Consider the following 109,825-nt stretch of genomic DNA (forward strand, 5'->3'; position numbering starts at 1 on the left):
CCGCCGTGGCGATGAAGGAATCGGCGGCGGCGCGCATGGAATCAGCGCTGCGCACATCGGCGGCGTAGCAATGGCAGCGGCTGCGCATGCTGGCGGGCAGCGTCTGCACAAAGTCGTGGAGCACCTCCACACGCCGGGCTACCAGCCCGAGCGTGGCGCCCTGAGCCGCGTACTGACGTGCCAGCGCCTGGCCGATCCCGCTGGAAGCGCCGGTGATGAAGACGGTCTGGCTCATGTCGATGTCCTGTGGGTGTGAAGAAGGCCGACGCACAAAAAACGCCCGCACTGGGGCGGGCGTCGATGGCGGTGTCACGCCCGGGCGGAGGCCCGGAAACGCGGCAATCCGTCACATCTTGCGGTTGCGCACCTGATCGACGAGGTAGTCGAGCGTCTGGGCGGCGCCCACGTTGCTGCCGGCGTCGGCCGGCGAGGTGGTGTACTTGCCCTGCACCACCACGGTCGGCACACCTTCGATCTTGTACTGGTCAGCCAGTTGCGCGGCGCGTTTGGTATTGGCGTTCACACTGAACGAGTTGTAGGTGTCGCGGAACTGCTTTTCATCGACGCCGTTGGCCGCCATGAACTTGGCAATGTCATCCAGTTCCGACATCGAGCGGTAGTTCTTGTGCAGTTGATCGAACACGCGGTCATGCAGCGTGCGGCCGCTGGCGTCCTTGGCGTCGAGCTTGCCCAGCGCCTCCAGCGTGTAATAGATGCGGGTATGCGGCTCCAGCTTGGCATTGAAGGCGACCGGCACGCGCTTGATCACCACGTCCTTGCCTTGCTTGGCAACCCACGCCGTCCAGGTGTTCTCGAAGTCGTAGCAGTGGGGGCAGCCGTACCAGAAGAACTCCGTCACTTCGATCTTGCCTGCGGGCACCGGTTGCGGCGTCTGCAGCACTTTGTAGTCCTTGCCGGCGGTGGGCGCGGCGTTGGCCGGCGCGGTCATCAGCAGGCCGGCGCCGGTGGCGAGGGCGATCAGGAAAGCAGCGAGTTTTTTCATGGTGAATGGAAGAAATAGCGGGAAAACCACCGAAATCGAGGTCCGAGCAGCCCAGAGCGGGTGTCAGCGTAACCGAATCTCAGGTTTCTGACCGATCACAGCCCGCCGGGTTCAAGCGGGCTGCATGACTTCACGTTACTGACGGGCAAAGCGGATGACCGACGACTCCACGCCCGCCGACTGCAGGCGGCTGCGCACGGCGGTCATTTCGTCCAGCGAGTTGTACGGGCCCATGCGCACGCGGAACATGATCGCGCCGTTCACTTCACGCTGCGTCACCTTGGCTTCAAAGCCTTGCATGGCCAGATTGCCCTTCTGGCGCTCGGCGTCTTCAGCCGATTTGTAAGCGCCCACTTGCAGGAAGTAGCCCGTCTTGGCGGCATCCTGGCGCGCGATTTCGGCAATCGGGTCTGCCACGGGTTTTTCGGCCGGCGTGGCGGGTTTCGGCGGTTTGGCCGCCGGCGTGCTGGCAGGCTGCGGGGCCGGGGTGGGAGTAGCGGGTTGAGCCGGGTGGATGGTGATGCCCGGGGGCGGGTTGTTCGGCTCGGGGGCCTGGTCGACCGGTTTAGCCGGCACGCGGCTCCACAACGGCGCGTTCGGGTCGGTTGCCGGGCTGCTGGCCTGCGGCGCTGCCGGTGCGGGCGTCGGCAGCGGGTTGACCACGGTGCCCGGCTCGCTCGGCTTGGGTTGTGCGCCGTTGCGCGACACGAACGGCACCGGCGCCTTGGTGATGTACACCGCCACCACCACGGCGATCGCCAGACCGACGATCAGGCCAAGCACCAGACCCAGAAACGTGCCGCCCCGTTGCGAGCGGGCACGGGAAGATTGCGTATTACGTGCCATGTCCATCCTTCTAGAAGCGCCCGATTATAAGAGCGCCGTGTGATGCCAAATCGTGCGCATTTACATCTTTTGCGGAGCCGACACCCCGATCACCGCCAGCCCGTTGCGCAGCACCTGGCGCGTGGCAGCCAGCAACGCCAGGCGGGCGCGCTTGACGGCCTCGTCGTCGACCAGCACGCGATCGGCGTTGTAGAAGGCGTGGAAATCGCCCGCCAGGTCACGCAGGTAGAAAGCCACTGCGTGCGGGGCCAGTTCGCGCGCGGCGTCGGCCAGCATGTCGGGGAAGGCCGCGAGGCGCTGCACCAGGGCGGTTGCCTGCGGGCTGACGTCCGGGCCAGTCACCGCCGCCAGATCGGCGCCGGTAAGCGAGGCAGCATCCACGCCGGCGCGCTCGAACACCGAGCAGATACGCGCATGGGCGTACTGCACGTAGTACACCGGGTTCTCGTCGCTCTGCTTGAGCGCCAGATCGACGTCGAAGACGAATTCCGTATCGGCCTTGCGCGACAGCAGGAAGAAGCGCACGGCATCGCGCCCGCGCGTGAAGCGCGCCGGCCAGTTCGGCTCACCGGCGTCTACGCAGGCGCGGATGGTGTCGACGCCCGCTTGCGCATCGGCATCGCCGTTGGACCATTCGATCAGGTCGCGCACCGTCACGTAGGAGCCTGCGCGCTTGGAGATTTTCACCTCGGCGCCGTCCTTCATCACCGTGACCATCTTGTGCAGGACGTAGTCGGGGTAGCCCTTGGGAATGCCGATATTCAGGCCCTGCAGGCCGGCGCGCACGCGGGCGATGGTGCCGTGGTGGTCGCTGCCCTGCACGTTGATCACCTGCGTGAAGCCGCGGCCCCACTTGGTGGTGTGGTACGCCACGTCGGGCACGAAATACGTGTAGGCGCCGTCGGACTTGCGCATCACGCGGTCCTTGTCGTCGCCGTCATCGGTGGTGCGCAGCCACAGCGCGCCTTCCTGCTCGTACGTCTTGCCGGCAGCGATGAGCGCGTCCACCGTCTGCTGCACCTTGCCCTCGGTGTAGAGGGACGATTCCAGGTAGTAGCGGTCGAACTTCACGCCAAAGGCCTGCAGGTCGATGTCCTGCTCGTTGCGCAGATACGTGACGGCGAAGCGGCGGATGGCTTCGAGGTTTTCGACGTCGCGCTCGCCCGTCACGGGTTCGCCATCGGAGGCGCGCACGGTCTTGCCGGCCATGTAATCGGCGGCGATGTCGGCGATGTAGTCGCCGTTGTAGGCGGCTTCTGGCCAGTTGGCGTCGCCGGGCTTGAAGCCGCGCGCACGGGCCTGCACGGACACGGCCAGGTTCTGGATCTGGACGCCAGCGTCGTTGTAGTAGAACTCGCGGTGGACCTTGTGGCCCTGCCAGTCGAGCAGGCTCGCCAGTGCATCGCCCAGCGCCGCCTGGCGGCCGTGGCCGACGTGCAGCGGGCCGGTCGGGTTGGCGGAGACGAATTCCACCAGCACGGGCGCGCCGTCATGGGTGTTGGCGGCGCCGTAGCGGTCGCCTTCGGCAAACACGGCGGCAATCACGTCAGCGCGCGCAGCGGGCGACAGGCGCAGGTTGATGAAGCCGGGGCCGGCGATTTCCACGGCGGCGACCAGGCGCTGGCCGCGCGCATCGGCGCGGATGGCGTCCGCAATGCTGCCGGCGAGTTCACGCGGGTTCTTGCCCAGCGGCTTGGCCAGTTGCAGCGCCACGTTGCAGGCGATGTCGCCGTGCGCGGCTTGCTTGGGGCGCTCCAGGACGATCTCCGGTCGGGCTTGGCCCTCGGGCAGCAGGGTGCCGACGGCGTCGGACAACAATTGGGCGATCGTCTGTTTGTGGGAGGGCAGCATAAGAAACCATGACGCCGGCAGTGCTGAAACCGGTTGAAATCCAGTTCCGGCGCGGCCAGTTGCGTTGTTCGGGGAAAAGTACGAAATTTTATCAGGTGAGCCGCGGTCTCAGAGGTATCCGAGAGGTATCTGCCTCCAGCCATGGCAATCTGCGGGCCCAACCCAACCAAGGGAACCACGAAAATCATGATCACCTTTACTTCGCACGCTTCGCAAAAGTTTTCCATGCAGAAGGATCTCGCCATGGTGTTGCTGGGCGTGATCGGCAAGACGCTGGGCGAGCGCGGCGTCATTACGCCCGAGGAGATGCCCCACGCCATCGACCGTCTCAAGCGCGCCATCAAGGACGATACGCACCAGGCGCATATCAAGGTGGCCGAGCTGGCCGCGCCCGAGCTGGACGAAAACGGTGAAGAAGAGCCGCCGCATCTCGGCCAGCGCGCCTATCCGCTGCTGCACATGCTGGAAGAATCGCAGGTCGAGCAGACGCCCGTGATGTGGGGCGTTTGAGCGTTCAATAAAAAAATGCCCGGCCACCGCAACGGCGGTCCGGGCATCCGGCCACGAGGGCCGGGAGCGGGGGAGGGGGGCTGGCGCGTTGACCGGTGTCTGTTCCGACTGCACCTACCGCATTTGCGTTATTGGTCGTGCAGCATGTCGGACAGTTCGTCCGCGTGTTCTTCTTCCACGGCCAGAATCTCTTCCAGCACGCGCCGCGTGGTGGGGTCCCGGTCGCCGATGTAGCGCACCATCTCCAGGTAGCTGTCGATCGCGATGCGCTCGGCCACCAGGTTCTCCTTGATCATGTCGACCAAGCCGTTGGCTTCCACGTATTCAGAATGGCTGCGCGTGGAGAGGCCCTCGGGGCTGAAGTTGGGCTCGCCGCCCAGCTGCACGATGCGCGTGGCGATGCTGTCGGCGTGCTGCTGCTCTTCATTGGCGTGCACCAGAAACTCCGCGGCGATGGGTTCGGCGTTGATACCCTTGGCCATGAAGTGGTGGCGCCGGTAGCGCAGCACACAGATCAGCTCAGTGGCCAGCGCCTCGTTCAGCAGCCGCAGCACCGTGTCCCGATCGGCTTTGTAGTCTCCAGTCACCGCGCCTTCCTCGATGTGCTTGCGGGCACGATCGCGCAAGGTTTTGATGTCGGTGAGGAAGCCGCTTTCCGAGGGGGCGGCGACGTTGGTCCGGCTCATGTGAATGCTCCTGCGGGGTTGGATTGGCGTGGGGCGGCCCGAGGTCCGGGCTTACTCGCTGGACTCGCGCCGGCTGCCGCCGGCCAGGGCTACGACGAGGCCGATCGCCGCCCCGATCGCCACGGCCACGCCGACAGACTTGAACGGCGCTGACGTGATGGTTTCTTCCGTGCGGTCGAGTGCCCAATCCATGCGTTCGCGAGCCTGGTGGGCGCGGTCGTTGGCGGCGCGGCGCAGCTGGTCGGCGCGCGCATGCAGCGTGCGGCTGGCCCGGCTCGCTTCTGCGCTGCCTTCGTCCGTCAGGGTATGGATGGCGTTTTCCAGCGAGCGCAGCAGGCTTTGTACGTCTTCCACGGCAGGGCGGGCGGCGTAGCGGGCGTGATCCACGGCGTCACTGGCGCTGTTCATGGCGCGGTGTGCCCGGTCACTGACGTCGTCGATTCGGCTGCGAACGCGTTGGGTGGCAAAGAAAGACATGGTGGGAATCCTCCTCTTGGCGCCGCGGGAAGTGCTCACCGGCGGTGCGGATGGACGGTTGCGATTTCGGCGCGCGTGAACGCGGGCCGTGCCTGACGAATTGGACTAGCAAGACACGGGCCGCGCTTTTCCGCGTCGGGGAAGGGGGCTAATCGACAGCCTTGAAGACCGTGACGCCGAGTACCAGGAACAGCACGAACAGCACCACGAAGATGAAGAAGAGGATTTTGGCGATGCCCGCCGCGCCCGCGGCAATGCCGGTAAAGCCCAGCACGCCGGCCACCACGGAAATGATGGCGAAGATCAGTGCCCATTTCAGCATGTTGTCGTCTCCGGTTCGGATGGTTGGAGGACAGGGCATTGGTGCTGCATGGCGCTCGCGCCAAAGCCCTGCAGGCCTACACCTACGCACACGGCGTGCCTGAGACGGGGGTGCGCCCCAAGTGTCACCCGGGACGCCCGCGGGGTATCATGCCAACTGCCAAAAAATACAAACGCAACGCGCGCCGCGTCGGGCGGCCAGGCGCGTTCCCTATGGGTCTGCATGCCATGCGGTCATCCTTGCGCTCCACTCTGCTGCTCGCCGGCGGCATTCTGCTGACGCTCGGGGTGCTGATTGCCTCAGAGACGGGCAACATCCGACTGAGCCAGGGCTACCGGCAGGTGATCCAATCTCAGCAGGCCGAAACCGCCATCAACGAGCTGATGGCGGAGCTGGTCAACGCCGAAGCCGGCCAGCGCGGTTTCCTGCTCACGGGCAAGGACGAATACCTCGATCCGTACAACAAGGCCATCCCGCACATCCACGCGCTGATGGCGGAGATCCGCGACCACTACGCGAACGATCCGGATGCGCTCAAGCTGTTCTCGGAGACGGCGCTGCAGGTCAGCCGCAAGCTCACCGAGATGGAGCTCACGCTCATCTACGGCAAGCGTGATCTGGAGGTGGCGCTCGACTTGGTGCGTACCGATTTCGGCAAGGCGTCGATGGAGGCCGTGCGGCAGGGGCTCGATCGCCTGCGCCAGCGCGAGATCGCCACCGTAGCCCGCAGCCTGGAGCACGCCGAGCGCGATCTGGCGCTGTCGCGCTACGGCATTGCGCTGATTACAGCGGTCAACATCATCCTGCTGGTGGTGCTGGGCATGCAGCACGCCAAGCGGCTCGCCATGACCGAGCGAGAGCGCGACATGGCCGAAGAAGAAAGCCAGAAGCTCGACCGCATGGTGCGTGAGCGCACGCGGCAGCTCTCCGACCTGGCCGCGCACTTGCAGCGTGTGACGGAAGACGAGAAAACACGCCTGGCGCGCGAGCTGCACGATGAACTGGGCGCGATCCTCACCGCCACCAAGATGGATCTGCACTGGCTGCGCTCGCGCATTCACGCGACTGAGCCCGCCGTAAGCGAAAAGATCACGCGTGTGATGGCCCACGTCGATCAGGGCATCCAGATCAAGCGTCGCCTGATTGAAGACCTGCGCCCGACCATCCTGCTCAATCTGGGCCTGGTGGAAGCGCTCTCGCAATTGACCGAAGACGTCGGCACGCGCAACGGCTGGCACACTGAGGTGAGCCTGCCTGACGACATGCCCAAGCTGACCGACGATGCGGCCATCGCGCTGTATCGCATCGTGCAGGAATCGCTCACCAATGCATCGAAGTACGCGCATGCGACGACGGTGTCGGTGGCGCTCGATGTGGGCGACGAGGGCGTGCGCCTGCGCGTGCGCGACAACGGCCGCGGCTTTCCCGCCGATATCGAACGGCGCCGCATGGTCGGCCATCATGGCCTGCTGGGGATGGAGCAACGCGCCATCGCGCTGGGCGGCACGCTCACCATCGATTCGATGCCGGGCGGTGGCGTGACCATCATCGTCGAGCTGCCACCCACCGATGCGGTGATCGATCATACCGCCGCCGACACGCCGTCTGGCATGCAAGCGCTGCCACGCGGCATCACGCCCGGCCCGGGCCACGGTGGCGCGACGGCCTGAGCGGCCATCGCTATCGCGCTGCGCATCCGCCCAAACAAAAAGCCCCGTCGAGGGGCTTTTGTTTGGGATACCGGCGTGACTGAAACCGGCGTTACATCTTCTGCTTGGCGCTGTCGGCCGAGTTTTCCAGCTTCTGACCGCCAGTCTGGAGGTCCTTGCCGGCGCCGGCCATGGTGTTGCAGCCGGCCAGGAAAACGCACGTCAGCGCAAGTGCGGCACACAGGGTCTTCATCGAACGCTCCTTGGGGTGAAAAACGGCGTTGGGCCCGCGGCACGACACGGAGCGCGCGGCAGGCGCGGAATGCTCAGGGGTGGAAATGTTGCGCAGGCTGCGGGCGGGGCCGGGCGACGCCGGCGCGTTCTTCGATCACCTCGAACACCTTGTCGAGTTCGAGCGATTTATCGAAAAAGTAGTTGGCGCCGGCTTCAAAGCACCGCTGCCGGTAGGTCGGCACTTGCGCGTGGTTGGTGTAGACGATGCGCACGCTGGGCGATGCTTGATCGCGCAACGTTTGGAGAACCTTGAAGCCATTGCCCTGCCGCAGTTGCAGGTCGACGATCACGACGTCGTAGTGGCCCTGCGCGAGAAGGCGCAGCGCCAACTCTTCGGTGTCTGCCCACTCGACCGTCGCCACGAAGGCGGAGGCCTTGAGGTATTCCAGCACCATGCCCCGAAGCACGGGGGAATCCTCGATCAGGAGGACGCGCAGGCCACGAGTGGAGAGGGTGACGGCTTGATCCAGCATGGGTTGATGTTAGCCAGCGGGTGGCCTCGGTGGTATCAGGCGTTGTCCTACATGCCAGCAGGGTTTGCGGCCTGCTATGGGGTATTTTTGCGCCCCACCGGGGTCACTCGACCAGGCCGTTCTTGATGGCGTAATAGGTCAGATCGGCATTGGATTTCATGCCCATCTTTTCCAGAATCCGCGTGCGGTAGGTGCTGACCGTCTTGACGCTCAGGAACAGCTCTTCCGCGATGATCGACACCGATTGCCCACGCGCGAGCTTGCAGAAGATCTGGAATTCACGTTTGGAGAGGGTCTGGTGCAGGGGCTGGTCGGTCGGTTTTTCCAGGCCGCCGATCAGCAGTTCGGCCACCGTCGGGCTGACATAGCGGCGACCCTGCGACACGGTGCGGATGGCCTTGACGAGCTCATCCGGCGCGCTTTCCTTGGTCAGATAGCCCGAGGCACCGGCGCGGATCAGGTTGATCGCGTATTGGTCTTCCGGGAAGGTGGACAGGATCAGCACCGGAAGATCCGGGTGACGTTGGCGCGCGAGCTTGAGCGTGTCGATGCCGTTGCGATCGGGCATGGAGATGTCGAGCACCACCACGTCGAAGGCGCCGGTGCGCAACTGCTCCATCACCTCCTCGCCGCTTGCCGCTTCCCCCGCGACTTCGATGTCCCGCTCTTCGGACAGGAACTGCCGAAGGCCGGCACGGACGATCTCGTGGTCGTCCGCAATCAGGACGCGAATCATGCTGCTCCTTACGGGCGCGCTGGGCGGGCCGCCCATACCTGCGCGCTGCGCTTGTTGGTTCGATACGACAGCAATTGTATCGGACTGTGGAGTGAAACCGGCGTCCCTCTTGTCGGCGGCTTCGGGGCGGGTCGTAGGCGTTTCCATGGGAACCTCGCGATGTGCATGAATCGCAACATGCCGATGTCTGCCAAAGTAGCAATCGGTGTGCCTGGGAGCGTGCGGCCAAAAGAAAACGGGGCGGAAGGTATCCGCCCCGTGATGGCCTGGGTGTGCCGGGCGAGCCCGGCGCAGACGCGATTACTTCGTCTGCGTGGTAGCCGTGCCGTTCACGCTGGCATCGGCGCTCGCGCCGGCAGCGGTGTCAGCCTTGGCGGACTTGGCCGACTTCTCTGCCGACTTTTCCGTCTTGCCAACCGACTTGCCGACCTTGTCGGCCGTCTTGTCCAGGGCGGCTTCGCCCTTGGCCTTGTGTTCGTGGACGGCCTTGGCGCCGTGCTGGGCCTTGGTGTTCAGTTCGCTCTTGGCGGACTCGGTGTCCAGCTTGGCGCCGCCATCCGACTTGGCATCAGCCTTCAGACCGGTGCCGACGTTGGCCGTGTTGGCCGGTGCGGGTGCGACGGCTGCCGTGCCGTTGGCTTGCACGCCGGCATTGACCGACGGGGTTTGCGCGTTGGCGTAAGCCGAAGCAGCAGCGATGGCGATGGCGGACAGGGAGATCAGCAGCTTGTTCATGGAAGAGACTCCTTTGATTCTGAACGGCCACGCGAGGGATTCGTCGCGGCATCGCTCTGTGTGTTGAGCGAATGAGTGCAGTCTAGGGAGCCCTTCCGGTTACGACTGTTAGGGGGTGTAAGCCTTTGTAATGAAAGCATCACCCCTCTTGAAATGCCGCCCAAGCCAATGCTGACAAGGGTTTGCCGGCGTAAGACACAGTGTGGCACACACTATGTCTTAAACGTCTTGTCACAGAAATCAAAGATTCGGCGCGAGGGCGCGCTCCACAAAGGCGCGATCTTCCCCGCTGCGGGCGGCCATATCGTCCACTTGGTCCTGGCCGATCTTGCCGAGCGTGAAGTACGTGCTGTCCGGGTGCGACAGATAGAAGCCCGACACGGACGCGGCCGGCGTCATGGCCAGTGCTTCGGTCAGGTCCATGCCGATCTCCTTGGCGTCGAGCACGCGGAACATGTCGCGCTTGACGGTGTGTTCCGGGCAGGCCGGATAGCCGGGCGCGGGGCGGATGCCCTTGTATTCCTCGCGGATGAGTGCGTCGTTGTCGAGTGTTTCGTCCGGCGCGTAGCCCCACAGGTCACGTCGCACGCGGGCGTGCAGGCATTCGGCAAACGCTTCGGCGAAGCGGTCGGCCAGGGCCTTGAGCATGATTGCGCTGTAGTCATCGTTATCGGCTTCAAAAGCGGCTTCACGCTTTTGCACCCCGATGCCGCCGGTGACGGCAAACAGGCCGATGTAGTCGGCAATGCCGGTGTCCTTAGGGGCAATGAAATCCGCCAGGCAGCGGTTCGGGCGCATCACGCCGTCGATGATCGGGCGCTCGCTCTGCTGGCGGATGTTGCGCCAGGTGAGCGCGACTTCCGAGCGCGATTCGTCGGTGTAGATCTCGATGTCGTCATCGTTGACGGTGTTGGCGGGCAGCAGCGCGATCACGCCGTTGGCCGTGAGCCAGCGCCCGGCAATCAGGCGCGCGAGCATGCTCTTGCCGTCGGAGAACACCTTGCGGGCCGATTCGCCGACGATCTCGTCGTTGAGGATGTCGGGGAATTTGCCGGCCAGGTCCCACGTCTGGAAGAACGGGCCCCAGTCGATGTACTGCGAGAGCTCGTTCAGGTCGTAGTTGCGAAACACGCGGCGGCCGATGAACTTGGGCTTGGGCGGCGTGTAGTTGGACCAGTCGATCTTCGTCTTGTTGGCGCGCGCGGCGGCCAGCGACACCATCGGCGTGGCCTTCTTGTTGGCGTGCTGGGTGCGGATGCGGTCGTAATCCGCATGCAGTTCTTCGACGTAGCGCGCGGCGCCTTCGTCCGACAGCAGGCTCGATGCCACGCTCACCGAGCGCGAAGCGTCCGGCACGTAGACCACCGGGCCTTCGTAGTTCGGCGCGATCTTCACGGCGGTGTGCACGCGGCTCGTGGTCGCACCGCCGATCAGCAGCGGGATCTTCTTCACGCGGAAGTAGTCATCGCGCTGCATTTCGGAGGCCACGTAGGCCATCTCTTCGAGCGACGGCGTGATCAGGCCCGACAGGCCGATGATGTCCGCGCCCTCGACCTTCGCCTTCGCCAGGATCTCGTTGCACGGGACCATCACGCCCATGTTCACGACTTCAAAGTTGTTGCACTGGAGCACGACGGTGACGATGTTCTTGCCGATGTCGTGCACGTCGCCCTTGACCGTGGCGATGACGATCTTGCCGCGCGAGCGCACGTCGCCGCCGGCCGCGGCAATCTGGCGCTTCTCTTCTTCGATGAACGGAATCAGATGGGCCACCGCCTGCTTCATCACGCGGGCGCTCTTCACCACCTGCGGCAGGAACATCTTCCCGGCGCCGAACAGGTCGCCGACGATGTTCATGCCGTCCATCAGCGGGCCTTCGATCACCTGGATCGGGCGGCCGCCGGCAGCAAAGATCTTCTGGCGGACTTCTTCCGTGTCTTCGACCACGTAGTCGGTGATGCCGTGCACGAGCGCGTGGGCCAGGCGCTTTTCCACCGGCTCCTGGCGCCACGCGAGGTTTTCTTCGCGCTTGGTGCCACCGCCCTTGTAGCGGTCGGCAATTTCCAGCAGGCGGTCGGTCGCATCGGGGCGGCGGTTGAGCACCACGTCTTCCACGCGATCGCGCAGTTCGGGGTCGAGGTTCTCGTACACGCCCAACTGGCCCGCGTTGACGATGCCCATGTCCATGCCCGCTTGGATCGCGTAATACAGGAACACGGTGTGGATCGCCTCGCGCACCACGTCGTTGCCGCGGAACGAGAACGACACGTTCGACACGCCACCGCTCACCTTCGCGTACGGCAGGTTCTGCTTGATCCAGCGCGTGGCTTCGATGAAGTCGACCGCGTAGTTGTTGTGCTCCTCGATGCCGGTGGCAACCGCAAAGATGTTCGGGTCGAAGATGATGTCTTCCGGCGCAAAGCCGACTTTATCGACCAGGAAGTCGTAGCTGCGCTTGCAGATCTCGGTCTTGCGCTGGAACGTGTCGGCCTGGCCTTGCTCATCGAAGGCCATCACCACGGCAGCCGCGCCATAGCGCTTGATCAGCTTGGCGTGGTGGGCGAACTGTTCCTCGCCTTCCTTGAGCGAGATCGAGTTGACGATCGCCTTGCCCTGCACGCACTTCAGGCCTGCCTCGATCACGTCCCACTTCGACGAGTCGATCATGATCGGCACGCGCGCGATGTCGGGCTCCGAGGCGATCAGATTCAGGAAGCGCACCATCGCCGCCTTCGAATCGAGCATTGCCTCGTCCATGTTGATGTCGATGACCTGCGCGCCGTTCTCGACCTGCTGGCGTGCCACGGCCAGCGCCTCGTCGAACTGGCTGTTCAGGATCATGCGCGCGAACGCCTTGGACCCGGTGACGTTGGTGCGCTCGCCGACGTTGACGAACAGCGAGCCCTCGCCGATGTTGAACGGTTCGAGGCCGGAGAGGCGCATGGGGTGGTCGGTCATGTTCTTCTGATGCAAAGGGGGACGGCAGTGTGCAGGCGTGGTGTCGTGGCTTAGGCGGCGTCTTTGTACTGGCCCGGCCAGCCGCGCGGCTTGCGGTTCGCAACGCGGTCAGCAATCGCCTTGATGTGCTCGGGCGTGGTGCCGCAGCAGCCGCCCACCAGGTTCACCAACCCAGCGGCCGCAAATTCATCGACCAGGCTGGAGGTGACGTCAGGCGTTTCGTCAAAGCCCGTGTCGCTCATCGGGTTGGGCAGGCCGGCGTTCGGGTAGCACGAGACAGCGGTATCGCAAATCTTCGCCAGCTCGGCGATGTACGGGCGCATCAGCGCGGCGCCCAGCGCGCAGTTCAGGCCGAAGGTGATCGGCTTGGCGTGGCGCAGGCTGTTCCAGAAGGCTTCCACCGTTTGGCCCGAGAGAATGCGGCCAGACGCGTCGGTCACGGTGCCGGAGATCATCACGGGCACGCGCTCGCCGGTGTCTTCAAAGAGCTGGTCGATGGCGAACAGCGCCGCCTTGGCGTTGAGCGTGTCGAAGATGGTTTCGACGAGGAACACGTCGGCGCCGCCTTCGAGCAGCGCCTTGCCCTGTTCGTAGTACGCGTCGCGCAGCTGGTCGAAGCTGACGTTGCGTGCGCCGGGGTCGTTCACGTCAGGCGAGATGCTGGCGGTCTTGGGCGTTGGGCCGAACGCGCCGGCCACGAAGCGGGGCTTGTCGGGCGTGCTGTACTTGTCGCAAGCCTCGCGCGCCAAGCGGGCGGCCACGACGTTCATCTCGTAGGCCAGGTTCGCCATCTTGTAGTCTTCCTGCGCGATGGTCGTCGCGCCGAAGGTGTTGGTTTCGATCAGATCGGCACCAGCAGCCAGGTACTGCTCGTGAATCTCGCGGATGACCTCGGGGCGCGTCAGCAACAACAGTTCGTTGTTGCCCTTGACGTCGATCGGGTGATCGGCGAACCGCTCGCCGCGGTACTGCGCCTCGGTCAGCTTGTAGCGCTGGATCATGGTGCCCATTGCGCCGTCCAGGATGAGGATGCGCTCGCGCAGCAGCGCGGGCAGGTTGGCGGCACGGGTGTAGGGCAGGGGCGCGGTCATGAAGGACTCCGAGGTGCAGCGGCCGGTCAGATATTCAAAATTGCGGCAGGATTGACGGCCAAGCGCGAATTTTACCAGTCGCATCAATGACTTGCCGCCAGTATGGGCAACTGCGGGGCAATCGCGCTCCTATAATCCACATCACGCCATTCGCCCCGCCCTGATAGCCGCCATGCAACTGCTCGACCCCACCGACGCCCACGCCTTCCTGCAACGTACGCCTGCTGCGCTTTTTGTCGACTGCCGCAGCGAAATGGAACACCTGTTTGTGGGCCATCCGGCCGGCGCTCACCACGTTTCCTGGAACGACGGCCCGCACTGGGAGGTGAACCCGGAGTTCGTGCCCACCGTGCGCAAACTCACCGGCCACGGCATCGAACGCCCGATCGTGCTGATCTGCCGCAGCGGCAACCGCTCGGCGGCCGCCGCGCATGCGCTGGAAGAAGCGGGCTTTCGCGATGTCTACGTTGTGCGTCACGGCTTCGAGGGCGATCTGGATGGCACACGCCATCGCAACACACTCAATGGCTGGCGCCATGCCGGCCTGCCGTGGGAGCAATGCTAGAGAGAAACAATCGGTGCGATAGTCGATCGATCGGCACATAAAAAAACGCCCGGCAGCGCCAAGCTCCGGGCGTTTTTTACGGATGCGTCGGGCGGGCGGTTCTGCCCGCGCGGTACTTCAGTGCATCGTGACAGGCTGCGTCATCACCGTGTCGAACTTGCCGAGAAAGTCGTCGACTTCTTCGACCGTGGGTTCGCTGGCGATCAGCTTTTTCACGTCCTCGCGGAAATGCTCGGCCAACTCGCCGCCGAGAAAGATTTCACGTTTGAGGTTTTTGTCGACGATCTCGTAGCCGCCTGCGGAAAGCATGGCGTGTTGGCCGTCTACACCGAACTCGACAACACAGTAGTTGTCGCTGTTGTAGATCATTTGCATGGTGCACCTCCGAGGCGTCAATCGTCTTGCTGTTGTGGGGACTGCTCTACTGCTGCACCGGGTAGATGGGGCCCACGGCCAGGACTTCAAGGGCCGATCAACTCCCACCGCTTGACCGTTCTGCCCCATCTGCTCCTTGGGCTTAATCATTGGCCATAAAGTTCGCAAACGCGAGGTGGAATGTGTGACGGGCGTTGCGATCGCGTAACAAGACCTTTCGGTCCCTGCATCAAAAGACGCAGGCAGCCCTCCGCTTTTCGGCGAGTAGACGCTCAGCCGTGTGCGGGGCGCCTGCAACTATCGGCACGGCAAACAGGCCTCATGGCGTGTCACATTGACTCCCGCATCCGGCGTGCCCGAGGAACTCATCCAGATCGGTGAGAAAGGCCTCCTCCTGTTCGATAGGGGCGAGGTGCGCTGCGCGCGGGATCACTTTCAAGCGTGCGCCGGGAATGTGCGAGGCGATTTCGCGCGCGACCTCCACCGGCGCGCCGGCGTCTTCCTCGCCGGTCATGACGAGCGTGGGGCAGGCGATGCGTGCGAGCGCGCTGCGCGTGTCGAGCGCCTTGATGGCCAGGCAAGCGCCGACATAGCCGTGGGGCGGCGTGGCGCGCAGCAGGTTGCGGATGCGTTCGACCGTGTCGGGATGGGCTTCTCGGAACGGCGTGGTCAGCCAGCGCTGCATGGTGGGCTCGACGATCCCGCTCATACCGTGCGCCTCCACCTGGCCGATGCGTTCGTCCCACATGGCGTGCGCGGAGACCGGCGTGTGGCATACGGTGTCGCACAGCGTGAGCGAGAGCAGCCGCTGCGGATGCCGCACGCCCAGCACCTGCCCCACCATGCCGCCCATCGACAGGCCGACGAAATGCGCCTGTTCGATCGACAGTGCATCGAGCAGGCCGGCCACGTCGTCGGCCATCTGGAACAGCGTGTAGGGCCCGTGCGGTGCGCTGGTCTTGCCGTGACCGCGCGCATCGTAGCGCAGCACGCGGTGACGCTCGGCCAGGCGCTGGGCGATGCTGTCCCACAGTTGGTGGTCCACCCCGAGCGCATGCGCGAGCACGACCCACGGGCCGTCCGCGCCATCGATGCGGCAGTGGATGTCGATGCCGTTGGCGTGCACGGTGCCGGCGTTGGAGAGCGTGTGGGCGTTCATGGTCAGCCTCCTTCCTGGGACTGGTAGACCAGGTCGAACTGCATGCCGTTGGGCTCGGTCTGGCGCAGGCGCACCGGCAGCCAGCCGTGATCGGCGGACAGCCAGATTTCAACGCGCCGTTTGTCGTCCGCGCGGCGCGGTAGCCGTATGAAGTGCTGCGCACGAATCGTGCCGTTCGGGGTGTCGATGGTGTCTTCGCCGATGTGCTGCACGCGGGTGAGCTCCACGCTGTCGGTATCGGCGATGGGCAACTCCAGCGTGAGGCCCCGGCTGGCAATGCGCTGGGGGCCGCCCCGCGCCAATCCCGTCAATTGCAGAAAGACGCTGAAGCGATCTTGCGTGCCCTCGGGCAGCGGCAGCACGGCCGTGGTGTGCGTGAAAGTGACGGTGGCAGCGCTCTGCACGCTAGAGGCTGGTGTGGCGTTGGCGGCATAGTGGAACGTCGTCACGTCGGGTTGTCGGCGACCGCGTACTTCTTCGTAGCGCATGGGGGTCAGGCCATAGGCGCCGACCGTGCCCGCGCTGCGGAACGCAAGCGTGCCGAAGAACAGCGGCAGCGGAATTTCGACGGACAGCGTGTAAGTTTTGCCGTCGGTGGTCCAGCGGATCACGCCGTCTTCGTTGCGCACGCCGTTGACGTAGGTGGCGTAACGCAGCGTGGCCGACGGTGGGAGCGAGAAGGCGTCGCCGAGCGCAGGCTGTGTGGCGGAACCGTCGCTGCCGAGGTCGGTCACCATCCCAGTGTTACCCGATGCCGCTGCGCCCGCGCCGATGAAGTCCGACGAGTTCGCGTCGGACATATCGAGCGGCTCGTCAGTCACTGACGGAGGTGGGGGCGTTGTCGCGGTCTGCGCCTGGGGACGTGGCGCCGGTGTTCGCGGTTTGGCGAGCGCGGGCGGGGCAGGCGGTTTTACCGGCTCGGGGTGCAGCAGAAGCGCGGGAATGATCTGCTCTGGCTCTGGCGGCCACGTCACCTGACGGCTGCGCGCAATCCACAGCACAGCGATACCGTGCAGCGCGAGTACGGCCAGTAACACCAGTCCGAATCGGCGCACGCGGCGCCAGCGGGCTTGTGTGGGGTCGGCGCTCAATGCGTCAGGGTTGCGGGGCGGTGGGTGCGACGTATCCAAGATCGGCGGACAGCTGTTGTGCGGCCTGCTGCAAGCGGCGCTCCAGCGGACTGCTCCAGGTGGTGTCGAAGGTGCTCTGGGCGCCCAGCGCGATCAGGACGAGGCACAACTGGCCGTTGGCGTCGAACACCGGCAGCGACATCGCATTGATGCCAGGCAGCACGCCGCCATGGATGCGCGCGGCACCGTGATGGCGCACGTCGGCGCAGAGGGCATCGTAGGCTTCGAGTGTGCGCGGCAGTTCAGGGTTGTCATCGGGGCGCGCGGCCGCACGCTCGAGTTCGCGCTGGATGAACGGCAATGTCTGCGCGCGCGGCAGGTAGGCGCCGAACACGCGGCCGGTGGCCGAGTTGAGCATGGGCATCACATCGCCCAGGCGCAGGCTGACGGTGACAGGGTGGCTGGCTTCTTCCCAATGGACGATGGCCGGGCCCTGGTTGCCCCACACGGCCAGGCCGATGGTGTGGTCGATCTCGTCACGCAGCGCAGCGGCGGTCGGGCGGGCGCGGCGCATCGGGTCTTGCCGGTTCAGGCTCCGCAGCCCCATTTCCAGCGCGAAGGGACCAAGGTCGTAACGCCCTTCCGGCGTCTGCGTGACAAGCCCCAGGCGCGCAAAGCTCACCAGGTAGCGGTGTGCCTTGGCGGGGTTCATGGGCGCCGCGCGCGCGAGGTCGCGCAGCATCATCGGGCCGTTGGTGTGCGTGAGCACCTCCAGCAGCCGGAAGCCGACCTCGATGGACTGGATGCCCGTGCGCGCGGGCGTATCCAGCTCGGCATCGGCGTCGGACTCCAGGTCGAGATCGCTGTCGGTGTCGGTATGGGCGGGCAGCGTGGACATGGTGGGGTCGCAAGATGGGTTCGGGCCAGTTTAGCCGATGCACGGTGTACCATCCGCGCAGCCTTTTCCTGCACAAGATCCGCACACGACGCCCATGAAACTCGCCACCCTGAAGGATGGCTCGCGCGACGGCCAGCTGGCCGTGGTCTCGCGCGACCTGAAGACCGCTCACTACGCCACGCACATCGCCGGCACGCTGCAGCGCGCGCTGGACGACTGGGCCTTCCACGCCCCGCAACTGCAGGAGCTGTACGACCAGCTCAACGCGGGCCGTGCGCGTCACCCGTTCGCGTTCGATGCGGGCAACTGCATGGCGCCGCTGCCGCGCGCGTATCAATGGGCCGACGGCTCGGCCTACGTCAACCACGTGGAACTCGTGCGCAAGGCACGCGGCGCCGAGATGCCCCCCGAGTTCTGGACCGACCCGCTCATGTACCAGGGCGGCTCCGACGACCTGGCCGGCGCGCACGACCCGATCGTCTGCCGCAGCGAGGCGTTTGGTATCGACTTCGAGGCCGAAGTGGCCGTCATTACCGGCGACGTGCCGATGGGCACCGAGCCCGCCGCCGCCGCTGAGGCCATCCGCCTGATCGTGCTGGCCAACGACGTGTCGCTGCGCAACCTGATCCCGGCCGAACTGGCCAAGGGTTTCGGCTTCTTCCAGAGCAAGCCGGCGACGGCGTTTTCGCCCGTGGCCGTCACGCCGGATGAGTTGGGCGGCGCCTGGCGCGAATGCCGCGTGCATCTGCCGATGACGGTGCGCTGGAACAACAAGAAGGTTGGCCAGCCCGAGTGTGGCACCGACATGGTGTTCGATTTCGGCCAGTTGATCGCGCACATCTGCAAGACGCGCAATGTGCGTGCGGGCAGCATCGTCGGGTCGGGCACGATTTCCAACGTGGACCGCAGCAAGGGGTACGCGTGCATCGCCGAGAAACGCATGCTGGAGACCATCGAAACCGGCGCGCCCATCACCGAATTCATGCGTTATGGCGATACGGTGAAGATCGAGATGTTCGATGCGAATGGCGTGTCGATCTTCGGCGCGATCGATCAGGAAGTCATCGCGCCGGGCACGCAGGCGTAACGCCTAGGCGTCGGGGGCCGCTTTCGCGCGGCGCCCGCGCTTCGGTTGCGCGGTGCCCGCTGTCAGCGCCTGCCCGTGATAGCCGAGGCGCAGCGACAGCGTGCGCCCGGCCTCGCGCAGCAGCCGTGCGGCGGGGCCTTCCAGGCTGGAATCGAACACGCTGGACAGCCCCAGCGCCGTGATCGCCCCTGCCAGCTTGCCTTGCGAATCGAGCACCGGCACGGCCACCGAATCGATGCCGTGCACCAGCGTCCCGCCAATGCGCGCCACGCCTTCCTGCCGCACCGTCTGCCAGCGCGCGCGGCAGTTCAGCCAGTCGGTCAGCCCCGCCTTGCCGGCGCCGGGGCCGCGCAGTTCACGGTCGATGAGCGGGACGAGCTGGATCTCGGGCATCCACGCCGCACAAGCCTGGCCCGTGGCCGAGTTCAGCAGCGGCATGACCGAGCCCACGCGCACATTCACCGCCACCGGCCGTCCGCTGTCTTCCCAGCGCACAATGACCGGGCCGCGCTCCGTCCACACCGACAGGAACACGCTTTCGTTCAGCCGCTCGGCCAGCTTGGGCAGCAGGTTGCTGCCCTCGCGCACGAAATCCACGTCGGATAGCGCCGACAGCCCCACCTGCAGCGCCTGCGCGCCCAGCCGGTAACGGGCAGAGGCCGGGTCCTGCTCCACAAAGCCCGTGCGCTCCAGCGACACCAGATAGCGATGCACCTTCGCGCGCGGCATCCCTAGTTGCCGGCCCAGCTCGGAGACGGCGTGCGCGCCGCCCGAACGGGCCATCGCCGCAAGCACCGTCAGCGCGATCTCGGCCGACTGGATGCCGGCGCTGGTGCGCTCGGCGGGTGCATCGTCGGGGGCGGCGTCTTCGGGTGGAAGGGATTCGTCGAGGGGCATCTTGAACTCTTTGTTGTCGCTTTATAAGATACGCGTTACGCAAAAAGATACAACCGGCGCGGCGGCCCTGCGCGCTGGGAAAGACCACAAGCGGACCCCAAACGGACATCAAACACCCGGAGACGCCATGAAGCTGTCGATCTTTTCCGTGCAGGACCACTATCCGGACCGGCCCCGCAGTCTGCCGCAACTCTACGCAGACGTCATCGCCCAGGCCCGCCACGCCGAGACGCTCGGCTACGACACCTTCTGGGTGGCCGAGCACCATTTCCATGAATACGGCGCGGTGCCCAACCCGGCGGTCTTTCTCTCACACCTGGCGGCCCAGACCCAGCGGCTGCGGCTGGGCACCGCCATCTCGATCCTCACCTTCCACCACCCGGCCACCGTGGCCGAGAACTACGCGATGGTCGATGTGCTCTCGGGCGGGCGATTGTCGCTGGGCGTGGGCTCGGGGTACCTCAAGCACGAGTTCGAAGGCTATGACGTGGACCCCGCCATCAAGCGCGAGCGCTTTGACGAGGCGCTGATGCTGGTCGAACGTCTGCTGTCGGGCGAGCGGGTGCATCACGAGGGCCAGTTCCACACCCTGCGCGACGTGCGCCTGAACGTGCAGCCGGTGCAGGCGCGGGTGCCGATCCACGTGGCGATCCTGCGGCGCGAGGCGGCGTACCACATCGGCAGGCAGGGGCGGCGCATGCTGTTCGTGCCGTATGCGTCGGTGGAAAGCTTCGAAGACATCCGCGCGCTGATGGACGACTACCGGCGCGGCCTGTCCGAAGCGGGCGTCACCGATACGCGCGGCATGGCGGCCGTCGCCCTGCACACGCACGTGGGCCCGACCGAAGCCACGGTGCGCGCCACCGCCGCCGATGCATTCGACCTGTACGTCGCCACGCGGCTCTATGCGCGCCGCCAAACGTATGACGACGTGCTGGCCAGCGACCTGTCGTTGTTCGGCACGCCCGACGCGGTGGCAGAAAAACTCGCGCGGCTGTCCGACATGGGCGTCGACCATGTCATGGCGTTGCACAACTTCGGGCTGATGCCCCAGGCGTCCGTGCTGGAATCGATGCGCGCGCTGATGCAGGACGCGCTTCCGCGCGCCGGGCTCCGCGCGCTGGCGGCTTGAGCCGGTGCCTGCCATGGGGCGGCCCCGCATCGCCAAACCGCCGCAAAACCGCTAGGCTTGCTCCCAAACAACGGGAGGAGACACCCATGCGGCGACCCACGCAGCAATTGAATTCGCGACATGCAGGCGTACTGGTTGGTTTGGCCCTGCTTTCCTCCAGCGCGCTGGCGGACATCCGGATCGGCGTGACGGTGTCCGCCACCGGCCCGCAGGCCTCGCTGGGGTTTCCGGAAAAGAACGCCACCAAGCTCTGGCCGCACGAGATTGCCGGCGAGAAGGTCGGCATCATCGTGCTCGACGATGCGTCTGACACCACGCGCGCCGTCACCAATACACGCAAGCTGATCACCGAATCCAATGTCGACCTCATCGTCGGCTCATCCACCACGCCGAACACGCTGGCGATGATCGACGTGGCAGCCGAAGGCAAGACGCCCGTGATCTCTCTGGCCTCTTCAGCCCGGCTGATTGAACCGATGGACGCGCAGCGCCGCTGGATCTTCAAGACGCCGCATTCGGATTCGCACATGGCCTCGCTGATTGCCGAGCACGCCGCCGCGCACGGCGTGAAGACCATCGCCTACATCGGCTTTGCCAACGCGCTGGGCGAGGCGTTCCTGACCGAGGTGCAGCGCTTTGCTGATCTCAAGCACATCCGCATCACCGATACCGAGCGCTTCTCGCCCACCGACAACAGCGTGACGGCGCAAGTCCTGCATCTGCTGGCGAACAAGCCGGATGCCGTGGTCATCGGTGCGTCCGGCACGCCGGCTGCGCTGCCGGCCCGTGCGCTGGCCGAGCGCGGCTACACCGGCAAGATCTACTTCAACCACGGCGTTTCCAACAACGAATTCGTGAAGCTGTGCGGCAAGGATTGCGAGGGCGCCTACGTGCCGACCGGCCCGGTCATGGTCGCCGCGCAACTGCCCGACAGCAATCCGGCCAAGGCGCAGGCGCTCGACTTCACGCGCCGCTACGAGGCGGCCAACGGCAAGCGCACCGTGTCGATCTTCGCCGCCTATACGGGCGACATCGGCCTGCTGCTGCAGCGCGCCGTGCCCGTGGCGCTCAAGCGTGCCAAGCCGGGCACGCCAGCCTTTCGTGAGGCGCTGCGCGACGCACTAGAACATGTGCACGACCTGCCGACCAGCACCGGCGTCGTCAATATGAGCCCGCGGGACCACGTTGGCCTGGACCAGCGTGCCCGCGTGATGGCACAGATCCGCCGCGGCGAATGGCGGCTGGCCGATGAGGCAAAGTGACGATGCCGCACATCCCGCGTTGCACGCGCGGCCTCATCCGCTATGCTTGATCCACACACGCAGACGTCATGACCTCTCTCGCTCCCCGCTTTGCACGCTACCAGGCGCTCACGCTCGTTCAGCACGGTCCCATCCTTGAGATCGTGATGGGCGCGGCGCAGTCGGCCAACCGCAAGCTCTCCACCGCCGACGCGAGCCTGCACCGCGAGCTGGCCGAGATCTGGCGCGACGTGTCCGCCGAGCCTTCGGTGCGCGTGGCGCTCATCCGCGGCGAGGGCAAGGGGTTCTCGGCCGGCGGCGACCTGCACCTCGTCGAGCAGATGGCCGAAGACTTCGACGTGCGCACGCGCGTCTGGCACGAGGCGCGCGACCTGGTCTACAACCTCGTCAACTGTGACAAGCCCATCGTCAGCGCCATGCACGGGCCGGCCGTGGGAGCTGGGCTGGTTGCCGGATTGCTGGCCGATATTTCCATCGCGGCCCGCGACGCGCGCATCGTCGACGGACATACGCGACTGGGCGTGGCCGCGGGCGACCATGCGGCGATTGTCTGGCCGCTGCTGTGCGGCATGGCCAAAGCGAAGTACTACCTGCTGCTGTGCGAATCCATGACCGGCGACGAGGCCGAGCGCATCGGACTGGTCTCGCTGGCGGTGCCCGAAGCGGAGCTCGTCAATCGCGCCTTCGAGATCGCCGAACGCCTGGCCGCCGGTTCGCAGACGGCCATTCGCTGGACCAAGTACGCGCTGAACAACTGGCTGCGCCTGGCGGGCCCGAGTTTCGATACCTCGCTCGCGCTCGAATTCATGGGCTTTGCCGGCCCCGATGTGCGCGAAGGCATCGACAGCCTGCGCCAGAAACGTCCGCCCACGTTCGATGGCGCCTGAACGGCGCCCGATCCCCCGACCGATTTGTAGGAGACACCATGTTCACCCAGATGCCCAACTTTGCCGAAGGCGGTTTCGAATTTCTGCGCAAGCTGTGGAGCGGTGGTCTTGCCGGCATGGCCGGCGGCGGGATGCCCAACATGGCCAATTTTGCCGCGCCGCCAATGGATTTGGAGGAGCTCGACAAGCGCATCCACGACCTGCGCGCCGTGGAGGGCTGGCTGCAGCTGAATGCCAGCCTGCTGCGCACGGCCATCCAGGGGCTGGAAGTGCAGCGCGCCACGCTGGTGGCCTTGCAGACCTTCGGCTCTGCGCTCACGCCGGATGCCATGAAGACGGCGTTCGATGGCCTGACGCCGGGCGCCGCCAAGCCCGACTCGGAATCCAAGCCCGCGTGGCCGCATAGCGCCACCACGGCCAAGCCCCCTGAAGACGAAGCCCCCGAGCCCGAAGACGAAGCCGAGGAGGAAGCGGAAGACACCGACGACGACCAGGCTGAAGCCCGCGCCCAGAACGCCCGGGCGCAGGCCGCAGCGCAGGCGGCGGCACGCGCAGCCGCTGCCGCGCTGGACCCGTCGCCATGGTGGAACATGCTGCAGCAGCAGTTCAACCAGATCGCCAGTTCCGCCGCCGCGGCCATGCCGATGCCGCAGAACCTGATGCCGGGCTTCCCCGGCGGGTTCCCCGGGTTTGGTGGCGCGCCGGGTGCGGAAGGGCTCGACGCCGCGCCGGAAGACATCGAAGAACCGACTGCGCCGGCCAAGCCGAAGCACACCGCAACGAAGTCTGCCGCCAAGCCGAAGCCCGCCGCCAAAAAGGCGCCTGCTGGCAAGACGGCCACCAAGACGGCCGCCAAGAAAGCGCCGGCAAAGTCCCCAGCGCCCAAGCCCGACAACGACACCCCCTGATCGATGCTGCCGGACTGCACTGCGCTCTTGATGATGGGAGGCGGCGCGCGTGCCGCCTATCAGGTCGGCGTGTTGCGCGGCATTGCAGGACTGGCGCGCGACTATGCGCCCGGGGTGACACGTACGCCGTTCGACATCATCTGCGGCACGTCGGCAGGGGCGATCAACAGCCTCGGTCTGGCGCGCGGCGCGCAGGATTTCACGCTCGCCACCGAGGCGCTCACGCAGCTCTGGGGCAGCTTGCATGCCGATCGCGTCTATCGCACGGATGTCGGCCGCGTGGGCTCCAGCGGCGCGCGCTGGCTGACCGCGCTGGCCTTCGGCTGGATGACGGGCCATACGCCGCGCGCCCTGTTCGACAACACGCCGCTGCGCGAGCTGCTCGAGGCCCAGCACGACGGTCAGCAGGTTCAGGCCGCCTTCGATGCCGGTGCGCTGCGCGCGCTCGCCATCACGGCGCTGTCGTACACCACGGGGCGGCACGTCACGTTCTATCAGTCGCCGCACGTGGTGCTGCCGTGGCGGCGCTCGCAGCGGATTGCGGTGGCCGACCAGATCGGCGTGTCGCACATGCTGGCGTCGTCGAGCATCCCGTTCGTCTTTCCGGCCGAGCCGGTGCCGCTCGAAGGCAACGACGAGTGGTTCGGCGACGGCACGATGCGCCAGATGTCGCCGCTGAGCCCGGCCATTCATCTGGGCGCCAATCGCATCCTCGTGGTGGGCGCCGCGTCGCGCTCGCAGCCCGGCTGGTACGACACGGTGCCGGCGTCAGGCTATCCGTCGCTCGCGCAGATCGCGGGGCAGGCGTTGGCGAGCATTTTTCTCGATGGCCTGTCCGCCGATATCGAGCGGCTGCAGCACGTCAATTCGATGGTCAGCCGCAACCCCGAGATTGCCGACGCGCGGGATGGCTGGCGCAAGATCGAAGTGCTGGTGATGGCGCCGTCCGAGCGCATCGAACTCATCGCCCTGCGCCATGTGCAGCGCCTGCCGGGCACGGTACGCGCGCTGCTCAAGCCGCTGGGCGGCACCGAGGCGCGCGGTGCGGCGTTCGCCAGCTACCTGCTGTTCGAGCCCGAATTCACGCAGGAGCTGATTGACCTCGGCGAGCGCGATGTGCAGGCCCGCCGTGACGAGCTGGCCGCGTTCCTGTACGGCGCGATGCCGGACACGATGCGCGCGGCGTGATCAGCGCGACGAATGTGTTGTTGGCTCGGCCAGCAGCGCGTCGATGCGCTTGATGAGCGTCGGGTCGCTCGGTTCAACGCTGCTGGGGAACACCGCCGCCACGCGGCCATTGCGGTCCAGCAGGTATTTGTGGAAGTTCCACTTGGGCGCTTGACCCGTTTGCGTGGCCAGCCAAGTGTACAACGGCGACGCGCCCGCACCCACCACCGCCGTCTTCGAGAACATCGGGAATTTCACGCCGTACGTGTTGTAGCAAAAGTCGGCGATCTGCTTGCTGTTGCCGGGTTCCTGCTGGAAATCGTTGGACGGAAAGCCCAGCACGGTCAGGCCCTTGTCGCGGTACTTCGCATACAGCGCTTCGAGCCCTTCGTATTGATGCGTGTAGCCGCAGTAGCTGGCGGTGTTGACCACGAGCACCACGCGGCCGGTGTACTGGCAGAGGTCTTGCGGCGCGTCGTCCTGCAGGCGCTTGACGCGAAAGTTCAGGCTGGCGGGGCAGGCGCTCGCCGCCGTCGGCACCGGCGCTTGTGCGGCAGGCGCGGTCGTGGCGGCGTGCCCGGTGCGTGGCAGCAGCAACGCGATGACCGCAATGGCAATCGCAATCGCGATCATCAACAGATGGTGCCGGCGCAGCACGCCCGATGCCCGTCGATGCAGGCGCGGGCGGTGCGTGAAAACGATGGCAGAAAACAACATGGCGGTTCTCCAAAAGCGGGCACTCAGCCGGCAACGCCGGTTTTGTCTTCAGTCTAGGGTATAACGCCCCCGGGTCGCGGCGCGCGCCAAGTGCTACATGCGCGGTGCGTGACTCGCCGCAGAGATGGAACGGCTTCCTATACTGAAGGTTTCGCCGGGGCGTCTCGGGTGACTGACGAGACCCATACCACAAGAGACGGTGGCCAGCGCGCCATCGATCACATCGCGGCATACCGCGAGACGGCGCGCCATGGCATCGCGCGCAAAGGGGGTCGCCAAGCCACTTGACGCAGTGGCGCCGGCAGGCCTGTTGTGACGAGGAAACGGGCGGACACAGATCTTTGCTCCGGCAAGCACGAAAAACCGGGGCGGGTCAAGCATGTCTGCTAGAATCCGCCTGCAAATTCAAAGGCTTACCATGCTCTATCCCGAATTGTTCAAGTCGTTGGAAGCGGTCCGCTGGAATATGGAAAAGGATATTCCGTGGGACACGTTCGATGCGTCGCTGCTGAGCGACGCGCAAGCGCAGACCATCAAGATGAATGCCATCACCGAGTGGTCGGCTCTGCCCGCCACCGAGATGTTCCTGCGTGACAATCGTCACGACTCCGATTTTTCGGCGTTCATGAGCGTGTGGTTCTTCGAAGAGCAGAAGCACTCGCTGGTGCTGATGGAGTACCTGCGCCGCTTCCGCCCGGACCTCGTGCCGACCGAAGAAGAGCTGCACAACGTGCGCTTCGAGTTCGACCCCGCCCCGCCGCTGGAAACGCTGATGCTGCACTTCTGCGGCGAGATCCGCCTGAACCACTGGTACCGTCGTGCCTCCGAATGGCATACCGAGCCGGTCATCAAGTCGATCTACAAGCACCTGTCGCAGGATGAAGCCCGCCACGGCGGCGCCTACCTGCGCTACATGAAGAAGTATCTCGGCCAATTCGGCGACAACGCCCGCAGCGCATTCGCCAAGATCGGCGTGCTGATGGCTTCGGCGCGCCGCACCGAAAAGCCGCTGCACCCGACCAACCTGCACGTGAACAAGGCGCTGTTCCCGCAAGACACGGTGCAGTCGCGCCTGCCGAACCCGGACTGGCTCGAGCACTGGCTGGACGAGCAGATCAAGTTCGACGCCGGCTGGGAAAAGAAGGTGATCGAGCGCATCCTGCACAACATGGGTCTGCTGTTCGAGCGTACCTTCGAAACCGTGCAAGACCTCAACCGCTACCGCAAGGAACTCAACGCACGTCTGCTCGGCTCGGCCGAACAAGCTGCCTGATCCTTGCCACTGGCAGCCAGCGGCCCATCGATTCGATGGGCCGTTTTGTTTTCCCCACCGAATATTTCTGCGCCATGACCGCCCGCCAGCCCGCACCCGCCTTTGAACAGAAGATCTGCGACTCCGCCGATGTGGAAGCCCGCGTGCGCACATTGCCGCACCCGATCGTCTTCACCAACGGCGTGTTCGACATCCTGCATCGCGGCCACGCAACGTATCTGGCGCAGGCGCGTGCGCTGGGCGCATCGCTGGTGGTGGGCGTGAACACCGACACCTCGGTGCGCATGCTGGGCAAGGGCGACGATCGCCCGCTCAACACGCAGGACGATCGCCTGGCCGTGCTGGCCGCGCTGGAATCGGTGAGCCTGGTGGTGCTGTTTGCCGAGCGCACGCCGGTCGAACTCATCCAACGCGTGCGCCCCGACATCTACGTCAAGGGCGGCGACTACGATATCGACACGCTGGAAGAAACGCGCGTGGTGCGCAGTTGGGGCGGTACGGCCCTGGCAATTCCATTCGAGCACGATCGCTCGACCACGGCGCTGCTCAAGCGCGTGCGCGCGACTTCCTGAGTGCCTAGCGCGACGCCGTGACTGCCGCGCAAGCGCGCAGGTCTTCGGCGCCGAGACTCTTCTTGAGGCTCGCCAGCTGGGCGGCGATGGCGGATGCCGCCTCGGCGCTGGCCCCAGTGGTCGTCACGCGCAGCGACGTGCGCGTGGGGTTGCGATGTGTTTCCGTCAGCACGGCGGTGCGGACATCCTTGGCGCGCAGATCCTCCAGGCGTTGCTGCGCGCGGTCCTTGTCGCGGAACACGCCCAGCGACACCACGAACCCATTGCCTTCCTGCACGATGGCCGAATCGCTCACGTTGCGCCGCTTGAGTTCACCGACTTTGCGCTCGGCGTCTTCGCGCGTGTCGCGGGCGGGCATGTGGACCCACCAGCGGCTGTCTTCCTGGCGCGAGATGCGCTCGACACGCACGCCGGCCAGTTGCTTGAACTGATCGACGCCGCGCGTGGCCTGGGCATCGGTCAGGCCGCTGAGTTCGGTGCAGCTGCCGACGATGTCGGCGGCGCTCAGGGCGGTGCGCTCGATGCTGGCCTGTGCGCCGGATGCTGCGGGCGTGGATGTCGCCGGAGTCTGCGCCGGCGCCGATTTGGGTACAGCCGCCGCCGATGCCGGTGCCGGTTCGAGAATGCGGATTTCTTCGGTGCGGATCTGGCGGCGCATGCGGTCCGGTTCGCGTTCGCTTTCAAACCAGGCCTTGGACACCTCCGGTCCGAACACGCCGGAATTGGCCGCGAGCAGAACGCCGTTGACGAGCAGCAGAAGCAGCAGGGCGAGGCGAAGCGTCATGGTGCGAACGGACGTGGATTCGGACGGTGGCTCGGAATGCAGGAACACGGCAACAACGGTCAAGCGTAGGACGAAAGCGGCGGGCTGACGATCAGGCTACGCCAGCGTCGCGGCGCCATCCTGGCTCGCGCGCGCCAGCACCTGAAGGCCGAGCAGCACGAGATTATCGTGCATCTGGAACGGCATGCGCAGATGCGGGCCCAGCGCGGCGCGTGCTCCGCCGCTCAGCACGCAGCGTGCCGGGCCGGGGTGTTGCTTCTGCAGCGCCATCCAGGTCTGCGCAATCGCGCCCGCCTGGGCGGTGACGCAGCCAAGGGCGATGGCGTCCTGCGTGTTGTCGGCCCAGGGCGGCGCAACCACGTCGCTCGTGCTCAGGTAGCCGACGTCGACTTCCGGCAGCTGCGCTGTATTGCGCGACAGCGCACGCATCATCAGCGTGAGACCGGGCAGGATCAGGCCACCGGCAAACAGGCCGTCTGGCGTGATGATGTCGAGCGTGGTGGCGGTGCCGGCTGTTACGAGCAGCAGGGCGGTGTCGGGCCACAGGTGGCGTGCGCCGATCGCGCCCACCCATCGGTCGGTGCCGAGCTGGGCGGGCTCCCGATACCCGTTGCGCAAGCCGGCGGCGTGCTCTTCCGACGTGGCAATGCGTACGCGGGCGCCGTCGAACACGCGGGCGATGCGCGCGGTGAGCGCATCGCGCAGCGCGGGGCCGGCCACCGCGCTGATCCACACCTCGGGCGGCGCAACGCCCAATGCATGGCAGTCGCGCCAGTCTTCCACCAATTCAGCCAGTTGATCGTGCGGGCGGGCGCCGGCGTACTGCCACGGCGTGCCGCCAGGTTCTTCGGGCAGGGCGGGTTCGGCGTCGGCACCGTTGGCAATCCACGCCCACTTGATGCGCGTGTTGCCGGCGTCGATCAGCAGCAGCGGGCGGGCCGGCGGGGTCGTGTGCCCGGTGGAGGCTTTCAGGCGACTCATGGCTGCGCGTCCTCGGCACTGCGCAGGGACACCTCGCCGCTGTGGACCCACTGCACGCGCCCGCCAGTCTCGATGGCAAGGCGGCCTTGCGCGTCGATGCCGTGCGCCACGCCTTCGAGCACCACGGCGCCGTCCTGCCACAGACGCACGCGCTCGCCGGCAAAGGCATCGCGCGCGGCAAACGGCGCAACAAACGGCGCCAGCCCTTGCGTGCCAAAGCGCTGCAGGTATTCACCCAGCGACGTGAGCAGCGCCGAGAACACGGCGTTCGGCTCCGGCGCATCCACCAGTTCTTCCACGCCGGACAGCCCACGGCCCAGCGTGGTTTCCAGCACATGCGGCCGTTCCAGGTTCAGGCCGATGCCAATGACGGCCCAGGTCTGGCCGGGCGCGGTCCGCACGGTCTCGACCAGGATGCCGGCCAGCTTGCGCCCGGCGATCTGCACGTCGTTGGGCCACTTGAGCCCGAGAGCTTGCGCGCTGCCACCGCGGGATTCCGCATACAAGGCCACGGCATCGGCCACGGCCACGCCCACGGCCAGGCTCAGGCCGCCAAGCAATACGGGCTCGCCGGCAAAGGCACAGGCAATGGAGAAGGTCAGGCCGTGGTCGCCGCTCCACGGGCGGCCCTGCCGGCCGCGTCCCGCGGTCTGGCGCTGGGCGGCCCGCACACGTGCACCCAGCAGCGGCGCGCCGCCGGTATTGGCATGAGCGGGAATGGCTGCGTTGACAGGCCAGGCGGCATCGCGCACGGCGGCCATCAGGTCGGCGTTGGTGGAGCCGGTGGCCTCGACCACATCGATGGGCCAGCCGGCAGCCGGGCCGCTGGGCTGGATGCGCTCGGGCACGAGGCGCCAGCGCGCGGAGGGTTCGGCAAGAGACATAAAAAGCAGGCGATCAGATTCGCGCGGGGAATGCCTGGATTGTACGAGCGGAGGCCGCAAACAAGGGCCTCGCGCCAACGACAGGCGACCAGACAGGCGACCAAAAGGGGCGCCGGCCTCACAGTGTGGCAGCGAGTGTGACAGCGTTTGGCGGCGTGTTGGCTACAATTCGACCGATATTCGGCATCACTGCTGACGGAGAACCGTTTGATCACCTGCCGTACACCCCGGCTCGAGGTACGCGTCGTCGAGGGCCGGTCTGTTGCCTTTCTCTCCGGCGACTGGACCACGCTCGCTCTGGCGGAACGCGCCGGCGTGCGCAGCGCGCGCCAGCAGATCCGCGCCGGCCTGGACAACGCCAACGCGTGGTGCCTGACCGAAGTCGGCCGTATCGACCACTTCGGCGCGCAACTGCTCTGGCGCGCCTGGGGCAACCAGTGGCCCGAACACCTCGATGCCCGCCCCGACCAGCGCCGCATGATCGACCGCGTAGCCAAGCTCGACCCCGGCGGCTGGAAGCAACGCCTGGCGCCGCGCATCAACCCGGTGGCGATCCTCGGCGAGGGCATGCTCGATTTCTTCGACCACGCCCGCAACGGCATCGCCATGGTCGGCCAGCTCGTGTTCGACTTCGGCATGTTCCTGCGCGCGCCGCACCGCGGCCCATGGCGCGAGATCTCCGCCAACATCTACAGCACCGGCTACAAGGCGCTGGGCATCACCGCGCTGGTGGGCTTTCTGATCGGCATTGTGCTGAGTTACCTGTCGGCCAACCAGTTGCGCGTGTTCGGGGCCAGCATCTTCATCGTGAACATTCTGGGCATGGCCATCATCCGCGAACTGGGGCCGGTGCTGGCCGCCATCCTGGTGGCGGGGCGCTCGGGCTCGGCCATTACCGCGCAGATTGGTGTGATGCGGGTGACGGAAGAGCTCGATGCGATGCGCGTGATGGGTATCTCACACGGCTTCCGGCTGATCCTGCCCAAGGTGATAGCGCTGGCGATTGCCATGCCGTTGCTGGTGGCATGGACGGATTTGCTTGCACTGGGCGGCGGCATCCTGGCGGCCAAGTTCCAGCTCGACATCAGCCCGACGTACTTCATCACCTCGCTGCCCGATGCGGTGCCGGTGGCCAACCTCTGGCTCGGCATCGGCAAGGGCGTGGTGTTTGGCATGCTGATCGCGCTGGTGGCGTGCCACTTCGGCCTGCGCATCCAGCCCAACACGCAGAGCCTGGGTGAGGGCACGACCACGTCGGTGGTGGTGTCGATCACCATCGTGATCCTGGCCGATGCGGTGTTCGCCATTCTCTTCAAGGACGTCGGCATATGACGCGACCGCGCCATCCGCACGTTGAGCACGCGCCAGCTGCACCGGCCATCACGCCAGCCCGCGAGCGGGTGATCGAGGTGCGCAACGTCACCAAGCGCTACGGCAAGGTGACGGTGCTCGACAACATCGACCTGGACGTGTTTCGCGGCGAGGTGCTCTCCATCGTCGGCGGCTCGGGCAGCGGCAAGACGACGCTGCTGCGCCAGGTGGTTGGGCTGGAAAAGCCCACCTCGGGCACGATCCACATCTTTGGCGAAGAGCTGACCTGCCAGGTTGGCAATGACTTGCAGTCGATGCGCAACCGCTGGGGCATGCAGTTCCAGCATGGCGCGCTGTTCTCGGCGTTATCCGTGATCGACAACGTGGCCTTGCCGATGCGCGAGCTGCGCACGCTGCCCGATGCGTTTGTGCAGCGCGTGGCGATGCTCAAGCTGCAGATGGTGGGGCTCAAATCGACCGATGCCGACAAGATGCCGTCGGACCTGTCGGGCGGCATGATCAAGCGCGTGGCACTGGCGCGCGCGTTGTCGCTGGAGCCCGAACTGGTGTTTCTGGACGAGCCGACCGCCGGGCTGGACCCGCGTGCTTCCGACGACTACGTCGCGCTCATCCGCGAGTTGCGTCAGGAGCTGGGTTTGACGGTGGTGATGGTCACGCACGATCTGGACACGCTGGTGGCGCTGTCCGACCGCATCGCCGTGCTGGCGGATCGCAAGGTGCTGGCCGCCGCGCCGATCGAGCAGATCATTCAGGTCGACCACCCGTTCATCAAGGAATACTTCCTGGGCGAGCGGGGGCAGCGGGCACTGATGGCCTTGGGCCCGCAAATGACAGAAGTCGTGGCGGCCGCCACGCTTGCAGTGCAGGAGGATTGATGGAAAACAAAGCCCACGCATTTCTGGCCGGGCTGTTCACGATCGGGTTGGCGATCTTCATTGCGCTGGCCGTGATGTGGTTCAACCGCGACCAGACCGTGCGCGTACCGTACGACGTGGTCACGCGCTCGACCGTCAACGGGCTGAACCCGCAGGCCGCCGTGAAGTATCGCGGCCTGGATGTCGGCAAGGTCGACAGCATCCGCTTTGACGACAAGGTGCCCGGGCAGATCGTGGTGCGCGTGCTGGTCGACAAGGACGCGCCCATCACTACCACCACCTACGGTCGTCTGGCTTACCAGGGCGTGACGGGCCTGGCCTACGTGCAGCTCGACGATCGCGGTTTCGATTCGGGCAACGACGGCGGCAAGCGCACGCCCAACCCCACGCATCTGGAAACCTCGGCCAAGGCGCCTGCGCGTATCCGCATGGAAGCGGGCTTCCTCGACGAGCTCGACAAGCGTGGCGACCAGATGCTCTCCAAGCTTGACCAGACGCTGAGCTCGCTGTCGGTCATGTTTGACGACGAGCACCGCCAGCAGATCACGGCATCGCTGCAGTCGTTCCAGTCGACCATGGACAGCTACAAGGCGCTGGCCCAGCAAGCCGAGCCGACCGTGCGCAAGCTGCCGCAGATTGCCGACAACCTGGATTCCACATTGGTGGCCACGCGCAAGCTGACACAATCGCTGGCGGACCCGAAGGGGCCGTTGATGGGGACGCTGGCCGGCGCCGGCTCCGACCTGACCGCAGCCACGCAGTCGATGCAATCGGCCGCCAACGTGCTGACCTACGAAACACTGCCGCAACTCAACGGCTTTGCGCGTGAAGCCCGCCAGGCCGTGCGCGGTTTCGACCATGCCGTGACTGACTTCAACGCCCGGCCGCAGAGCGTGCTGTTCGGCCCCGCGCCCGGCGTGCCCGGCCCCGGCGAGATCGGCTTCACCGCGCCCGCCGCACGGGTTTCGGCCCAGCCCTGAGGAGAATTCATGCCGATGTTGTCTGCTGTCCTGCGTCACACACTCAGCCGCGCGCGTGCGGTATCCGCGCTGACGGCGCTGTCGCTGGTGGCTGCCTGCTCCAGTGCGCCCGTGGCACCGACCGCCCTGTACGACTTCGGGCTCGCCCCGGCCACCACCGATGGCACCCGTCTGCCGACCGCCTTGCGCGTGGCCGACGTGGCCGGCCCGGGCTGGATGGACGGCAACGCGATCTACTACCGCCTGGCCTATGCGCAAAGCCAGCGCACCGACGCCTACGCCAACAGCCGCTGGGTGGAATCGCCCGTGAACCTGTTCGACGCTCGCTTGCGCAACGCGGCGGCCGCACGCGGCCAAGTGGTGGGCTATCCCACGCCCGACGTGCCGAGCTTGCGCGTGGAGCTGGTCGACTTCTCGCAGGTGTTCGACCGGCGCGACGCCAGCCGCGGCGTGGTGCGGCTGCGGGCGACGGTCACGCTGGCGCGCGGCGTGATCGACCAGCGCGTGGTTCAGGCCGACGCGCCTGCGCCCAGTGCCGATGCGGCGGGCGGCGTGGCGGCGCTCACGCAAGCGTCCGACAAGGCCATCGGCGAGGTGCTCGACTGGGTGGCGGGTTTGCCGCTGGGGGCGCCCGGTCAGGCCACCGCTGGCGCATCCGGGGTGCACCCGCGTTAACCCTCCTCCGGACGGCGGAACCATCCGCGATGTGCCGCATCGGACGCTATCATGGGCGGCTTTTTTTCAAGCACGTCCATCCCTTCTTCTAGACAGAGACAGCAGCTCCCTCCGGTGACGGCCCTCCACTCGCATCCTGCCGCGCCCACCCCGCATCGCCACTCGCCGCTTGCGCGCGCCGGGCTGGGGTGGTTCGTGCTGCTGGTCGTCTATGCCAGCCTGTATCCGTTTGCGGGTTGGACGGATACCGGCGTGTCGCCGTTTGCCTTTATCACGGCGCCGCTGCCGCGCTACAACACCGGCTTCGACATCCTGACCAACGTGTGGGGCTACATGCCGTTGGGCATGCTGACGGTGCTGGCGGTGCATCCGCGCATCACCGGCTGGCGCGCGGTGCTGCTGGCGCTGCTGGGCGGGCTGGTGCTCTCTGGCGCCATGGAGGCCATCCAGACCTACCTGCCGACGCGCGTGTCCTCCAACGTGGACCTGGCCACCAATACGCTCGGTGCGCTGGTGGGCGGCATCGTCATGGTGCCGTTCTCGGCGCGGCTGATCGACCGGGGCGGGCTGCGCCGCCTGCGCCGCCGCTGGTTCGAGCCGCATGCCACGTTTGCGATCCTGTTGCTGCTGGCGTGGCCGTTTGCGCAGATCTTTCCGCAGGAGTTTCTGTTCAGCATGGGCGGGGTGATCCGCAGCATCCTGCTCGATCCGTCGCCGGATGCATTTGTGGTCAACCTGGTCAACAGCTGGTTTCCTGGGCTTTTTGACTGGCAAGACAAGCTGCAGGCGCACCCCGAAGCGCTGCAGCGCCAGGAGCTGCTCGAAGCGCTCATCACCGCGTGCAGTTGGATCGGCACGGGGCTGCTGGCCACCGTCGCCATGCGCCGCGATGCGCCCGTGCTGCGCCTGCTGGCCGCGCTGCTGGCGGGGGCGCTGGTCGTCAAGGGCGGGGCGACGCTGCTGCAGTTTCCGGCGAGCGGGGCGTGGGATTGGCTGGCGTCGGGGGCGCGGTTCGGGCTGATCGTCGGCTCGCTGGTGCTGGTGCTGCTGGTGCGCCTGCCGCGCTGGCTGCGCGGGGCACTGGCCATGACGCTGCTGATCGTGCTGATCATTCTCTCCAACGTGCTGCCGCCGAGCCCGTATTCGTGGGTGTCGGCGCAGGCCTGGCGGCTGGGGCGCTTCGTCCACTTCAACAGCCTGTCGCAGTGGATCGGCTGGCTGTGGCCGTTCCTTGGTCTCGGCTATCTGGCCTGGCGCGCCGAGCAGACGCAACTGCAGCGCCGCGACAGCAAGCGCCCCGACTGAGCGCTGCCGGTGCCTCATCCATTCGTGCAAGTCAGTGGCGATGCGTCGCGTCGCCATGATGTTTCGTCACGCGGCCGACACGAATTCTTTCTACCTTAGCGCCTGATTACCGACGGGCGTCGCATGCGCTGGCCTGTCATCAGGAGGCCATCCATGTGTGGGCGCCGCGCTGCCAGTCGACTGCCGTTTCACGCCGCCTATTTCCTCGCGGCGATGTTCGTGCTTGCGCTGAGTGCGTGCGACGCGGCGGATCCGCATGTGCCGGCCGTGGTGCGTGCGCAGGCTGCCGCGCTTTCACCGTCTTCCGCTCCGTCTTCCCCGTTGTCCCCTGGGGCCGTTGCTTTGCCGAACGGCCTTGCGCCGCCCGTGATTCACACCGTCGATTGAGCCTCGGTGTTCCAGTCAGGTGCCCTCAAGTTGTTCCCCCCCAAACCCCAAGCACACATCAACAGGACGAGAACATGACCTCCAAGAGCCGCCGTGGTTTTCTCCGTTCCGCCGCGCAACTGGCTGCCGCATCCGCGGCCGTGGGCGCGGTGCCCGAAGGCATCCGTCAGGCGCTGGCGATTCCCGCCCATAACGCGCACCGCAACATCGAGGACGTGCAGCACATCGTGATCCTCATGCAGGAGAACCGCTCGTTCGACCACTACTTCGGCACGCTCAAAGGCGTGCGCGGGTATGGCGATACGCGCACCATCACGCTGCCCACGGGCAAGAGCGTGTGGCACCAGCCGGTGGCCGGCGGTGTGGGCGAAGTCCTGCCCTTCCGGCCGAGCGCGCCCGATCTGGGTCTGCAGTTCCTGCAAGACCTGCCGCACGGCTGGAACGACACGCACGCTGCCGTCAACGGCGGCCGCTACGACGGCTGGGTCCCGCACAAGGGCACCACGACGATGGCGTATCTGACGCGTCAGGACATCCCGTTCCACTACGCGCTGGCCGACGCTTTCACCATCTGCGACGCCTATCACTGCTCGACGCCCACTTCGACCGACCCGAACCGCTACTACATGTGGACGGGCTACGTCGGCAACGACAACGTCGGCGGCGGCCCCGTGATCGACAACGCGGAGGCCGGCTACGGCTGGTCGACGTATCCGGAAGTGCTCGAAGCCGCCGGCATCTCGTGGAAGATTTATCAGGACATCGGCACTGGCCTGGACGCCAAGGGCTCGTGGGGCTGGACGAGCGACGCCTACATCGGCAACTACGGCGACAACGCGCTGCTGTACTTCCACCAGTACCAGAACGCGCAGCCCGGCAGCCCGCTGTACGAGAAGGCGCGCACCGGCACCAACGCCGCCGCCGGCGAGGGCTACTTCGACATCCTCAAGCGCGACGTGCAGAACGGCACGCTGCCGCAGGTGTCGTGGATTGCCGCGCCGGAGGCGTTCTCCGAGCACCCGAACTGGCCGGCCAACTACGGCGCCTGGTACATCGACCAGATTCTGCAGATCCTGACCTCCAACCCCGAGGTGTGGAGCAAGACCGCGGTCTTCGTTACCTACGACGAGAACGATGGCTTCTTCGACCACCTCGTACCGCCGTTCGCATCGTCCGGCAGCAATGGTCTGTCAACGGTGGATACGATGGGCGAAACCTTCCCGGGCAACAGCAAGTACGGCGCGGGCAGCTACGGCCTTGGCCAGCGCGTGCCGATGCTGGTGGTGTCGCCGTGGTCCAAGGGTGGCTTCGTGTGCTCGGAGACGTTCGATCACACGTCGATCATCCGCTTCATCGAGCAGCGCTTTCAGCGCACGCACAACGTCAAGTCGCCGAACATCTCGAAGTGGCGCCGCGCGGTGTGCGGTGATCTGACATCCGCGTTCAACTTCGCCACGCCCAACGAGGTGGTGCCCGCGCTGCCGAGCACCACGGCCTACGTGCCGAAGGACAAGCTGCGCCACGCCAGCTACGTTCCGCTGCCGCCGCTGGTGCAGGCCGTACCGAAGCAGGAAGCGGGCATGCGCCCGTCGCGCGCATTGCCGTACGAGCTGTTCGTGCGCGGCCGCCAGGACGAGGCTGCCGGCAAGTTCCAGCTCGAGTTCATCAACACCGGCGATGCGGGCGCTGTGTTCATCGTCTACACCGCCGGCAGCACGGAGGCACCGCGCACCTACACGGTCGAAGCCGGCAAGCGCCTGTCGGACACGCTGACCGTGAACGCCGGCGGCGCATACGACTTTACGGTGCATGGCCCGAACGGCTTTCTGCGCCGCTTTGTCGGCAAGCTCGCGCTGTCGGGCCTGCTGCGTCCGCACGGCCGCGCGCTGGAGGTGAAGGAAGGCTATGACGTCGCCAACGGCAACCTGCAACTGCGCCTCATCAACCACGGCCGCGCACCCACGGTCTTCACGATCCGGAACGCCTACACAGGCGAGAGCGTGCAGCGCGAAGTGCGCGGCGGTGACGATGCCTCGGTGTACCTGGACCTGCGCGGCCAGCACGCCTGGTACGACGTGACCGTCAAGGCCAGCACCGATGCCGGCTTCGAGCGTCGCCTGGCCGGCCACGTGGAGACCGGCCGCACCAGCGCATCCGATCCGGCGCTCGGCGCATAAGCTGCGTCCAAGCAAAACGGCCCGCTGGCGTGGTCTGCCAGCGGGCCGTTTCTTTGATGCGCAGCGTCAGAGCTGCTTCGTGTACGTGCGTGCCTGATACAGCGCCAGCGCGGCCAATCCGACGATCATCACGATCGCCAGCACGTCGGCAAACGGGTAACCCCAGAAGTGCGTCATGGCGTGGTCTCCTTCGGTTCAGTGTCGAGCAGGCCGGTATCGGCCATGCGCTGACGGCCGAACTCGGTAATGACGTAGCGGAAGTGCACCTTGCCGGTGGCTTCGTCCAGTGTGTCCTCAGGTGTCTGCACCAAGCCGCCGGAATACAGGTCGGCCAGGATGGCGCGCACGCTGCCCGTCCAGTAGTCGTCTTCGGGTTTGCCGTATTCCTGCAGCGCGCGGTGCGCGATGTCGTTGTCCCACAGCGCATCGCCCTCGGCCAGCAGTTGCAGGATGTAGCCCTTCATGTGCAGTTTCATGCGTGCGTTTCCGTGGTTGTGGGGGCCGAGCCCCGAATGACTTCGAGGTTCTCCGAGCTTTCCGAGACCATCACGAAGCCGCCGAAGATCACCAGCGCCAGCCCGATCAGGAAGTACCACTCCGGAAACTGCAGCGTGAAGAGGGCCGTGAAGATCGTGGCGAACATCGCGTAGAACGCCCCCAGCGCTTGCCCGCGCCCCACGCCGATCAGCGGGAACGACTTGTACCAGGCCACCGCGCAGAATGCGAAGGTGAGTCCGCCCGCAGCCAGCCACAGCAGCGCTTTGCTGTGCACAACGCCAGAGACGATGTCCATCACCGGGACCGGCACGTGTGCAAACAGCGCGATGGCCGGCAGCACGAAGAGGGCCCAGATGATGGCCTCGGCGGTGTAGCGGATGGAGACCCCGCAGTCCGGGTCGGACACATCCATGGCGCGGCCGACGATGGCGCCTTCCAGCCCCCAGCCGAGGGCCGCCATGGCGCCGCCCAGGTAGCCGAGCCACTGGTTGCCGCCGCTGTGCGACTCGGCCAGCAGCGCCGGTGCATAGATCGCCACGCCGCCGCCGATGATGATGAGAATGCCTACCGCAGCGCGGGCGCTGATGCGCTCGTTGTACCAAAGCTTGGCCACCGTGGCGCCCACCACCGGATACAGCAGGCCCGCCACCGCCGCGAACACCGCGCCCACGTAGCCCATCGCCAGATACGAGCCGAAGTTCGCCATCAGCCCGCCAGCAATCGCCGCAATCACATACCAGCGCGAAATGTGGCGGAATTGCCCCATGGTGCGGAAGTAGTCGCCCAGCTTGCCGAGCACGGCCAGCCAGAGCCACTGGAACACCACCACCAGCACGCTGTTGAACGCCGTGATGACGGCCGCGCAGACCAGAAAGACATGCGGATCGGACAAGTCAAGCGACGCAAATGGGCGCTCATGCCAGACGGCCGTGCCCGGCACGTACCAGGCGCCCCACAGGATGGCGGCCCACAGCGCCCAGCGGTAGCCCCACTGCAGCGTGCGTTTGTGATGCGCCGCGCGGGCGGCGGAGGATGAAGCCAAAACGATCTCCCTGTTCTGCGCGTCAGCGGCAAACCTGCCGGGTGACGCTTGAGTTACTGGGGGTATAGAAATTAACCAATAGTTCTTCGGAGTCTATGCCGGCCCTCCAGGCATGCCGGAAAAAGTCGCAACGATTGACGGGATTGTCAGAAGTTGACGTCTGCGACGTCAGGTGACGCTGGGCTAGGAGGCACCCGACTCGGGCACCGTGTCGACCACCGTAATCAGGTGCAGCGGCGCGCCGGTGGCCGGATCGCGCGCCAGGGACGTGGTGATGCGCACCGGCACGGCAGACCCATCGCCGCGTACCAATTGCAGCGTGATCGCGTACGCGGGCACCGTCCCGGCCAGCAACTCGCCGTATTGGCGCAGGTGGCGGGCGAGGTCGTCGCGGTGCGTGAGATCGAGCAGCGTGCGCTGCTGCAGCGCCGCTTCGGGCTGGCCCAGCAGCTTGCACAGCCACGGGTTGGCGCGCAGGCAGCGGCCCTCCAGGCTGACCTGCGCGATACCGACCGGCGCCTGCTCGAATAGTGTGCGCAGCTTGGCTTCGCTGTCGCGGAAGGCGGCCTGAGCTTCTACCTCGGTAGTGATGTCCTGCGCCGCGCCAATCATGGTGACGGTGGCCGCCGCCGGGTCCTGTGCCTCGCCTTCCTCGCGCAGATGGCGCCGGGTGCCGTCGGGCAGCGTGATGGTGTAATCCACGCGATACGGCTGTCGCGTGGCGACTGCCTGGTCCAGCACCGCCTGCACGCGCGCGCGATCGGCGGGGGCGATGGCCTCCAGGTAGCGCGCCATCGAGACCGGCGAGCCCTGCGGCGTCCAGCCGAAGATGCGGTAGGCCTCGTCCGTCCAGCGGCAGGCATCGCTGCCCGGTTCCCAGACCCAACTCCCAAGCCGGGCGATCTGTTGCGCCTTGGCGAGCAGCGCCTCCGAGTCGCGCAACGCGGCCTCAGCCGTGTGGCGCTCGGTGGTGTCCAGGCTCAGGCCGATCATCTTGACTGGCCGGTCCTGCGCGTCGCGCACGAGCGTGGCGCGCGAGACGATCCAGCGCACCGTATCGGGCGCGTAGGCGATGCGGAATTCATGGGCGTACACACCCCCGGCCGCCAGGTTCTGCGCGATGGCGGCCTGCACGCCGGGCACATCCTCGGGCAGCACGCACTGCCAGAAATCGTCCAGCGTGCGGATCGGTCGGCCGAACAGGCGCGCGGCATTCGGCGAATACGCCACCGCATCCGTCAGCAGGTTCCACTCCCACGTGACCACGCCGGAAATCTCCTGCGCGAAGGTCATGCGCGCCTCGCTCTCCATGATGGCGGCAAGGTGCTTCTGGCGGCCTTCGCGGGCGCGGGCGTCGGTGTTCAGGCTGGCTTCCAGGTCGGCGAGCGCGCGGTCACCGTAGCGCAGCCACAGCCAGTTCACGTTCAGGAAGCGGGCCAGCGCCAACAGGTTGGCGTACTCGATCTCCCCGCCGCGCGTCCATTTGTGCACCGCCGAGGGCGACACCCCCAGCGCCGCCGCCACCTGCTTGAGCTGGATGCGGCCGCGCGTCAGCACGCCTTTGAGGCGGCCGGCAAAGCTGTCGTCATCAAGCGAGCCGTCGGACGGCGGGAGCGAGGCGGCGGTCATGGAGCAGGATTCACTGGAAGTGTTTCGCGACAGTATAACGGTTCAAAAATAGCCAAAAACTATCCAATGGTTTGATTGTTAGGTCTTAACGATTGGCCTGCGGCAACTAATGTTTCCTAGACTAGTCCATAATTCTCTAAAGGTAAATAAAAACACCAACAGTGAATTTATGGGTCGCCGCACCGAAACCCGCCCGCGCGGGCGCTACGGTGTCGGCATTTCCGGCGCCGTCTTCTTTGCGCGCCAGCCATCACCAGGGGTACTGGATATGACGCAAGCTTCTCTTTCCACCGATTTCCGTTCTGCCACGCTGGCTCCTCGTCTCGATCTGTACATCGACGGCCAGTGGGTGCAGCCCGAAGGCGGCGTGTACCGCGACATCGTCGATCCCGCCACCGAAAACGTCCTGACGCAGGCCGCCGATGCCTCCGTGGCCGACGCACAGCGCGCCATTGCCGCTGCCCGCCGCGCCTTTGACGGCCCGTGGCGCCATACCGGCACACGCGAGCGCGCCCGCCTGCTCAACCGCATTGCCGACGCCATCGACGCCGATGCGGAGAACCTTGCCACGCTCGAATCGCTGAATACCGGCAAGACGCTCATCGAAAGCCGCTGGGACATGGATGGCATTGCCGCCACGTTCCGTTATTTCGCCGGGCTGGTCGCCACGGAATCGGGCCTCATCAACGAAGCGCCGGACACCGTCATCAGCCGCACGCTGCGGGAGCCGGTGGGCGTGTGCGGTCTGATCACGCCGTGGAACTACCCGCTGCTGCAGGCTGCGTGGAAGATCGCGCCGGCGCTGGGCGCGGGCAACACGGTCATCATCAAGCCGAGCAACCTGACGCCGCTGACCACGCACCGCTTTACCGAGCTGCTGATTGAAGTGGGCGTGCCGGCCGGTGTGTTCAACCTTGTGATGGGTGCGGGCGAGGCCGGTGCCGAGCTGTCGCGCAATCTGGATGTGGATCTCGTCTCGTTCACCGGTGGTGCCGTGGCTGGCGCGGCGGTCATGAACGCGGCCATCGGCAACTTCAAGAAGATCGCGCTGGAGCTGGGCGGCAAGAACCCGAACATCATCTTTGACGATGCGGACTTCGATACCGCCGTCGACTACGCCGTCAACGCGGCGTTCTTCCATGCCGGCCAGGTGTGCTCGGCCGGTTCGCGGCTGATGCTGCAGGACGGCATCCACGATCGCTTTGTCGAAGCGTTGGTCGAGCGCGTCAAGCAGATCCGCATCGGCAACGGCTTTGCCGAGGGCACGCAGATGGGCCCGGTGCAATCGGCCTTCCAGCGCGACAAGATTCTCAAGATGATCGAAGCCGGTGTGGCCGAAGGCGCGGTGCTGCGCTGTGGCGGCAAGGTGCCGGCCGGCAAGCAGTTCGAGCGCGGCTTCTGGCTGGAGCCCACCGTGCTCGCCAACGTGCGCGACGACATGAAGATCGCCACCGAAGAGATCTTCGGCCCGGCGCTGACCATCGAGCGTTTCTCCACCGAAGAAGAAGCCGTGCGCCGCGCCAACGCCACGCCGTTCGGCCTGGCCGGGGCGGTGTGGACGGCCGACTTGAACCGCGCCAACCGCGTCACGCGCGCACTGCGCTTCGGCACCGTGTGGGCCAACGACTATCACCCGTACTTCCCCGAGGCACCGTGGGGCGGCTACAAGGCCAGCGGCATCGGCCGCGAACTCGGCCGCGGTGGCCTGGACGAGTACACCGAACTCAAGCACAGCTACATCAACCTCGCGCCGCAGCCGATGGGCTGGTTCGGTTCGGACGCTGAGTAAACAGGGAGGGCACGTTTTGACGACCAAGACAACGACGACAGCGGCCGTACAGGAATACGACTACATCATCGTGGGTGCGGGCTCGGCCGGTTGCACGCTGGCCGCGCGCCTGACCGAAGACCCCGGCGTGACCGTGCTGCTGCTCGAAGCCGGCGGCCCCGACCATCGCTGGGATTTCCGCACGCAGATGCCGGCCGCGCTGGCGTATCCGCTGCAGGGCACGACCTACAACTGGGCCTACGAAACCGAGCCCGAGCCGCACATGAACAACCGCCGCATGTCGCAAGGTCGCGGCAAGGGGTTGGGCGGCTCGTCGCTCATCAACGGCATGTGTTTCATTCGCGGCAACGCGATGGACTACGAGCGCTGGGCAAGCGATTTCCAGTTGGATGATTGGACGTACGCCGACTGCCTGCCGTACTTCCGCAAGTCGGAAACCTACGACAAGGGCGCCAACGATTGGCACGGCGATTCCGGCCCGCTGCAAGTCACCACGCCCAAGCGCGACAACAGCCTGCTGTTCCACGCCTTTATCGAGGCGGGCGAGCAAGCGGGTATTCCGGCCACCGATGACTTGAACGGCTATCGCCAGGAAGGCCTGGGGCCGATGGACCGCACCGTAACGTCCAAGGGACGCCGCGCCAGCACGTCGCTGTGCTATCTCGACACTGCGCGCCAACGCCCCACGCTGACGGTGCTGCCGCGTGTGCTGGCCGATCGCATTCTCTTTGAAGGCACACGCGCCGTTGGCATCGAAGCGCTGATGGACGGCCAGCGCCAGACGTGGCGCGCCCGCCGCGAAGTGATCGTCAGCAGCGGCGCCATCGCTTCGCCGCAACTCCTGCTGCGCTCGGGCATCGGCAATGCCGACGAGCTGCGCGCCATGGGCATCCACTCGGTCGCGCACCTGCCGGGCGTGGGCGAGAACCTGCAAGACCACCTGGAGATGTACATCCAGTACGAGTGCATCCGCCCGGTGTCGATCTATGAATCCACGCGCTGGTTCAACAAGCCGAAGGTCGGCCTGGAGTGGTACCTGAACGGCACCGGCCCCGGCGCCAGCAACCACTTCGAGGCTGGCGGCTTCATCCGCAGCGACGACAGCTTCGAGTGGCCGAACATCCAGTACCACTTCCTGCCGTTGGCGGTGAACTACGACGGCAGCAACCCGGTGAAGATGCACGGCTTCCAGTGCCACGTCGGGTCGATGCGCTCGCCGTCTACCGGCTACGTGAAGCTCGCCTCGCGCGATCCGCGTGACAAGCCGCGCATCCTGTTCAACTACATGGCGCACGACGTGGATTGGCGCGAGTTCCGCGCCGGCGTGCGCATCACGCGCGACATCATCGCGCAGCGTGCATTCGATGCGTACCGCGGCCGCGAGATCAGCCCCGGCCCGAGCGTGCAGACCGACGCCGAAATCGACGCCTTCGTGCGCAACCATGCGGAGACCGCGCTCCACCCGTCCTGCACCTGCAAGATGGGTCCGGCGACCGATCCGATGGCCGTGGTCGACAATCAAGGCCGCGTGCATGGCTTGGAAGGCCTGCGCGTGGTCGATGCGTCGATCATGCCGCGCATCGTCACCGGCAACCTGAACGCGCCGACGATCATGATCGCCGAGAAGATCGCCGACCGCATTCGCGGGGTGGCGCCGCTTGAGCGTTCGGATGCGGCGTTCTACGTGGCCGGCAAATCGCCGCTGCAGGCGCCGCAGAAGGACGCGAGCGCGCCGCTGGTCGCCAACGAGCTGGTGGCGTCGTAATGCGCTGGTCGATGCGCTGGCCGAGGGTCGCGACGATGCTGGGTGGGGCGGCGGCGTGCGCTGCCGCGCTGCCTGCGTTTGCCGACGAGGCACCGGCCGACGACGATAAGCGCTGGTCGGCCAACGCATCGGTCGTCTCGCAATACGTGTCGCGCGGCCTGCGCCAGACGTGGGGCAAGCCTGCGCTGCAGGCTGGTCTCGATTACACGGCGCCCAACGGTTTCTACGCCGGCGTGTGGGGCTCGCAGGTGAGCGACCACGTCATTGCAGGCGCCCATGCCGAGATCGATACCTACCTTGGCTACACCGCCAAGACGGCGCACGACATCGAGCTGACCACCGGGCTCTACCACTACTGGTATCCCGGCGCACGCTACGACAAGGCCAGCGGCGGCGGCCCGGCCACCCACTACGACTACACGGAATGGATGGTCGGTGCCGGCTGGCGTGGCGTCTCGGTCAAGCTGTGGACGTCGCTGTCGAATTACTTCGGCTTCGACGGCAACTCGCTGGCCGATGGCATCGACCGTGGCAGCCGCGGCTCGACCTACGCCGAGGCCAACTGGGACGTGCCGCTGCCCAACGATTTCACGCTCGGCCTGCACATTGGCCACGAGCATGTGTGCCACCACAGCGCATTCAGCTTTACCGACTACCGCATCGAACTGTCGCGGCCCATCAACAAGTTCCTGATGCTGTCTGCGGCCTTTACCGGCGCGGATGCCCCCGCGTATGCCAACCAGGTCTCCGTGCGCAACGGTACCGATCGCATGACGCTCGGCCGGCGCACCGTCGCGCTCAAGTTGACGGCGACGTACTGAGCGGCCAACGCAAAACGGCGGCGTCTTTCCTGCAACCCTTTCTCCACCACCCTCGCTCCGAGAGCAACACACCATGGCCTCCCTGGGTTTTACCGACGTTGTCGGTCTGGTCGGCGTCGCCGCTTATGTCTCCGCGCATTTCGGCGTACAGGTCCTGCACAAACCGCCGACCGGCGCGTTTGCCGTTCGCCTCAACCTGCTTGGACCTGCCTGCATCCTGATTTCGTTGATGGGCTCGTTCAACCTCGCGTCGTTTCTCACGCAATTCTTCTGGCTGGCGCTGACGCTCATGGGTTGGTGGCGTAACAAACAGGCAGGACGGGCGGTGATGGAGGCGCCAGGCGCGCCGCGCCCAGGCCAACCTGCGCAGTAAGGGGGCGTACCCCAACGTGAACACCGCGCCATCGTGCGCGGTTTTTTGTGGCTGCGCGTTCGGCACTGGGCAGCTGTGCATCGCCGCGCAAAGGCTTTGCGTGGAGGCGGTAGCACATTTCAGCCCTGCCAGTTCTCACAAATTGTCAATTGTTGATACTTGGAGAACAGTCTTTTCTTTGAATTGTCATTTATCCATGAAAGGCAACGATCTATTCTGATCTCAAGCGCAACGAACTGAGCGCAACCGAATACCCAGACACCTAGGAGCCCATCATGAACGCCCGTCTCGCAACCGCATTCTCCCGTCGCAGCCTGCTGGCCCTGGTGGCCACGGTTTCCGCCTCTGCCGCTCTGCTGTCGGCCCAACCGGCTGCTGCAGCCGTGCAAAGCCAAGCCGATCCGTACACGCAAGGCGCTGTCGCCAAGGCTGATCCGTACACCGATGGCGCCGCCGCCAAGTACGACGTCTACACGCAAGGCGCCGACCGCCAAGCCGATACCTACGGTTACCTGTCGAAGAACGACCGGTTTGATCCGTACACCCAAGGTGCTGCGGCCGGCAAGTTCGATCCTTATACCGAAGGTGCCCTGGCCAAGGCAGATCCGTACACGGACGGTGCTGCCGCCAAGTACGACGTCTACACGCAAGGCGCTGACCGCCAAGCCGACACCTATGGCTACCTGTCGAAGAACGATCGCTTCGACCCGTACACCCAGGGTGCCGACCGCCAAGCTGACACCTACGGCTACCTGTCGTGGAACGGCGATGCCTCGTATCCGAGCGCTGCTTCCCGCGCCTGATTTGCGCGCCTGATTCGGCTGCACCAAAGCAAAAGGGCCTTGGGTTCACCCCAAGGCCCTTTTTGTTTGCGCGGTATTTTGCGCGCGGTGATCAGACCACGCCAGCTTCGTGTGCCTGCTGATCGGCGTGGTACGAGCTGCGCACCATGGCGCCCACGGCGGCGTGGGTGAAGCCCATCTCGTAGGCCTTCTCTTCGAACATCTTGAAGGTGTCCGGGTGCACGTAGCGCAACACCGGCAGGTGGTGGCCCGACGGCGCCAGATACTGGCCGATGGTTAGCATGTCGATGTCGTGCTCGCGCATGTCGCGCATGACTTCGAGGATTTCTTCATCCGTCTCGCCCAGGCCGACCATCAGGCCGGACTTGGTCGGCACGTTCGGATTGCGTGCCTTGAAGTCCTTCAGCAGCTTGAGCGAGTGCGCATAGTCCGCACCCGGGCGGGCCTGCTTGTACAGGCGCGGCACGGTTTCGAGGTTGTGGTTCATCACGTCCGGCGGGCATTCCTGCAGGATGTCCAGCGCCTTTTCCAGGCGGCCGCGGAAGTCCGGCACCAGCACTTCGATGCGCGTGGCCGGCGACAGTGCGCGCGTGCGCGAGATGCAATCGACGTAATGCTGGGCACCGCCGTCACGCAGGTCGTCGCGGTCGACACTGGTGATGACGACGTAATTGAGCTTGAGCTCGGCAATGGTCTTGGCCAGGTTTTCCGGCTCGTTCACGTCGAGCGGGTCCGGGCGGCCGTGGCCGACGTCGCAGAACGGGCAGCGGCGCGTGCACTTGTCGCCCATGATCATGAACGTGGCCGTGCCCTTGCCGAAGCACTCGCCGATGTTCGGGCAGCTTGCCTCTTCGCACACCGTCACGAGGTTGTTGGCGCGCAGGATGTCCTTGATCTCGTAGAAACGCGAGTTGCCGGTGGCGGCGCGCACGCGAATCCAGTCCGGCTTCTTGAGCTTCTCGGCCGGCACGATCTTGATGGGAATGCGCGCGGTCTTGTCGAGCGACTTCTGCTTGCGGGTAGCGTCGTACGGTTCGGTCGACGGGGCGGCGGTGCCGGTGGCGGAATCGGTCATCGTGTTCTCCGCGTGCGCTTGTCACACACGCTAGGGGTCTACTGCTTGCCAACCACTACGCGGTAGCGGCCGTGGCGGGTTGCGCTTGCGCGCGTTGCTGCAATTGGGCGACCAGCGCATTGGCCAGTTCGCGGGAAACGGGGTGCCAGTCGGTTGCATCGACGGCGCGTCCGGACGCATCGCGTGCGCCGGCGGTCACCATGTCGACGGTTTCCAGGCCGGCGTAGCCACACGGGTTGATCTGCGTGAAGGGCGACAGGTCCATCGCCAGGTTCAGGCTCACGCCGTGGTAGCTGCAACCGTTGCGGATCTTCAGCCCCAGCGCGGCGATCTTGGCGCCAGCGTGTGGTCCACTCTGCGGCCCGTTCGACAGGTAGATGCCGGGGGCGCCAGCCTTGCGTTCGGAGGCGACATTATACGTGGCGAGCGTCTCGATGACGGCAGCCTCGATGGCATCGACCAGCGCTTTCACGAACAGCCCACGGCGCCGCAAATCCAGCAGAAGGTAGGCGACGACTTGGCCGGGACCGTGGTAAGTGATCTGTCCGCCACGGTCCACTTTCACCAACGGGATGTTGCCGGGGGCCAACAGATGTGCCGGATCGCCAGCCAGACCGAGCGTGAACACCGGCGGGTGTTCGACCAGCCAGATCGTGTCGGGGGTGTCGGGTCCGCGCTGGGCGGTGAAGGTCTGCATCGCGTCGAAGCAGGCGGCGTAGTCCTGCAAACCGCGTTCGACGATGTCAATCGGAATCATGCCCGCGAGTGTAGCGCAGGGCCGTGAACGTCGCCTGCCGCCTTTGCCTGACTCGGTTGCAGGGTCGAGCCCGAAAAAAACGATGCCGGCGCGATGGGAGGCATCGGCACCGGCATCGGGCTTTCGCACACGCTACCCAAGCGGCGCGGCCAAAGGAGGCTGAAACAGATTTGCGCTTCAGGCCGGCAATTCAGGCCGCCACGACGGGCGTATCGGCGTGTTCGTTCCAGCCCAGCGCGGCGAGCGTATGGCGCCAGCCGTTGGTGACATGCCACGGCTTGCGCGGCATGTGGCCGTCGGTGGCTTCCACGGCCAGGGCAACCGGCCCAATGGCTTTCGGGTCGACCGAGACGACGATCTCTTCGCCGCGCTTCACGGCCACGCTGCCGCCTACGTGCAGCCATTCATCGCCGGGTTTGTTCTCGTGTGTGACCCATACGTCGCGCCCGTGGGCTTCTTCCACGCGTAGATTCTGGTTGGCCGGCATGCGCAATGCCACCACTTCGCCGGGCTGCAGAGTGAATACAATTTTTGTTAGTACAGCTTTCATGATCGGCTCCTTCACGGCATCCAGGTGGGGCCTTGCCGTGGAAGGTAGTCTAGGCGTGTGGTTGCCTAGTACCAAACGATATATATTGCGGTTCTTGATAGTACCGCTCACATAAAGAGAACACGCGGTGCTCACCAAATCCGGAGGAAACGATGACGGAAATCCGCGAACCGATGCGCCTGCCTTCACTCGGCGCGTTGCGGGTCTTTGAGGCGGCGGCCCGCTATGAGAGCTTTTCGCGCGCGGCGACGGAGCTGTTCGTCACGCACGGCGCCGTCAGCCACCAGATGCGCACGCTGGAGGAGGAGTTGGGCGTGCCGCTGTTCGAGCGCCGCGGCAAGCGGGTCGTGCTCACGCACGCAGGCCGCACGTATGCCGAACGCGTGCGTGAGGCGCTGGACCAGATCGCCCAGGCGACGCACCAGCTGCGCGCCGGCAATCGCGACAACCGCCTGGCCATCAGCACCATGCCCTCGTTTGCAGCGCGCTGGCTGACACCGCATATCGGCACCTTTATCGAGCGCCATCCGGAGCTGGAGGTGGAGCTGTTCTCCAGCCCCGCGCTGGTCGATTTCACGCGCGAGGAGGTGGATGTGGCCCTGCGCATGGGTTCGGGCAACTATCCGGGCCTGTATGTGGAAAAGCTGCTCGACGACGTGTTCTTCCCGATCTGCAGCCCGTCGTTCAACGGCGGGCGCCTGCCGCGTACCGTGGCCGAGATGGCCGGCATGACCCTGCTGCGCAGCGAGGGCGAGGACTGGAAGCCGTGGTTCGACGCCGCGGGCATGCCGGGGTTTGTGGAGCAGCGCGGCGGGTTGATGTTCCAGGATTCGTCGTTGCTGTTGCAGGCGGCGGCGGCGGGGCAGGGCATTGCGCTGATCCGCCCGACGCTGGCCTTGAACGACCTGATGGCCGGCCGCGTGGTGCGCCTGTTCGAGACGACGATTCCCTGCCCGTGGAACTACTACTTCGTCTGCCCGCACAGCGCGCTGCAGACGCCCAAGATGCAGGCGTTCCGTGCGTGGCTGCTGCCGGAGATCGCGGCATTCAAGCTCAAGCTGGCGGGGCTGATGAACGACAACACGGTCTGCCTGGGCCACGTGGCCAAGGGCTGACGCCGCGCGCATCGGACCAAGCAAAACGCCCCGGCATGACCGGGGCGTTTTGTTGGCTGCGCGCAAGTGCGTTACAGCACGATCTTGACCATCGGGTGGCTCGTCAGCGCCTGGTACAGCGCATCGAGCTGCTCGCGGCTGGTTGCACGCACGATCACCGTCAGGCCCAGGTAGTTGCCGCTGGAAGACGGGCGTTGCTCCAGGCGTCCCTCGTGGAACTCCGGATCGTGCTGCCGGACCACCTCGACGATGGTCTTGGCAAAGTCGTCGTGTTGCGGGCCCATCACCTTGATGGGGAAATCGCTGGGGTATTCGATCAGCGACTGTTCGGGCGGGATGTGGCCCGGCGGGGGTGTGTGCGAAGAGGTCATGTCGAAGTAAATGGGGTTGGTTACTTCTTTTTAAACCACAGCTTGACCGCGTCGATCGTGCGGCCGATGAAGCCCGCCTCCGGCACACCTTCGAGTGCCACCACAGGGAACTCCGACACCACGGTCGAACCGTCCATCACCTTGACCGTGCCCAGTTGCTGGCCTTGCGCGATCGGGGCGATCAGGGGGTCGCGGCGCTCGAGTACCGGCTTCAGGCGGGCACCTGCGCCCTTGGGCACGGTGATCCACTTGTCTTCCAGCACGCCCAGCTTCACGCTCTTGGCCTGGCCCTTGTACACGTCGGGCGTCTGCAGCGCTGCCTTGGCCTGGTACAGGCGCACCGTGTCGAAGAACTGGTAGCCGTAGTTCAGGACCTTCAGGCTTTCCTGCGTGCGGATAGCGTCGCTCTTGGTGCCGATGATGACCGACAGCAGGCGGCGGTTCGCGCCCGGCACATCGGGCAGCGGACGGTTGGCCGATGTGACGAGGCAGTAGCCGGCCGACTTGGTGTGGCCGGTCTTGCCCCCGTCGACGGTCGGGTCCAGCCACAGCAGGCGGTTGCGGTTGGGCTGCTTGATGTTGTTATAGGTGAAATCCTTCTGCGAGTAGAACTTGTAGTCCTGCGGATAATCCTTGATCAGTGCCGAGGTCAGGATCGACAGATCGCGTGCAGTGGAATAGTGATTCGGATCAGGCAGCCCGGCGGCGTTGGCGAAGTGCGTGTTCTTCATGCCCAGACGCTCGGCTTCGCGGTTCATCAGCATCACGAAGTTCGTCTCCGTGCCGCCCACGGCCTCGGCCAGGACGAGCGCTGCGTCGTTGCCGGATTGCACGATCAGGCCCTGGGACAAGTCGCGTACCGACACGGGCTTGCCCGGCTGCAGGAACATGCGCGATTCGTCGGTCTTGACGGTGCGCACGGTCTCGGTCGGCGTGATCATCTGGTCGTACTTGAGCTTGCCGTCGCGCACGGCTTCGAAGACCAGGTAGGCCGTCATCAGCTTGGTGAGCGAGGCGGGCTCGATGCGCTCGTCCATGTTCGCGCCGGCGAGCACCTGGCCGCTGGTCACGTCGGTCAGCATCCACGAGCGGGCCGCGACTTGCGGCGCGGGCACGGGCTGCGCCGCAGCCGGCAGCGCGGCGACGAGCACGGCGGCCGCCACGACCGTTGCGGCGGCGGAATGGATGGCGAAGGGCATGGAAGGGGCAAAGCGGGTCTGCATGTCGGGTCCTGCGGTCTGCTTGAGGTTCAACGATGCCGCACGCCGGGGGAGGTGCGGCATCCGGAAAATCAACGGGTGAAAGTTACGGCCGTGGCGACCAGGCGCCGGTAATCAGCTGCCGGATCAGGTGCAGCTTGCGGTGAAAGAAGTGATCGGCGCCCGGGATGACGATGACAGGCAGCTCCTGCGGCCGCGCCCAGTCGAGCACGTCGATGAGCGGCACGGTGTCGTCCTGCTCGCCGTGGATGATGATGGTGTCGGCCGGCACCGGCGCGACTTCCCAGCGCGAGGTGGCGGTGCCGACCAGCGCCAGGCGCTCGGCGGGCGTGCCAGCCTCGGCCAGGCGGCGTGCCACCTGTGAGACGACAAAGCTGCCGAACGAGAAGCCGCCGAGTGCCAGCGGCAGCGTGGCCACATCGGCTGACCATTCGGTCTGCGTACGCATCCAGTCGAGCACGGCCAGCATGTCGTCCTGCTCGCCGATGCCGTTGTCGTGCGTGCCTTCGGTCTTGCCCACGCCGCGGAAGTTCAGGCGCACTGTCACATAGCCGAGGCCGACGAAGGTGCGTGCGAGCGTTTGCGCAACCTTGTTGTCCTTGGTGCCGCCAAACAGCGGGTGCGGATGGCCGACCAGTGCCAGGCCGCGCGGAGCACCGTCCGGCTGGTCGATCGATAGGTCGATCTGCCCGACGGGGCCGGGGATCAGGCGTTCTTCGGTATGCACGTTCATGGAAATGCGGATGCAGTAAAGCGCTGGCTCACGCGTTGGCCGGACGATCGACCATCAGCCTTTCGACCGGTTTGCCGTCGATCAGGTGGCTCTGGATGATTTCGTCGATGTCGTCCTTGTCGACAAAGGTGTACCAGACGGCCTCGGGGTAGACCACCATGACCGGACCGAGTTCGCAGCGGTCCAGGCAGCCGGCCTTGTTAATGCGCACGCGGCCTTCGCCGTTGATGCCGAGCTCCTTGCAGCGCTTCTTGGCGTACTCCTGCATGGCCTTGGCGCCAAAGTCGGCGCAGCAACGCGAGCCGTCCTCGCGTTCGTTCAGGCAGAAGAAAACGTGGTGCTTGTAGTGGCTGCTCATGGGCGGACCGAGGTAGCTGGAGGGGCTGCGTGGCGGTGCGCGGGCAGGGCGTGAATGGCCTCCTGGCGTCGCGCACACATGTGGATTTGCGTAACGAGCCGGCATTATACGGGGCCACGGCGTGCCCCGATGTGCCCAAGCCTTGCGACGCAGCGGCGCAGTGTTGCGTCGCAACACGTTTTCCGGATCTCCGGACAGCCGGTGTGCGCGGATTCCGGGATTGACGACGGGGAGGGCGGGTGCCATCGTAGTCACACCGAGCTGGCACAAGGGCTGGCGGGTTTTGGACACGGAATTTAAACATTGGCATAGCCCTTGCAATAAAGGGCGACCTGCTGCGGGAAGCGACGGAAACATCGACGCATCGAGGCAGGAGAGAGACCACATCAGGGCGGGTCGGACCGGGCGAGCAATCGAGCGCACGGCCGGTCTGTGACACTCGAGGAAGACATGAAAAAACCGTTCTACAAAATCCTGTACGTGCAGGTGCTGGCGGCCATCGTCATCGGCGTTCTGCTGGGCCATTACTCGCCTGAGTTGGCTGTGAAGATGAAACCGCTGGGCGATGGCTTCATCCAGCTGATCAAGATGGTGATCGGGCCGATCATTTTCTGTACGGTCGTCTCCGGCATTGCCGGCATGCGCGACATGAAGAAGGTGGGCCGCGTGGGCGGCAAGGCACTGCTCTACTTCGAAGTCGTCTCCACGTTTGCGCTGGTGATCGGCTTGGCAGCGGGCCACATCTTCAACCCGGGCGCGGGCTTCAATGTGGACGTGAACACCATCGATGCCAAGGCCGTGGCGCAGTACGCCGCAAAGGCGCAGTCGGCGAGCACGGTCGACTTCCTGCTCAACATCATCCCGAGCACGGTGGTGGATGCCTTTGCCAAGGGCGACATCCTGCAGATCCTGCTGATCGCGCTGCTGTTCGGCGGTGCGCTGTCCGCCATGGGTGACCGTGCGCAGATGGTGACGGACTTCATCGACCAGATCTCCCACGTGTTCTTCCGCATCGTGCACGTCATCACGCGTGTAGCCCCGATTGGTGCGTTTGGCGCGATGGCCTTCACCATCGGCAAATACGGCGTGATCTCGCTGGTGCCGCTGCTCAAGCTGGTCGGCACGTTCTACCTGACGGCCGTTATCTTTGTGGTGGTGGTGCTGGGCATCATCGCGCGGCTGATCGGCTTCAACATCTTCCGCTTTGTCGCGTACATCAAGGAAGAGCTGCTGATCGTGCTGGGCACGAGCTCGTCGGAATCGGCGCTGCCGCACCTGATGGAAAAGATGGAGAAGCTCGGTTGCTCGAAGTCGGTGGTGGGCCTGGTGGTTCCGACCGGTTATTCGTTCAACCTGGACGGCACCAACATCTACATGACGATGGCGGTGATCTTCATCTCGCAGGCGCTGAACATCGAGCTGACCTGGACGCAGCAGCTGACCATCCTGGCCGTTGCGATGCTGACGTCGAAGGGCGCATCGGGCATCACCGGCGCGGGCTTCATCACGCTGGCGGCCACGCTGGCCGTGGTGCCGACGATTCCGGTGGCGGGCATGGTGCTGATCCTCGGCATCGACCGCTTCATGAGCGAGTGCCGCGCGCTGACCAACATCACCGGCAACGGTGTGGCGTGCGTGGTGATCTCGGCCTGGGAGCGCGAGCTGGATCGCGCCAAGTTGGCCCGCGTGCTGTCGGGCGACCGCAGCGACGAAGGCGTGCCGGCCACCCCGGCAGCTTGATCGGGAAGACTTGGCTGGCGCCTGCGGGCGCCGCCTACTGAAAGCGTATGATTGCGGGGCCTGTCTTCCAGACGGCCCCGCTTCTTGTTTGGAGCGCCTCGTGACACGCACGGCGGCTGGCGCGGCTCTGGAAGGCAAGGCGACGACACCCCCCGCCGCCGACCTCCAGCCGATGTCCGATCCCGATTTCTCCTTCACCAGCGCCTCCGGTTCGCGACGCGGGTTCTGGTGGCTGGTGGCGTTTGGGCTCGTGGTGGTGATGGCCCTGGTGTGCGCGACCACCTTCGTGGTGGCGTGGAACCGTGGGCTTGCGCAGGCACAACAAGCCGCGGGTGGCCGGGTTGATCGCTACGCTGCCAACCTCAAGAGCACGCTCGACCGCTACGAATACCTGCCGGCGCTCGTCGCGCTGCATCCGTTCATCCACGATCTGCTGGACAACCCGACGCCCGCCAACGTCGATCGCGCCAACCGCTACCTGCGCGAAGTCAACGACCGCGCGCATGCCTCCGCTACCTACGTCATCGCCCCGAGCGGCAAGGCGCTGGCGGCCTCCAACTACAACCAGCCCGATAGCTTTGTCGGCGCGGAATATCGGTTCCGGCCGTATTTCCAGCAGGCGGCCGAGGGCCATGTTGGGCGCTTCTACGGCATCGGCATTACGCGTGAGGAGCCGGGCTACTACATCTCGCAGCCCATCATGCAGGATGGGCGCGTGATCGGCGTGACAGTGGTCAAGCTCAACCTCGAATGGTTCGGTCGCGCCAGCCATGATGCGTCGGAACCTGTGATGGTGGCCGACGAGAACGGCGTGATCTTCCTGTCGTCGGTGCCGGCGTGGCAGTACCACACCGTTGAACCGCTCACGCCCAAGCTGCAGGCCCAGCTGGAATCCACGCGCCAGTACTACCGCAAGCAGATCACGCCGTTGCCGCTGCAGCCCGAGGCGCCCGCCTTCGTGAAGCTCGCGGGGCGCTTGCCGGAGGGGGCCGAGCTGGTGCGCATCGGCGAGCGCACGAACGCCACGCGCTATCTGCAGGTCTCGCGCGACCTGGTCGAGCCCGACTGGACGCTGATGTACCTCACGCCCGTCGACCCCGTGATGAGCGCCGCTCGCAGCGCTACCGTGGCGTCGGCGTTTGCCTTCGCGTTTGCGTGCCTGCTGCTGTTCTACTGGCGTCAGCGCCGTCTGCGCATGATGGAAATGCTGCGCAGCCGACGCCTGCTCGAAGCCGCGTATGACCAATTGGAACGCCGCGTCGAAGACCGCACCGCCGATCTGATGGCCACCAACGAGCAGCTTCAGCACGAGATCGTCGACCGCACGCGCGCCGAAGCCGAATTGCGCGCCACGCAGGATGAACTCGTGCAGGCCAGCAAGCTCGCCGCGCTGGGCCAGATGGCCGCCGGCATCACGCACGAGCTGAACCAGCCGCTGGCCGCACTGCGCACGTTCTCCGACAACACGCGCATCCTGCTCGAACGTGGCCAGCACGGCGCCGCCACCGACAACCTGCAGGCCATTGCCGACCTGACCGAGCGCATGGGCAAGATCACCGCGCAGCTCAAACTCTTCGCGGGTCGCTCGCGCCGCAAGCACAGCGATGTGCAGGTGCGCGTGGCGCTCGACCACACGCTGGCGCTGCTGCGTCCGCGTCTGGGCGACGTGCGGCTCGAGCTGCATTGGCGCATCCCCGAAGCCGAAGCCATCGTCCGCGCGGATGAACTGAAGCTGGAGCAGGTGCTGATCAACCTGGTCGGCAATGCGCTCGATGCCATCAACGCGAATGAACCCGCACGCGAGGGGCGCATCGATATCGACATCGGCCCTGCAGAAGGCACGGCAACGCAGTTGAACATTACAGTGCGCGACAACGGCCCCGGCATTCCGCCCGACGCCATGCCGCACTTGTTCGAGCCGTTCTTCACCACCAAGGAGATCGGCCAGGGGCTGGGCCTGGGTCTTGCGATCTCCACCAGCATCGCGCGCGACTTTGGCGGCGCGCTGTCGGCCGCGAACGTGCCGGGCGGCGGGGCGCAATTTACGCTGACACTGGTACGCACTGAGGCCACCTCTGCGGCATCCACCTGATTTTTCTTACGCAAACGACCTATGTCCGAAGGCTTGACCGTTCTCTTCATCGAAGATGACCCGCCTGTGCGCCAGGCCACCGCGCAGAGCCTGGAACTGGCCGGCTTCAACGTGCAGGCATTCGGCAGTGCCGAAGAAGCCGTCGGCAAGATCGACGCGAACTTCCCAGGCGTGGTGGTGAGCGACTTGCGCCTGCCGGGCGCGAGCGGCCTGGATGTGCTCGCGCACTGCCAGTCGTTCGGCACGGGGATTCCGGTGGTGCTCGTCACCGGCCACGGCGACATCACCATGGCCGTGCAGGCGATGCGCGAGGGTGCGTTCGACTTCATCGAGAAGCCGTTCCCGGCCGAGCGCCTGACCGAGACTGTGCGACGCGCCGTCGAGCGTCGCGCGCTGGAGCTGGAAAACCGCGCGTTGCGCCGCGAGCTGGCCGGGCCGGCAGCGGGCACGCGCATCATCGGGCGCTCGCCGGCGATGGGCGCGGTGCGCGCGCTGATCGAAAACGTGGCGACCACCGATGCACCGGTGCTCATCAACGGCGAGACCGGCACGGGCAAGGAGCTGGTCGCACGCAGCCTGCACATGCTGTCGCCGCGCCATGACAAGCCGTTCATTGCGCTGAATTGCGGCGCAGTGCCCGAGGCGATCTTCGAGAGCGAGATGTTCGGCCACGAGGCCGGCGCCTTCACGGGTGCGGGCAAGCGGCGCATCGGCAAGCTGGAGCATGCCTCGGGCGGCACGCTGTTCCTCGACGAGATCGAGAGCATGCCGATCGCGCTGCAGGTGAAGCTGCTGCGTGTACTGCAGGAAGGCGCGCTCGAGCGCCTGGGCTCCAACGAGTCTGTACGCATCGACGTGCGCATCGTCGCGGCCGCCAAGGGCGACATGGAGGCGCTGATCGACGCGGGCGGCTTCCGGCGCGACCTCTACTACCGCCTGAACGTGGTCGCCATCGATCTGCCGCCGTTGCGCGAGCGCCGTGAAGACATCATCCCGCTGTTCGAGCACTTCCTGCTCGAGGCTGCCGTGCGCTACCAGCGCCCGCTGCCGATGTTGGCCGAACGCCAGCGCCATGAGTTGATGCAATCGAACTGGCCCGGCAATGTGCGCGAACTGCGCAACGCGGCGGACCGCCTCGTGCTTGGTGTGGGCCGCACGCCGGTCGTGCCGGATGCCTCGGAAGACGGCATGCCGCTCAAGGAGCGCGTCGAACGCTACGAGCGCACGGTGATTGCCGAGACGCTGGCGCGCACCGGCGGCTCGGTGCACCAGGCGGCGGACATCCTGCAGGTCGGCCGCGCAACGCTGTACGACAAGATCAAGCGCTACGGCCTCTAGCGCAGCGTTCGCCCATCAACAAAAACGCCCGGTATCGACCAGGCGTTTTTTTGGGCAGCGAGATCACTCAGGCTTGCTTGGCCAGCGTCTGCTTGAGCAGGGCATCGAACGACGACCACTCCGGCTCGCCCACGTAGCGCTTGAGGATGCGCCCGTCACGATCGACCAGGAAGGTGGTGGGCGTGAGTTGCACGTCGCCGAAGGCCCTGGCGGCGGAGCCGTCGGCATCCATTGCCACCTTGAAGGGCAACTGGCGCGTCTGGCTGAAGTTCATCACGTACATCGGCGCGTCGTAGCTCATGGCCACGGCCACGTATTCGAGGCCCTCACCCTTGTACTTGTTGTACGTCTGGACCATGTTGGGCATCTCTTTGATGCACGTGGCGCAGCTCGTGGCCCAGAAGTTGACGAGGTAGACCTTGCCCTTGAGGTCTTGCGTGGACAGCTTTTGCCCATCGAGCAGCGTGAAGGTGGCGGCAGGCACCTGCTGCGACGGCGAGAACGCACGCCAGCCGAACCAGCCAGCCACGGCCAGCACCAGCACGATCACGGGCAGCAGCCAGCGGCGGCCACCAGAAGTGGCGGGGGCGGCGGCTGCGGAAGAAGTCAAGGTCGAGGCCATGTCGGCAACGGATCCGGAAGGGGAAACAAACATCTATTGTAGGCCCGCCGCGCCGACCTCGCTGGGTGGTTGCGACATTCTGTCTATTGCGATTTTCGCGTCACTCCGTGTCGGCGAGCACGGTTTCGTACAAGGCCAGGTCCGAGGCGGAGAAGCAGCAGAAGGTGATTGCATCGAGGCTGGCGCCATGTTCGTGCGCAACGCGCACGGCAATCGGCGCTGCCAGTTCCGGTGGGAAGCCATACACCCCGGTGCTGATGCCGGGAAACGCGATCGTGCGGATACCGTGCGCGCGGGCCAGTTCGAGGCTGTTGCGGTAGCACGCCGCCAGCAGCGCCGGCTCGTCCTGCCGACCGCCGTGCCAGACCGGGCCAACGGTGTGGATGACGTAGCGCGCGGGCAAGCGAAAGCCCGGTGTGAGCTTGGCCTCACCCGTGCGGCAGCCGTGGAGTGCGCGGCACGCCTCCAGCAGTTCCGGTCCGGCAGCCCGATGGATGGCGCCGTCCACGCCGCCGCCGCCCAGCAGCGAGCTGTTGGCCGCGTTGACGATGGCATCGCAGTCGAGCGTGGTGATGTCGGCGCGCAGCGCGCGCAGGGTGGCGATGGGGCTTGGCATGGCGTGGTCCTCGAAGGTCGGGCGGACATCTCTGTCCGATAATAGGCGGCTCGCAAAACAGGCAGAACAACACAGGAGGCGATGTGGCAGTCACAGCAACGGCAGGCTGGCGGAGGGGGTTGGGCGCGGCGGTGTGCGCGCTGCTGATGGCCTGTTCGCCCAAGTACGACTGGCGCACGGTGCATTCCAGCGAGGGCGCCTACGCCGTGGACTACCCCGCCAAGCCCACCGCCGAGGCCCGCCCCATCGCCATCAACGGCCAGCGCCTGCCGATGACGATGCAGGCCGCGAGCATCGACGGCACGCTGTTCGCTGTCGGCGTGGTGGAGTTGCCGGCCGATGACCCAGTCTGGCGCCAGCGCGCCGTGGACGCCCTGCGCAATGGCCTGTCGGCCAACCTGAAGGGCCGCGTGACCGAGCGCGATATCGCCGTGCAGACCGCCGCACAGCCGCCGGTGTCGTTGCCGGCGGTGGAGCTGATCGCCCAGGGCGCTGGCGGGGACGACCCCGCGCCGCGCCGGTTGACCGCCCGCGTGGTCGCCACGGGCAAGCACGCTTACCAGGCTGTCGTGCTCGAATCGGGCGCCGCCGCGCGCGATGCGAGCCAGCAAGAACAGGTCGACCAGTTTCTTGCCAGCTTCCACCCGTACTAGGCCCGAGCGCACTGGCGGCAGCCGGGGCACAATTCTCGTTTTCCGCTTTACCTCACTACCTCACAGGGAACCATCATGGCGTTGCAAGTCTGGCTGGCCTTCTTTCTGGCTTCCTGGGTGATTGCGGTTTCACCGGGGTCGGGCGCGATCCTGAGCATGACCCATGGCCTGACGCATGGCGTGCGTCGAACATCGGTCACGATTGCCGGGCTGGAGCTCGGTCTTGTGGTGATCCTGTTCATCGCAGGTGCGGGGTTGGGGGCGCTGCTGGTGGCGTCCGAACATGCCTTTACCGCCATCAAGATCGTCGGCGCGCTGTACCTGATCTATCTGGGCATCGTGCAGTGGCGCACGCCCATCCAGATCAGCAAGCCGGCTGAAGGCGAATCGCCGAATGTGTCATCGCGGGCGTCGGGCAGCAGCGGCATGCGCCGCTTCCTGGCCGGCCTGCTGACGAACCTGACGAACCCCAAGGGCATCCTTTTCATGGTGGCGGTGCTGCCGCAGTTCATCGATCCGGCCAAGCCGCTGCTTTCGCAGCTCGCCATCTTGGCGGTTACGATGGTATTCGTCGACCTGATCGTCATGCATGGTTACGCGCTGCTCGCCTCGCGTGCGCAGCGGCTGTTCCGCGACCCGCGCGCACTGCGCTGGCAGAGCCGTTTCTTCGGCGGCATGCTGATGAGCATTGGCGCAGCGCTATTCTTCGTGAAGCGCCAGACGGCTTGAGCCACCCGCTTGCGCGGGGTGGACCCTAATCCGCCTTCACTCCGCGCCGATATTGGATGGCCTCGCCCACGTGCGCCGCGTCGATCTGCTCGTCGCCCGCCAGATCGGCAATGGTGCGCGCGAGCTTGAGCACCCGCGCGTAGGCGCGCGCAGACCACGAAAAGCGCGTCATCGCATGGCGCAGCAGGCCGTCGGCGGCATCGGTGCGGCTGCAATGCAGATCGATCTCATGACCGGCCAACAGGGCGTTGCGCTTGCCTTGCCGCGCGAGCTGTCTGGCATGCGCGGCCGACACGCGTTCCGCCACGTTGAGCGTGGGCTCGCCGGGCGGCCCGTCGAGCAGTTCTTCCTGCGAGGGCGTCGGCACTTCGATCTGCACATCGATGCGATCGAGCAGCGGGCCGGAAATGCGCGCCTGGTAGCGTTCCACCTGATCCGGCGTACAACGGCACGCACGCAGCGGATGCCCGCGATAGCCGCACGGGCACGGGTTCATCGCGGCGATGAGTTGGAAGCTGGCGGGGAAATCGGTCTGGTGCGCGGCACGCGAGATGGTGATGTGGCCAGTCTCCAGTGGCTCGCGCAGGACTTCGAGCACGCGGCGTTCGAACTCGGGCAACTCGTCGAGGAACAGCACCCCCTGATGCGCCAGCGAGATTTCGCCCGGCCTCGGCGTATTGCCACCGCCCACCATCGCCACGGCGGATGCCGTGTGATGCGGCGCACGGAAGGGCCGCACCTTCCAGCGTCGTGCGTCGAAGCCGCGCGTGGTCAGGCTCATCACGGCGGCAGCGGAGAGCGCCTCGTCATCGCTCATGTCGGGCAGCAGGCCGGGAAAGCGTTGCGCGAGCATCGACTTGCCGGTGCCGGGTGGGCCGATCATCAGCATCGAGTGGCCACCGGCAGCCGCCACCTCCAGCGCGCGGCGCGCCTGCGGCTGGCCGCGCACGTCGGCCAGATCCGGATAGCGGACGTCGGCTTCGACTGGCGCGGGCAGGGCGGGGGCGAGCTTGCGGTCGGGCGCGCTGAGGTGGTCGCACACCTCAATCAGCGTGCGTGCGGGCAAGACCTTGGTGCCGCTCACGAGCGCGGCTTCGGCGGCATTTTCGGCGGGCAGCACGAAGGCGCGGGCAAGCGGCGCTTCGCCATCCGTGGGGGCAGGGTTGCGCGACAGCGCATACGCCATCGCCAGCGCACCGCGAATCGGCCGCAGATCACCTGAGAGCGACAACTCGCCCGCAAACTCGTGCGCGTCCAGATGCGTGTGCGGAATCTGCCGGCTTGCAGCGAGGATGCCCAGCGCGATCGCCAGGTCAAAGCGCCCAGATTCCTTCGGAAGGTCCGCCGGCGCCAGGTTGACGGTGATGCGCCGGGCGGGAAACTCGAAGCGGCTGTTCTGGATGGCCGCGCGCACGCGGTCCTTGCTCTCCTTCACCTCGGTGTCGGGCAGGCCCACGATCGTGAACGACGGTAACCCGTTCGCCAGATGCACCTCCACCGACACGGCTGGCGCATCGATGCCCGACAGCGCGCGCGAACGCAGGACAGCGAGGCTCATCGCGTGGCCCCCCGACAGAGATCACGAACGAGGCGGAGGGCAAGGCTTCTGAGCATGGCGTGACGGTGTGTGACGGTTGGGGAACCCGCCACTGTGCCAGCCGCGTTGTGCCGCCATGTTCGCCGGCATCCAAATTTGACGATCGGCGCCAGCTGGGCACGCGGGCATAAAAAAACCGGAGCACTGGGCTCCGGTTTTGCGGTCGGCAGATCGGATCAGGGGAAGGCCGGCATGGCCGCATCTTCGCCGCTGAAGTGGCCTTCGGGGTGTGTCCTTTCCAGTAGCGCGCGGATTTCTTTGATGCGCGAGCGCGGCACATCCACCATCAGCAGGATCTGCCCATCCTCCACCGCCTGCTTGAACGGTTTGAGGCGGCTGTTCGGCACGGAACTGCCGATCATGCTCGAAGCCCAGGCGCCAAACAGCGCACCGACCACGGTCGTGATACCGACCATGCCCCACTGCGGCCCCTCGCCGATGACCGGGAAGATCGCCGCCACCACTCCCGCAAGCACGCCAGCACCGCCGCCGATCACCAGCCCATTCTGGGTGGCATGGACGATGTCCGATGTCTGAAGGATGTTGGCCTCGTGCAGGCCGGTGAGATCGACTCCGGGTTTGGAGACGAAGTGGATATGGCGCTCGGTAATGCGCGCCAGCAGGAGGTCGTTCATCACGCGCCGGGCGCTGCCAACGTCCGGCATCAGGAAGTAGAGGCGATGCTGCATGATCTTCTCCTCAAGCGTGAGCCTTAGAGGAGTTCTAGATCAGTTCGCCAGCCGCAACAAGGCGGCGCGTTGATCTTTTTTACTGTGCGCCGCAGCAAGGGTGCGGCCCCCGGCACAGCGACGGCGCAGATGCGCACCTGGCGCAACACCGGGCAGCAGGGTTACTGATCGGCGGGCGCCGCGGATTTGAGCTGCGCCTCCAGTGCGGCCACCCGCGTTTCCAACTCTTCCAGCCGGGCACGCGTGCGCGCGAGCACTTGCGACTGGACGTCGAATTCTTCACGTGTGACCAGATCGAGCTTGGAAAAGCCCTGGGTCATCATCGCGCGCACATTCTTTTCGATGTCGGCGGCGGGCGAGTTGCGCAGCGCTTCGCTCACGCGGTTCTGGAAATCGGAAAAGAGATCGGTCGGTTTCATGGTGTTGGCTCCGTGGGTCCTGCTGCCTGCGCCAATCCGGTGCATGCACCGCAACTGTGCGGAAAAATTGCTGTGCCATGGTGCGAGGGCCGGGGTCTGACGCGTGATTTCAGTGCGGCAGGCCCGGATGGTACCGGCTGAGCGCGCTGAACGGCACACTTCGCGTCAAATCTCGCTGCGATGCGGCATTGGCAGTGCCACACAAACAGGGACAGAACAGGCCTCTGCCGTTTGGGATACGGGGATCTGTCGGCCTCGCAGGGGGCTGAATTCACTCTATCACACGGCTTTTATCGCGCCATGACGGCGTGGGGCGGTGTCGTCTGAATCCGCCTGCGGCAACCGTTGGCGGGCTGGGCGCGTTGCTCATGGTGACCCGTCCCCAATTTCCCTGGTTTTCGTCACGCGGGCAGTCCCTTGCCCTGGCCGAAGACATCCTCCAATCCGGCGACATCAACATGGCATGACAGTTGCAGAACTGGAGCGATTTTTTTTCCAATCGCCGTTGCGACTGTCTAAAGGGGGAGAGCCGTTATGAAGAAGTTTGCTTACGCAGCCAGCCTTGTGCTACTGACCGGTGCCGCTGCCGGTGTGTGCCAATCCGCCATTGCCCAGACTGCGCCCGCCGCCGATGCACCGGCTGCCGCGCCCGCTCCGGCGCCTGCGCTCACCGCCAACGTCACGCTGGCCAGCCAGTACCGCTACCGCGGCATCATGCAGACCAACAACAAGCCCGCCATCCAGGGCGGTGTCGACTACGCGATTCCGGGCGGCGTGCTGCCCGAAGGCTTCTACGTCGGCAACTGGAACTCTTCGATCAGCTGGCTGGGGGATTCCAACCCGAACGTGTCGGCGCCGATCGAGATGGACTTCTACGGCGGCTACAAGACCGAGATCGTCAAGGATGTGCCCATCGACGTGGGCGTGCTGCAGTACTACTACCCGGGCAACTACCCGGGCGACTACACCCGCCCGCACACCACCGAAGGTTACGCGCAGATCGGCTACGGCCCGGTCACGTTCAAGTACTCGCACGCGTTCTCGAACCTGTTCGGCACGCCCGATTCGCACCACAGCCAGTACTTTGATCTGTCGGGCAACTTCGACACCGGCTTCTGGGGCCTGACGCTGAACCTGCACGTGGGCTACCAACAAGTGCCGCACCAGGCCGTGCGCGCCTCGTACACCGACTGGAAGGTCGGCGTGACGAAGGACTTCGGCAGCGGCTGGACGGCATCGCTGGCGTACATCGACACCAACGCATCGCGCGACTTCTACACCAACACGCGCGGCAACTACATGGGCAAGGCCACGGCGCTGCTGTCGGTCACCAAGACTTTCTAATCAACTAATGAGGCGAGGCGGCGCCCGTTGAGGAGTTGGGCGCCGTCATTCGAGGAGGAATCCAGCATGAAACTCATCATGGCCGTCATCAAGCCGTTCAAGCTCGACGAGGTCCGCGAGGCGCTGTCCGAAGTGGGCGTGTCGGGTATCACCGTGACCGAGGTCAAGGGCTTCGGTCGCCAGAAGGGCCACACCGAGCTGTATCGCGGCGCCGAGTACATCGTCGACTTCCTGCCTAAAGTGAAGATCGAAGTGGCCGTGCCCGACGACGTGCTCGACCGCGCAGTCGAAGCGATCGAAAAGTCTGCGCGCACCGGCAAGATCGGCGACGGCAAGATCTTCGTGGCCGACGTTGAACAAGTCATCCGCATCCGCACCGGCGAGACCGGCGGCGACGCTCTGTAAGCCCCAATCTGCCAAGGAAGAGGTCAAAACATGAAAACCTGGTTCACACGATTCCTGACCGCAGGGGCCGTTGTTGCGGTGCTCGCGGGCGCCGTGATGTCGGCACCTGCCGTCGCGCAGGACAAGCCGGCAGCGGAGGCCTCGGCGCCCGCTGCTGCCACCGCTGCAGCCGCTCCGGCGTCTGAAGCTGCTGCTGCACCGGCCGCTGCCGCTGCTGCCGCGCCCGCCGCTGCATCGGCACCGGCCGCCGCCACGCCCGTCCCCAACAAGGGCGACACGGCTTGGCTGCTGGTCTCCACCGCCTTCGTCATCCTGATGACGTTGCCGGGCCTGGCGCTGTTCTACGGCGGCCTGGTGCGCAAGAAGAACATGCTGTCGGTGCTGATGCAATGTACCGGCATCTTCTCGCTCATCATCATCCTGTGGGCCGTCTACGGTTACAGCTTCGCGTTCACCGAGGGCAACGCCTTCTTCGGTGGGCTCGATCGCCTGTTCCTGAAGGGCCTGACGCCGGATTCGGTGGCCGCCACCTTCAGCAAGGGTGTGGTGGTGCCGGAGTACGCGTACTTCGCCTTCCAGGGCGCGTTTGCCGCGATCACCTGCGCGCTGATCATCGGTGCCTTCGCCGAGCGTGCAAAGTTCTCGGCCGTGTTGCTGTTCGTGGTGCTATGGTTCACCTTCAGCTACCTGCCGATCGCTCACATGGTCTGGTTCTGGCCGGGTCCGGATGGCTTCACCGATGCCAAGGCGGCTGAGTTGATGACGTCCAAGTCGGGCTGGCTGTTCCAGAAGGGCGCGCTGGACTTTGCCGGCGGTACCGTGGTGCACATCAACGCCGCCGTGGCGGGCCTGGTGGGTGCCTTCCTGTTCGGCAAGCGCATCGGCTTCGGCCGTGAAGCCCTCAAGCCGCATAGCCTGACGCTGACCATGGTTGGTGCCTCGCTGCTGTGGTTCGGCTGGTTCGGCTTCAACGCCGGTTCGGCCCTGGAAGCCAACGGCAGCGCCGCACTGGCCTTCGTCAACACGCTGCTGGCTACCGCCGCTGCCGTGCTGTCGTGGAGCTTTGGCGAGTGGGTCGGCAAGAGCAAGCCGTCGATGCTGGGTGCAGCATCGGGTGCGGTGGCTGGCCTGGTGGCCATCACCCCGGCAGCCGGCTTCGTCGGCCCGATGGGCTCGATCGCGCTGGGCATCATCGCCGGCCTGCTGTGCCTGTGGGGCGTGAACGGCCTCAAGCGCATGCTGGGCATGGACGACACGCTCGACGTGTTCGGCGTGCACGGCGTGGGCGGTATCCTGGGCGCGCTGCTGACCGGCGTATTCGCGGCTCCGAGCCTGGGCGGCACCGGCATCTACGATTACGTTGCCAACAAGGTCGCTGACGACTACTCGATCGCCGGCCAGCTGTGGATTCAGTTCCAGGGCGTGCTGACCACGATCATCTGGTCGGGCGTGGTGGCCTTCATCTCGTACAAGATCGTCGACGCCGTCGTCGGTCTGCGCGTGCCGGAAGAAGAGGAGCGCGAAGGTCTGGACATCACGTCCCACGGCGAGACGGCATACGAAGACTGATCGTCCCGTCCGCCGCAATCAGGAAGAGACCCGGCCTCGCGCCGGGTTTTGCTGATTGCACCGAGTTTTATGGGCGAAATGGCGGCCTGACGCCGTTCGGTGAGCCGAGCGCCCTTAATTCCGATGTAAAAAACCTTCAATTGCCTCTCGTTATGCGGGCGCTTACATTGCAGACGTGGTTTCCTCCACCTGCAGAACGCTCCCCGTATCTGTCAGGCTATTCCCCAAGCGCGGCAGCCCCGCGCTTTTTTTTGTCCGCGTTTTTTGTGTGGCTTTGTGCAGTGCCGCACACTTCCTCTTGCGAAACCGCCTTCCGACCGCATATCGATAGCCCGCTATCGTTGGCGGGCTGTCTGCAAGCTATTGCCTGTTCCTCTACAATCGGAGTGGGCGATAAATAACATCAATAGGAAGGGTATGGTTCCGCACTTGATCACCGCGCTGAACGGGCCGCTGCTCGAGCTCGAGCAGAAGATTCTCGACGCCACGCCCGCCATCGAACGCTGGTTCCGCCTCGAATGGCAGGAACACACGCCGCCGTTCTACTGTTCCGTCGATCTGCGCAACGCCGGCTTCAAGCTCGCGCCGGTCGACACGAACCTGTTCCCGGGTGGCTTCAACAACCTGGCGCCCGAGATGCTGCCGCTGGCCGTGCAGGCCGCCATGGCCGCCATCGAGAAGATCTGCCCCGACGCCAAGAACCTGCTGCTGATCCCCGAGCGCCACACGCGCAACATGTTCTACCTGCAGAACGTCGCACGCCTGTCGCAGATCATGCGCCAGGCTGGCCTGAACGTGCGCCTGGGTTCGCTTTCTGACGACATTACCGAGCCGACCGCGATCGATTTGCCTGATGGCCAGCGCCTCGTGGTCGAGCCGATCAAGCGCATCGGCACCAAGGGCCGCCGCCTCGGCATGGAGGATTTCGATCCGTGTTCGATCCTGCTGAACAACGATCTGTCAGCCGGCGTGCCGCCCATCCTCGAGAACATCAACGAGCAATATCTGCTGCCACCGCTGCACGCGGGCTGGTCGCAGCGCCGCAAGACCAACCACTTTGCCGCCTACGACGAGGTGGCCAAGAAGTTTGCCAAGCTGATCGACATCGACCCGTGGATGGTCAACCCGTACTTCACCAAGTGCAGCGGGCTGGACTTCCATGAGCGCGCCGGCGAGGAAGAACTCGCCCATGCGGTCGAGACGGTGCTCAAGAAGACCGCCAAGAAGTACAAGGAATACGGCGTGACCGAGACCCCGTACGTGGTGGTCAAGGCCGACGCTGGCACCTACGGCATGGGCGTGATGACCGTGCGCGATCCGTCCGAGGTCAAAGGCCTGAACCGGAAAGAACGCAACAAGATGAGCGTGGTGAAGGAGGGCCTGGAGGTCTCCGAAGTGATCGTGCAGGAAGGCGTGCACACCTTCGAGAAGATCAACGAGGCCGTGGCCGAACCCGTCGTCTACATGATCGACCGCTATGTGGTGGGCGGTTTCTACCGGGTTCACACGGGCCGCGGCGTGGACGAAAATCTGAACGCGCCGGGCATGCATTTCGTGCCGCTGCCGTTTGCGTCGAACTCGCTGCCGGACAGCCATGCCAAGCCGGGCGCCGGCGAGCCGAACCGCTTCTATATGTACGGCGTGGTGGCGCGCCTGGCGCTGCTGGCCGCGTCGCTCGAACTCGAGAAGACCGATCCGAACCCGCTGATCTGATCAGCCGTACCACGCTGTAGAAGGAACCGCCATGCGCATCCTGTTCATCGTCGATCCGCTGTCGACGTTCAAGATCTACAAGGATTCCACCTTCGCGATGATGCGCGAGGCGGCCGCGCGCGGTTACGCCATCTTCACGTGCCTGCAGTCGCAACTCACGCTGGCGGGCAACGTGGTGGAAACCGTCGCCACGCCCATTGCCCTGACCGGCAAGGAAGACGATGGGCACGACTGGTACCGCGCGGGTGACGCACGCCTGCTGCCGCTCACCGGCTTTGACGCCGTGCTGATGCGCAAGGACCCGCCCTTCGACATGGAGTATGTCACCAGCACGTGGCTGCTCGAGATCGCCGAGCGGCAGGGTGCGCGCATCTTCAACAAGCCGCAGGCGATTCGGGATCATTCCGAGAAGCTGTCGATTGCGCAGTTTCGCGAGTTCACCGTGCCGACGATCGTGTCGCGCGATGCCAAGCGCCTGCGCGATTTCCACGCGGAGCAAGGCGACGTCATCTTCAAGCCGCTCGACGGCATGGGCGGCGCGGGCATCTTCCGCGTCGGGCCGGACGGCATGAACCTCGGCGCCGTTATCGAAACGCTGACCGACAACGGCGCGCGCACGATCATGGCCCAGCAGTACATCCCGGCCATCCGCGACGGCGACAAGCGCATCCTGCTGATCGGCGGATCGCCGGTGCCGCATTCGCTGGCACGCGTGCCGATGGCCGGTGAAGTGCGCGGCAACCTGGCGGCAGGGGGAACCGGGCGCGCGCAGCCGCTGTCGGAGCGTGATCAGGTGATTGCACATGCACTTGCGCCGGTGCTGTGGCAGCGCGGTTTGCTGCTGGTTGGCCTGGACGTCATCGGGGACTACCTCACCGAAGTCAACGTCACCAGCCCGACGTGCTTTCAGGAAATCACCCAGCAGACGGGCTTCAACGTGGCGGGGATGTTCATCGATGCGCTGGAGCGCGCCGTGGGCAAGGGCAGCGGACTGGGGCGTAAGCCAGCCTGACGGGGCGGCACGGCCCCTTCGCTGAGAGGCCTCCGCAAGGAGGCGATTCGCCACACCGGCGCACGATCGCCGCAAATGGCCCTGATACAATCGGCGTCATACCGATTCGCTTTTCGATCATGGCAGGGATTCTGATCATCGCTCATGCGCCGCTGGCCAGCGCACTGCGCGATTGCGCTGCACACGTGTATTGCGGCCAGCCCGAGCGGCTGGATGCAATCGACGTCCTGCCCGATGCCGAGCCGGCTACCGTGCTGGCCCAGGCGCGCGACAAGCTCGCCGGACTCATTGAAGGCAACGGCGCATTGGTGCTGACCGACATCTTCGGGGCTACGCCCGCCAACATCGCCTCGCGCCTGGCCGATCCGGGCCGGGTGCGCGTGCTGGCCGGCGTGAACCTGCCGATGCTGGTGCGCGCCATCTGCTACCGCACCGAGAAGCTGGATCAGCTCGCTGCCAAGGCTCTTGCCGGCGGCGCGCAAGGCGTACTGCAGGTCGGCTCGACAGCCGTTCAGAACCAGGTTGCCAACCATCCGGATAAATATGCTGCAGAGGGATATCACCATCATCAATAAGCTCGGGTTGCATGCCCGCGCTTCCGCCAAACTCACGCAGCTCGCCAGCAAGTTCGACAGCCAGATCAAGATGTCGCGCAACGGCCGCCAGGTCGACGCCAAAAGCATCATGGGCGTGATGATGCTGGCCGCCGGTATTGGCTCCACCGTCTCGCTGGAGATCGAAGGCCCCGACGAGCAGGCTGCCATGGATGGCCTCGTCGCCCTGATCAACGACCGCTTCGGCGAAGGCGAATAGCCCGCCAGTCCAACTCACCGCCGCCCTCGGCCAGCGCTCTATGCCCTTTACCCTGCACGGCATTCCGGTCTCGCGCGGTATCGCCATCGGCCGCGCCCACATGCTGGCGCGTGCGGCACTCGATGTGTCGCACTACCTTGTCGACGAAGACAAGCTCGATGCCGAAGTCGAGCGCCTGCGCAGTGCGCGTGCCACCGTGCGGGCCGAGCTGATCTCGCTCAAGGGCGACCTGCCCGTCGATGCGCCGGAAGAGATGGGCGCCTTCCTCGATGTGCACGCGATGATCCTGGATGACGCGTTGCTCTCGCAGGTGCCCGAGACGTTGATTCGCCAGCGCCGCTACAACGCAGAGTGGGCGCTCACAACGCAGCTCGAAGAGCTGATCCGCCAGTTCGGTGAAATCGAAGACGAGTACCTGCGTGAACGCAAGGCAGACATCGAGCAGGTGGTCGAGCGCATTTTGAAGGTGCTGGCCGGCGCGCCCGCGCTGGCGCCTGCCCCGGTGGCCGTCGGCTGCGATCCGGATGCCGGCATGATCGTTGTGGCGCATGACATCGCGCCGGCCGACATGCTGCAGTTCCGCGGTCAGACCTTTGCCGGCTTCGTGACCGACCTGGGCGGCCGCACCTCGCATACCGCCATCGTGGCGCGCAGCCTTGATATTCCGGCCGCCGTGGGCGTGCACAACGCCAGCACGCTGATCCGCCAGGATGACGTCATCGTCATCGATGGCGACAACGGCATCGTCATCGTCGATCCGAGCGCCTCCATCCTCGAGGAATACCGCCACCGGCGCAGCGAGAGCGAGTTGCAGAAGAAGCGTCTCGAGCGCTTGCGCCACACACCCACTGTCACGCTCGACGGCACGCAGATCGACCTGCTCGCCAACATCGAGATGCCCGAGGACTCCGCCACCGCCGTGAAGGCGGGCGCCGTGGGCGTGGGCCTGTTCCGCTCAGAATTCCTCTTCATGGGCCGGCGCGGCGCCCTACCCGATGAGGAAGAGCAGTTCCGCGCGTATCGCATGGCAGTTGAATCGATGATGGGCCTGCCTGTCACGATCCGTACCATCGACATCGGCGCCGACAAGCCGCTGGACGTCCGCGACGACGTGTTCGAGACCGCGCCCAATCCGGCGCTGGGCCTGCGTGCGATCCGCTGGTCGCTGTCGGAGCCGGCGATGTTCCTCACGCAACTGCGCGCGCTGCTGCGGGCCTCGGCTTTCGGGCCGGTGAAGATTCTCGTGCCGATGCTCGCACACGCGCGCGAGATCGATCAGACACTGGAACTGCTGGCGCGCGCCAAGGCCTCGCTCGACGCAGATGGCCTGGCCTACGATCCGTCGATCAAAGTCGGCGCCATGATCGAGATTCCGGCGGCCGTACTGATCCTGCCGGTGTTCCTCAAGCGCATGGATTTCTTGTCGATCGGCACGAACGACCTGATCCAATACACGCTCGCCATTGACCGCGCCGACAACGCCGTCGCGCATCTGTATGACCCGCTGCATCCGGCGGTGCTGCAGTTGATCGCGCGCACCATCCGCGAAGGGCATCTGGCCGGCAAGCCGGTGTCGGTGTGCGGCGAGATGGCCGGTGACGCCACCATGACCCGCCTGCTGCTCGGCATGGGTCTCACCGAGTTCTCGATGCACCCGTCGCAGCTGCTCAGCGTCAAGCAGCAGATCTTGCGCGCCGATCGGCCACGCCTGATGCGAGAGGCCGACCGCCTGCTGCACGCGTGCGAACCCACCGAAATCCAAGACGCCCTGGCAGCCCTGGCACGCGTCTGATCTCCGCCTGTCTCACGCGCCGGCCGTTGCGCTGGCGCATCGCCCCTTGCTGGGCATTCTCTCGTTAAGTGATTGAAATTTCACGTCTTTCGATGGAAAGACGGCTGGCGCGCACCTGCATGGCCCTCTTGTCCGGATGGGGTCGAACAAGAATTGTTCTCATTTCCATTCTCTGTTATTCTGGTCTCACAGCGCGTCCTGAGCGCTGCGGAGGAATACCGTGTACGTCTGCATCTGCAACCAAGTGACCGACCGCGAAATCCATGGCGCCGCCCGTCTGGGCGTGTCGACGATGGACGAACTCGCCGAAACGCTCGGCGTGGGTACCTGCTGCGGACAATGCCGGGACTGCGCCAAGCAGGTGCTCGCCGAAGCGGTGAGCTGCATCCCCGTCGACCAAGTGTTGGGCCGCGCAAGCACGCATGCCATAATCGAGCGTCGCGACGAGCCCGTCGCCAACGACCAAGCCGTCTCGGCCAGCGCGTTGGCTGCCTGACTCCCCGTTTTCCCCCTGTCTGTTTTCGCCGCGATCTGCCGCCCGGGCGCTCAGCCTCGGCGGCATGTGCTGTTTCTTGGGTCAGGCTCCGGGCTCGCCTTGAACGGACGCATGCGTGCGTCCATCACTGCAGTTGCACTTTGCTGGAGCCCCAAGAATGAAAGGCGATAAGAAGGTCATCCAATATCTGAACGCCCAGCTCAAGAACGAGCTGACTGCCATCAACCAATATTTCCTCCACGCGCGCATGTACGGCCACTGGGGGCTCAAGCGCATTGGGGATCACGAATACAAGGAGTCGATCGGCGAGATGAAGCACGCCGATCGCCTGATCGAGCGCATCCTGATGCTCGACGGCCTGCCTAACCTGCAGGACCTCGGCAAGATCTTCATCGGCCAGGACACCAAGGAAATCATTGAGTGCGACCTGAAGCTCGAGCGCGCCGCGCACGGCACGGTGGTCGAGGGCATCGCCTACTGTGAATCGGTCAAGGATTACGTGAGCCGCGAAATTCTCGTCGACATCCTGGACGACACCGAAGAGCACATCGACTGGCTGGAAACGCAGCTGGAGTTGATCGACAAGGTGGGTATCCAGAACTATCTGCAGTCGCAGATGGAGCCCGAGGGCGAGTAAGCCTCGTCAGAGGGCAAAAAAGAAGGAGGCCTTGGCCGCCTTTTTTCTTGCCTGCGTTTGGGCGCATCAGTGCGAGTTTTCGTGCGCTGCGCCGCAGACTGGGCACGACGCTTGGCGCGCCACGCGCATCGTCGTCCATTCCATCGACAGGCCGTCGAGCATGAGCAGGCGCCCGGCCAGCGAGCGGCCTATACCGGCGACCAGCTTGAGCGCCTCGGCCGCCTGCACGGTGCCCACCATGCCGACCAGCGGCGAGAACACGCCCATCGTTGCGCAGGCGACTTCCGGGGCGGGCTCGTCGGGTGGGAACAGGCACGCATAGCAAGGGCCGCCAGCGCGGCTGTCAAACACGCTGATCTGCCCGTCGAAACGGATGGCCGCCCCCGACACCAGCGGCACGCCCGCACGCACGCAGGCGAGGTTGGTGGCCTGGCGCGTGGCGAAGTTGTCGGAGCAGTCCAGCACCACGCTCACGCTCGAATTGGCCCCAGCCAGCAGGGCGCTGATGGCCTCGGCATCAAGCCGGCGTTGCACGGCATTCACGCGTACATCGGGGTTCAGCCGGGCGATGGCCTCTTGTGCTGACGCTACCTTCGGCTGCCCGACCGATTCGGTGGTGTGGAGGATCTGGCGCTGCAGGTTGGTCAGGTCGACCGTGTCGTCGTCGACGACGGTCAACGTGCCGATTCCCGCTGCCGCAAGGTAGGGCAGGGCCGCGGCACCCAGTCCACCCGCGCCGATGACCAGCGCATGGCCCTCAAGCAGGCGTGTCTGCCCCTCGATGCCGATTTCGTCGAGCAGGATATGGCGGGAGTAGCGCAGCAGTTGATCGTCGTTCATGGCGGTGCAATGAAAAAGGCCGTGCAGTGCACGGCCTCTAAGTTTGCCAGTGTTGGCCGATGTGTGTCTCAGCGGGCGCCGCTCGGCTCCGGTGCAGGGATTACACCGCTGGCCGGAACGTTGGGCTTCGGTGCTGCCGGTTCGGAAGCCGGCGCGGCCTTGCCCTTGGGCAGCTTCGCAGGGTTGCTCGATTCCTTGGCCGCCGGCGACTTCACCGCCTTGTCTGGCACCGCAGCAGCGGCGCTCTCCAGCACCGACTTCGAGCGCTTGACCGGCTGACCCTTCAGGTCGGCAACGGCCTGCTGCAGCATGAAGTCGTCAGCCGAACCGAACTCGATCGGCTTCTTGTTGCGTTCCTTCTCGCGCTGCTCGGGCGTCTTCTTGGCGTTTTCTTCTTCCAGGCGACGCAGCTCTTCGACGCGACGCTTTTCGCGCTCGGTCATCTCGCTCTCTTCCGACTCCTGCTTGTTGTGCAGGTGGCGCTCGGTGTCGATCTCGCGGGTGATCAGCGCGTCGTCCGGGTCGCCGTCCGGGTTCTGGTCAACCGGAATATCCGGGCGGATGCCCTTGGCCTGGATCGACTTGCCCGACGGCGTGTAGTAGTACGCAATGGTCAGCTTGATGCCGGTGTCATTCGACAGCGGACGCACCGTCTGCACCGAGCCCTTGCCGAAGGTCGTCTTGCCCATCGTCTTGGCTCGGTGGTGATCCTGCAGCGCGCCGGCCACGATCTCCGAGGCGGAGGCCGTGTAGGCGTTGGTCAGCACGATGATCGGCACGGTCTTGAACTCGGGGTCGAGGCCCGCCAGCGGGTCGGAATCGAAGTTGCTCAGGCGGTAGTTGGCGAAGGTCGCCTTGTATGTGCGCTTGGCATCCGGCACCTGGCCGTTGGTCGAGACCACCGTCACGTCCGGCGGCAAGAATGCGGCCGATACGCCAACTGCGGCTTGCAGCACGCCGCCGCCGTTGTTGCGCAGATCCAGGATCAGGCCCTTCAGGTGGCCGTCCTGCTTGGCCAGGTCGTTCAGCTTCTTGGCCAGGTCCGGCACGGTGCGTTCCTGGAAGCTGGTGATGCGCACCCAGGCGATGCCGTTGTCCAGCATCTTGGCCTTGACCGACTGCACTTGAATTTCCGCGCGGGTGATCGTCAGCGGGAAGGTGCGCTCTTCCTTCTTGCGGTAGATCGTGAGCGTGACCTTGGTGCCCGGCGCGCCGCGCATGCGCTTGACAGCCTGCTCCAGCGGCATGCCGCGCACGGGTTTGTCGTCGATACGGGTGATCAGGTCGCCCGGCTGCACGCCGGCGCGGAAGGCGGGGGTGTCTTCGATCGGGTTGATGACCTTGACCAGGCCTTCTTCCTGCGAGATCTCGATGCCCAGACCGGCGAAGCGGCCCTGGGTCCCTTCCTGCAGCTCCTGGAAGTCCTTCTTGTCCAGGTAGGCCGAATGCGGGTCGAGGCTGGCGACCATGCCCTTGATGGCTTCGGTCAGCAGCTTGTCGTCATCCACCGGCTCAACGTATTCGCGCTTGATCTGGCCGAAGATGTCGGCCATGAGCCTGAGCTTCTCCAGCGGAAGCGGCCCGACCGTCGCGTTCTGCGCGGTGGCGGAGAGCTGGAGCGTCGCCAGAACCCCGGTGACGAGGCCAATGGCGATCAGGCTGATGTTCTTGAGCGAAGTTCGCATGTGTCGAGGACGGTGGGAACAATAGATAAACATGACCCGGGAGGGCTTGCGCTCATCCCGGGTTACAGGCTTCGACAGTATAAAGGCGTTGAGGTGCCCAGCGCCTTGTTACGCCTTATTTCGACTTGCCCTGGCTGGCCACCGCCGCGAGCGACGCGGCAATCGCTTCCTGGTCGCCCAGGTAGTAGTGGCGGATCGGCTTGAGGTTGGCGTCGAGCTCGTACACCAGCGGCGTGCCGTTGGGGATGTTCAGGCCGACGATGTCTGCGTCGGAAATGCCGTCCAGGTACTTCACCAGCGCGCGGATGCTGTTGCCGTGCGCGGCAATGACGACGCGCTTGCCGCTCTGGATGGCCGGGGCGATGGACTCCTCCCACAGCGGCATCACACGGGCCACGGTGTCCTTCAGGCATTCGGTCAGGGGTACCTGCTCGCGCGACAGGCCCGCGTAGCGCGGGTTGCCGAAGGCGTCGTTCTCAGCGCCGGGCTCGAGGGCGGGCGGCGGCGTGTCGTAGCTGCGACGCCAGATCAGGACTTGCTCGTCGCCGAACTTGGCGGCGGTCTCGGCCTTGTTCAGGCCCGACAGCGCGCCGTAGTGGCGCTCGTTCAGGCGCCATTCGTTGCGGGTCGGGATCCACATCAGGTCCATTTCATCCTGCACGTGCCACAGCGTGCGGATCGCGCGCTTGAGCACCGAGGTGTAGGCCAGGTCGAAGGTGAAGCCGGCTTCGCGCAGCAGGCGGCCGCCTTGGCGGGCCTGGGCGACGCCCGTGTCGGTCAGGTCGACGTCGACCCAGCCGGTGAAGCGGTTCTCCAGATTCCACGTCGATTCGCCGTGGCGGATGAGGACGAGCTTATGCATGACTGCCATGATGAGAAGTGAGAAAACCTGCACGCGGCCATTCATCGTACGGCCGCCGAAACCGGCTATTTTATAATGCCGCCGGCGTTGGCCCTCCGAACCGTTCGGATGAGGCCCAGCCGACCCATCCAGGAAACCGATACCGTGAAGTTCTTCGCCGATTACAACAACCTCGCACTGCTTGCCGTCGCCATCGTTTCGGGCCTGCTGTTGATCTGGGCGCCCATCCAGCGCCGCATTGCGGGCGGCGGTGGTGCCAAGGTGAGCGCCTCGGCGGCCACCCAGCTCATCAACCGTCGCAATGCCGTGGTGGTGGATGTGCGCGAAAGCGGTGAATACGCCGCCGGCCATCTGCCGCAAGCCAAGCACGCGCCGCTCGGTGAGTTGGAAGGCAAGGCAGCCGGCCTTGCAAAGAACAAAGAGACCCCCATCATCCTCGTATGCCAGACCGGCCAGCGCGCCGGGCGGGCGCAAGCAGTCCTGAAGCAGGCCGGTTACAGTGAGGTGTATTCGCTCGAGGGCGGATTGGCCGCCTGGCAGCAGGCCGGTCTTCCGGTTGTGAAATAAAGAAACGAGGTTTGAAGTATGGCGCACGTGGTCATGTACAGCACCACCGTCTGCCCCTATTGCGTGGCAGCGGAACGACTCCTGAAGCAGCGTGGTGTCGAGCAGATCGAGAAGATCCTGATCGACCGAGAGCCCGGCAGGCGCGAAGAGATGATGACGCGCACGAACCGCCGCACCGTCCCGCAGATCTACATTGACGACCGCCACATCGGCGGCTTTGATGACTTGTCTGCACTGGACCGCGAGGGTGGTCTGGTGCCGCTGCTGGCGGCATAAGCGCCACCGCGCCGCACCAAAGCGCCGCACCAAACGCCCGGGTCGACCGGGCGTTGTACTTTTAGGCCGGCTCCCAATGGCGGGCAGCATGGCGTCATGTACCATACGCGTCTTGCGCGTCGGGCCGCATCCGGCGCGCACTGACCACACATCTATTTGAAGGCGAGTCATGAGCGACCAGCAACAACAGCAACCGGGCCAGGATGGCCAGCCGTTCTTCAACATTCAGCGCGTCTACCTGAAGGACCTGTCGCTGGAACAGCCGAACTCGCCGCACATCTTCCTTGAGCAAGAGCAACCGACGGTGGAAGTGCAGGTGGACGTGTCCGCTTCGCAACTGGCCGAAGGCGTGTTTGAAGTGGTCGTCATCGGTACGGTCACCACCAAGGTCAAGGAAAAGGTCGCCTTCCTGGTGGAAGCCAAGCAAGCCGGCATCTTCGACATCCGCAACGTGCCGGCCGAGCAGATGGACCCGCTGCTGGGCATCGCCTGCCCGACCATCGTGTACCCGTACCTGCGCTCGAACATTGCCGACACCATCGGCCGCGCAGGCTTCCAGCCGATCCACCTGGCCGAGATCAATTTCCAGGCCCTGTACGAGCAGCGCCTGGCGGCCGCCATGGAAGAAGCGCAAGCTGCCGGCGGCAACGCGGGTCTGGTGATGCCGGACGGCTCGAAGGCCACGCACTAAATACGAGGCGCACCGCGCCAGAAGCCCGCGCCAGCCGCACGCTTGCGCGGGTATTTTTTTGTCTGACCGATGTTGAACACGCGCATGCGAATTTCCGTTCTGGGTGCCGGCGCCTGGGGCACTGCCCTGGCCAGCCATGCCGCGCAATCGCACGACGTCGTGCTGTGGGGGCGCGATGCCAACCTCGTCGCGCAGATGGCCGCCACGCACGTCAACGCAACCTATCTGCCGGGCATCGCGCTGCAGGCGTCGCTCCGGTTCCATGCCGATTTGCAAGCCGCGCTCGACCATGCGGCCGGTGATGACGGGCTGGCCGTCATCGCCTCGCCCGTCGCGGGGCTGGCCGACTTGGCGCGCACGGTTGCTGAATATGGCAGCGTGCGCAACGTCATCTGGCTGTGCAAGGGTTTCGACCCGGAGACCAGCGCACTGCCGCACGCCATCGTCGCCGATGTCCTTCAGCAGACGGGCCGCACCGATCTGTCGGTCGGCGTGCTGTCGGGTCCGAGCTTCGCCAAGGAGGTCGCACAGGGTTTGCCGTGCGCCCTGACGGTGGCGTCATCGAGCGAGGCGCTGTGCAAGCTTACGCAGCGCGGCTTCCACCATCACGCGATGCGCGTGTATGCGAGCGATGACCTGGTCGGCGTGGAAGTGGGCGGCGCGGTCAAGAACGTGCTGGCCATTGCGACCGGCGCGGCGGACGGACTGGGCCTCGGCCTGAACGCGCGTGCCGCGCTGGTGACGCGCGGACTGGCCGAGATGACGCGCCTGGGGCTGGCGCTCGGCGGTCGGCCGGAAACGTTCATGGGGCTGACCGGCATGGGTGACCTGCTGCTGACCGCCACGGGCGATCTGTCACGCAACCGCACGGTGGGCATGCAGCTCGCGCAGGGCCGCACGCTCGACGACATCCTGCACAGCCTGGGCCACGTCGCAGAAGGCGTGCGCTGCGCGCAGGCTGTGGCCGCCCTGGCGCGCGCCAAGGGCGTGGATATGCCCATCACCTTCACTGTCTGCGAAGTCCTGTTTGGCGGGCTGGCACCGGCGCGCGCGGTGGAGCGCCTGCTGCAACGCGACGCCAAATCCGAATCCGCGCGCTAGGCTCTGCGCCGGGTGGCGGCTGTGTCAGGCGCCGCCCGCGAACCCGTTTTGCCGCCACGCCTCGAACACCACCACCGCCACGGTATTCGACAGATTCAGGCTGCGGTTGTCAGGCCGCATCGGCAGGCGGATGCGCTGCGACGCGGGAAACCACTCACGCCGTTCTTCCGACAGCCCACGTGTTTCCGAGCCGAAGACAAACCAGTCGCCCGGCTGGAACGCCATGCTGGCAAACGGCGTGGAGCCGCGCGTGGTGAGAGCGAACATGCGCGCCGGATCGGGCTGCGCATCGCGCAGGAAAGCCTCCCAGTCGGCATGCACGCGCATCGTCGCGTACTCGTGATAGTCCAGGCCCGCGCGGCGCATGCGGGCGTCTTCGAGCGGAAAACCCAGCGGTTCGATCAGATGCAGCTGTGCGCCCGTGTTGGCGCACAGGCGGATCACATTGCCCGTATTGGGCGGGATTTCGGGCTCGACGAGGACGACGTTGAACATGATCAGGCGGCGGGCGAAGGTCGCGGGATTGGGTGGCGCAATTGCGGCGGCGAGCTTATCCACATTGGGAAGGGTTGTCACCCCGCCACAGCTTGGCACATGTGCCGCGACACAATGTCGCACAAGCACGCAATCAGGGCGTGCGCAAGGCAACGACGTTGGTGACGCGGATGGCGCCCGCGCGTTTGAGCTGCGTGGCGATCTCGCCCAACGTGGTGCCGGTGGTCATCACGTCGTCCACCACGCCGATGTGACGCCCCGCGATGCTCGCCGGCGCTTCGACGACGAATGCGCCATGCAGGTTAGCCAGTCGCTCGGCGCGGTCCAGCGTGGCCTGGGCGGGGTTGTCGCGCACGCGGCGCAGGGCCGTGGCGTGAGCAGGAATGCCCAATTGCCGCTCGAGCCGTCGGGCGATCTCCCAGGCCTGGTTGTACCCGCGTGAGCGCAGACGCGCCGAGGACAGCGGCACGGGCAGCAGCATGTCCGGCAACCGGCCCGGCGCGGCAATGAGAGCATCGCCCAGGCGTTCGGCCAGCCAGGCCGCCAGCGGCAGCTGCCCCCGAAATTTCAATCCTGTAACCAGGTGGTCGAGCGGCCAGCCGTAATCTGCAATGACGACGGTCGCATCAAAGTCGGGGGCGCCAGCCAGGCAGGTTCGGCAATGCCGGGCGGCGTACCGTGGTGGCAGCGCAATCGCGCACTGGACGCAGCGCCGCGTGTGCAGTAACGGGACCAGATCACCCATGCAGCCATCGCATAACAGCTCGCGCTGAACGGCGCCGCATAGCGCGCACGTGCACGGCAGCAGATGGCGCAGGCCGGTGCGAAACCATACCGATAACGCGTGTTTGAGCATGTAAAAAGCCGCTATCCAAGCCGATTTGCGGCCATTGCGCTATCGGACGGCGCCTCAAACTGCGGGCCGGTATACTTGGCGACCGCAGCATCCTGCCCGTCTTCCCGATGTCCGACCCCGTCCTTGCTCGTCCTGCCGCCCTGCGGCGCGCTTTCGATCGCCGCGCTGCGCGTTTCGCCGACGCGGATTTCCTCCTGCGCGAAGTGGGCAGCCGCATGCAGGACAGGCTGTCGTATATCAAGGCGGCGCCCGCGCGCGCGCTGGATCTGGGTTGCGGCCTGGGGCAAGGCTTGGCGGTGCTGCGCGCGCAGTACCCGGACGCGCAGATCTGCGGTGTCGACTGGTCGTCCTCCATGCTGGCGCGGGCGCAGAAGCTGGACCCGCAGCGCACCGACGCCGGCTGGCTGGGCCGGCTCCTGAAGAAGCGCCCCGTCTTTGATTTCGCCCAGGCTGACTTCCGCGCGCTGCCGTTTGCCGGCGCGTCGTTCGATCTGCTGTGGTCGAACCTAGCGCTGCACTGGGACCCGGCACCGCATGCGATCTTCCCCGAGTGGCACCGCATCACCACGGAAGGCGGTCTGCTGATGTTCAGCCTGTTTGGCCCCGACACCCTGCGCGAGCTGCGCAGCGCCCTGGCTGGCATTGATGCCGACGTCCACACGCTGCGCTTCGTCGATATGCACGACATTGGCGACATGCTGGTGCATAGCCGCTGGTCCACGCCCGTCATGGACATGGAACAGCTCACCATCACCTATGAAACACCGCAGGCGCTGCTGGCCGACGTGCACCTGCTCGGCGGCATGGCCGGCCTGACCGACGAAGCGGGCCGCAGCCTCGCCGGCACGGGCCTGCATACGCCGCGCTGGCGGCAGCGACTATTCGACGCACTCGATGCGCAACGCAATCCCGACGGGCTGATCCCGCTCACGTTCGAAATCGTTTACGGCCACGCGTGGAAGCTCGCGCCGACCCCGCGACAGGCGCTGGACGAGCAGGGGCGGGCGATGATTCCGGTCGATCAGATCGGTCGCAAGCCGCGCGCCTGACACGCTTCTTGATGCAAAAACGTCATTGACTGCCCTTGTCAAGCCGGGACTTGCATAAAGGCGCTTTGCCTTGTTTGGGGTCAATTGCAACCATATAATGCGCCAGTTTGTCGCAGCAGTTCCCCAAAAGGCCTGTCCCGTTTTTTTGCCGCGGGCGAACCGTTCGGGTATGCATCCGAGGCAGGAGTGGTTCAATGCACGACATTGCGAATGTATGCGTTGATTCCGCGCTCCACCCAGCATGCGGCGCCTCCACCATCCCGGAATCGCCGCGCAAGCACTGGCTCATGAAGCGAAACTGCTCGCTTTCACCTCGCCAGGTCGGCTGGTTCTACCTCTCGATTGTCATTCTCTCGTTCGTGATCGCTTCGTTCTTTGCCTGGCAAGGTGCGTGGATGGTGTTGCCTTTCTCGGGGCTGGAGGTCGCGATTCTCGGATGGGCATTGCTGTACTATGCCCGCCACGCCTCCGATTACGAGCACGTCTGGCTGGACGAAGATGCGCTGGTGGTCGAACAGGCCTTCGCGAGCCGACGGGTACGCCAGGTCTTCAACGCGCGCTGGGTGCGGGTGGAGCTGGAGGACCCGCTGCGAGAGCAGGTCGCGCTGTGTTCGAGCGGGCGCGTCGTGCGAGTGGGAAGATTTCTCGATCCTGCTGGCCGGCGGCGTTTCGCAGACGAGCTTTCCCGGTGTTTGGAGCTTGGGTCGCCACCCCACGTTCCGTGAGCCTCGCACCGGGGCAGAGTGGAATCTGTAAATTGTGGGACAACGAAAAATGAAAATGTTGAACAAGACATTGGCAAGTTTGCTGACGGCAGGTTCTCTCCTCGCCCTCGGTCAAACGGCCCAGGCAGTGGAAGACATGCCGGGCGGCCCCGCAGTGCGGCAGCTCAATCTCACGGCTCCGGTCACCAAGATCGCCGCCGAGATTCATTGGCTGCACTGGATGATGCTGATCATCTGTATCGTGATCTTCATCGGTGTATTCGGGGTGATGTTCTACTCCATTTTCAAGCACCGTAAGTCGGTCGGCCACAAGCCGGCGACGTTCCACGAAAGCACCACGGTTGAAATTATCTGGACCATCGTGCCGTTCCTGATCGTGATCGGGATGGCGCTGCCGGCCACCAAGGCCGTGGTCGCCATGAAGGACACCACCAATTCCGACCTCACCATCAAGGCCACCGGCTACCAGTGGAAGTGGGGTTACGACTACCTGAAGGGCGAAGGCGAGGGCATCTCGTTCCTCTCCACGCTCACCACCCCGCGCGATCAGATCAACAACCAGGCGCCCAAGAGCACCACGTACCTGATCGAGGTCGACAACGAACTCGTCGTGCCGGTCAACCGCAAGGTGCGCATCGTCACCACCGCCAACGACGTGATCCACTCGTGGATGATCCCTGCGTTTGGCGTGAAGCAGGATGCGATTCCGGGCTTCGTGCGCGACACGTGGTTCAAGGCCGAGAAGGTCGGCGTGTACCGCGGCCAGTGCGCCGAGCTGTGCGGCAAGGAACACGCCTTCATGCCGATCGTCGTGCGCGTGGTTTCGCAGGACGACTACACCAAGTGGGTCGACGGCAAGAAGAAGGAATTGGCCGCCAAGGCTGATGATCCGAACAAGACCTACACGCTGGAAGAACTCAAGTCGCGTGGCGAGAAGGTCTACACCGCCAACTGCGCGGTCTGCCACCAGCCGAACGGCAAGGGCGGCGGCCCGTTCCCGGCGCTCGACGGCTCGAAGATCGCCAACGGCCCGCTGGCCGGCCACGTGGATATCGTGCTGCACGGCAAGGCTGCAATGCCGCCCTGGGCCTCGGCACTCAACGATGTGGAAATCGCCTCCGTCATCACGTACGAACGGAACAACTGGGGCAACCATACCGGTGACCTGCTGCAGCCGTCGCAAGTGAAGGACGCACGCGGCGGCAAGATGCCCGAAGGCGGCGGCGCCAAGACTGCCGCTGCTGAGCCCGCCGGCAAGGTGGCCACCCAACAAGTGAATGCGGCGCAAGACCGCAGCGCTAGCTGATTGATCGTCTGCCGATCGTCTGCGTAAGGAAACGAATCCAAGGAGTTCTTCGATGAGCACCGCTGTTACGCACCCGCAAGATCACGCGCACGGTCATGGAGACGACCACGCGCACGACCATCCGCACGGCTGGCGCCGTTGGCTGTTTGCGACCAACCATAAGGACATCGGTACGCTGTACCTGCTGTTCTCGTTCATGATGTTGCTCTCGGGCGGCACGCTGGCACTGCTGATCCGCCTGGAGTTGTTCCAGCCGGGCCTGCAATTCTTCCACCCGGAGTTGTTCAACCAGTTCACCACGCTGCACGGCCTGATCATGGTGTTCGGCGCGATCATGCCGGCCTTCGTGGGTTTTGCGAACTGGATGATCCCGCTGCAGGTCGGCGCATCCGACATGGCCTTTGCGCGGATGAACAACTTCAGCTTCTGGTTGCTGCCGCCGGCGGCACTGCTGCTGGTGGGCTCGTTCTTCGCGCCGGGCGGCGCTACGGCTGCCGGCTGGACGCTCTATGCGCCGCTGTCGGTGCAGATGGGCCCGGGCATGGACATGGCGATCTTCGCGGTGCACATCATGGGTGCCTCGTCGATCATGGGCGCGATCAACATCATCGTGACCATCCTGAACATGCGCGCGCCCGGCATGACGCTGATGAAGATGCCGATGTTCTGCTGGACGTGGCTGATCACCGCTTACCTGCTGATCGCCGTGATGCCGGTGCTGGCAGGCGCGATCACCATGGTGCTGACCGATCGTCACTTCGGCACGAGCTTCTTCTCGGCCGCCGGCGGCGGTGACCCGGTGATGTACCAGCACATCTTCTGGTTCTTCGGGCACCCCGAGGTGTACATCATGATCTTGCCGGCGTTCGGCATCATCAGCCAGATCGTGCCGGCCTTTGCGCGCAAGCCGCTGTTCGGCTACAGCTCGATGGTGTACGCCACGGCGTCGATCGCCATCCTGTCGTTCATCGTGTGGGCGCACCACATGTTCACGACCGGCATGCCCGTCACTGGCCAGCTGTTCTTCATGTACGCGACGATGCTGATCGCGGTGCCGACCGGCGTGAAGATCTTCAACTGGGTGGCCACGATGTGGCGCGGCTCGATGACGTTCGAGACGCCGATGCTGTTTGCGATTGGCTTCATCTTCGTGTTCACGGTGGGCGGCTTCACGGGCCTGATCCTGGCCGTGGCTCCGATCGACATCCAGCTGCAGGACACCTACTACGTGGTGGCGCACTTCCACTACGTGCTGGTGGCCGGCTCGCTGTTCGCGCTGTTCGCGGGCTTCTACTACTGGGGTCCGAAGTGGTCGGGCTACATGTACAGCGAGACGCGCGGCAAGATCCATTTCTGGGGTTCGATGATCACCTTCAACCTCACGTTCTTCCCGATGCACTTCCTGGGCCTGGCCGGCATGCCGCGCCGCTATGCGGATTACCCGCAGCAGTTCGCCGATTTCAACGCCGTGGCGTCGATCGGTGCACTGGGCTTCGGTCTGATGCAGGTGTATTTCTTCTTCTTCGTGGTGCTGCCGTCGTACCGCGGTGGCGAGAAGGCCGCCGACAAGCCGTGGGATGGCGCGGAAGGCCTGGAGTGGACCGTGCCATCGCCGGCGCCGTTCCACACGTTTGAAGAACCGCCGCACGTGAAGTAATGCAGGTGTTGCGGAGCCCGCTTGTGCTGGCTCCGCAATCCTCCGGACCACCATGTCGAATCCAGAAAAAAGCCCAACGCCCGAGCAACGCGCTGCAAACCGTCGCCTGGCATTCATCCTCGGCTCCATCGCGTTGGTTTTCTTTCTGGGTGTGATTTTCAAGCGTGTGGTGTTTGGCGGTTAGCCGGGCACGTGGCCGCTGAACCAAGACTGCATATGAGCCAGGCACCGAACCCCAACGACAAGATCATCGAACGCGGGCTGAACCGCTCCATGCTCGGCAAGCTGGCGGTGGTCGTCGTGATGATGTTCGGCTTTGGCTACGCGATGGTGCCGCTGTACAAGAAGATCTGCGAAGTCACGAACATCAACGTGCTCAACACGCGGGATGAGGATGGCGGCGCGCTGCGCAACTCGCAGGTCGACAAGACGCGCACGATCACGGTGGAATTCGATTCGAACAGCCAGGGGCCGTTCCGCTTCCGCCCGGTCAAGAACAGCATGGATGTGCATCCCGGCGAGATCAGCCAGATCGTCTACGAGGTGGTGAACAAGGAGGGGCGGACGGTGGAGGCGCAGGCCATCCCGAGTTACGCGCCCAAGCAGGCAACCGAGTTCTTCAAGAAGATCGAGTGTTTCTGTTTCAAGCAGCAGACGCTAACGGCCAATGAATCACGCGAGATGCCGGTAGTGTTTGTGATTGATCCGGATCTTCCGAAGGACGTGAAGACGATCACGCTGTCCTACACTTTCTTTGAGATTCACGCACCGTCCGCCATCAAGCCGGCGATGCCGACGAAAGGAACGTAAGGGAACGTGAGGACATGGACGAACTGAAGGAAGCGACCAAGCGACGCGCGTCATTTGCACAGACGATGAAGGCGGTGTTCTGGTCCTTCTTCGGTGTGCGCAAGGGCCGCGATCACGATCGCGACATGGCGCAGCTGAACCCGGTGCACGTGATCATCGCAGGCGTTCTGGCGGCGGTGCTGTTTATTGTGGTGCTGTTGCTGATCGTGCGTGCGGTCGTTGGTTGAAGGTTGAGGAGACGGCCTGCGCAGTATGGGCCGGGCAACATCGAGTGAATTCTTAAAAAAATAGAGCTGGAGAAAAAGAGATGAGTGCGAATCGAGCGAACGCTCCGTACTACTTCGTGCCCGGGCCGTCGCGGCATCCGATTTCGGCTTCCATCGGTCTGCTGATCGTGCTGTTCAGCGCGGCCGCGTGGGTGAATGCCCAGCCGTGGGCGCCGTGGACGTTCCTGGTCGGCCTGCTATGGTTCCTGTTCGTGCTGCGCTCGTGGTTTGCCGACGCCATCTCCGAATCCGAGGGCGGCCAGTACGGCGAACGCGTGGACGCATCCTTCCGCTGGTCGATGAGCTGGTTCATCTTCTCGGAGGTGATGTTCTTCGCGGCGTTCTTCGGCGCGCTGTTCTATGCCCGCAATATCGCCATGCCGTGGCTGGGCGACCTGAACAACAAGCTGCTGTGGCCCGACTTCAACGCGCTGTGGCCGAACGCCGGCCCGGCCGGCACGGTGTCGCCGTTCACGACGATGGGTCCGTGGCCGATCCCGACGATCAACACGGCGCTGCTGCTGACCTCGGGTGTGACGCTCACGTGGGCGCACCATGCGCTGCGTGAAGGCAAGCGTGCGCAGGTCATCCAGGGGCTGCTGCTGACGATCATCCTGGGCTTCACGTTCATGGGCTTCCAGGCGTTCGAATACATCCACGCGTATCACGAGTTGAACCTGAAGCTGACGTCCGGCATCTACGGTTCGACGTTCTTCCTGCTGACGGGCTTCCACGGCTTTCACGTGACGATGGGCGCGATCATGCTGGCAGTGGTGCTGGGCCGCGTGATCAAGGGACACTTCACGCCGGAGCATCACTTCGCGTTCGAAGGCGCCGCCTGGTATTGGCACTTCGTGGACGTGGTGTGGTTGGGCCTGTACGTGGTGGTGTACTGGCTTTAAAGGCAACGTGGATGGGGCGGCGCTGCGTCGTCCCGTCATCCGCCCAAGAAATGCCGCAGACGGGATACCGCTGCGGCGTTTTCGTTTTTCCGGCGCCGGTGATTGTGGGCCGCTACTGGCCGAAGCGGATGCCGGTGCTGTGGATCCAGCCGAGCCGGTTCGCTACCAGGATGAAGATGAACAGCGCGATCGAAAAGCCGACGCGGAACATCAGGGAGCGGACGGTGCGGTTGCTGTGGCCCTTGTCGCGCATAAGGAAGAACAGCGCGGAGGCCAAGCTGCCGAGGATCATCAGGAACGCAATGGCAACGACGATGCGCATGGAGGCTGGGGGTGAGAGGTGAGGCGGTGGAAATGGGTGTCGAGCATTATCTCATCGAGGCTAGGCAATGACCGTGCGCGTGCCGATGCGCCAGTGGTTTGCGCCGGTGCCGATGCTGGCGGGTCTCGTGCTGATTGCGCTGACATGTTGGCTGGGCCGTTGGCAGCTCTCCCGTGCGCACGAGCGCATCGAGCGGCAGGCCACCATCATGGCACTGCAGAATGCGCCGGCGCAGCGCGTCACCGCCCAGCCAGTCGCGGCCGAAGCGGTGATGTATCGGCCGGTCTTGCTGCGCGGCACGTTCGATGTGGCGCACACGGTGTTGCTTGAGAACCGCCCGCACACGATCAACGGCGTCTCACGCCCGGGTTTTGAGGTGTTGATCCCGCTGATGCTGGAAGGCGCGGGCGGGCGGGCCGTACTGGTCAATCGGGGCTGGTTGCCGAGGGATCCGGCGGACCGCACCCGCATCGCGCCGTACACCACGCCGGCGGGCGAAGTGCAGGTTGAAGGGGTGGCGGTGCCACATGCGAGCCGTGTCTTCAGCCTGGGGGCTCGGGACGGCTCGGATGAAGTCGGTCACCGACTTAGGCAGAATATCGACCTCGACGCTTTTTCGCGCGAAATCGGCGTGCCGCTTCAACCGTTTGTGGTCGAGCAGCAATCCGACGCGCAGGACGGCCTGGCGCGCGATTGGCCGCGCGCAGACCTGGGCGCCGACCGCAATTACGGCTACGCATTCCAGTGGTTTGCGATGGCGGCGGCAGTGCTAGGGCTGATGATCTTCTACAGCGTGCGGCGCTATCGCCGCTTGGCGGACGCCTCCAAGCCCGTCTGAACACGAACTCGCGTTGCGGCGTAGTGCCGCAGCTGAATGTATTAGGAATCACATGGTGAATCAGGAGTCCACACCCCGCGCGTCCGGCGCGATCGGGGCGTCCGAAGATCCGCGCATCGACGCACGCACGCGCCGGGGCCGCTTGATGATGCTGTTCCTGCTGCTGGTGTGCGCCTCGCCGGTGATCGCGTCGTACCTCGCGTACTACGTCTTCACGCCGGCAGGCGGCAAGGCGGCATATGGCTCGTTGGTCGACCCGCAGCGCCCCATCCCGGCGGGGTTGATGGTGCAGGACGAGCACGGCGCCGAGGTGCCGCTCGCCAGCCTCAAGGGCAAGTGGCTGATGGTCTCGGTGGACGGCAGTGCTTGCGACGACAACTGCGCGCGCAAGCTCTTCACCATGCGGCAGTTGCGCATCGGCCAGGGCCCGGACCGCGATCGCATCGTCCCCGTGTGGCTGGTGACGGATCGCGGCGAGATCGACCCGCGCCTGGTCAAGGCCTACAACGACGACTACGCCGCCGTACGCTTCCTGCGCGCCCCCGAACTGCCGAAGACCTGGCTGGCCGACAGCAAGACGCTGCCTGCTGATCACCTCTTCCTGGTTGACCCGCTCGGCAACCTGATGATGCAATTTCCGAAAGATCCGGACCCGAAGAAGGTGCGCGCGGACATGACGCGGCTGCTCAAGTACTCGCGCATCGGATAAACCATGCTGCTGCAACTCGCTTCCATCGGCATCCTGATTGCGCTGATCCCGCTGTGTTACGTGCTGGTCAAGGGTGACCGCAACAAGTACCGCAAGCTGGTGTGGATCACGGCGTTTCTGACGCTCGACCTGATCATGTTCGGCAGCTTCACGCGTCTGACGGATTCGGGCCTGGGCTGCCCGGACTGGCCCGGCTGCTACGGGACCTCCAACCCATTCCATGCCCGCGACGACATCCACGCCGCGCAAGCCGCCATGCCCAGCGGCCCCGTCACGTGGATGAAGGCGTGGATCGAGATGACGCACCGGTATTTCGCCATGGCGGTGGGCGTGCTGATCATCACGCTCGTGGTGGTGGCGTGGGTCAAGCGCCGCGAGCTCAAGCAATCGCCGTGGTATGCGACGGCGGTGCTGGCACTGGTGTGCATACAGGGCGCGTTTGGTGCGTGGACGGTCACGCTCAAGCTGCAGCCGGCGATCGTGGTCACGCACTTGTTGCTCGGCATGTCGCTGCTGGCGTCGCTGATCTGGCTCGGCAGCAAGAACGATGCACCCCGTGTGGTCGATGAACGTGGCGCGTCATTGCGTGTGGCCGCAGCCATCGGGCTCGTGCTGCTTGTCGTGCAGATTGCGCTGGGTGGCTGGGTCAGCACGAACTATGCTGTGCTCGCCTGCACCGATTTCCCGCTGTGCAATGGTCAGTGGGTTCCACCGATGGATTTCGCGCACGGGTTTACGTTCTGGCGCCAGCTCGGCAAGACCGCCGGCGGCGATTTCATCTCGCACGACGCGCTGGTCGCCATCCACTGGACGCACCGTGTGTTTGCGGTGCTCGTGCTGAGCTACCTGGCGTGGCTGGGCGTGCGTGCACGTCGCGTGGCCGGTATCGGCCGTGTGGCGACGGTGCTGCTCGTCGTGCTGGCGGTGCAACTTGCGACCGGCCTGTCAAACATCGTGCTGGGCTGGCCATTGCTGGCCGCCGTGGCGCATAACGGCGGCGCAGCGGTGCTGCTGTTGCTGATGGTGCGTCTGCATTACCTGATCGGGCTCGCGCGTGCGCGCGTGCCAATGCCTGCAGCAGTGGCTGCTGTCTGACCGTTTTTCAATGAATACCGTGGCAACCCCAACGACTTCCACTCAACTCCCCGGCTGGCGAGCGACCGCATCGCAGTATGCGGCGCTGACCAAGCCGCGCGTCACGCAGCTCGCCGTGTTCTGCGCCGTGATCGGCATGTTCCTGGCGACGCCGGGCATGGTGCCGTGGCCGGTGCTGATCGGCGGTGCGGTCGGCATCTGGCTGTTTGCCGGCGCGGCCTTCGCCATCAACTGCCTGGTCGAGCGCAAGATCGACGCGATGATGCGCCGCACCGCCTGGCGCCCCTCGGCCAACGGCGAACTGGGCACGCGCCAGATCTTGCTGTTCTCGCTGGTGCTGGGCGGCGCGGGCATGTGGACGCTGCACGTGTTTGCCAACGACCTGACGATGTGGCTGACCTTCGCCACCTTCATCGGCTACGCGATCATCTACACGCTGCTGCTCAAGCCGGCCACGCCGCAGAACATCGTGATCGGCGGACTGTCGGGCGCGATGCCGCCGGCGCTGGGCTGGGCGGCCGTCGCCAACAGCGTGCCGGCCGAGGCGTGGATCCTGGTGCTGATCATCTTCACCTGGACGCCGCCGCACTTCTGGGCGCTCGCGCTGTACCGCCGTGCCGATTACGCCAAGTCCGGCCTGCCGATGCTGCCGATCACGCACGGCGAGAAATACACGCTGCTGCACATCCTGCTGTACACGCTCATCATGATCGCCGCGACCATCCTGCCGTTCGTCTATGGCATGAGCGGCGTCATCTATCTGGCGACGGCGCTGGTGCTCGGCTTCGGTTTCCTCGCGTATGCGTGGCGCATGTATCGCAACTACTCCGACGCGCTGGCGCAGAAGACTTTCCGCTACTCGATCATCTATCTGTCGATTCTGTTTGCCGCGCTGCTGGTGGACCACTACTTCAAGTTCGGCCCGACGCTCACCCAAAGCGCGGCGCTGTGACGCTGTGCAGCGGGCGCGCCGTTGGCGTTACCCTAGGCGGTCTGCTCTCAACACGATGACCATGCTCTCCTTCCGATACTTCCGTGCTGTGTTGTTTGCCGCGCTGGCCGCCACCGTGCTGGCGCTCGCGGCATGCAGCGACAAGCCCGCCTTCAAGAACCTCGACATCACCGGTTCCAAGAGCTTCGGCACCGATTTCTCGCTGGTTGACCACACAGGCAAACGCCGTACGCTCGAAGATTTCCGCGGCAAGGTCGTCGTGATGTTCTTCGGCTACACGCATTGCCCGGACGTCTGCCCGACCACGCTCGCCGAACTGCGCGCCGTGATGGACAGCCTCGGCAAAGACGCCGACCGCGTGCAGGTGCTTTTCGTCACGGTCGACCCCGAGCGCGATACGCAAGACCTGCTGGCCAAGTACGTGCCGGCGTTCGACCCGCGCTTCATCGGCCTGCGCCCGGCCAACGAGGCGGAGCTCAAGAAGGTCGCTTCCGACTTCAAGGTGTTCTACAGCAAGGTGCCGGGCAGTTCGCCCGACAACTACACGATGGATCACACCGCCGGCAGCTACATGTTCGATCCGAAGGGCAACCTGCGCTTGTTCATCAAGCATGGCCAGGGCCCCGAGCCGATCGCACACGACATCAAGCTGCTGCTCGACTGATCCCGCAGCGAAGCGCCCAAAGAAAAAGCCCGCCGAAACTTGGCGGGCTTTTTACTGGCCGGAAGTCGCTCAGGCAAAAGCCTGCAGCGCTCCTTTCATCTTCTTCATCGCGGCCGATTCGATCTGGCGGATGCGCTCGGCCGACACGCCGAACTCGTCAGCCAGCTCGTGCAGCGTGGCGCCGCCCGATCCGTCGTCGTTCACGTTCAGCCAGCGGGCTTCGATGATGCGGCGGCTACGGTCGTCCAGCTTGGCCAGCGCCGTTTCGATGCCTTCGCTTTGCATGCGATCCTGGCTGCGCGATTCGATCACGCGGGTCGGCTCGTTGTGCGTATCGGCCAGGTAGGCGATCGGGGCGTACGACTCTTCGCCGTCGTCCATCTGGCCTTCCAGCGCGATGTCGCCACCTGAGAGGCGCGTTTCCATCTCGCGCACTTCGGCGCCTTTGACGTTGAGTTCGGCCGCCACGGCGTCGATCTCGTCCGAAGTGAAGGTTGCCTGTGCGTCCTGCTTGTGGCTGCGCAGGTTGAAGAACAGCTTGCGCTGCGCCTTGGTGGTCGCCACCTTGACCATGCGCCAGTTCTTCAGGATGTACTCGTGCATCTCGGCCTTGATCCAGTGCATCGCGTACGAGACGAGACGCACGCCCTGATCCGGGTCGAAGCGCTTGACGGCCTTCATCAGGCCGATGTTGCCTTCCTGGATCAGGTCGGCATGCGGCAGGCCGTAGCCGAGGTAGCCGCGGGCGATCGACACCACCAGACGCAGGTGCGAAAGCACCAGGCGCCGTGCGGAATCGAGGTTGTCGTTGTCGCGGTAATCGCGGGCCAGAGATTGTTCTTCTTCGGCCGAAAGCATCGGCACCCGGTTGACGCTCTGGATATAGGCGTCGATGTTGCCCAGGTTGCCGGGGAACGCCAGCGCCCATCCATTGCCGGACGGCTGCGTGGCGATAGCGGTAGTGGTGTTCACGGGAATAACGGCGTTCACTCAGGACTCCTGTCGAAATCCAGTGGAGGTTTGGAAGGGCATCTTAGCACTCCAACCGGAAGAGTGCTAATCAGACATTTTGATCCGGTTGATAGTTCCCGTAAATTAGAAGATTGGCCTCGATAGTGTGATGTTTGCGCCGCAACAATATGCGCGGCACACCCAGTCATAGACCACGGTCCGGGGCGACAGTTCTCCCTTATGCCGCCGTGTTACGCCCGCGTGACTTGGCCCAATAAAGTGCGCGATCGGCTTCACGCAATGCGGCGTCGGGGTCGCGTATTTCGGACCCGGGGCAGGCCACGCCGATGCTGGTCGTCACGTGCAGCACGGAGTCTCCCGGCAGATGAATCGGCGGGCGAATCGCACCGACGATCTTCTGTGCGGTGTGCAGCGCATCATCCGGGGCATCGATGGGGTCGAGCAGGATGATGAATTCGTCACCTGCAAGGCGGGCGACGGTGTCTGTGCGGCGCACGGCACGTTGCAGGCGGCTGGCCACTTCCATCAGCACCCGGTCGCCGGCGGCATGGCCGTAGGTGTCGTTGATGTGTTTGAAATGATCCACGTCCAGATACAACACGCCCAGCGGGGCGGGCTGGCGCTGGCGGCGCTCCAGTGCGGTGCGCAGGCGCTCGTACAGTTCGTAGCGGTTGGGCAGGCCCGTGAGGGCGTCGAAACGCGCCATGCGCGAGAGCTCCATTTCGCTGCGCTTGGCTTCGGTCACGTCCTGGACGAACGCGTAGAAGCCGCAGTGATCGCCGTTCGTCTCCGCAGCGTCGACGACCAGATGACCGCGGAAGTGCCGCGTGCGGGCGCGCAACCCGCTGGCGTGCGGTTTTTCGTACCACGGCGCGGTGATCTCGAACTCGACCGACTCTCCCCGCTGCGCCCGCACCATGTACGGCGCCAGCAGCGCGTACGTGCCGGGCGTGAAGACCTGCTCGGGTGTCTGCCCGCAGACTTCCTCGGGCGTGCGCTGCAGCCACCGTGCGTGCGTGACATTGCAGAAAGTGAAGACGCCGTCCGGGTTGATGTGCGAGACCAGCAGCGGTGCGTTGTCGAGCACCAGCTTGAGTGCGCGCTCGCTGCGCGCCAGGGCCAGCTCGGCGGTGGTGCGGGCGGTCAGGTCCTGCAGCACCGAGAAATAGCCGCGCAGCGTGCCGCGATCATCGTAGTCGGGATAGTAGTGGCCGCTCAGGTAGCGGGGCACGCCGGTGCGCATGGACGTGACTTCGAACTGCACCGGGTAGCCGGCCAGCACCTCGGTCATGTAGGGCAGCAGCGCGCGGTAGTCCTCGGGGGTGTAGATGTCGCGCACGTGGCGGTCGAGCATGCCGTCTTCGCCCCGGCCGAAGGCTTCAAGCAGCGTGCGGCTGGCAAAGCGGACGATGCCGTCGGTGTCGACATAGCTCAACTGCGCCGGCACGTTGTCGGCCACCAGGCGCAGCTGTTCGCGGCTGGCACGCAGCGCGTCGCGACGGTGCTCGAGGCTCTCGTTGGCGGTGCGCAGCGCGCGCTCGGACGCCGCGAGCCGGTTGGCAAACGGCCGCACCGTCAGCCGGATCGCCAGCACGCTGCCGATCATCAGGCACAACATGAAGGCCGCCAGCCGCTCGAACTGCACACGCATGGGGGCGTACAGCTCGGCGCTGGCGATCTTGCTGATCAGCGCCAGGCCCGTGTGGCCGATGGGCGTGTAGCTGAACGAGGTCGGCATGCCGTGGATGTCCTGCCACTGGCCATAGCCGGCCTGGCCGGCCAGCGCCAGGCGCGACGGCAGCGGCCGGTGGTCGACCGTGCGCGGCGGCAGCTCGAAGACGTAGGTATCAAAGCGCTGCGGAAACGACATCGCCCGGCCGCGGGCATCCCAGCCCGACATGGCCAGCGTTTCCGTGCGGCCGGCGCCGCGCACGTTGGTGTAGCGGGCCGTCATGTGGGCCAGGGGCTGCTCGGCGACGAGCCAGCCGATCTGCCTGCCGTCGGCCATGACGGGCGTTTCGGTGCGCATGGCAAAACCGTGCACCCACTGCAGGGTGACGCGCTCGGGCGCCAGGCCGGCGTGCAGCGGAATCGACAGATCCGGCTTGAGCGCCGGCGTGCCCAGGCTGACGACGCCCTCACCGGCCAGCGTGCGCAGTTGCAGGTACGAATAGCCTTGGTTTCGGTAGGCTTGCAGCGCGCTCTCGCTGCGCAGGCGCACCGCGTTGTCGGACGGATGGCGCAGCGCTTCCTGGATGTGGGTGGCAGCGGCCACCAGCCGCGGGTTCTCCGCGCGCATGGCGAGCAGTTGGTCGAGCTCCTCTGCATAACTGGCCAGCGCACGTGCGCGCGTCGTGCCGAAGGTCACGCTGGTGCTGTCCACCTGGATGATGAAGGCTGTGATCGTCGCGCCCAGCCCCGCCAGCAGCACGCAGCCGCCGCTGGTCCAAACGATGGTGTCTTCGGACAAGAGCCGCACGCGTATCAGCCCGGGATGCCGGGCCACCGCCACACACAGCACCGCCGTGACCAGCAACAGCGTGCAGATGGCCGCGATGTCCGAGGCACGCCAGCGCAGCCACGCGGGGTAGAGGTATTCGAGCGCCATGGCCCGGCCGAGCAGATCGCCGGCGCACAGCAGCATCGCCAGGGCCACCAGCCCCCACACCCATTGCGCGCGGTGCGGCTTGCGCAGCGTTGGCACCAGACTCAGCGCCGCCGCCGAAGCCGCCATTGCCAGCGCATGGCTGGGGTGCATGCCACCGATCCATCCCGTCACCCATTGGCGAGCCAGCCATCGGTGCACATCCGGAAAATCCAGCCCGATCGGCCAGCCGGTCGTCACTTCCGCCAGTCGCAGCAGGCACAGCACCGCCACCGCACCGCCCAGCGCGCGTGCCACCGGATCGGCCCAGCGCACGTCCGGCCGCACCGTGCCGACGAGCAGTACCCCCACGCCCGAGCCCAGCAGCACCAGGTTGAGCCCGGTGGCAAACACGATCAGCAACTGGTCTGTGCCCAGCTTCACCGCCCACGGCCAATGCTGCAGCCAGCCAACCATCACGGTCAGCCCGACAAGGACGAGGAGGGCGCCGATGCCGCCGGCAATGGCGACAAGCGGCCGGCGAGGAACCATGCAGATCAGGCGTGAGCGAGGCGGTTTCAGGGCGGATGTCTTCTAACCGGAAGATCGGCCGAAAACCGCGCCCCTTGAGCGTTTTCAGGCAAACGCGCAAGGTAAATTGCCATGTCTGCAATGTGGTGTGACGGATCCGTCTGTCAATGCGATGCCCGCTGCACGTCGAGCGCCCGCCGTGCGGTCACGCAAGTTGGCTACACTGCCCGAACATCGCAAACATTGTTACAGGAGCCGTCATGACCATCGTCGTCAGCAAGGACAGCGAAGGCCTCTTCCGTCACAAAGTCACGTTTCCTGAAGGCGTGACCTACACCGACGTGCCCAAGCCCACGGGCGAGGGCAGCGCGCCCGACCCGCACGCCTACTTCGATGCCGCCCTGGCCGCCTGCAAGACGCTGACCGTCACGCTCTATGCCCGCCAGCGCAAATATCCGCTCGATTCGATCGACGTGGCCGTCGAGCACGACGGCAGCCAGGAGCGCCAGGGCCGCTACAAGCTGCGCACCGTGCTGACCCTGCATGGCGACCTGACCGATGAACAGCGCGCCGACCTGCTGCGCGTGGCCGGCAAGTGCCCCATCCATAAGCTGATGACCGAGGTCGAGATCAGCGTCGACACCGAACTTGCCGAACGCGCCTGAGCCAGAGAGAGAATCACCATGACTTCCATCCAGCACATCATTGGCCCGCACGTGCGCGACCTGGGCGGCTTCTCGGTCAAGCGCGTATTGCCCTCGGCCGCGCGCCAGACCGTGGGCCCGTTCATCTTCTTCGACCACATGGGCCCCGTGGATTTCGGCCCCGGCGAGGGCATCGACGTGCGCCCGCATCCGCACATCGGGCTGGCCACCGTCACCTACCTGTTTGACGGCAGCATGGTCCACCGCGACAGCCTCGGCAGCGTGCAGACCATCACCCCCGGCGATGTGAACTGGATGACCGCCGGCAACGGCATCGTCCATTCCGAACGCTCGTCGCCCGAGGCACGTGAAAAGGGCGCGCGCATGCACGGCATCCAGACCTGGGTGGCACTGCCGAAGGATCAGGAAAAGGTCGAGGCCAGCTTCGCCCACCACGCGGCCAGCACGCTGCCCAAGCTTGAGTGCCCCGGTGTGCAGGGGGTGGTGATTGCAGGCGATGCATTCGGGCTGACGTCGCCCGTGAAGGTGAGCTCGCGCACGCTGTACGTGGCGTTGGAACTGGCGGCCGGCGCGTCGCTGGTGATTCCGCCCGAGCATGCGGATCGCGGCCTGTATCTCGTCGAAGGCGCCGTCACGATCGACGGCGAAGCGCTTGATCCGCACCACCTCGCCGTGCTGGAGCCGGGCGGCGACGTCACGCTCACCGCGCAGGTGTCGTCACGCGTGATGCTGCTGGGCGGCGACCCGACGGATGGTCACCGCCACATCTACTGGAACTTCGTCGCCAGCGACAAGGCGGACATTGACGACGCCAAGCAACGCTGGGAGGCCGATGCCTTCGCCCACGTGCCCGGCGAGACGGAGCGCATCCCGCTGCCGCCCAAGTAAGACCGAAAGAAGACCGAAAGACCGACGATCGATCAGGCAGCCTGCGCCGGTCGTGCACACCGCACGATCGCGCGGACCTGCTTGGCGATCGGCTCCGGCACCGGCTGCTTGCCGTCGAGCACCGCGGCAATCCATCGCGCCGTCGCGGCCACATCGGTGCCCGCCGGCAATTCGGGCGGCGCATCGCTCGACCCTTCCACCGCCTCGATCACCGTTTCGTGCATGCCGTCGTGCAGCCACTCCACTGCGCTGCCGCGCCGTGCATCGGCCACTGCTTCGCCTTCGGTGCCCCGCGCCAGCAGCACGTTGGCGGGGTGGCGCAGGAAGTAATCGGTGAGCGTGTCGCGGTATTCCGGGTGCGTGTAGCTGACCAGCCGCAGTGCTTCGTGCGGCGCGTGCCCACCGATGGGCTGCAGCATCTTCACCACCGTGTGCGATGAATTGCGCAGCCCGACGATCTCGCGTTTGTCGAGCAGCGCGGTCAGCTCGGGCGACAGCACGTCGATCGGCACATACGCGAGCCGATCGTTTTCCAGCCGCTCGCGGGCTTCGTCCATGTGTTCGCAGATGGGCCAACCGAGCGCTTCAAACAGCGCAGCCGTGGTGATGCGGCCGTCGAAGCGGCGGATGCCGTGGACCAGCACTGGCACGCCTTCACGCGCCAGCAGCTTGGCCAGCAGCGGCACCAGGTTCGGTTGGCGGCGCGCGCCGTTGTAGCTGGGGATGACGACCGGCAGCGCGTGCTCCGGTGTATCCGGCGCCGGCAGCGGGCGGCAGTGCGCGTGCGTGGCTTCCAGCATGCCGTCGAGCTCTTCCGGGGTTTCGCCCTTGATGCGGTAGGCCATGAGAATGGCGCCCAGCTGCACGTCGGCGATGCGGCCTTCCAGCATGGCGGTGAATAACGCGCGTGCGTCATGCTTGACCAGCGCGCGGGCGCCGTCTGCGCCGCGGCCGATTTCCTTGATGAAGCGGGCGGCGGGGAAGGGGCCGTTTGCGAGGGCGTCTTCAGCGGCGTTGTCGGGGAGGATGGGGGGAGCGGGCATGGGTTTGGTGCGGTGTGGATGGCGTGGTGAGGATCATAGCGCTGTGGGTTGCGCTGGCGCCATGGTGGGTTCGCTTTGCTTTTGTGTTGGTGGTCCATCCCTTGTTTCATCCCCTGCCGGGGCTGACTCACTTTCTTTGTCTTGCCAAAGAAAGTCAGCAAAGAAAGGCGCGCCCGAGATGGCGACCCCTCCTTGAATTTCTGTCGCAGGGAGGGGAAGGGAAAAACTCGCTTCGCTCAAACAGTTTCCCTTCCTTTTTCCTCCCTGCAACAGAAATTCAAGGCGCCATCTAGGGCAGGAACGGCAACGGCCAAACCGGCGGTGGGTGGGGCGTGGCGCTGTGTTTGTGGGTGGCCTGCGCCCCGGTGCTCGGGTGTTACGAACTCATGGCGGCTGGGTCCATCCACACCGCTTCCCAGATGTGATCGTCCAGGTCGGCTAGGGCGCGGTTGTACATGAATCCCAGGTCCTGTTTCGGGTTGATGTCGGCGGTGCCGCCGCACTTGGCCGCTGCGTCGCTCATCCGATCTACGGCGTCTTTGCTCTCGCAGGTCAGGGCCAGCATCACTTCGCTGGTGCCTTTTGCCGGGAGCGGACGGGTGGTGAACGTTTGCCACTTTGCGTGCGTGAGCAGCATCACGAAGATGGTGTCGCTCCACACCATGCAGGCGGCCGTGTCGTCGGTGAATTGCGGGTTGTTCTTGAAGCCCAGGGCCTCATAGAACGCTTTGGACTTCTGCAGGTTTGCGACCGGAAGGTTCACAAAGATCGACGTGGTCATGACAGGTCTCCTCGGTTGGGGACAAGCACCGCGCTTGCCTGGCGCAAAGATACGGGCGCCGCGCGCGTTGGCGCATTGACTATTGGTAAGACGCAAACCGCCGTGCTGCTTATCCCACACCCAAGGCAATGGCTTTTCTGAGACGGCTCAGGCTTTCCGGGGTAATGCCGAGCCACGCGGCGATGTGGTGCTGTTTCAGGCGCTTGTGCAGATCCGGTTCTCTGCGGATGAAGTCCCGGTAGCGCTGCATCGCGGCGTCACGGCGAAAGCCGATCTCGATCGGCTCCTTTTCGATGATCCAGTGGCGCTCCATGTAGCGCATGTAGAAGGCTGCGATATCGGGGAAGCGGCTCGTCAGCGATCGGAACGCAGTGAAGTCGTACTCCAAGACGCTGGAGTCTTCGATGGCAGTGATCGTGGATGGGCTGGGTTTGCCCTGCAGCGTCGCACTGACCGACGCAGCAATCCGCCCCTCCGGAAAAAAGTACTTGATGACCATGTCACCTTCCGGGCCCACACAGTGCTGGAAAAACAAGCCCTGAAGGACAAAGGCAAACCGGGTCGGCACCTCCCCCGCAACGATCAACGATTCGTCCTTGCGGTACTGCCGGGGTTGCAGCAAAGCAGCCCAGGCCCGCTCCGCCTCTTCCGAGATATCTGCATAGGTCCGGACCTTGTTGAAAAACGCATCGGTATTCACGCCATCCCTCTCCCATGTGCAAAGTGAACTGCCGGAGGCTTCGAAGAAGCTCAGGAGCCGGTTCGCACAGCATTTGTAGCAGATGGGACCGACCGCGTCGCGACACCGCCAAAACCGCGACGGTTTGGCCTTTGACGTTCCTGCCCTAGATGGCGCCTTGAATTTCTGTCGCAGGGAGGAAAAAGAGAGGAGGCTGTTTGAGCGAAGCGAGTTTGCCTCCTCTCCCTCCCTGCGACAGAAATTCAAGGGATGGGTCGCCGTCTTGGGCGCGCCTTTCTTTGCTGACTTTCTTTGGCAAGACAAAGAAAGTGAGTCAGCCCCGGCAGGGGATGAAACAGGGGTGGACCACCAACATCAAAACCAAACCAAATACAAAAACCTCAAGCCGCTTCCGCAACAGGATGCCGCTGCTTCCGATACAAGAAATCCAACACAGCCGTCCGACAAGCGTGATAAATCGAATCCTCCGCCAACGCCATCCGATCCCGCGGCCGCGGCAAATCCACCGTCAGCACCTCGCCAATCGTCGCCGCCGGCCCATTCGTCATCATGACAATGCGATCCGCCAGCAGCACGGCCTCATCCACATCGTGCGTCACCATCACAACGGTACTGCCCGTAGACGCCACGATCTTCAGCAGCTCGTCCTGTAAGTGCGCCCGCGTCAGCGCATCCAACGCCCCAAACGGCTCATCCATCAACAGCACCTTGGGTTCCATCGACAGCGCCCGCGCAATGCCCACACGCTGCTTCATCCCGCCAGAAATTTCATGCGGATGCTTCTGCTCGGCATGGGTCAACCCGACCAACGCGAGTGCGGCATGCGTGCGCTCACGCAACTGCGCCTTCGTCTCCGTCTTCCCAAACACCCGCTCCACCGCCAGGTACACGTTGTCAAAGCACGTGAGCCACGGCAGCAGCGAATGGTTCTGAAACACCACCGCCCGATCCGGCCCCGGCCCGGCAATCTCGCGCTCGGCAAGAATCAACGCACCACTCGTCGGCCGTGTGAGCCCGGCAATCAGGTTCAGCAACGTCGATTTGCCGCAGCCCGAGTGCCCAATCAACGCAATGCACTCACCGCGTGCCACCGTCAGGTCGATATCGCGCAGGGCAACGAACGGCCCCTTCTTGGTCTTGAACGTCTGCCCGACGTTTTCAATGCGCAGGAATTTTTCGCTCATGGCTTCCCCCTCAAACCGCGTCGTACGAGAACCGCCGCGCGATCGCCAGCAGCGCGTGCTCCAGCAGCAAGCCCACCACGCCAATCACAAAGATGGCGATGACGATGTGCTCGACCTTCAGGTTGTTCCACTCATCCCACAGCCAGAAGCCGATGCCGACACCGCCCGTGAGCATCTCCGCCGCCACGATCACCAGCCACGCCGTGCCGATGGACAGCCGCACGCCCGTCAGCATGTACGGCAGCACCGCCGGAAACAGCACGCGCGTGAACACCTTCCACTCCGACAGGTTCAACACACGCGCCACGTTCAGGTAATCCTGCGGCACGCGCGTCACGCCCACGGCGGTGTTGATGACCATCGGCCAGATCGAGCAGATGAAGATCGCCCAGATCGCCGCCGGGTTGGCCGACTTGAACAGCAGCAGCCCGATGGGCAGCCACGCTAGCGGCGATACCGGCCGCAGCAGGCTGATGATGGGCGAGGTCATGGCGTTGAGAAACGCAAAGCGCCCGATGAGGAAGCCCGCCGGAATGCCGATGACCGCCGCCATCCCAAAGCCCGCACCCACCCGCGCGAGCGACGCCAGCACATTCCAGCCCACACCCTGGTCATTCGGGCCATTGCGGTAGAACGGATCGGCGAAGAGGGCGACCGCCGCTTTCCATGTGACGGCCGGCGTCGGCAGCGCGGGGATGGCCGTGGCGATGCCCTGCCACGCCAGCACGAAGATCACCAGGCCCAGCACGGGCGGAAAGCCGCGCACCACGGCTGCGACAAACCAATCGCGCAAGACGATGCGGCGCGCAGGGACAGCGGCGTCGGACTGCACGCCGGACAACGTTTTGACGAGCGTGTTCATGTCGGGCTCCATCGACGGGAAGGACCGCAATCAGAGAGAAGGTGGAAGCGTCAGGCTTTGATCTTGAAACCGTCCGCGTAGGCAGCGGGATTCTTCGCATCCCACACCACGCCATCGATCAGCTTGGCGGTACGCATGTCGCTCTTCGGCAGCGGTGTGCCGGTGGCGGCCGCGGCCTGCTTGAAGATGTCGATGCGGTTGACTTGCTTGGCGACGGCCGCGTAATCCGGATGCGCCTTCAGCAGCCCCCAGCGCTTGTGCTGCGTGAGGAACCACATGCCATCCGACAGGTACGGAAAGTTGACCGCACCGTCGTGATAGAAGCGCATCGGGTCCGGGTCATCCCACGTCTTGCCGATGCCGTTCGTGTAACGGCCCAGCATGCGGTCGAGAATGATGTCCATGTCGGTGTTGACGTAGGACTTGGCCGCGATGGTCTCGGCCGTCTTGCGGCGGTTCGACGCCGAGGCATCGATGAACTTGCCCGCTTCCAGCACCGCAGCCGTCAGTGCGCGCGCCGTGTTCGGATACTTCTGCACGAACTCCGCCGTGGTGCCGAGCACCTTCTCGGGGTGGTCCTTCCAGATGGCCTGCGTCGTCTCGGCGGTAAAGCCGATGTTGTCGGCAATTGCGCGCGCGCCCCACGGCTCGCCCACGCAGTAGCCGTCCATGTTGCCCACGCGCATGTTGGCGACCATCTGCGGCGGCGGCACCGTGATGGCCTTCGCATCCTGCAGCGGGTGGATGCCGTGCGCGGCCAGCCAGTAGTACAGCCACATCGCGTGCGTGCCGGTCGGGAAAGTCTGCGCGAAGGTGTAGTCGCGCTTGTCCTTCGTCATCACTGCGCGTAGCGATGCGCCGTCCTTGACGCCCGCTTCCTTGAGCTTGCTCGACAGCGTGATGGCCTGACCGTTGTTGTTCAGCGTCATCAGCACGGCCATGTCTTTCTTCGGCCCGCCGATGCCGAGCTGCACCCCGTAGATCAGCCCGTAGAGCACGTGCGCCGCATCCAAGTCACCCGACACCAGCTTGTCGCGCACGCTGGCCCACGAGGCTTCTTTCGACGGCGTGATCTTGATGCCGTACTTCTTGTCGAGGCCCAGCGTGGAGGCCATCACCACCGAAGCACAGTCGGTCAGCGGGATGAAGCCGACCTTCAACTCGGTCTTCTCAGGTGCATCGGAGCCGGCTGCCCAGGCACCGGCACGTACCAGCGGATCGATCAATGCCACGGCACTGCCTCCTGCAATCGTCGCTGCAGCCTTGATGACGCTGCGGCGCTTCGGGTTGATCGGGTTGACGACGAGGTCGGTCTTGTCTGGCGCGGCCATCCATGGCTCCAAGAAAAGAAAAAGGCGTCCCGACGCGCGGCCACGTCCCTCCATGGTGGGGAGCGCGTTTGCCGTGCATCGAGACGCCGTTGTCTCGTGCCGATACCCACGTTGGCATCGGCTTCGCAGCGACACTTGCAAGGGGTATGCCAACTGTGAGGTTCGGAACACGACGCGTGGGGTTCTGAACGCGACGCGTGAGGCTTTTTGCTCCGCAGTTGGCGCTCAGAGCTCGGCACATGAGGCTTTTTTCTCGGCAATCGGAGCTCAGAACTCGGTGCGCCGAGCTTTTTTCTCGGCGGTTCGAGCTCCGAGCTCGACGCGTGAGGCTTTTTTCTCGGCGGTTCGAGCTCAGAGCTCGGTGTGTCGAGCGTTTTTCTCGGCCGTCGGAGCTCAGAACCCGGTGTGTCGAGCTTTTTGCTCGGTCACTGGAGCTCAAAGCTCGGCGGGTGCGGGGCTTTTAGCTCGGCGATTGGGGCTTAGAGCTCCAGGCGTGACACGTTTAGCTCGACGATTGGCGTTCGGAGCTCGGCGCGCGGAGCTTCTTTCTCGGAAGACGGGGCTCGGAACTCGACGCGTGAGCCTTTGAGCTCCGCGTTCGGCGTTCGGAACGCCGCGCGTGAGGCTTGTTACCCCGCAGTCGGAGCCCAACGCCCGGTACGTGCGGTTCAGAAGCCGGCGTTCGAACCTCTGGCCTTGGCGCGAGGCTGGTGCGTTTCCGGCGCCGGACTTGTGCGGCGCACCAAAACTGGGCGGCGTCCGGTGGTCTCAGCCGGCCATCACGTCAATCACGCGCTGGGCGGCTTCGACGAGCTTGATGTTGCGGTCCATCGCCATCTTGCGCAGGCGCTTGAAGGCCTCGTCTTCCGACAGGCTCATCTGCTTCATCAGCAGGCCCTTGGCACGCTCCAGCACTTTGCGCTCGGCCAGCTGGGTCTTGGCGGTGTCCAGTTCGGCCCGCAGCTCGCGCTCGTGCTCGAAGCGCGCATAGGCCACGTCCAGCACGGCTTTGACGCGTGTGGGTTTGATCCCGTCGACGATGTAGGCCGTGATGCCCGCGGCGAATGCCGATTTGATACGCGCGGCATCGTCGTTGTCGGTGAACAGCACGATCGGGCGCGGCGCGTGCTGGGTGGCCACGCAGACGTGCTCGATGGTGTCCCGTGCGGCCGATTCCGAGGCAACGATCACCATGTCGGGTTGTGCCTGCGCAATGCGGTCGGGCAAGGTGAGGTCGGCGTCGGCCAGGCCCACGTCAATGAAGCCGGCTTCGGCCAGGCCCGCACGGATGAGCTCCAGGTTGATCTGCTCGGCGTCGAGCGGATCACGCACCAGCAGCACGCGCATCGGCCCGGCCGGGTGAGCGGCGGCGGGCGAGGCGGAGGGGGCGGGCGGTTTCGTTTGCATGGTGCAAAGTGGGGCGTTGTGCACGGCGCGCATGCAAGAACCGCGCCGGGGCGGTGCGGGTGTATGCTCGCAGCTCGGTCGCCGGGGGGCGGTGGCCGTGTCCCCATGTGTTTTATTCAAGTGCATTCCCAGGAGACCCGCATGACCGAATTTGTCGTCACCCCGCCCACCGTCAATGGCATTCCCGTGCGTGGCGGGCAAGGCCAGTTTCCGGTGCGCCGCGTGTACTGCGTCGGCCGCAACTACGCCGCCCATGCCCGCGAGATGGGTTCCGACCCCGACCGCGAACCGCCGTTCTTCTTCTGCAAGCCGGCCGATGCCGTGCGCTACATCCCCGACGGCGAGACTGGCCAGTTCGTCTACCCCACCGAGACGAAGGATTGCCACTATGAGATCGAACTCGTGGTCGCCATCGGCACGGGCGGGCGCGACATCGCCGTGGAAACGGCGGCCAAGCATATCTACGGCTACGCCATCGGCCTGGACATGACGCGCCGCGACCTGCAGAACGCTGCCAAGAAGGGCGGCCGCCCGTGGGAAACCGGCAAGGCGTTCGATGGCTCGGCCCCCATCGGCCCGATCGTTCCCGTGAAGGATGTCGGCCACCCGAGCGAGGGCGCGATCACGCTGTCGGTCAATGGCAAGGAACATCAGCGCGGGGACTTGTCGGACCTGATCTGGTCAGTGCCGGAAACCATTGCGTACCTCTCGCGCCTGTTCGAGCTGCGCCCCGGCGATCTGATCTACACCGGCACGCCCGAGGGCGTCGGCCCGGTCGTCGTTGGCGACCTGATGGTCGGCAAGATCGACGGCGTGGGCGAACTGCACGTGAAGGTCATCTGAGGCAGAACCATGTCGATCAAGCTGTACAACTACTTCCGCAGTTCGGCGTCGTTCCGTGTGCGCATCGCGCTGGAGATCAAGGGCCTGCCGTATGAGTACGCGCCGGTCCACCTGCTCAAGGGCGAGCAAATGGCGCCCGACTTCGTCAAGCTCAACCCCGATGCGCTGGTGCCCGTGCTGTGCGATGGCACCGACGTGTTGAACCAGTCGCTGGCGATTGTCGAATACCTGGAAGAGACGCACCCCGAGCCCACGCTGCTGCCGGGCTCGCCCAGCCACCGTGCGCACATTCGCGCGATTGCACTGGCGATTGCGTGCGAGATCCATCCGCTCAACAACCCGCGCGTGCTGAAGTACCTCAAGCACACGTTCAACGTGGAAGAGGAAGCGCGCAACGACTGGTATCGCCACTGGGTGAAGCTGGGGTTTGCGGCGCTGGAGACGCGGCTGTCGGCGTCGCCGCTCACGGGTGCCTACTGCGTGGGTGACACACCGACCCTGGCGGATGTGTGCCTCGTGCCGCAGGTGTTCAACGGCAAGCGGTTTGATGTGGCGGTGGAGGATTACCCGACGCTGGCGCGCATCTTTGAACACTGCATGGCGCAGGAGGCGTTTCAGCGGGCGGCGCCTGGGGTGCAGCCGGATGCGGCTTCTGCGTAATCGGTAGCATTCCTGCACAAAACAAAACGCCCTGACTGGATCAGGGCGTTTTTACGTGGAACCGTTGCGCGTGAGGGGCGTTTTCAGCCCAACAACGCATCCGCAAATTCGCGCGCCGAGAACGGCTGCAAATCCTCCACCTGCTCCCCCACGCCAATGAAGTACACCGGCACTGGCCGCTGCCGCGCAATTGCAGCCAGGATGCCGCCCTTGGCGGTGCCGTCCAGCTTGGTGACGATCAGGCCCGTGAGGCCGAGCGTATCGTCAAAGGCCTTCACTTGCGCCAGGGCGTTCTGCCCCGTGTTGGCATCGATCACCAGCAGCGTTTCGTGCGGTGCGGTGGCCATCGCCTTGCCGATCACGCGGCGCACCTTCTTCAGCTCTTCCATCAGGTGCAGCTGCGTCGGCAGGCGGCCTGCGGTGTCGGCCATGACGATGTCGATGCCGCGTGCGCGCGCTGCGTTCACGGCATCGAAAATCACGGCGGCCGGGTCGCCGGATTCCTGCGCGACCACGGTCACGTTGTTGCGCTGTCCCCAAATCACGAGTTGCTCGCGCGCAGCGGCGCGGAAGGTGTCGCCCGCGGCCAGCAGCACCGATTGGCCATAGGTCTGGAAGTGCTTGCACAGCTTTCCGATGCTGGTCGTCTTGCCGGCCCCGTTGACGCCCGCAATCATGATCACCATCGGCTGCTCGCGGCCGAGCACCATGGTTTTCTCCAGCGGGTGCAGCAGTTCGACCAGCAGGTCGCGCAGGGCGGTCTTCACGCCTTCGGCGGTGTCGATGCGCTCGGCCTTGATGCGGCGGCGCAGTTCGCCCAGCAGGTATTCGGTGGCGTCGACGCCGGCGTCGGCCATCAGCAGCGCGGTTTCGAGTTCTTCGAACAGCGCTTCGTCCACCTTCACGCCAACGAAGAGCGTCGTGAGGTTCTTGCTCGTTTTCGACAGGCCTGAGCGCAGGCGCGACATCCAGCCCTTGCGGGCCTGTTCGATGACGGCGGGCGTCGGCACCGTTTCGAACTCGTCGGCCTGCATGTCGAGCGAGGCGGTTTCGGCAGGCGCGTCCGGTACAGCCACTGACTTGGGCGGTGCAATGGTGGGTGCGGGTGCCGCAACCGGCGCCTCGGGCACCACCGGCGCGCTCGGGGCTGGTTCGGGCTTGGGTTCTGGGGCGGGGCTTGGCGCTGGCGCCTGCGGGGCGGCGGCCGGTTCGGGTGCCGTGCCTGCGCCAAAGCCCAGGCGCGACAGCCAGCCAGGGCGGGCTTCTTCCGCGATGGGCGGCGTGGCAGGTGTGGCGCTGCCGTCTGGCGCATCGGTTGTGCCTGGTGCGCCTAAAGTCGCCGCAGGCGAGGGGGCAGCCGAGGCAGGCACCGGTGCCTGGACGGCTTCGGGTGCGGCTTCGGGCGTGGGTTCAACGGCCAGCTGCGGCTCGGCTTTGCGCTTCTTCCAGAAACTAAACATCGTAGGGGCGGGTCTATTCGCCGTTAGAATCAAGCGTCGAATTTTATCAGACGGCCCCTATGCGCTCTTCCATGCGAATCGTTTCAAACCGGGCCCGGCTGGGCACCTGGCAATTGGCTGCGACGGCCCTGGCGGCGGCACTGCTGGCCGGCCCCCTTGGTGCACAGGAGCTGGCTTCTGCGCCGGCACGTGCAGGCGCTACCGCAGCCGAGGCCAAGGTGGGCGCCAGCCAGTCCGACACGCACGAATACAAACTCCCCAACGGCCTGCGCCTGATCGTCAAGGAAGACCACCGCGCGCCCACCGTGGCCCACATGGTCTGGTACCGCGCTGGCAGTATCGACGAGCACAACGGCACCACCGGTGTCGCCCATATGCTCGAGCACATGATGTTCAAGGGCACCAAGGCGGTCGGCCCGGGCGAGTTCTCGCGCCGCGTGGCGGCCCTGGGCGGCCGTGAGAACGCCATGACCACGCGCGATTTCACGATGTACTTCCAGCAGATCGAGAAGTCGCATCTGGCCGATGTGATGGGCCTTGAAGCCGATCGCATGGCCAATCTCCAGCTCACCGACAAGGAGTTCAAGCCGGAGATGAACGTGGTGAAGGAAGAGCGCCGCATGCGCATCGACGACTCCGCCCGTTCGACCGTCTACGAGCAGATGCTTGCCACGCTGTTCAACGCCGCGCCGTATCGCAACCCGACTATCGGCTGGCCGGGGGATCTGGACACGATGACGGTGCAGGACGCGCAAAACTGGTACCACGCCTGGTACACGCCCAACAACGTCACCGTGATTGTGGCGGGCGATGTGAAGCCGGACGAGGTGTTCCGCCTCGCGCAGCGCACCTACGGCAAGCTCAAGCCGCACGCACTGCCGCGCCGCTATGCGCAGGAAGAGCCCAAGCAGATCGGCGTGAAGCGCATCTGGGTGAAGGCGCCGGCCGAGAACCCCTATGTCGTGCTGGCCTACAAGGCACCGCCGCTCAAGGACGTGGAGAAGGATGTCGATCCGTACGCGCTCGAAGTCCTGTCCGCGGTGCTCGATGGTTATGACAATGCCCGCTTGCCGAACCTGCTCGTCAAGGGCGAGAAGCGCATTGCGGATGACGTCAACGCCGGCTACGACGGCCTGAACCGCGGTCCGTCGATCTTCCTGATGGACGGCACGCCCGCTGACGGCCACACCACCGCCGAGATCGAACAGGCGCTGCGCGCGCAGATCGAGCGCATCGCCAAGGAGGGCGTGACCGATGCGGAGTTGAAGCGCGTCAAGGCGCAGGTCGTGGCCGGGCAGATCTACAAGCGCGACTCGGTGTTCGGTCAGGGCATGGAGATCGGCATGAACGAGATGACCGGCCTGTCGTGGCGCACGCTCGACCGCCAGCTCGAGAAGATCAAGGCCGTCACGTCGGCGCAGATCCAGCACGTTGCACAGACGTATTTCAGCGAAGACAACCTCGTCGTGGCCACGCTGCTGCCGCAACCGATCGACCCCAACAAACCGGCGCGCAAGCCTGTTCCCGGCATGCGCGATGAAGGAGGGCTGCGTTGATGCGCGCCATGTCTATCACTCTGAAGACGGCGCTGGTCGCCATCGTTGCAGCGGCGACGCAGAGCGCGCTGGCCGCGCTGCCCATTGAACACTGGACGGCCCCGACCGGCGCGCGCGTGTACTTCGTTCCGAGCCCGTCGATCCCGATGCTCGACATCAACCTCGACGTGGATGCGGGCTCCCGTTATGAGCCGGCGGCCAAGGTGGGCCTGGCATCGCTCACGGCTGGCATGCTCGACAAGGGCGTCGCAGCGCAGGGCAATGCTCCGGCGCGTGATGAAGCAGCGATTGCTGATGCGTTTGCCGATGTGGGCGCGAGCTTTGGCGGTGGCGCCGGCGGTGATCGCACCAGCCTGCGCCTGCGCACGCTCTCGGACCCGACCGAACGCGGCCCGGCCATCGCGCTGATGACGCAGATTGTCTCGGCGCCGACCTTTCCCGATGCCGTGCTCGCGCGCGACAAGCAGCGCCTGGTGGCGGCCATCCGTGAATCGCTGACCAAGCCGGGTGTGCTGGCCGAGCGCGCGTTCGGCCA

At 65.2% G+C, this 109,825-nt stretch carries 114 protein-coding genes (2 of these 114 running past the window's edge); 61 read left to right on the forward strand and 53 right to left on the reverse strand.

What is annotated here, in order from left to right; all coding sequences use genetic code 11:
* The 4 genes from NG900_RS02350 to argS all read right to left on the reverse strand — a co-directional run.
* Positions 1-235: the 5' end (the start) of an SDR family oxidoreductase gene (locus tag NG900_RS02350; protein ID WP_252676294.1), read on the reverse strand. Its footprint begins 575 nt before the window's first position; 235 of the gene's 810 nt are visible here — the first part of the coding sequence; it begins with the start codon at positions 233-235; the stop codon falls past the left edge of the window.
* Positions 236-346: 111 nt separating this feature from the next.
* Entirely contained in the window at positions 347-1,003 is a 657-nt protein-coding gene (locus tag NG900_RS02355; RefSeq protein WP_252676296.1) for a thiol:disulfide interchange protein DsbA/DsbL, read from the reverse strand.
* Positions 1,004-1,138: 135 nt separating this feature from the next.
* On the reverse strand, positions 1,139-1,849 hold the full coding sequence (locus NG900_RS02360) for an SPOR domain-containing protein (RefSeq protein ID WP_252676298.1): 711 nt from the start codon (positions 1,847-1,849) through the stop codon (positions 1,139-1,141).
* Between the two features lie 60 nt (positions 1,850-1,909).
* Entirely contained in the window at positions 1,910-3,700 is a 1,791-nt protein-coding gene (gene argS, locus NG900_RS02365; protein WP_252676300.1) for an arginine--tRNA ligase, read from the reverse strand.
* Between the two features lie 186 nt (positions 3,701-3,886).
* Between argS and NG900_RS02370 the strand changes: the two genes are divergently transcribed.
* Positions 3,887-4,210 carry a DUF1840 domain-containing protein gene (locus NG900_RS02370; RefSeq protein WP_252676302.1) on the forward strand — a complete coding sequence of 108 codons (324 nt, stop codon included), beginning with the start codon at positions 3,887-3,889 and terminating at the stop codon, positions 4,208-4,210.
* 128 nt (positions 4,211-4,338) lie between these two features.
* Here the strand turns inward: NG900_RS02370 and NG900_RS02375 are convergent, their stop codons facing one another.
* The 3 genes from NG900_RS02375 to NG900_RS02385 all read right to left on the reverse strand — a co-directional run bounded on the left by NG900_RS02375 (position 4,339) and on the right by NG900_RS02385 (position 5,695).
* Positions 4,339-4,896, reverse strand: a complete 558-nt coding sequence (locus NG900_RS02375; RefSeq protein WP_252676304.1) for a ferritin-like domain-containing protein — start codon at positions 4,894-4,896, stop codon at positions 4,339-4,341.
* A 51-nt stretch (positions 4,897-4,947) separates the two neighbouring features.
* Positions 4,948-5,373, reverse strand: a complete 426-nt coding sequence (locus NG900_RS02380; RefSeq protein ID WP_252676306.1) for an ElaB/YgaM/YqjD family protein — start codon at positions 5,371-5,373, stop codon at positions 4,948-4,950.
* A gap of 148 nt (positions 5,374-5,521) precedes the next feature.
* A complete protein-coding gene (locus tag NG900_RS02385; RefSeq protein ID WP_252676308.1) occupies positions 5,522-5,695 on the reverse strand; it encodes a DUF1328 family protein in 174 nt (57 codons plus the stop codon).
* A 227-nt stretch (positions 5,696-5,922) separates the two neighbouring features.
* Between NG900_RS02385 and NG900_RS02390 the strand changes: the two genes are divergently transcribed.
* Complete coding sequence (locus NG900_RS02390) at positions 5,923-7,365, forward strand: sensor histidine kinase (protein ID WP_252676905.1); 1,443 nt, start codon at positions 5,923-5,925, stop codon at positions 7,363-7,365.
* Positions 7,366-7,456: 91 nt separating this feature from the next.
* Here NG900_RS02390 and NG900_RS02395 read toward each other — a convergent pair whose 3' ends face one another.
* The 6 genes from NG900_RS02395 to NG900_RS02420 form a co-directional block, all read right to left on the reverse strand.
* Entirely contained in the window at positions 7,457-7,597 is a 141-nt protein-coding gene (locus tag NG900_RS02395) for an entericidin A/B family lipoprotein (protein WP_252676310.1), read from the reverse strand.
* Between the two features lie 73 nt (positions 7,598-7,670).
* Positions 7,671-8,111: a response regulator gene (locus NG900_RS02400; RefSeq protein ID WP_252676312.1), complete on the reverse strand. Its 441-nt coding sequence runs from the start codon at positions 8,109-8,111 to the stop codon at positions 7,671-7,673.
* Positions 8,112-8,214: 103 nt separating this feature from the next.
* Positions 8,215-8,847: a response regulator gene (locus NG900_RS02405; protein ID WP_009277190.1), complete on the reverse strand. Its 633-nt coding sequence runs from the start codon at positions 8,845-8,847 to the stop codon at positions 8,215-8,217.
* 300 nt (positions 8,848-9,147) lie between these two features.
* Positions 9,148-9,582: a hypothetical protein gene (locus tag NG900_RS02410; RefSeq protein ID WP_252676314.1), complete on the reverse strand. Its 435-nt coding sequence runs from the start codon at positions 9,580-9,582 to the stop codon at positions 9,148-9,150.
* A gap of 240 nt (positions 9,583-9,822) precedes the next feature.
* Positions 9,823-12,540 (reverse strand): methionine synthase, encoded by a 2,718-nt coding sequence (gene metH / locus NG900_RS02415; protein ID WP_252676316.1) that lies wholly within the window; start codon positions 12,538-12,540, stop codon positions 9,823-9,825.
* Positions 12,541-12,590: 50 nt separating this feature from the next.
* Positions 12,591-13,631 (reverse strand): homocysteine S-methyltransferase family protein, encoded by a 1,041-nt coding sequence (locus NG900_RS02420; RefSeq protein WP_252676318.1) that lies wholly within the window; start codon positions 13,629-13,631, stop codon positions 12,591-12,593.
* A 172-nt stretch (positions 13,632-13,803) separates the two neighbouring features.
* Here NG900_RS02420 and NG900_RS02425 point away from each other — a divergent pair, with 172 nt between their 5' ends.
* Positions 13,804-14,196 carry a rhodanese-like domain-containing protein gene (locus NG900_RS02425; RefSeq protein WP_124383746.1) on the forward strand — a complete coding sequence of 131 codons (393 nt, stop codon included), beginning with the start codon at positions 13,804-13,806 and terminating at the stop codon, positions 14,194-14,196.
* A 117-nt stretch (positions 14,197-14,313) separates the two neighbouring features.
* Here the strand turns inward: NG900_RS02425 and NG900_RS02430 are convergent, their stop codons facing one another.
* The 4 genes from NG900_RS02430 to NG900_RS02445 all read right to left on the reverse strand — a co-directional run bounded on the left by NG900_RS02430 (position 14,314) and on the right by NG900_RS02445 (position 17,698).
* Positions 14,314-14,571, reverse strand: a complete 258-nt coding sequence (locus tag NG900_RS02430; RefSeq protein ID WP_004633745.1) for a BTH_I0359 family protein — start codon at positions 14,569-14,571, stop codon at positions 14,314-14,316.
* Positions 14,572-14,890: 319 nt separating this feature from the next.
* A complete protein-coding gene (gene pcaD, locus NG900_RS02435) occupies positions 14,891-15,730 on the reverse strand; it encodes a 3-oxoadipate enol-lactonase (RefSeq protein ID WP_252676319.1) in 840 nt (279 codons plus the stop codon).
* 2 nt (positions 15,731-15,732) lie between these two features.
* Positions 15,733-16,860: a DUF3108 domain-containing protein gene (locus tag NG900_RS02440; RefSeq protein ID WP_420804107.1), complete on the reverse strand. Its 1,128-nt coding sequence runs from the start codon at positions 16,858-16,860 to the stop codon at positions 15,733-15,735.
* Positions 16,826-17,698, reverse strand: a complete 873-nt coding sequence (locus NG900_RS02445) for an IclR family transcriptional regulator (protein ID WP_252676323.1) — start codon at positions 17,696-17,698, stop codon at positions 16,826-16,828. The genes NG900_RS02440 and NG900_RS02445 overlap by 35 nt, the downstream gene beginning before the upstream one ends.
* Positions 17,699-17,792: 94 nt before the next feature.
* Here NG900_RS02445 and NG900_RS02450 point away from each other — a divergent pair, with 94 nt between their 5' ends.
* On the forward strand, positions 17,793-18,785 hold the full coding sequence (locus NG900_RS02450; protein ID WP_252676325.1) for a fumarylacetoacetate hydrolase family protein: 993 nt from the start codon (positions 17,793-17,795) through the stop codon (positions 18,783-18,785).
* Positions 18,786-18,788: 3 nt separating this feature from the next.
* Here NG900_RS02450 and NG900_RS02455 read toward each other — a convergent pair whose 3' ends face one another.
* Complete coding sequence (locus NG900_RS02455) at positions 18,789-19,682, reverse strand: IclR family transcriptional regulator (RefSeq protein WP_252676327.1); 894 nt, start codon at positions 19,680-19,682, stop codon at positions 18,789-18,791.
* Positions 19,683-19,809: 127 nt separating this feature from the next.
* On the opposite strand from NG900_RS02455, the gene NG900_RS02460 reads away from it, so the two are divergent.
* The 5 genes from NG900_RS02460 to NG900_RS02480 all read left to right on the forward strand — a co-directional run bounded on the left by NG900_RS02460 (position 19,810) and on the right by NG900_RS02480 (position 25,059).
* Positions 19,810-20,814, forward strand: coding sequence for an LLM class flavin-dependent oxidoreductase (locus tag NG900_RS02460; RefSeq protein WP_252676329.1), 1,005 nt, complete (start codon positions 19,810-19,812; stop codon positions 20,812-20,814).
* A gap of 86 nt (positions 20,815-20,900) precedes the next feature.
* Entirely contained in the window at positions 20,901-22,076 is a 1,176-nt protein-coding gene (locus NG900_RS02465; protein ID WP_252676331.1) for an ABC transporter substrate-binding protein, read from the forward strand.
* A 68-nt stretch (positions 22,077-22,144) separates the two neighbouring features.
* On the forward strand, positions 22,145-22,963 hold the full coding sequence (locus NG900_RS02470) for an enoyl-CoA hydratase/isomerase family protein (RefSeq protein WP_252676333.1): 819 nt from the start codon (positions 22,145-22,147) through the stop codon (positions 22,961-22,963).
* Positions 22,964-23,001: 38 nt separating this feature from the next.
* A complete protein-coding gene (locus tag NG900_RS02475) occupies positions 23,002-23,871 on the forward strand; it encodes a PhaM family polyhydroxyalkanoate granule multifunctional regulatory protein (RefSeq protein ID WP_252676335.1) in 870 nt (289 codons plus the stop codon).
* A 30-nt stretch (positions 23,872-23,901) separates the two neighbouring features.
* Positions 23,902-25,059, forward strand: a complete 1,158-nt coding sequence (locus tag NG900_RS02480; protein WP_252676337.1) for a patatin-like phospholipase family protein — start codon at positions 23,902-23,904, stop codon at positions 25,057-25,059.
* Here NG900_RS02480 and NG900_RS02485 read toward each other — a convergent pair whose 3' ends face one another.
* Positions 25,060-25,755, reverse strand: coding sequence for a glutathione peroxidase (locus NG900_RS02485; RefSeq protein WP_252676339.1), 696 nt, complete (start codon positions 25,753-25,755; stop codon positions 25,060-25,062).
* 418 nt (positions 25,756-26,173) lie between these two features.
* Between NG900_RS02485 and NG900_RS02490 the strand changes: the two genes are divergently transcribed.
* Both NG900_RS02490 and rfaE2 read left to right on the forward strand, forming a co-directional pair.
* Entirely contained in the window at positions 26,174-27,028 is an 855-nt protein-coding gene (locus NG900_RS02490; protein ID WP_252676341.1) for a ferritin-like domain-containing protein, read from the forward strand.
* A gap of 74 nt (positions 27,029-27,102) precedes the next feature.
* On the forward strand, positions 27,103-27,600 hold the full coding sequence (gene rfaE2 / locus NG900_RS02495; RefSeq protein WP_252676343.1) for a D-glycero-beta-D-manno-heptose 1-phosphate adenylyltransferase: 498 nt from the start codon (positions 27,103-27,105) through the stop codon (positions 27,598-27,600).
* Positions 27,601-27,604: 4 nt separating this feature from the next.
* Here the strand turns inward: rfaE2 and NG900_RS02500 are convergent, their stop codons facing one another.
* The 3 genes from NG900_RS02500 to NG900_RS02510 form a co-directional block, all read right to left on the reverse strand.
* Positions 27,605-28,384 (reverse strand): SPOR domain-containing protein, encoded by a 780-nt coding sequence (locus NG900_RS02500; protein ID WP_252676345.1) that lies wholly within the window; start codon positions 28,382-28,384, stop codon positions 27,605-27,607.
* A gap of 96 nt (positions 28,385-28,480) precedes the next feature.
* Positions 28,481-29,365, reverse strand: coding sequence for a type III pantothenate kinase (locus NG900_RS02505; RefSeq protein ID WP_252676347.1), 885 nt, complete (start codon positions 29,363-29,365; stop codon positions 28,481-28,483).
* On the reverse strand, positions 29,362-30,249 hold the full coding sequence (locus NG900_RS02510) for a biotin--[acetyl-CoA-carboxylase] ligase (RefSeq protein ID WP_252676349.1): 888 nt from the start codon (positions 30,247-30,249) through the stop codon (positions 29,362-29,364). Before NG900_RS02510 ends, NG900_RS02505 begins: the two co-directional genes overlap by 4 nt.
* Before the next feature lie 207 nt (positions 30,250-30,456).
* Here NG900_RS02510 and NG900_RS02515 point away from each other — a divergent pair, with 207 nt between their 5' ends.
* The 6 genes from NG900_RS02515 to NG900_RS02540 all read left to right on the forward strand — a co-directional run bounded on the left by NG900_RS02515 (position 30,457) and on the right by NG900_RS02540 (position 37,980).
* Complete coding sequence (locus NG900_RS02515) at positions 30,457-31,581, forward strand: MlaE family ABC transporter permease (RefSeq protein WP_252676351.1); 1,125 nt, start codon at positions 30,457-30,459, stop codon at positions 31,579-31,581.
* Positions 31,578-32,456: an ABC transporter ATP-binding protein gene (locus NG900_RS02520; protein WP_252676353.1), complete on the forward strand. Its 879-nt coding sequence runs from the start codon at positions 31,578-31,580 to the stop codon at positions 32,454-32,456. The genes NG900_RS02515 and NG900_RS02520 overlap by 4 nt, the downstream gene beginning before the upstream one ends.
* Positions 32,456-33,436, forward strand: a complete 981-nt coding sequence (locus NG900_RS02525; protein ID WP_252676354.1) for an MlaD family protein — start codon at positions 32,456-32,458, stop codon at positions 33,434-33,436. Before NG900_RS02520 ends, NG900_RS02525 begins: the two co-directional genes overlap by 1 nt.
* Positions 33,437-33,445: 9 nt before the next feature.
* A complete protein-coding gene (locus tag NG900_RS02530; protein WP_252676355.1) occupies positions 33,446-34,111 on the forward strand; it encodes an ABC-type transport auxiliary lipoprotein family protein in 666 nt (221 codons plus the stop codon).
* Positions 34,112-34,162: 51 nt separating this feature from the next.
* On the forward strand, positions 34,163-35,416 hold the full coding sequence (locus NG900_RS02535) for a VanZ family protein (protein ID WP_252676356.1): 1,254 nt from the start codon (positions 34,163-34,165) through the stop codon (positions 35,414-35,416).
* A gap of 461 nt (positions 35,417-35,877) precedes the next feature.
* Positions 35,878-37,980: a phosphocholine-specific phospholipase C gene (locus NG900_RS02540; protein ID WP_252676357.1), complete on the forward strand. Its 2,103-nt coding sequence runs from the start codon at positions 35,878-35,880 to the stop codon at positions 37,978-37,980.
* A gap of 173 nt (positions 37,981-38,153) precedes the next feature.
* On the opposite strand, the gene NG900_RS02545 is transcribed toward NG900_RS02540, so the two are convergent.
* The 3 genes from NG900_RS02545 to NG900_RS02555 all read right to left on the reverse strand — a co-directional run bounded on the left by NG900_RS02545 (position 38,154) and on the right by NG900_RS02555 (position 41,149).
* A complete protein-coding gene (locus tag NG900_RS02545; protein WP_252676358.1) occupies positions 38,154-38,456 on the reverse strand; it encodes a hypothetical protein in 303 nt (100 codons plus the stop codon).
* Entirely contained in the window at positions 38,453-39,520 is a 1,068-nt protein-coding gene (locus tag NG900_RS02550) for a DMT family transporter (protein WP_252676359.1), read from the reverse strand. The genes NG900_RS02545 and NG900_RS02550 overlap by 4 nt, the downstream gene beginning before the upstream one ends.
* Before the next feature lie 183 nt (positions 39,521-39,703).
* Positions 39,704-41,149: a PAS domain-containing protein gene (locus NG900_RS02555; protein WP_252676361.1), complete on the reverse strand. Its 1,446-nt coding sequence runs from the start codon at positions 41,147-41,149 to the stop codon at positions 39,704-39,706.
* Between the two features lie 268 nt (positions 41,150-41,417).
* Between NG900_RS02555 and NG900_RS02560 the strand changes: the two genes are divergently transcribed.
* The 5 genes from NG900_RS02560 (at position 41,418) to NG900_RS26785 (ending at position 46,700) form a co-directional block, all read left to right on the forward strand.
* Entirely contained in the window at positions 41,418-42,938 is a 1,521-nt protein-coding gene (locus NG900_RS02560; RefSeq protein ID WP_252676364.1) for an aldehyde dehydrogenase family protein, read from the forward strand.
* A 16-nt stretch (positions 42,939-42,954) separates the two neighbouring features.
* A complete protein-coding gene (gene betA / locus NG900_RS02565) occupies positions 42,955-44,703 on the forward strand; it encodes a choline dehydrogenase (protein WP_252676370.1) in 1,749 nt (582 codons plus the stop codon).
* Positions 44,703-45,524 (forward strand): TorF family putative porin, encoded by an 822-nt coding sequence (locus NG900_RS02570; protein ID WP_252676372.1) that lies wholly within the window; start codon positions 44,703-44,705, stop codon positions 45,522-45,524. The genes betA and NG900_RS02570 overlap by 1 nt, the downstream gene beginning before the upstream one ends.
* A 73-nt stretch (positions 45,525-45,597) precedes the next feature.
* A complete protein-coding gene (locus tag NG900_RS02575) occupies positions 45,598-45,897 on the forward strand; it encodes a CBU_0592 family membrane protein (RefSeq protein WP_252676374.1) in 300 nt (99 codons plus the stop codon).
* Positions 45,898-46,172: 275 nt separating this feature from the next.
* The gene (locus NG900_RS26785) at positions 46,173-46,700 is read left to right on the forward strand and encodes a hypothetical protein (protein WP_252676376.1); all 528 of its coding nucleotides are present in this window, start codon (positions 46,173-46,175) and stop codon (positions 46,698-46,700) included.
* Positions 46,701-46,791: 91 nt separating this feature from the next.
* Here the strand turns inward: NG900_RS26785 and lipA are convergent, their stop codons facing one another.
* The 3 genes from lipA to NG900_RS02595 all read right to left on the reverse strand — a co-directional run bounded on the left by lipA (position 46,792) and on the right by NG900_RS02595 (position 49,082).
* Positions 46,792-47,775, reverse strand: coding sequence for a lipoyl synthase (gene lipA / locus NG900_RS02585; RefSeq protein WP_252676378.1), 984 nt, complete (start codon positions 47,773-47,775; stop codon positions 46,792-46,794).
* Between the two features lie 55 nt (positions 47,776-47,830).
* On the reverse strand, positions 47,831-48,532 hold the full coding sequence (gene lipB / locus NG900_RS02590) for a lipoyl(octanoyl) transferase LipB (protein ID WP_252676380.1): 702 nt from the start codon (positions 48,530-48,532) through the stop codon (positions 47,831-47,833).
* Positions 48,533-48,722: 190 nt separating this feature from the next.
* Complete coding sequence (locus NG900_RS02595) at positions 48,723-49,082, reverse strand: DUF2917 domain-containing protein (protein ID WP_252676382.1); 360 nt, start codon at positions 49,080-49,082, stop codon at positions 48,723-48,725.
* 152 nt (positions 49,083-49,234) lie between these two features.
* On the opposite strand from NG900_RS02595, the gene NG900_RS02600 reads away from it, so the two are divergent.
* Positions 49,235-50,197 carry a transcriptional regulator GcvA gene (locus NG900_RS02600; RefSeq protein ID WP_252676383.1) on the forward strand — a complete coding sequence of 321 codons (963 nt, stop codon included), beginning with the start codon at positions 49,235-49,237 and terminating at the stop codon, positions 50,195-50,197.
* A gap of 71 nt (positions 50,198-50,268) precedes the next feature.
* On the opposite strand, the gene NG900_RS02605 is transcribed toward NG900_RS02600, so the two are convergent.
* The 4 genes from NG900_RS02605 to NG900_RS02620 all read right to left on the reverse strand — a co-directional run bounded on the left by NG900_RS02605 (position 50,269) and on the right by NG900_RS02620 (position 52,879).
* Positions 50,269-50,568: an HP0495 family protein gene (locus NG900_RS02605; RefSeq protein ID WP_252676385.1), complete on the reverse strand. Its 300-nt coding sequence runs from the start codon at positions 50,566-50,568 to the stop codon at positions 50,269-50,271.
* A gap of 20 nt (positions 50,569-50,588) precedes the next feature.
* Positions 50,589-51,791 (reverse strand): D-alanyl-D-alanine carboxypeptidase family protein, encoded by a 1,203-nt coding sequence (locus NG900_RS02610; RefSeq protein WP_252676387.1) that lies wholly within the window; start codon positions 51,789-51,791, stop codon positions 50,589-50,591.
* Between the two features lie 82 nt (positions 51,792-51,873).
* On the reverse strand, positions 51,874-52,521 hold the full coding sequence (locus tag NG900_RS02615) for an alpha/beta hydrolase (protein ID WP_252676389.1): 648 nt from the start codon (positions 52,519-52,521) through the stop codon (positions 51,874-51,876).
* A 28-nt stretch (positions 52,522-52,549) separates the two neighbouring features.
* On the reverse strand, positions 52,550-52,879 hold the full coding sequence (locus NG900_RS02620) for a (2Fe-2S) ferredoxin domain-containing protein (protein ID WP_252676391.1): 330 nt from the start codon (positions 52,877-52,879) through the stop codon (positions 52,550-52,552).
* A gap of 450 nt (positions 52,880-53,329) precedes the next feature.
* On the opposite strand from NG900_RS02620, the gene NG900_RS02625 reads away from it, so the two are divergent.
* The 3 genes from NG900_RS02625 to NG900_RS02635 all read left to right on the forward strand — a co-directional run bounded on the left by NG900_RS02625 (position 53,330) and on the right by NG900_RS02635 (position 58,049).
* Positions 53,330-54,619 carry a dicarboxylate/amino acid:cation symporter gene (locus tag NG900_RS02625; protein WP_252676392.1) on the forward strand — a complete coding sequence of 430 codons (1,290 nt, stop codon included), beginning with the start codon at positions 53,330-53,332 and terminating at the stop codon, positions 54,617-54,619.
* Between the two features lie 172 nt (positions 54,620-54,791).
* Entirely contained in the window at positions 54,792-56,711 is a 1,920-nt protein-coding gene (locus tag NG900_RS02630; RefSeq protein WP_252676907.1) for a sensor histidine kinase, read from the forward strand.
* A 21-nt stretch (positions 56,712-56,732) separates the two neighbouring features.
* A complete protein-coding gene (locus NG900_RS02635; protein ID WP_252676394.1) occupies positions 56,733-58,049 on the forward strand; it encodes a sigma-54-dependent transcriptional regulator in 1,317 nt (438 codons plus the stop codon).
* Positions 58,050-58,116: 67 nt separating this feature from the next.
* Here NG900_RS02635 and NG900_RS02640 read toward each other — a convergent pair whose 3' ends face one another.
* The gene (locus NG900_RS02640; protein ID WP_252676396.1) at positions 58,117-58,671 is read right to left on the reverse strand and encodes a TlpA disulfide reductase family protein; all 555 of its coding nucleotides are present in this window, start codon (positions 58,669-58,671) and stop codon (positions 58,117-58,119) included.
* 100 nt (positions 58,672-58,771) lie between these two features.
* Positions 58,772-59,287, reverse strand: a complete 516-nt coding sequence (locus tag NG900_RS02645; protein WP_252676398.1) for an O-acetyl-ADP-ribose deacetylase — start codon at positions 59,285-59,287, stop codon at positions 58,772-58,774.
* A gap of 83 nt (positions 59,288-59,370) precedes the next feature.
* Here NG900_RS02645 and NG900_RS02650 point away from each other — a divergent pair, with 83 nt between their 5' ends.
* Both NG900_RS02650 and NG900_RS02655 read left to right on the forward strand, forming a co-directional pair.
* Positions 59,371-59,940 carry a hypothetical protein gene (locus NG900_RS02650; RefSeq protein WP_252676400.1) on the forward strand — a complete coding sequence of 190 codons (570 nt, stop codon included), beginning with the start codon at positions 59,371-59,373 and terminating at the stop codon, positions 59,938-59,940.
* A 75-nt stretch (positions 59,941-60,015) separates the two neighbouring features.
* A complete protein-coding gene (locus tag NG900_RS02655; RefSeq protein ID WP_252676402.1) occupies positions 60,016-60,669 on the forward strand; it encodes a LysE family transporter in 654 nt (217 codons plus the stop codon).
* 25 nt (positions 60,670-60,694) lie between these two features.
* Here the strand turns inward: NG900_RS02655 and NG900_RS02660 are convergent, their stop codons facing one another.
* From NG900_RS02660 to NG900_RS02670, 3 genes are all read right to left on the reverse strand, one after another.
* Positions 60,695-62,227, reverse strand: coding sequence for a YifB family Mg chelatase-like AAA ATPase (locus tag NG900_RS02660; RefSeq protein ID WP_252676404.1), 1,533 nt, complete (start codon positions 62,225-62,227; stop codon positions 60,695-60,697).
* A 215-nt stretch (positions 62,228-62,442) separates the two neighbouring features.
* Positions 62,443-62,955, reverse strand: coding sequence for a DUF1269 domain-containing protein (locus NG900_RS02665; RefSeq protein WP_252676406.1), 513 nt, complete (start codon positions 62,953-62,955; stop codon positions 62,443-62,445).
* Between the two features lie 161 nt (positions 62,956-63,116).
* Complete coding sequence (locus tag NG900_RS02670) at positions 63,117-63,374, reverse strand: accessory factor UbiK family protein (RefSeq protein WP_004637064.1); 258 nt, start codon at positions 63,372-63,374, stop codon at positions 63,117-63,119.
* A 534-nt stretch (positions 63,375-63,908) separates the two neighbouring features.
* Here NG900_RS02670 and NG900_RS02675 point away from each other — a divergent pair.
* From NG900_RS02675 to bfr, 10 genes are all read left to right on the forward strand, one after another.
* Positions 63,909-64,718 carry a TorF family putative porin gene (locus NG900_RS02675; protein WP_252676408.1) on the forward strand — a complete coding sequence of 270 codons (810 nt, stop codon included), beginning with the start codon at positions 63,909-63,911 and terminating at the stop codon, positions 64,716-64,718.
* 66 nt (positions 64,719-64,784) lie between these two features.
* Positions 64,785-65,123, forward strand: a complete 339-nt coding sequence (locus NG900_RS02680) for a P-II family nitrogen regulator (RefSeq protein WP_252676410.1) — start codon at positions 64,785-64,787, stop codon at positions 65,121-65,123.
* A 30-nt stretch (positions 65,124-65,153) separates the two neighbouring features.
* Positions 65,154-66,692 (forward strand): ammonium transporter, encoded by a 1,539-nt coding sequence (locus NG900_RS02685; RefSeq protein WP_252676412.1) that lies wholly within the window; start codon positions 65,154-65,156, stop codon positions 66,690-66,692.
* 417 nt (positions 66,693-67,109) lie between these two features.
* Positions 67,110-68,405 (forward strand): glutamate--cysteine ligase, encoded by a 1,296-nt coding sequence (gshA, locus tag NG900_RS02690; RefSeq protein WP_252676414.1) that lies wholly within the window; start codon positions 67,110-67,112, stop codon positions 68,403-68,405.
* A gap of 31 nt (positions 68,406-68,436) precedes the next feature.
* A complete protein-coding gene (gene gshB / locus NG900_RS02695) occupies positions 68,437-69,417 on the forward strand; it encodes a glutathione synthase (protein WP_252676416.1) in 981 nt (326 codons plus the stop codon).
* 119 nt (positions 69,418-69,536) lie between these two features.
* Entirely contained in the window at positions 69,537-69,992 is a 456-nt protein-coding gene (locus tag NG900_RS02700) for a PTS sugar transporter subunit IIA (RefSeq protein WP_252676418.1), read from the forward strand.
* Positions 69,961-70,230: an HPr family phosphocarrier protein gene (locus NG900_RS02705; protein ID WP_252676420.1), complete on the forward strand. Its 270-nt coding sequence runs from the start codon at positions 69,961-69,963 to the stop codon at positions 70,228-70,230. The genes NG900_RS02700 and NG900_RS02705 overlap by 32 nt, the downstream gene beginning before the upstream one ends.
* A 40-nt stretch (positions 70,231-70,270) precedes the next feature.
* Positions 70,271-72,022 (forward strand): phosphoenolpyruvate--protein phosphotransferase, encoded by a 1,752-nt coding sequence (ptsP, locus tag NG900_RS02710; protein ID WP_252676421.1) that lies wholly within the window; start codon positions 70,271-70,273, stop codon positions 72,020-72,022.
* Between the two features lie 220 nt (positions 72,023-72,242).
* Positions 72,243-72,518 (forward strand): (2Fe-2S)-binding protein, encoded by a 276-nt coding sequence (locus tag NG900_RS02715; RefSeq protein WP_252676423.1) that lies wholly within the window; start codon positions 72,243-72,245, stop codon positions 72,516-72,518.
* A gap of 157 nt (positions 72,519-72,675) precedes the next feature.
* Positions 72,676-73,155 (forward strand): bacterioferritin, encoded by a 480-nt coding sequence (bfr, locus tag NG900_RS02720; RefSeq protein WP_004637092.1) that lies wholly within the window; start codon positions 72,676-72,678, stop codon positions 73,153-73,155.
* A gap of 66 nt (positions 73,156-73,221) precedes the next feature.
* On the opposite strand, the gene NG900_RS02725 is transcribed toward bfr, so the two are convergent.
* From NG900_RS02725 to gpmA, 3 genes are all read right to left on the reverse strand, one after another.
* Positions 73,222-73,995 (reverse strand): HesA/MoeB/ThiF family protein, encoded by a 774-nt coding sequence (locus NG900_RS02725; RefSeq protein WP_252676425.1) that lies wholly within the window; start codon positions 73,993-73,995, stop codon positions 73,222-73,224.
* Positions 73,996-74,063: 68 nt separating this feature from the next.
* Positions 74,064-75,680, reverse strand: coding sequence for a S41 family peptidase (locus NG900_RS02730; RefSeq protein ID WP_252676427.1), 1,617 nt, complete (start codon positions 75,678-75,680; stop codon positions 74,064-74,066).
* Between the two features lie 115 nt (positions 75,681-75,795).
* Positions 75,796-76,542: a 2,3-diphosphoglycerate-dependent phosphoglycerate mutase gene (gene gpmA, locus NG900_RS02735; RefSeq protein WP_252676430.1), complete on the reverse strand. Its 747-nt coding sequence runs from the start codon at positions 76,540-76,542 to the stop codon at positions 75,796-75,798.
* Positions 76,543-76,686: 144 nt separating this feature from the next.
* On the opposite strand from gpmA, the gene NG900_RS02740 reads away from it, so the two are divergent.
* The 4 genes from NG900_RS02740 to NG900_RS02755 all read left to right on the forward strand — a co-directional run bounded on the left by NG900_RS02740 (position 76,687) and on the right by NG900_RS02755 (position 79,177).
* A complete protein-coding gene (locus NG900_RS02740) occupies positions 76,687-77,109 on the forward strand; it encodes a rhodanese-like domain-containing protein (RefSeq protein WP_252676432.1) in 423 nt (140 codons plus the stop codon).
* Between the two features lie 18 nt (positions 77,110-77,127).
* Positions 77,128-77,385, forward strand: a complete 258-nt coding sequence (grxC, locus tag NG900_RS02745; RefSeq protein WP_252676434.1) for a glutaredoxin 3 — start codon at positions 77,128-77,130, stop codon at positions 77,383-77,385.
* 169 nt (positions 77,386-77,554) lie between these two features.
* Positions 77,555-78,076, forward strand: coding sequence for a protein-export chaperone SecB (gene secB / locus NG900_RS02750; protein ID WP_252676436.1), 522 nt, complete (start codon positions 77,555-77,557; stop codon positions 78,074-78,076).
* 84 nt (positions 78,077-78,160) lie between these two features.
* Positions 78,161-79,177: an NAD(P)H-dependent glycerol-3-phosphate dehydrogenase gene (locus NG900_RS02755; protein ID WP_252676438.1), complete on the forward strand. Its 1,017-nt coding sequence runs from the start codon at positions 78,161-78,163 to the stop codon at positions 79,175-79,177.
* Between the two features lie 24 nt (positions 79,178-79,201).
* Here the strand turns inward: NG900_RS02755 and trmL are convergent, their stop codons facing one another.
* Positions 79,202-79,672 carry a tRNA (uridine(34)/cytosine(34)/5-carboxymethylaminomethyluridine(34)-2'-O)-methyltransferase TrmL gene (gene trmL / locus NG900_RS02760; protein WP_252676440.1) on the reverse strand — a complete coding sequence of 157 codons (471 nt, stop codon included), beginning with the start codon at positions 79,670-79,672 and terminating at the stop codon, positions 79,202-79,204.
* Positions 79,673-79,805: 133 nt separating this feature from the next.
* Positions 79,806-80,528 (reverse strand): phosphoribosyltransferase family protein, encoded by a 723-nt coding sequence (locus NG900_RS02765; RefSeq protein WP_315862358.1) that lies wholly within the window; start codon positions 80,526-80,528, stop codon positions 79,806-79,808.
* A 107-nt stretch (positions 80,529-80,635) separates the two neighbouring features.
* On the opposite strand from NG900_RS02765, the gene NG900_RS02770 reads away from it, so the two are divergent.
* The 8 genes from NG900_RS02770 to NG900_RS02805 all read left to right on the forward strand — a co-directional run bounded on the left by NG900_RS02770 (position 80,636) and on the right by NG900_RS02805 (position 87,243).
* Entirely contained in the window at positions 80,636-81,577 is a 942-nt protein-coding gene (locus NG900_RS02770; protein WP_252676444.1) for a methyltransferase domain-containing protein, read from the forward strand.
* Positions 81,578-81,771: 194 nt separating this feature from the next.
* The gene (locus NG900_RS02775) at positions 81,772-82,302 is read left to right on the forward strand and encodes a DUF2244 domain-containing protein (protein ID WP_252676446.1); all 531 of its coding nucleotides are present in this window, start codon (positions 81,772-81,774) and stop codon (positions 82,300-82,302) included.
* Positions 82,303-82,351: 49 nt separating this feature from the next.
* Positions 82,352-83,608, forward strand: coding sequence for a cytochrome c oxidase subunit II (coxB, locus tag NG900_RS02780; protein ID WP_252676448.1), 1,257 nt, complete (start codon positions 82,352-82,354; stop codon positions 83,606-83,608).
* Between the two features lie 52 nt (positions 83,609-83,660).
* Positions 83,661-85,265: a cytochrome c oxidase subunit I gene (gene ctaD / locus NG900_RS02785; protein WP_065858722.1), complete on the forward strand. Its 1,605-nt coding sequence runs from the start codon at positions 83,661-83,663 to the stop codon at positions 85,263-85,265.
* A 52-nt stretch (positions 85,266-85,317) separates the two neighbouring features.
* Positions 85,318-85,449, forward strand: coding sequence for a cytochrome oxidase small assembly protein (locus tag NG900_RS02790; RefSeq protein WP_252676450.1), 132 nt, complete (start codon positions 85,318-85,320; stop codon positions 85,447-85,449).
* 32 nt (positions 85,450-85,481) lie between these two features.
* Positions 85,482-86,075 (forward strand): cytochrome c oxidase assembly protein, encoded by a 594-nt coding sequence (locus tag NG900_RS02795; RefSeq protein WP_252676452.1) that lies wholly within the window; start codon positions 85,482-85,484, stop codon positions 86,073-86,075.
* A gap of 14 nt (positions 86,076-86,089) precedes the next feature.
* Positions 86,090-86,302, forward strand: coding sequence for a DUF2970 domain-containing protein (locus NG900_RS02800; RefSeq protein ID WP_252676454.1), 213 nt, complete (start codon positions 86,090-86,092; stop codon positions 86,300-86,302).
* Between the two features lie 80 nt (positions 86,303-86,382).
* Entirely contained in the window at positions 86,383-87,243 is an 861-nt protein-coding gene (locus NG900_RS02805; protein ID WP_252676456.1) for a cytochrome c oxidase subunit 3, read from the forward strand.
* Between the two features lie 112 nt (positions 87,244-87,355).
* Here the strand turns inward: NG900_RS02805 and NG900_RS02810 are convergent, their stop codons facing one another.
* The gene (locus NG900_RS02810) at positions 87,356-87,565 is read right to left on the reverse strand and encodes a twin transmembrane helix small protein (protein WP_252676458.1); all 210 of its coding nucleotides are present in this window, start codon (positions 87,563-87,565) and stop codon (positions 87,356-87,358) included.
* Positions 87,566-87,632: 67 nt separating this feature from the next.
* Here NG900_RS02810 and NG900_RS02815 point away from each other — a divergent pair, with 67 nt between their 5' ends.
* The 5 genes from NG900_RS02815 (at position 87,633) to NG900_RS02835 (ending at position 91,823) form a co-directional block, all read left to right on the forward strand.
* Positions 87,633-88,403 carry an SURF1 family protein gene (locus NG900_RS02815; protein WP_252676460.1) on the forward strand — a complete coding sequence of 257 codons (771 nt, stop codon included), beginning with the start codon at positions 87,633-87,635 and terminating at the stop codon, positions 88,401-88,403.
* A gap of 52 nt (positions 88,404-88,455) precedes the next feature.
* The gene (locus NG900_RS02820) at positions 88,456-89,112 is read left to right on the forward strand and encodes an SCO family protein (protein WP_252676462.1); all 657 of its coding nucleotides are present in this window, start codon (positions 88,456-88,458) and stop codon (positions 89,110-89,112) included.
* A 3-nt stretch (positions 89,113-89,115) separates the two neighbouring features.
* Positions 89,116-90,207, forward strand: coding sequence for a COX15/CtaA family protein (locus NG900_RS02825; protein WP_252676464.1), 1,092 nt, complete (start codon positions 89,116-89,118; stop codon positions 90,205-90,207).
* A 10-nt stretch (positions 90,208-90,217) separates the two neighbouring features.
* A complete protein-coding gene (cyoE, locus tag NG900_RS02830; protein ID WP_252676466.1) occupies positions 90,218-91,159 on the forward strand; it encodes a heme o synthase in 942 nt (313 codons plus the stop codon).
* Between the two features lie 61 nt (positions 91,160-91,220).
* Complete coding sequence (locus tag NG900_RS02835) at positions 91,221-91,823, forward strand: SCO family protein (RefSeq protein ID WP_252676468.1); 603 nt, start codon at positions 91,221-91,223, stop codon at positions 91,821-91,823.
* A gap of 69 nt (positions 91,824-91,892) precedes the next feature.
* Here NG900_RS02835 and rpoH read toward each other — a convergent pair whose 3' ends face one another.
* A complete protein-coding gene (gene rpoH, locus NG900_RS02840) occupies positions 91,893-92,813 on the reverse strand; it encodes an RNA polymerase sigma factor RpoH (RefSeq protein WP_420804108.1) in 921 nt (306 codons plus the stop codon).
* A gap of 199 nt (positions 92,814-93,012) precedes the next feature.
* On the reverse strand, positions 93,013-95,931 hold the full coding sequence (locus tag NG900_RS02845) for a sensor domain-containing diguanylate cyclase (protein ID WP_252676470.1): 2,919 nt from the start codon (positions 95,929-95,931) through the stop codon (positions 93,013-93,015).
* A 239-nt stretch (positions 95,932-96,170) separates the two neighbouring features.
* Between NG900_RS02845 and NG900_RS02850 the strand changes: the two genes are divergently transcribed.
* Together NG900_RS02850 and NG900_RS02855 are read left to right on the forward strand one after the other, a co-directional pair.
* Positions 96,171-96,575 carry an OsmC family protein gene (locus tag NG900_RS02850; RefSeq protein ID WP_252676472.1) on the forward strand — a complete coding sequence of 135 codons (405 nt, stop codon included), beginning with the start codon at positions 96,171-96,173 and terminating at the stop codon, positions 96,573-96,575.
* Between the two features lie 18 nt (positions 96,576-96,593).
* Positions 96,594-97,463, forward strand: a complete 870-nt coding sequence (locus NG900_RS02855) for a pirin family protein (protein ID WP_252676475.1) — start codon at positions 96,594-96,596, stop codon at positions 97,461-97,463.
* Between the two features lie 32 nt (positions 97,464-97,495).
* On the opposite strand, the gene ybiB is transcribed toward NG900_RS02855, so the two are convergent.
* From ybiB to NG900_RS02890, 7 genes are all read right to left on the reverse strand, one after another.
* Positions 97,496-98,506, reverse strand: coding sequence for a DNA-binding protein YbiB (ybiB, locus tag NG900_RS02860; RefSeq protein WP_252676477.1), 1,011 nt, complete (start codon positions 98,504-98,506; stop codon positions 97,496-97,498).
* A 376-nt stretch (positions 98,507-98,882) separates the two neighbouring features.
* Positions 98,883-99,287, reverse strand: a complete 405-nt coding sequence (locus NG900_RS02865) for a VOC family protein (RefSeq protein ID WP_252676479.1) — start codon at positions 99,285-99,287, stop codon at positions 98,883-98,885.
* Positions 99,288-99,396: 109 nt separating this feature from the next.
* The gene (locus tag NG900_RS02870) at positions 99,397-99,987 is read right to left on the reverse strand and encodes a Crp/Fnr family transcriptional regulator (RefSeq protein WP_252676481.1); all 591 of its coding nucleotides are present in this window, start codon (positions 99,985-99,987) and stop codon (positions 99,397-99,399) included.
* Positions 99,988-100,367: 380 nt separating this feature from the next.
* On the reverse strand, positions 100,368-101,171 hold the full coding sequence (locus NG900_RS02875) for an ABC transporter ATP-binding protein (RefSeq protein ID WP_252676483.1): 804 nt from the start codon (positions 101,169-101,171) through the stop codon (positions 100,368-100,370).
* 10 nt (positions 101,172-101,181) lie between these two features.
* Positions 101,182-102,033: a nitrate ABC transporter permease gene (gene ntrB / locus NG900_RS02880; RefSeq protein ID WP_252676485.1), complete on the reverse strand. Its 852-nt coding sequence runs from the start codon at positions 102,031-102,033 to the stop codon at positions 101,182-101,184.
* A gap of 50 nt (positions 102,034-102,083) precedes the next feature.
* Positions 102,084-103,364, reverse strand: a complete 1,281-nt coding sequence (locus tag NG900_RS02885) for a CmpA/NrtA family ABC transporter substrate-binding protein (protein ID WP_252676487.1) — start codon at positions 103,362-103,364, stop codon at positions 102,084-102,086.
* Between the two features lie 768 nt (positions 103,365-104,132).
* A complete protein-coding gene (locus NG900_RS02890; RefSeq protein ID WP_252676490.1) occupies positions 104,133-104,771 on the reverse strand; it encodes an ANTAR domain-containing response regulator in 639 nt (212 codons plus the stop codon).
* Between the two features lie 141 nt (positions 104,772-104,912).
* On the opposite strand from NG900_RS02890, the gene NG900_RS02895 reads away from it, so the two are divergent.
* Both NG900_RS02895 and maiA read left to right on the forward strand, forming a co-directional pair.
* Positions 104,913-105,614, forward strand: coding sequence for a fumarylacetoacetate hydrolase family protein (locus NG900_RS02895; protein WP_252676492.1), 702 nt, complete (start codon positions 104,913-104,915; stop codon positions 105,612-105,614).
* 9 nt (positions 105,615-105,623) lie between these two features.
* Positions 105,624-106,274, forward strand: coding sequence for a maleylacetoacetate isomerase (maiA, locus tag NG900_RS02900; RefSeq protein ID WP_252676494.1), 651 nt, complete (start codon positions 105,624-105,626; stop codon positions 106,272-106,274).
* 83 nt (positions 106,275-106,357) lie between these two features.
* Here the strand turns inward: maiA and ftsY are convergent, their stop codons facing one another.
* Positions 106,358-107,734 (reverse strand): signal recognition particle-docking protein FtsY, encoded by a 1,377-nt coding sequence (gene ftsY / locus NG900_RS02905; protein WP_252676496.1) that lies wholly within the window; start codon positions 107,732-107,734, stop codon positions 106,358-106,360.
* 59 nt (positions 107,735-107,793) lie between these two features.
* Between ftsY and NG900_RS02910 the strand changes: the two genes are divergently transcribed.
* Entirely contained in the window at positions 107,794-109,290 is a 1,497-nt protein-coding gene (locus tag NG900_RS02910) for a M16 family metallopeptidase (RefSeq protein ID WP_252676498.1), read from the forward strand.
* Positions 109,290-109,825, forward strand: the 5' end (the start) of a protein-coding gene (locus NG900_RS02915; protein ID WP_252676500.1) for a M16 family metallopeptidase. It continues 817 nt past the right edge of the window; only the first 536 of its 1,353 coding nucleotides appear in the window; its start codon is at positions 109,290-109,292; its stop codon lies beyond the right edge, outside the window. The genes NG900_RS02910 and NG900_RS02915 overlap by 1 nt, the downstream gene beginning before the upstream one ends.

This window comes from Ralstonia soli (assembly GCF_023955655.1).
Classification (GTDB): Bacteria; Pseudomonadota; Gammaproteobacteria; order Burkholderiales; family Burkholderiaceae; genus Ralstonia; species Ralstonia soli.

What these genes read in the sequence shown, in the direction of transcription:
- NG900_RS02535 (WP_252676356.1), top strand. Translation starts at nt 34,163, where the DNA reads ATGGGCGGCTTTTTTTCAAGCACGTCCATCCCTTCTTCTAGACAGAGA.
- NG900_RS02445 (WP_252676323.1), bottom strand. Translation starts at nt 17,698, where the DNA reads ATGTCCACGCTGCCCGCCCATACCGACACCGACAGCGATCTCGACCTG.
- gshA (WP_252676414.1), top strand. Translation starts at nt 67,110, where the DNA reads ATGGTTCCGCACTTGATCACCGCGCTGAACGGGCCGCTGCTCGAGCTC.
- NG900_RS02570 (WP_252676372.1), top strand. Translation starts at nt 44,703, where the DNA reads ATGCGCTGGTCGATGCGCTGGCCGAGGGTCGCGACGATGCTGGGTGGG.
- NG900_RS02455 (WP_252676327.1), bottom strand. Translation starts at nt 19,682, where the DNA reads ATGCCCCTCGACGAATCCCTTCCACCCGAAGACGCCGCCCCCGACGAT.
- NG900_RS02655 (WP_252676402.1), top strand. Translation starts at nt 60,016, where the DNA reads ATGGCGTTGCAAGTCTGGCTGGCCTTCTTTCTGGCTTCCTGGGTGATT.
- NG900_RS02685 (WP_252676412.1), top strand. Translation starts at nt 65,154, where the DNA reads ATGAAAACCTGGTTCACACGATTCCTGACCGCAGGGGCCGTTGTTGCG.
- NG900_RS02395 (WP_252676310.1), bottom strand. Translation starts at nt 7,597, where the DNA reads ATGAAGACCCTGTGTGCCGCACTTGCGCTGACGTGCGTTTTCCTGGCC.
- NG900_RS02790 (WP_252676450.1), top strand. Translation starts at nt 85,318, where the DNA reads ATGTCGAATCCAGAAAAAAGCCCAACGCCCGAGCAACGCGCTGCAAAC.
- NG900_RS02815 (WP_252676460.1), top strand. Translation starts at nt 87,633, where the DNA reads ATGACCGTGCGCGTGCCGATGCGCCAGTGGTTTGCGCCGGTGCCGATG.
- NG900_RS02490 (WP_252676341.1), top strand. Translation starts at nt 26,174, where the DNA reads ATGCTCTATCCCGAATTGTTCAAGTCGTTGGAAGCGGTCCGCTGGAAT.
- NG900_RS02355 (WP_252676296.1), bottom strand. Translation starts at nt 1,003, where the DNA reads ATGAAAAAACTCGCTGCTTTCCTGATCGCCCTCGCCACCGGCGCCGGC.
- NG900_RS02375 (WP_252676304.1), bottom strand. Translation starts at nt 4,896, where the DNA reads ATGAGCCGGACCAACGTCGCCGCCCCCTCGGAAAGCGGCTTCCTCACC.
- NG900_RS02475 (WP_252676335.1), top strand. Translation starts at nt 23,002, where the DNA reads ATGTTCACCCAGATGCCCAACTTTGCCGAAGGCGGTTTCGAATTTCTG.
- maiA (WP_252676494.1), top strand. Translation starts at nt 105,624, where the DNA reads ATGTCGATCAAGCTGTACAACTACTTCCGCAGTTCGGCGTCGTTCCGT.
- NG900_RS02410 (WP_252676314.1), bottom strand. Translation starts at nt 9,582, where the DNA reads ATGAACAAGCTGCTGATCTCCCTGTCCGCCATCGCCATCGCTGCTGCT.
- NG900_RS02615 (WP_252676389.1), bottom strand. Translation starts at nt 52,521, where the DNA reads ATGAACGTGCATACCGAAGAACGCCTGATCCCCGGCCCCGTCGGGCAG.
- secB (WP_252676436.1), top strand. Translation starts at nt 77,555, where the DNA reads ATGAGCGACCAGCAACAACAGCAACCGGGCCAGGATGGCCAGCCGTTC.
- NG900_RS02645 (WP_252676398.1), bottom strand. Translation starts at nt 59,287, where the DNA reads ATGCCAAGCCCCATCGCCACCCTGCGCGCGCTGCGCGCCGACATCACC.
- NG900_RS02895 (WP_252676492.1), top strand. Translation starts at nt 104,913, where the DNA reads ATGACCGAATTTGTCGTCACCCCGCCCACCGTCAATGGCATTCCCGTG.
- NG900_RS02885 (WP_252676487.1), bottom strand. Translation starts at nt 103,364, where the DNA reads ATGGCCGCGCCAGACAAGACCGACCTCGTCGTCAACCCGATCAACCCG.
- NG900_RS02770 (WP_252676444.1), top strand. Translation starts at nt 80,636, where the DNA reads ATGTCCGACCCCGTCCTTGCTCGTCCTGCCGCCCTGCGGCGCGCTTTC.
- NG900_RS02795 (WP_252676452.1), top strand. Translation starts at nt 85,482, where the DNA reads ATGAGCCAGGCACCGAACCCCAACGACAAGATCATCGAACGCGGGCTG.
- NG900_RS02555 (WP_252676361.1), bottom strand. Translation starts at nt 41,149, where the DNA reads ATGACCGCCGCCTCGCTCCCGCCGTCCGACGGCTCGCTTGATGACGAC.
- NG900_RS02560 (WP_252676364.1), top strand. Translation starts at nt 41,418, where the DNA reads ATGACGCAAGCTTCTCTTTCCACCGATTTCCGTTCTGCCACGCTGGCT.
- NG900_RS02660 (WP_252676404.1), bottom strand. Translation starts at nt 62,227, where the DNA reads ATGAGCCTCGCTGTCCTGCGTTCGCGCGCGCTGTCGGGCATCGATGCG.
- ftsY (WP_252676496.1), bottom strand. Translation starts at nt 107,734, where the DNA reads ATGTTTAGTTTCTGGAAGAAGCGCAAAGCCGAGCCGCAGCTGGCCGTT.
- NG900_RS02400 (WP_252676312.1), bottom strand. Translation starts at nt 8,111, where the DNA reads ATGCTGGATCAAGCCGTCACCCTCTCCACTCGTGGCCTGCGCGTCCTC.
- ntrB (WP_252676485.1), bottom strand. Translation starts at nt 102,033, where the DNA reads ATGAACACGCTCGTCAAAACGTTGTCCGGCGTGCAGTCCGACGCCGCT.
- NG900_RS02505 (WP_252676347.1), bottom strand. Translation starts at nt 29,365, where the DNA reads ATGAGTCGCCTGAAAGCCTCCACCGGGCACACGACCCCGCCGGCCCGC.
- NG900_RS02875 (WP_252676483.1), bottom strand. Translation starts at nt 101,171, where the DNA reads ATGAGCGAAAAATTCCTGCGCATTGAAAACGTCGGGCAGACGTTCAAG.
- NG900_RS02820 (WP_252676462.1), top strand. Translation starts at nt 88,456, where the DNA reads ATGGTGAATCAGGAGTCCACACCCCGCGCGTCCGGCGCGATCGGGGCG.
- NG900_RS02525 (WP_252676354.1), top strand. Translation starts at nt 32,456, where the DNA reads ATGGAAAACAAAGCCCACGCATTTCTGGCCGGGCTGTTCACGATCGGG.
- ptsP (WP_252676421.1), top strand. Translation starts at nt 70,271, where the DNA reads ATGCCCTTTACCCTGCACGGCATTCCGGTCTCGCGCGGTATCGCCATC.
- NG900_RS02910 (WP_252676498.1), top strand. Translation starts at nt 107,794, where the DNA reads ATGCGCTCTTCCATGCGAATCGTTTCAAACCGGGCCCGGCTGGGCACC.
- NG900_RS02450 (WP_252676325.1), top strand. Translation starts at nt 17,793, where the DNA reads ATGAAACTCGCCACCCTGAAGGATGGCTCGCGCGACGGCCAGCTGGCC.
- NG900_RS02850 (WP_252676472.1), top strand. Translation starts at nt 96,171, where the DNA reads ATGACCATCGTCGTCAGCAAGGACAGCGAAGGCCTCTTCCGTCACAAA.
- NG900_RS02430 (WP_004633745.1), bottom strand. Translation starts at nt 14,571, where the DNA reads ATGCAAATGATCTACAACAGCGACAACTACTGTGTTGTCGAGTTCGGT.
- NG900_RS02665 (WP_252676406.1), bottom strand. Translation starts at nt 62,955, where the DNA reads ATGCAGCATCGCCTCTACTTCCTGATGCCGGACGTTGGCAGCGCCCGG.
- NG900_RS02730 (WP_252676427.1), bottom strand. Translation starts at nt 75,680, where the DNA reads ATGCGAACTTCGCTCAAGAACATCAGCCTGATCGCCATTGGCCTCGTC.
- NG900_RS02675 (WP_252676408.1), top strand. Translation starts at nt 63,909, where the DNA reads ATGAAGAAGTTTGCTTACGCAGCCAGCCTTGTGCTACTGACCGGTGCC.
- NG900_RS02500 (WP_252676345.1), bottom strand. Translation starts at nt 28,384, where the DNA reads ATGACGCTTCGCCTCGCCCTGCTGCTTCTGCTGCTCGTCAACGGCGTT.
- NG900_RS02890 (WP_252676490.1), bottom strand. Translation starts at nt 104,771, where the DNA reads ATGCAAACGAAACCGCCCGCCCCCTCCGCCTCGCCCGCCGCCGCTCAC.
- NG900_RS02520 (WP_252676353.1), top strand. Translation starts at nt 31,578, where the DNA reads ATGACGCGACCGCGCCATCCGCACGTTGAGCACGCGCCAGCTGCACCG.
- NG900_RS02845 (WP_252676470.1), bottom strand. Translation starts at nt 95,931, where the DNA reads ATGGTTCCTCGCCGGCCGCTTGTCGCCATTGCCGGCGGCATCGGCGCC.
- NG900_RS02835 (WP_252676468.1), top strand. Translation starts at nt 91,221, where the DNA reads ATGCTCTCCTTCCGATACTTCCGTGCTGTGTTGTTTGCCGCGCTGGCC.
- NG900_RS02700 (WP_252676418.1), top strand. Translation starts at nt 69,537, where the DNA reads ATGGCAGGGATTCTGATCATCGCTCATGCGCCGCTGGCCAGCGCACTG.
- NG900_RS02670 (WP_004637064.1), bottom strand. Translation starts at nt 63,374, where the DNA reads ATGAAACCGACCGATCTCTTTTCCGATTTCCAGAACCGCGTGAGCGAA.
- NG900_RS02825 (WP_252676464.1), top strand. Translation starts at nt 89,116, where the DNA reads ATGCTGCTGCAACTCGCTTCCATCGGCATCCTGATTGCGCTGATCCCG.
- grxC (WP_252676434.1), top strand. Translation starts at nt 77,128, where the DNA reads ATGGCGCACGTGGTCATGTACAGCACCACCGTCTGCCCCTATTGCGTG.
- argS (WP_252676300.1), bottom strand. Translation starts at nt 3,700, where the DNA reads ATGCTGCCCTCCCACAAACAGACGATCGCCCAATTGTTGTCCGACGCC.
- gpmA (WP_252676430.1), bottom strand. Translation starts at nt 76,542, where the DNA reads ATGCATAAGCTCGTCCTCATCCGCCACGGCGAATCGACGTGGAATCTG.
- NG900_RS02360 (WP_252676298.1), bottom strand. Translation starts at nt 1,849, where the DNA reads ATGGCACGTAATACGCAATCTTCCCGTGCCCGCTCGCAACGGGGCGGC.
- NG900_RS02530 (WP_252676355.1), top strand. Translation starts at nt 33,446, where the DNA reads ATGCCGATGTTGTCTGCTGTCCTGCGTCACACACTCAGCCGCGCGCGT.
- NG900_RS02640 (WP_252676396.1), bottom strand. Translation starts at nt 58,671, where the DNA reads ATGGCCTCGACCTTGACTTCTTCCGCAGCCGCCGCCCCCGCCACTTCT.
- NG900_RS02755 (WP_252676438.1), top strand. Translation starts at nt 78,161, where the DNA reads ATGCGAATTTCCGTTCTGGGTGCCGGCGCCTGGGGCACTGCCCTGGCC.
- NG900_RS02620 (WP_252676391.1), bottom strand. Translation starts at nt 52,879, where the DNA reads ATGAGCAGCCACTACAAGCACCACGTTTTCTTCTGCCTGAACGAACGC.
- NG900_RS02385 (WP_252676308.1), bottom strand. Translation starts at nt 5,695, where the DNA reads ATGCTGAAATGGGCACTGATCTTCGCCATCATTTCCGTGGTGGCCGGC.
- NG900_RS02635 (WP_252676394.1), top strand. Translation starts at nt 56,733, where the DNA reads ATGTCCGAAGGCTTGACCGTTCTCTTCATCGAAGATGACCCGCCTGTG.
- NG900_RS02705 (WP_252676420.1), top strand. Translation starts at nt 69,961, where the DNA reads ATGCTGCAGAGGGATATCACCATCATCAATAAGCTCGGGTTGCATGCC.
- NG900_RS02485 (WP_252676339.1), bottom strand. Translation starts at nt 25,755, where the DNA reads ATGTTGTTTTCTGCCATCGTTTTCACGCACCGCCCGCGCCTGCATCGA.
- metH (WP_252676316.1), bottom strand. Translation starts at nt 12,540, where the DNA reads ATGACCGACCACCCCATGCGCCTCTCCGGCCTCGAACCGTTCAACATC.
- coxB (WP_252676448.1), top strand. Translation starts at nt 82,352, where the DNA reads ATGAAAATGTTGAACAAGACATTGGCAAGTTTGCTGACGGCAGGTTCT.
- NG900_RS02470 (WP_252676333.1), top strand. Translation starts at nt 22,145, where the DNA reads ATGACCTCTCTCGCTCCCCGCTTTGCACGCTACCAGGCGCTCACGCTC.
- NG900_RS02405 (WP_009277190.1), bottom strand. Translation starts at nt 8,847, where the DNA reads ATGATTCGCGTCCTGATTGCGGACGACCACGAGATCGTCCGTGCCGGC.
- NG900_RS02460 (WP_252676329.1), top strand. Translation starts at nt 19,810, where the DNA reads ATGAAGCTGTCGATCTTTTCCGTGCAGGACCACTATCCGGACCGGCCC.
- NG900_RS02625 (WP_252676392.1), top strand. Translation starts at nt 53,330, where the DNA reads ATGAAAAAACCGTTCTACAAAATCCTGTACGTGCAGGTGCTGGCGGCC.
- NG900_RS02465 (WP_252676331.1), top strand. Translation starts at nt 20,901, where the DNA reads ATGCGGCGACCCACGCAGCAATTGAATTCGCGACATGCAGGCGTACTG.
- NG900_RS02380 (WP_252676306.1), bottom strand. Translation starts at nt 5,373, where the DNA reads ATGTCTTTCTTTGCCACCCAACGCGTTCGCAGCCGAATCGACGACGTC.
- NG900_RS02680 (WP_252676410.1), top strand. Translation starts at nt 64,785, where the DNA reads ATGAAACTCATCATGGCCGTCATCAAGCCGTTCAAGCTCGACGAGGTC.
- ybiB (WP_252676477.1), bottom strand. Translation starts at nt 98,506, where the DNA reads ATGCCCGCTCCCCCCATCCTCCCCGACAACGCCGCTGAAGACGCCCTC.
- NG900_RS02370 (WP_252676302.1), top strand. Translation starts at nt 3,887, where the DNA reads ATGATCACCTTTACTTCGCACGCTTCGCAAAAGTTTTCCATGCAGAAG.
- bfr (WP_004637092.1), top strand. Translation starts at nt 72,676, where the DNA reads ATGAAAGGCGATAAGAAGGTCATCCAATATCTGAACGCCCAGCTCAAG.
- NG900_RS02600 (WP_252676383.1), top strand. Translation starts at nt 49,235, where the DNA reads ATGACGGAAATCCGCGAACCGATGCGCCTGCCTTCACTCGGCGCGTTG.
- NG900_RS02725 (WP_252676425.1), bottom strand. Translation starts at nt 73,995, where the DNA reads ATGAACGACGATCAACTGCTGCGCTACTCCCGCCATATCCTGCTCGAC.
- NG900_RS02605 (WP_252676385.1), bottom strand. Translation starts at nt 50,568, where the DNA reads ATGACCTCTTCGCACACACCCCCGCCGGGCCACATCCCGCCCGAACAG.
- NG900_RS02805 (WP_252676456.1), top strand. Translation starts at nt 86,383, where the DNA reads ATGAGTGCGAATCGAGCGAACGCTCCGTACTACTTCGTGCCCGGGCCG.
- ctaD (WP_065858722.1), top strand. Translation starts at nt 83,661, where the DNA reads ATGAGCACCGCTGTTACGCACCCGCAAGATCACGCGCACGGTCATGGA.
- NG900_RS02865 (WP_252676479.1), bottom strand. Translation starts at nt 99,287, where the DNA reads ATGACCACGTCGATCTTTGTGAACCTTCCGGTCGCAAACCTGCAGAAG.
- lipB (WP_252676380.1), bottom strand. Translation starts at nt 48,532, where the DNA reads ATGATTCCGATTGACATCGTCGAACGCGGTTTGCAGGACTACGCCGCC.
- NG900_RS02765 (WP_315862358.1), bottom strand. Translation starts at nt 80,528, where the DNA reads ATGCTCAAACACGCGTTATCGGTATGGTTTCGCACCGGCCTGCGCCAT.
- pcaD (WP_252676319.1), bottom strand. Translation starts at nt 15,730, where the DNA reads ATGAACGCCCACACGCTCTCCAACGCCGGCACCGTGCACGCCAACGGC.
- rfaE2 (WP_252676343.1), top strand. Translation starts at nt 27,103, where the DNA reads ATGACCGCCCGCCAGCCCGCACCCGCCTTTGAACAGAAGATCTGCGAC.
- NG900_RS02420 (WP_252676318.1), bottom strand. Translation starts at nt 13,631, where the DNA reads ATGACCGCGCCCCTGCCCTACACCCGTGCCGCCAACCTGCCCGCGCTG.
- NG900_RS02810 (WP_252676458.1), bottom strand. Translation starts at nt 87,565, where the DNA reads ATGCGCATCGTCGTTGCCATTGCGTTCCTGATGATCCTCGGCAGCTTG.
- cyoE (WP_252676466.1), top strand. Translation starts at nt 90,218, where the DNA reads ATGAATACCGTGGCAACCCCAACGACTTCCACTCAACTCCCCGGCTGG.
- NG900_RS02610 (WP_252676387.1), bottom strand. Translation starts at nt 51,791, where the DNA reads ATGCAGACCCGCTTTGCCCCTTCCATGCCCTTCGCCATCCATTCCGCC.
- NG900_RS02800 (WP_252676454.1), top strand. Translation starts at nt 86,090, where the DNA reads ATGGACGAACTGAAGGAAGCGACCAAGCGACGCGCGTCATTTGCACAG.
- NG900_RS02390 (WP_252676905.1), top strand. Translation starts at nt 5,923, where the DNA reads ATGCGGTCATCCTTGCGCTCCACTCTGCTGCTCGCCGGCGGCATTCTG.
- NG900_RS02480 (WP_252676337.1), top strand. Translation starts at nt 23,902, where the DNA reads ATGATGGGAGGCGGCGCGCGTGCCGCCTATCAGGTCGGCGTGTTGCGC.
- NG900_RS02575 (WP_252676374.1), top strand. Translation starts at nt 45,598, where the DNA reads ATGGCCTCCCTGGGTTTTACCGACGTTGTCGGTCTGGTCGGCGTCGCC.
- NG900_RS02510 (WP_252676349.1), bottom strand. Translation starts at nt 30,249, where the DNA reads ATGTCTCTTGCCGAACCCTCCGCGCGCTGGCGCCTCGTGCCCGAGCGC.
- NG900_RS02630 (WP_252676907.1), top strand. Translation starts at nt 54,792, where the DNA reads ATGTCCGATCCCGATTTCTCCTTCACCAGCGCCTCCGGTTCGCGACGC.
- NG900_RS02540 (WP_252676357.1), top strand. Translation starts at nt 35,878, where the DNA reads ATGACCTCCAAGAGCCGCCGTGGTTTTCTCCGTTCCGCCGCGCAACTG.
- NG900_RS02545 (WP_252676358.1), bottom strand. Translation starts at nt 38,456, where the DNA reads ATGAAACTGCACATGAAGGGCTACATCCTGCAACTGCTGGCCGAGGGC.
- gshB (WP_252676416.1), top strand. Translation starts at nt 68,437, where the DNA reads ATGCGCATCCTGTTCATCGTCGATCCGCTGTCGACGTTCAAGATCTAC.
- NG900_RS26785 (WP_252676376.1), top strand. Translation starts at nt 46,173, where the DNA reads ATGAACGCCCGTCTCGCAACCGCATTCTCCCGTCGCAGCCTGCTGGCC.
- trmL (WP_252676440.1), bottom strand. Translation starts at nt 79,672, where the DNA reads ATGTTCAACGTCGTCCTCGTCGAGCCCGAAATCCCGCCCAATACGGGC.
- NG900_RS02855 (WP_252676475.1), top strand. Translation starts at nt 96,594, where the DNA reads ATGACTTCCATCCAGCACATCATTGGCCCGCACGTGCGCGACCTGGGC.
- NG900_RS02595 (WP_252676382.1), bottom strand. Translation starts at nt 49,082, where the DNA reads ATGAAAGCTGTACTAACAAAAATTGTATTCACTCTGCAGCCCGGCGAA.
- lipA (WP_252676378.1), bottom strand. Translation starts at nt 47,775, where the DNA reads ATGACCGATTCCGCCACCGGCACCGCCGCCCCGTCGACCGAACCGTAC.
- NG900_RS02775 (WP_252676446.1), top strand. Translation starts at nt 81,772, where the DNA reads ATGCACGACATTGCGAATGTATGCGTTGATTCCGCGCTCCACCCAGCA.
- NG900_RS02425 (WP_124383746.1), top strand. Translation starts at nt 13,804, where the DNA reads ATGCAACTGCTCGACCCCACCGACGCCCACGCCTTCCTGCAACGTACG.